This is a genomic window from Streptomyces shenzhenensis (genome assembly GCF_003688995.1).
In the GTDB taxonomy this organism is placed as follows: domain Bacteria; phylum Actinomycetota; class Actinomycetes; order Streptomycetales; family Streptomycetaceae; genus Streptomyces; species Streptomyces shenzhenensis_A.
Genome location: NZ_PENI01000033.1, coordinates 1 through 114,351 on the forward strand (window position 1 = coordinate 1; position 114,351 = coordinate 114,351).

Annotated in this window: 98 protein-coding genes, 2 tRNA genes, 1 other RNA gene, 1 pseudogene and 1 riboswitch; of the genes and pseudogenes, 67 read left to right on the top strand and 35 right to left on the bottom strand. The window is 71.6% G+C overall.

The features are described 5' to 3' along the window. The 7 genes from CTZ28_RS35990 to CTZ28_RS36020 form a co-directional block, all read right to left on the bottom strand. A partial coding sequence (locus CTZ28_RS35990) for a glycosyltransferase family 2 protein (protein ID WP_121893951.1) occupies positions 1 to 178 on the bottom strand: 178 nt, incomplete at its 3' end. A 6-nt stretch (positions 179 to 184) separates the two neighbouring features. Further along, positions 185 to 2,386, bottom strand: a complete 2,202-nt coding sequence (locus CTZ28_RS35995) for a bifunctional glycosyltransferase/CDP-glycerol:glycerophosphate glycerophosphotransferase (RefSeq protein WP_121893952.1) — start codon at positions 2,384 to 2,386, stop codon at positions 185 to 187. Between the two features lie 166 nt (positions 2,387 to 2,552). Continuing rightward, positions 2,553 to 4,814: a bifunctional glycosyltransferase/CDP-glycerol:glycerophosphate glycerophosphotransferase gene (locus CTZ28_RS36000; protein WP_121893953.1), complete on the bottom strand. Its 2,262-nt coding sequence runs from the start codon at positions 4,812 to 4,814 to the stop codon at positions 2,553 to 2,555. Between the two features lie 152 nt (positions 4,815 to 4,966). Then, entirely contained in the window at positions 4,967 to 5,875 is a 909-nt protein-coding gene (locus CTZ28_RS36005) for a carbohydrate ABC transporter permease (RefSeq protein ID WP_121893954.1), read from the bottom strand. Continuing rightward, the gene (locus CTZ28_RS36010; protein ID WP_183154762.1) at positions 5,872 to 7,215 is read right to left on the bottom strand and encodes a carbohydrate ABC transporter permease; all 1,344 of its coding nucleotides are present in this window, start codon (positions 7,213 to 7,215) and stop codon (positions 5,872 to 5,874) included. The genes CTZ28_RS36005 and CTZ28_RS36010 overlap by 4 nt, the downstream gene beginning before the upstream one ends. 7 nt (positions 7,216 to 7,222) lie before the next feature. Further along, complete coding sequence (locus CTZ28_RS36015; RefSeq protein WP_121893955.1) at positions 7,223 to 8,608, bottom strand: ABC transporter substrate-binding protein; 1,386 nt, start codon at positions 8,606 to 8,608, stop codon at positions 7,223 to 7,225. Positions 8,609 to 8,763: 155 nt separating this feature from the next. Continuing rightward, positions 8,764 to 12,147 (bottom strand): FtsK/SpoIIIE domain-containing protein, encoded by a 3,384-nt coding sequence (locus CTZ28_RS36020; RefSeq protein ID WP_121894038.1) that lies wholly within the window; start codon positions 12,145 to 12,147, stop codon positions 8,764 to 8,766. 360 nt (positions 12,148 to 12,507) lie between these two features. Between CTZ28_RS36020 and CTZ28_RS36025 the strand changes: the two genes are divergently transcribed. The 4 genes from CTZ28_RS36025 to CTZ28_RS36045 all read left to right on the top strand — a co-directional run bounded on the left by CTZ28_RS36025 (position 12,508) and on the right by CTZ28_RS36045 (position 18,111). Then, entirely contained in the window at positions 12,508 to 14,181 is a 1,674-nt protein-coding gene (locus CTZ28_RS36025) for a serine/threonine-protein kinase (protein ID WP_121893956.1), read from the top strand. 381 nt (positions 14,182 to 14,562) lie between these two features. Further along, positions 14,563 to 15,795, top strand: coding sequence for a serine/threonine-protein kinase (locus CTZ28_RS36035; RefSeq protein WP_121893958.1), 1,233 nt, complete (start codon positions 14,563 to 14,565; stop codon positions 15,793 to 15,795). Between the two features lie 277 nt (positions 15,796 to 16,072). Then, a complete protein-coding gene (prfB, locus tag CTZ28_RS36040; protein WP_121893959.1) occupies positions 16,073 to 17,179 on the top strand; it encodes a peptide chain release factor 2 in 1,107 nt (368 codons plus the stop codon). Between the two features lie 311 nt (positions 17,180 to 17,490). Beyond that, on the top strand, positions 17,491 to 18,111 hold the full coding sequence (locus tag CTZ28_RS36045) for a hypothetical protein (protein ID WP_121893960.1): 621 nt from the start codon (positions 17,491 to 17,493) through the stop codon (positions 18,109 to 18,111). A gap of 123 nt (positions 18,112 to 18,234) precedes the next feature. On the opposite strand, the gene CTZ28_RS36050 is transcribed toward CTZ28_RS36045, so the two are convergent. Next, the gene (locus CTZ28_RS36050) at positions 18,235 to 18,441 is read right to left on the bottom strand and encodes a hypothetical protein (protein ID WP_121893961.1); all 207 of its coding nucleotides are present in this window, start codon (positions 18,439 to 18,441) and stop codon (positions 18,235 to 18,237) included. Positions 18,442 to 18,689: 248 nt separating this feature from the next. Between CTZ28_RS36050 and ftsE the strand changes: the two genes are divergently transcribed. The 5 genes from ftsE to ssrA all read left to right on the top strand — a co-directional run bounded on the left by ftsE (position 18,690) and on the right by ssrA (position 22,614). Further along, on the top strand, positions 18,690 to 19,379 hold the full coding sequence (gene ftsE / locus CTZ28_RS36055) for a cell division ATP-binding protein FtsE (RefSeq protein ID WP_121893962.1): 690 nt from the start codon (positions 18,690 to 18,692) through the stop codon (positions 19,377 to 19,379). A gap of 38 nt (positions 19,380 to 19,417) precedes the next feature. Then, complete coding sequence (ftsX, locus tag CTZ28_RS36060; RefSeq protein ID WP_121893963.1) at positions 19,418 to 20,335, top strand: permease-like cell division protein FtsX; 918 nt, start codon at positions 19,418 to 19,420, stop codon at positions 20,333 to 20,335. Between the two features lie 67 nt (positions 20,336 to 20,402). Further along, positions 20,403 to 21,575 carry a S41 family peptidase gene (locus CTZ28_RS36065; RefSeq protein WP_121893964.1) on the top strand — a complete coding sequence of 391 codons (1,173 nt, stop codon included), beginning with the start codon at positions 20,403 to 20,405 and terminating at the stop codon, positions 21,573 to 21,575. 58 nt (positions 21,576 to 21,633) lie between these two features. After that, a complete protein-coding gene (gene smpB / locus CTZ28_RS36070) occupies positions 21,634 to 22,119 on the top strand; it encodes an SsrA-binding protein SmpB (protein ID WP_121893965.1) in 486 nt (161 codons plus the stop codon). 96 nt (positions 22,120 to 22,215) lie between these two features. Continuing rightward, positions 22,216 to 22,614, top strand: a transfer-messenger RNA (tmRNA) gene (gene ssrA, locus CTZ28_RS36075). A 67-nt stretch (positions 22,615 to 22,681) separates the two neighbouring features. On the opposite strand, the gene CTZ28_RS36080 is transcribed toward ssrA, so the two are convergent. The 6 genes from CTZ28_RS36080 to CTZ28_RS36105 form a co-directional block, all read right to left on the bottom strand. After that, positions 22,682 to 23,698: a LacI family DNA-binding transcriptional regulator gene (locus CTZ28_RS36080; protein WP_121893966.1), complete on the bottom strand. Its 1,017-nt coding sequence runs from the start codon at positions 23,696 to 23,698 to the stop codon at positions 22,682 to 22,684. Continuing rightward, positions 23,698 to 25,965 carry an alpha-xylosidase gene (yicI, locus tag CTZ28_RS36085; protein WP_121893967.1) on the bottom strand — a complete coding sequence of 756 codons (2,268 nt, stop codon included), beginning with the start codon at positions 25,963 to 25,965 and terminating at the stop codon, positions 23,698 to 23,700. Before yicI ends, CTZ28_RS36080 begins: the two co-directional genes overlap by 1 nt. A 9-nt stretch (positions 25,966 to 25,974) precedes the next feature. Beyond that, a complete protein-coding gene (locus tag CTZ28_RS36090) occupies positions 25,975 to 26,799 on the bottom strand; it encodes a carbohydrate ABC transporter permease (RefSeq protein WP_121893968.1) in 825 nt (274 codons plus the stop codon). Next, positions 26,796 to 27,764, bottom strand: a complete 969-nt coding sequence (locus tag CTZ28_RS36095; RefSeq protein WP_121893969.1) for a carbohydrate ABC transporter permease — start codon at positions 27,762 to 27,764, stop codon at positions 26,796 to 26,798. Before CTZ28_RS36095 ends, CTZ28_RS36090 begins: the two co-directional genes overlap by 4 nt. Next, positions 27,761 to 29,053, bottom strand: a complete 1,293-nt coding sequence (locus CTZ28_RS36100; protein ID WP_183154763.1) for an extracellular solute-binding protein — start codon at positions 29,051 to 29,053, stop codon at positions 27,761 to 27,763. The genes CTZ28_RS36095 and CTZ28_RS36100 overlap by 4 nt, the downstream gene beginning before the upstream one ends. A 152-nt stretch (positions 29,054 to 29,205) precedes the next feature. Next, the gene (locus CTZ28_RS36105) at positions 29,206 to 30,360 is read right to left on the bottom strand and encodes an MFS transporter (protein ID WP_121894040.1); all 1,155 of its coding nucleotides are present in this window, start codon (positions 30,358 to 30,360) and stop codon (positions 29,206 to 29,208) included. Positions 30,361 to 30,812: 452 nt separating this feature from the next. Here CTZ28_RS36105 and CTZ28_RS36110 point away from each other — a divergent pair, with 452 nt between their 5' ends. From CTZ28_RS36110 to CTZ28_RS36150, 9 genes are all read left to right on the top strand, one after another. Next, on the top strand, positions 30,813 to 31,784 hold the full coding sequence (locus CTZ28_RS36110; protein ID WP_121893970.1) for a LysR family transcriptional regulator: 972 nt from the start codon (positions 30,813 to 30,815) through the stop codon (positions 31,782 to 31,784). A gap of 842 nt (positions 31,785 to 32,626) precedes the next feature. Further along, positions 32,627 to 33,421 carry a hypothetical protein gene (locus CTZ28_RS36115; protein ID WP_147481247.1) on the top strand — a complete coding sequence of 265 codons (795 nt, stop codon included), beginning with the start codon at positions 32,627 to 32,629 and terminating at the stop codon, positions 33,419 to 33,421. Then, a complete protein-coding gene (locus CTZ28_RS36120) occupies positions 33,421 to 35,619 on the top strand; it encodes a bifunctional polysaccharide deacetylase/glycosyltransferase family 2 protein (RefSeq protein WP_121893972.1) in 2,199 nt (732 codons plus the stop codon). Before CTZ28_RS36115 ends, CTZ28_RS36120 begins: the two co-directional genes overlap by 1 nt. After that, positions 35,616 to 36,944, top strand: coding sequence for an acyltransferase family protein (locus tag CTZ28_RS36125; protein WP_121893973.1), 1,329 nt, complete (start codon positions 35,616 to 35,618; stop codon positions 36,942 to 36,944). The genes CTZ28_RS36120 and CTZ28_RS36125 overlap by 4 nt, the downstream gene beginning before the upstream one ends. A gap of 182 nt (positions 36,945 to 37,126) precedes the next feature. Beyond that, positions 37,127 to 37,780, top strand: coding sequence for a hypothetical protein (locus tag CTZ28_RS36130; protein WP_121893974.1), 654 nt, complete (start codon positions 37,127 to 37,129; stop codon positions 37,778 to 37,780). After that, the gene (locus CTZ28_RS36135) at positions 37,777 to 38,805 is read left to right on the top strand and encodes a hypothetical protein (RefSeq protein WP_121893975.1); all 1,029 of its coding nucleotides are present in this window, start codon (positions 37,777 to 37,779) and stop codon (positions 38,803 to 38,805) included. Before CTZ28_RS36130 ends, CTZ28_RS36135 begins: the two co-directional genes overlap by 4 nt. A 125-nt stretch (positions 38,806 to 38,930) precedes the next feature. After that, a complete protein-coding gene (locus tag CTZ28_RS36140) occupies positions 38,931 to 39,248 on the top strand; it encodes a hypothetical protein (RefSeq protein ID WP_121893976.1) in 318 nt (105 codons plus the stop codon). Continuing rightward, positions 39,245 to 40,558: a hypothetical protein gene (locus CTZ28_RS36145; RefSeq protein WP_121893977.1), complete on the top strand. Its 1,314-nt coding sequence runs from the start codon at positions 39,245 to 39,247 to the stop codon at positions 40,556 to 40,558. Before CTZ28_RS36140 ends, CTZ28_RS36145 begins: the two co-directional genes overlap by 4 nt. Positions 40,559 to 40,671: 113 nt before the next feature. Beyond that, entirely contained in the window at positions 40,672 to 41,304 is a 633-nt protein-coding gene (locus tag CTZ28_RS36150; protein WP_121893978.1) for a hypothetical protein, read from the top strand. Positions 41,305 to 42,049: 745 nt separating this feature from the next. Here CTZ28_RS36150 and CTZ28_RS36160 read toward each other — a convergent pair. Beyond that, on the bottom strand, positions 42,050 to 42,574 hold the full coding sequence (locus CTZ28_RS36160) for a hypothetical protein (RefSeq protein ID WP_121893980.1): 525 nt from the start codon (positions 42,572 to 42,574) through the stop codon (positions 42,050 to 42,052). A gap of 429 nt (positions 42,575 to 43,003) precedes the next feature. On the opposite strand from CTZ28_RS36160, the gene CTZ28_RS36165 reads away from it, so the two are divergent. Both CTZ28_RS36165 and CTZ28_RS36170 read left to right on the top strand, forming a co-directional pair. After that, the gene (locus tag CTZ28_RS36165; RefSeq protein WP_121893981.1) at positions 43,004 to 44,386 is read left to right on the top strand and encodes a nitrate/nitrite transporter; all 1,383 of its coding nucleotides are present in this window, start codon (positions 43,004 to 43,006) and stop codon (positions 44,384 to 44,386) included. 228 nt (positions 44,387 to 44,614) lie between these two features. Next, the gene (locus CTZ28_RS36170; protein ID WP_121893982.1) at positions 44,615 to 45,766 is read left to right on the top strand and encodes a uroporphyrinogen-III synthase; all 1,152 of its coding nucleotides are present in this window, start codon (positions 44,615 to 44,617) and stop codon (positions 45,764 to 45,766) included. Between the two features lie 49 nt (positions 45,767 to 45,815). On the opposite strand, the gene CTZ28_RS36175 is transcribed toward CTZ28_RS36170, so the two are convergent. Beyond that, a complete protein-coding gene (locus CTZ28_RS36175) occupies positions 45,816 to 46,322 on the bottom strand; it encodes an anthrone oxygenase family protein (protein ID WP_121893983.1) in 507 nt (168 codons plus the stop codon). Positions 46,323 to 46,937: 615 nt separating this feature from the next. On the opposite strand from CTZ28_RS36175, the gene CTZ28_RS36180 reads away from it, so the two are divergent. From CTZ28_RS36180 to CTZ28_RS36205, 6 genes are all read left to right on the top strand, one after another. Next, entirely contained in the window at positions 46,938 to 47,525 is a 588-nt protein-coding gene (locus CTZ28_RS36180; protein ID WP_121893984.1) for a CGNR zinc finger domain-containing protein, read from the top strand. 351 nt (positions 47,526 to 47,876) lie between these two features. Then, positions 47,877 to 48,398, top strand: coding sequence for a sigma-70 family RNA polymerase sigma factor (locus tag CTZ28_RS36185; protein WP_010039908.1), 522 nt, complete (start codon positions 47,877 to 47,879; stop codon positions 48,396 to 48,398). 59 nt (positions 48,399 to 48,457) lie between these two features. Then, the gene (locus CTZ28_RS36190) at positions 48,458 to 49,225 is read left to right on the top strand and encodes an anti-sigma factor family protein (protein ID WP_183154764.1); all 768 of its coding nucleotides are present in this window, start codon (positions 48,458 to 48,460) and stop codon (positions 49,223 to 49,225) included. 117 nt (positions 49,226 to 49,342) lie between these two features. Continuing rightward, a complete protein-coding gene (locus tag CTZ28_RS36195; protein ID WP_121893986.1) occupies positions 49,343 to 51,781 on the top strand; it encodes a HelD family protein in 2,439 nt (812 codons plus the stop codon). A gap of 357 nt (positions 51,782 to 52,138) precedes the next feature. Next, positions 52,139 to 53,554 carry an NAD-dependent malic enzyme gene (locus tag CTZ28_RS36200; RefSeq protein ID WP_121893987.1) on the top strand — a complete coding sequence of 472 codons (1,416 nt, stop codon included), beginning with the start codon at positions 52,139 to 52,141 and terminating at the stop codon, positions 53,552 to 53,554. Between the two features lie 291 nt (positions 53,555 to 53,845). Beyond that, positions 53,846 to 54,127 carry an HU family DNA-binding protein gene (locus CTZ28_RS36205; RefSeq protein ID WP_121893988.1) on the top strand — a complete coding sequence of 94 codons (282 nt, stop codon included), beginning with the start codon at positions 53,846 to 53,848 and terminating at the stop codon, positions 54,125 to 54,127. Between the two features lie 436 nt (positions 54,128 to 54,563). On the opposite strand, the gene murA is transcribed toward CTZ28_RS36205, so the two are convergent. Beyond that, positions 54,564 to 55,904 (bottom strand): UDP-N-acetylglucosamine 1-carboxyvinyltransferase, encoded by a 1,341-nt coding sequence (murA, locus tag CTZ28_RS36210; RefSeq protein ID WP_121893989.1) that lies wholly within the window; start codon positions 55,902 to 55,904, stop codon positions 54,564 to 54,566. A gap of 320 nt (positions 55,905 to 56,224) precedes the next feature. Here murA and CTZ28_RS36215 point away from each other — a divergent pair, with 320 nt between their 5' ends. The 11 genes from CTZ28_RS36215 (at position 56,225) to CTZ28_RS36265 (ending at position 69,770) form a co-directional block, all read left to right on the top strand. Further along, positions 56,225 to 56,797 carry a YqgE/AlgH family protein gene (locus CTZ28_RS36215; RefSeq protein WP_183154765.1) on the top strand — a complete coding sequence of 191 codons (573 nt, stop codon included), beginning with the start codon at positions 56,225 to 56,227 and terminating at the stop codon, positions 56,795 to 56,797. A gap of 29 nt (positions 56,798 to 56,826) precedes the next feature. After that, positions 56,827 to 57,102 carry a DUF3039 domain-containing protein gene (locus tag CTZ28_RS36220; RefSeq protein ID WP_183154766.1) on the top strand — a complete coding sequence of 92 codons (276 nt, stop codon included), beginning with the start codon at positions 56,827 to 56,829 and terminating at the stop codon, positions 57,100 to 57,102. Between the two features lie 218 nt (positions 57,103 to 57,320). Continuing rightward, positions 57,321 to 58,616, top strand: a complete 1,296-nt coding sequence (locus CTZ28_RS36225) for an extracellular solute-binding protein (protein ID WP_121893991.1) — start codon at positions 57,321 to 57,323, stop codon at positions 58,614 to 58,616. 950 nt (positions 58,617 to 59,566) lie between these two features. Next, a complete protein-coding gene (locus CTZ28_RS36235) occupies positions 59,567 to 60,541 on the top strand; it encodes a carbohydrate ABC transporter permease (protein ID WP_259471971.1) in 975 nt (324 codons plus the stop codon). A gap of 5 nt (positions 60,542 to 60,546) precedes the next feature. Then, on the top strand, positions 60,547 to 61,392 hold the full coding sequence (locus CTZ28_RS36240; RefSeq protein ID WP_121894042.1) for a carbohydrate ABC transporter permease: 846 nt from the start codon (positions 60,547 to 60,549) through the stop codon (positions 61,390 to 61,392). A 1-nt stretch (position 61,393) separates the two neighbouring features. Further along, on the top strand, positions 61,394 to 63,058 hold the full coding sequence (locus tag CTZ28_RS36245) for a beta-N-acetylhexosaminidase (RefSeq protein WP_259471972.1): 1,665 nt from the start codon (positions 61,394 to 61,396) through the stop codon (positions 63,056 to 63,058). Positions 63,059 to 63,307: 249 nt separating this feature from the next. Then, positions 63,308 to 64,201 (top strand): FAD binding domain-containing protein, encoded by an 894-nt coding sequence (locus tag CTZ28_RS36250; protein WP_121893993.1) that lies wholly within the window; start codon positions 63,308 to 63,310, stop codon positions 64,199 to 64,201. Then, positions 64,198 to 65,886: a 2Fe-2S iron-sulfur cluster-binding protein gene (locus tag CTZ28_RS36255; RefSeq protein WP_121893994.1), complete on the top strand. Its 1,689-nt coding sequence runs from the start codon at positions 64,198 to 64,200 to the stop codon at positions 65,884 to 65,886. The genes CTZ28_RS36250 and CTZ28_RS36255 overlap by 4 nt, the downstream gene beginning before the upstream one ends. Further along, entirely contained in the window at positions 65,883 to 68,192 is a 2,310-nt protein-coding gene (locus tag CTZ28_RS36260; RefSeq protein WP_121893995.1) for a xanthine dehydrogenase family protein molybdopterin-binding subunit, read from the top strand. Before CTZ28_RS36255 ends, CTZ28_RS36260 begins: the two co-directional genes overlap by 4 nt. After that, positions 68,189 to 68,320 (top strand): hypothetical protein, encoded by a 132-nt coding sequence (locus CTZ28_RS48930; RefSeq protein WP_259471973.1) that lies wholly within the window; start codon positions 68,189 to 68,191, stop codon positions 68,318 to 68,320. Before CTZ28_RS36260 ends, CTZ28_RS48930 begins: the two co-directional genes overlap by 4 nt. A 289-nt stretch (positions 68,321 to 68,609) precedes the next feature. After that, a complete protein-coding gene (locus CTZ28_RS36265; protein WP_121894045.1) occupies positions 68,610 to 69,770 on the top strand; it encodes an SUKH-4 family immunity protein in 1,161 nt (386 codons plus the stop codon). Between the two features lie 92 nt (positions 69,771 to 69,862). Here CTZ28_RS36265 and CTZ28_RS36270 read toward each other — a convergent pair. Next, a tRNA-Cys gene (locus CTZ28_RS36270) sits at positions 69,863 to 69,934 on the bottom strand. Positions 69,935 to 70,123: 189 nt separating this feature from the next. Here CTZ28_RS36270 and CTZ28_RS36275 point away from each other — a divergent pair. The 4 genes from CTZ28_RS36275 to CTZ28_RS36290 all read left to right on the top strand — a co-directional run bounded on the left by CTZ28_RS36275 (position 70,124) and on the right by CTZ28_RS36290 (position 75,429). After that, positions 70,124 to 71,596 (top strand): MFS transporter, encoded by a 1,473-nt coding sequence (locus CTZ28_RS36275; RefSeq protein ID WP_121893996.1) that lies wholly within the window; start codon positions 70,124 to 70,126, stop codon positions 71,594 to 71,596. A 237-nt stretch (positions 71,597 to 71,833) separates the two neighbouring features. Next, entirely contained in the window at positions 71,834 to 73,618 is a 1,785-nt protein-coding gene (locus CTZ28_RS36280; protein ID WP_121893997.1) for a DEAD/DEAH box helicase, read from the top strand. Between the two features lie 291 nt (positions 73,619 to 73,909). Continuing rightward, entirely contained in the window at positions 73,910 to 74,551 is a 642-nt protein-coding gene (locus CTZ28_RS36285; RefSeq protein WP_121893998.1) for an IclR family transcriptional regulator, read from the top strand. Positions 74,552 to 74,637: 86 nt separating this feature from the next. Continuing rightward, positions 74,638 to 75,429 carry a S16 family serine protease gene (locus tag CTZ28_RS36290; RefSeq protein ID WP_121893999.1) on the top strand — a complete coding sequence of 264 codons (792 nt, stop codon included), beginning with the start codon at positions 74,638 to 74,640 and terminating at the stop codon, positions 75,427 to 75,429. Here CTZ28_RS36290 and CTZ28_RS36295 read toward each other — a convergent pair. Beyond that, positions 75,365 to 75,898: an Lrp/AsnC family transcriptional regulator gene (locus CTZ28_RS36295; RefSeq protein WP_121894000.1), complete on the bottom strand. Its 534-nt coding sequence runs from the start codon at positions 75,896 to 75,898 to the stop codon at positions 75,365 to 75,367. The genes CTZ28_RS36290 and CTZ28_RS36295 overlap by 65 nt on opposite strands. Before the next feature lie 122 nt (positions 75,899 to 76,020). Here CTZ28_RS36295 and hppD point away from each other — a divergent pair, with 122 nt between their 5' ends. Beyond that, entirely contained in the window at positions 76,021 to 77,166 is a 1,146-nt protein-coding gene (gene hppD, locus CTZ28_RS36300; protein ID WP_121894001.1) for a 4-hydroxyphenylpyruvate dioxygenase, read from the top strand. A gap of 16 nt (positions 77,167 to 77,182) precedes the next feature. Here hppD and CTZ28_RS36305 read toward each other — a convergent pair whose 3' ends face one another. Beyond that, entirely contained in the window at positions 77,183 to 78,655 is a 1,473-nt protein-coding gene (locus CTZ28_RS36305) for a tetratricopeptide repeat protein (RefSeq protein ID WP_121894002.1), read from the bottom strand. 93 nt (positions 78,656 to 78,748) lie between these two features. Between CTZ28_RS36305 and CTZ28_RS36310 the strand changes: the two genes are divergently transcribed. Next, on the top strand, positions 78,749 to 80,155 hold the full coding sequence (locus CTZ28_RS36310; protein ID WP_121894003.1) for an FAD-binding oxidoreductase: 1,407 nt from the start codon (positions 78,749 to 78,751) through the stop codon (positions 80,153 to 80,155). A 25-nt stretch (positions 80,156 to 80,180) separates the two neighbouring features. Here the strand turns inward: CTZ28_RS36310 and CTZ28_RS36315 are convergent, their stop codons facing one another. Then, positions 80,181 to 80,594 carry an SsgA family sporulation/cell division regulator gene (locus CTZ28_RS36315; RefSeq protein ID WP_121894004.1) on the bottom strand — a complete coding sequence of 138 codons (414 nt, stop codon included), beginning with the start codon at positions 80,592 to 80,594 and terminating at the stop codon, positions 80,181 to 80,183. A 242-nt stretch (positions 80,595 to 80,836) separates the two neighbouring features. On the opposite strand from CTZ28_RS36315, the gene CTZ28_RS36320 reads away from it, so the two are divergent. Continuing rightward, positions 80,837 to 82,345, top strand: coding sequence for an RDD family protein (locus tag CTZ28_RS36320; RefSeq protein ID WP_121894005.1), 1,509 nt, complete (start codon positions 80,837 to 80,839; stop codon positions 82,343 to 82,345). Positions 82,346 to 82,464: 119 nt separating this feature from the next. Continuing rightward, positions 82,465 to 83,232: an RDD family protein gene (locus tag CTZ28_RS36325; RefSeq protein WP_121894006.1), complete on the top strand. Its 768-nt coding sequence runs from the start codon at positions 82,465 to 82,467 to the stop codon at positions 83,230 to 83,232. 85 nt (positions 83,233 to 83,317) lie between these two features. Here CTZ28_RS36325 and CTZ28_RS36330 read toward each other — a convergent pair whose 3' ends face one another. Continuing rightward, positions 83,318 to 83,605, bottom strand: a complete 288-nt coding sequence (locus CTZ28_RS36330) for a hypothetical protein (RefSeq protein ID WP_121894007.1) — start codon at positions 83,603 to 83,605, stop codon at positions 83,318 to 83,320. A 398-nt stretch (positions 83,606 to 84,003) separates the two neighbouring features. Between CTZ28_RS36330 and CTZ28_RS36335 the strand changes: the two genes are divergently transcribed. Together CTZ28_RS36335 and CTZ28_RS36340 are read left to right on the top strand one after the other, a co-directional pair. Then, positions 84,004 to 86,355, top strand: a complete 2,352-nt coding sequence (locus CTZ28_RS36335) for an immune inhibitor A domain-containing protein (RefSeq protein WP_121894008.1) — start codon at positions 84,004 to 84,006, stop codon at positions 86,353 to 86,355. 121 nt (positions 86,356 to 86,476) lie between these two features. Beyond that, positions 86,477 to 86,827, top strand: a complete 351-nt coding sequence (locus tag CTZ28_RS36340) for a hypothetical protein (protein ID WP_121894009.1) — start codon at positions 86,477 to 86,479, stop codon at positions 86,825 to 86,827. A gap of 99 nt (positions 86,828 to 86,926) precedes the next feature. Here CTZ28_RS36340 and CTZ28_RS36345 read toward each other — a convergent pair whose 3' ends face one another. Together CTZ28_RS36345 and CTZ28_RS36355 are read right to left on the bottom strand one after the other, a co-directional pair. Continuing rightward, positions 86,927 to 87,511 carry an isochorismatase family protein gene (locus CTZ28_RS36345; protein ID WP_121894010.1) on the bottom strand — a complete coding sequence of 195 codons (585 nt, stop codon included), beginning with the start codon at positions 87,509 to 87,511 and terminating at the stop codon, positions 86,927 to 86,929. A gap of 320 nt (positions 87,512 to 87,831) precedes the next feature. Further along, a complete protein-coding gene (locus tag CTZ28_RS36355; RefSeq protein WP_121894011.1) occupies positions 87,832 to 89,178 on the bottom strand; it encodes a nicotinate phosphoribosyltransferase in 1,347 nt (448 codons plus the stop codon). 57 nt (positions 89,179 to 89,235) lie between these two features. On the opposite strand from CTZ28_RS36355, the gene clpS reads away from it, so the two are divergent. The 8 genes from clpS to CTZ28_RS36395 all read left to right on the top strand — a co-directional run bounded on the left by clpS (position 89,236) and on the right by CTZ28_RS36395 (position 95,084). Further along, the gene (gene clpS, locus CTZ28_RS36360; RefSeq protein ID WP_121894012.1) at positions 89,236 to 89,553 is read left to right on the top strand and encodes an ATP-dependent Clp protease adapter ClpS; all 318 of its coding nucleotides are present in this window, start codon (positions 89,236 to 89,238) and stop codon (positions 89,551 to 89,553) included. 11 nt (positions 89,554 to 89,564) lie between these two features. Next, the gene (locus tag CTZ28_RS36365) at positions 89,565 to 90,170 is read left to right on the top strand and encodes a DUF2017 domain-containing protein (RefSeq protein ID WP_121894013.1); all 606 of its coding nucleotides are present in this window, start codon (positions 89,565 to 89,567) and stop codon (positions 90,168 to 90,170) included. Between the two features lie 318 nt (positions 90,171 to 90,488). Further along, positions 90,489 to 91,907 carry an amino acid permease gene (locus CTZ28_RS36370; RefSeq protein WP_121894014.1) on the top strand — a complete coding sequence of 473 codons (1,419 nt, stop codon included), beginning with the start codon at positions 90,489 to 90,491 and terminating at the stop codon, positions 91,905 to 91,907. Positions 91,908 to 92,083: 176 nt separating this feature from the next. Further along, entirely contained in the window at positions 92,084 to 92,506 is a 423-nt protein-coding gene (locus tag CTZ28_RS36375; protein ID WP_121894015.1) for a M67 family metallopeptidase, read from the top strand. Positions 92,507 to 92,597: 91 nt separating this feature from the next. Further along, entirely contained in the window at positions 92,598 to 92,693 is a 96-nt protein-coding gene (locus tag CTZ28_RS49385) for a putative leader peptide (RefSeq protein ID WP_310887643.1), read from the top strand. Between the two features lie 109 nt (positions 92,694 to 92,802). Further along, on the top strand, positions 92,803 to 93,081 hold the full coding sequence (locus tag CTZ28_RS36380; RefSeq protein ID WP_121894016.1) for a MoaD/ThiS family protein: 279 nt from the start codon (positions 92,803 to 92,805) through the stop codon (positions 93,079 to 93,081). Positions 93,082 to 93,097: 16 nt separating this feature from the next. Beyond that, positions 93,098 to 94,048 (top strand): PLP-dependent cysteine synthase family protein, encoded by a 951-nt coding sequence (locus tag CTZ28_RS36385; RefSeq protein WP_121894017.1) that lies wholly within the window; start codon positions 93,098 to 93,100, stop codon positions 94,046 to 94,048. 475 nt (positions 94,049 to 94,523) lie between these two features. Continuing rightward, complete coding sequence (locus tag CTZ28_RS36395; protein WP_121894018.1) at positions 94,524 to 95,084, top strand: hypothetical protein; 561 nt, start codon at positions 94,524 to 94,526, stop codon at positions 95,082 to 95,084. A gap of 27 nt (positions 95,085 to 95,111) precedes the next feature. Here the strand turns inward: CTZ28_RS36395 and CTZ28_RS36400 are convergent, their stop codons facing one another. Further along, entirely contained in the window at positions 95,112 to 95,570 is a 459-nt protein-coding gene (locus CTZ28_RS36400; RefSeq protein WP_121894046.1) for a type II toxin-antitoxin system PemK/MazF family toxin, read from the bottom strand. Between the two features lie 261 nt (positions 95,571 to 95,831). Here CTZ28_RS36400 and CTZ28_RS36405 point away from each other — a divergent pair, with 261 nt between their 5' ends. Further along, entirely contained in the window at positions 95,832 to 96,584 is a 753-nt protein-coding gene (locus tag CTZ28_RS36405) for an MBL fold metallo-hydrolase (RefSeq protein ID WP_121894019.1), read from the top strand. A gap of 86 nt (positions 96,585 to 96,670) precedes the next feature. Here CTZ28_RS36405 and CTZ28_RS36410 read toward each other — a convergent pair whose 3' ends face one another. Beyond that, a complete protein-coding gene (locus CTZ28_RS36410; protein ID WP_121894020.1) occupies positions 96,671 to 97,921 on the bottom strand; it encodes a PTS transporter subunit EIIC in 1,251 nt (416 codons plus the stop codon). Positions 97,922 to 98,187: 266 nt separating this feature from the next. Here CTZ28_RS36410 and CTZ28_RS36415 point away from each other — a divergent pair, with 266 nt between their 5' ends. The 4 genes from CTZ28_RS36415 (at position 98,188) to rdgB (ending at position 100,447) form a co-directional block, all read left to right on the top strand. Then, a complete protein-coding gene (locus tag CTZ28_RS36415; protein ID WP_121894021.1) occupies positions 98,188 to 98,421 on the top strand; it encodes a PTS sugar transporter subunit IIB in 234 nt (77 codons plus the stop codon). Between the two features lie 120 nt (positions 98,422 to 98,541). Further along, positions 98,542 to 99,279: a ribonuclease PH gene (gene rph / locus CTZ28_RS36420; protein WP_121894022.1), complete on the top strand. Its 738-nt coding sequence runs from the start codon at positions 98,542 to 98,544 to the stop codon at positions 99,277 to 99,279. 124 nt (positions 99,280 to 99,403) lie between these two features. After that, entirely contained in the window at positions 99,404 to 99,811 is a 408-nt protein-coding gene (locus CTZ28_RS36425; protein WP_121894023.1) for a hypothetical protein, read from the top strand. Positions 99,812 to 99,844: 33 nt separating this feature from the next. Then, the gene (rdgB, locus tag CTZ28_RS36430) at positions 99,845 to 100,447 is read left to right on the top strand and encodes an RdgB/HAM1 family non-canonical purine NTP pyrophosphatase (RefSeq protein ID WP_121894024.1); all 603 of its coding nucleotides are present in this window, start codon (positions 99,845 to 99,847) and stop codon (positions 100,445 to 100,447) included. A gap of 45 nt (positions 100,448 to 100,492) precedes the next feature. Here rdgB and CTZ28_RS36435 read toward each other — a convergent pair. Continuing rightward, positions 100,493 to 100,577, bottom strand: a tRNA-Leu gene (locus CTZ28_RS36435). Positions 100,578 to 101,811: 1,234 nt separating this feature from the next. Further along, positions 101,812 to 102,279, bottom strand: coding sequence for a thioredoxin-dependent thiol peroxidase (gene bcp, locus CTZ28_RS36445; RefSeq protein WP_121894025.1), 468 nt, complete (start codon positions 102,277 to 102,279; stop codon positions 101,812 to 101,814). A 99-nt stretch (positions 102,280 to 102,378) separates the two neighbouring features. Between bcp and CTZ28_RS36450 the strand changes: the two genes are divergently transcribed. The 3 genes from CTZ28_RS36450 (at position 102,379) to sugE (ending at position 103,605) form a co-directional block, all read left to right on the top strand. Beyond that, positions 102,379 to 102,708: a DUF3618 domain-containing protein gene (locus CTZ28_RS36450; RefSeq protein WP_121894026.1), complete on the top strand. Its 330-nt coding sequence runs from the start codon at positions 102,379 to 102,381 to the stop codon at positions 102,706 to 102,708. Between the two features lie 44 nt (positions 102,709 to 102,752). Next, on the top strand, positions 102,753 to 103,115 hold the full coding sequence (locus tag CTZ28_RS36455; RefSeq protein WP_121894027.1) for a GroES family chaperonin: 363 nt from the start codon (positions 102,753 to 102,755) through the stop codon (positions 103,113 to 103,115). A gap of 62 nt (positions 103,116 to 103,177) precedes the next feature. Then, positions 103,178 to 103,247, top strand: a riboswitch (guanidine-III (ykkC-III) riboswitch). Positions 103,248 to 103,284: 37 nt separating this feature from the next. Beyond that, on the top strand, positions 103,285 to 103,605 hold the full coding sequence (gene sugE / locus CTZ28_RS36460) for a quaternary ammonium compound efflux SMR transporter SugE (protein WP_121894028.1): 321 nt from the start codon (positions 103,285 to 103,287) through the stop codon (positions 103,603 to 103,605). 31 nt (positions 103,606 to 103,636) lie between these two features. Here sugE and CTZ28_RS36465 read toward each other — a convergent pair whose 3' ends face one another. After that, the gene (locus CTZ28_RS36465; RefSeq protein WP_121894029.1) at positions 103,637 to 106,042 is read right to left on the bottom strand and encodes a transglycosylase domain-containing protein; all 2,406 of its coding nucleotides are present in this window, start codon (positions 106,040 to 106,042) and stop codon (positions 103,637 to 103,639) included. Positions 106,043 to 106,245: 203 nt separating this feature from the next. On the opposite strand from CTZ28_RS36465, the gene CTZ28_RS36470 reads away from it, so the two are divergent. From CTZ28_RS36470 to CTZ28_RS36485, 4 genes are all read left to right on the top strand, one after another. Further along, positions 106,246 to 107,046 carry an ABC transporter permease gene (locus CTZ28_RS36470; RefSeq protein WP_259471974.1) on the top strand — a complete coding sequence of 267 codons (801 nt, stop codon included), beginning with the start codon at positions 106,246 to 106,248 and terminating at the stop codon, positions 107,044 to 107,046. Positions 107,047 to 107,083: 37 nt separating this feature from the next. Beyond that, on the top strand, positions 107,084 to 107,860 hold the full coding sequence (locus CTZ28_RS36475) for an ABC transporter permease (protein ID WP_121894048.1): 777 nt from the start codon (positions 107,084 to 107,086) through the stop codon (positions 107,858 to 107,860). A 3-nt stretch (positions 107,861 to 107,863) separates the two neighbouring features. Continuing rightward, complete coding sequence (locus tag CTZ28_RS36480; RefSeq protein ID WP_121894031.1) at positions 107,864 to 108,859, top strand: ABC transporter ATP-binding protein; 996 nt, start codon at positions 107,864 to 107,866, stop codon at positions 108,857 to 108,859. 121 nt (positions 108,860 to 108,980) lie between these two features. Continuing rightward, entirely contained in the window at positions 108,981 to 109,721 is a 741-nt protein-coding gene (locus tag CTZ28_RS36485) for a DUF1707 SHOCT-like domain-containing protein (protein ID WP_121894032.1), read from the top strand. 186 nt (positions 109,722 to 109,907) lie between these two features. Here CTZ28_RS36485 and CTZ28_RS36490 read toward each other — a convergent pair whose 3' ends face one another. The 6 genes and pseudogenes from CTZ28_RS36490 to CTZ28_RS47425 all read right to left on the bottom strand — a co-directional run. Continuing rightward, on the bottom strand, positions 109,908 to 110,555 hold the full coding sequence (locus tag CTZ28_RS36490; protein WP_121894033.1) for a hypothetical protein: 648 nt from the start codon (positions 110,553 to 110,555) through the stop codon (positions 109,908 to 109,910). Then, entirely contained in the window at positions 110,552 to 111,454 is a 903-nt protein-coding gene (locus tag CTZ28_RS36495; RefSeq protein WP_183154767.1) for a carbohydrate kinase family protein, read from the bottom strand. The genes CTZ28_RS36490 and CTZ28_RS36495 overlap by 4 nt, the downstream gene beginning before the upstream one ends. Then, a complete protein-coding gene (locus CTZ28_RS36500; RefSeq protein ID WP_220795506.1) occupies positions 111,451 to 111,885 on the bottom strand; it encodes an NUDIX hydrolase in 435 nt (144 codons plus the stop codon). Before CTZ28_RS36500 ends, CTZ28_RS36495 begins: the two co-directional genes overlap by 4 nt. Before the next feature lie 66 nt (positions 111,886 to 111,951). Further along, positions 111,952 to 113,028 carry a radical SAM/SPASM domain-containing protein gene (locus CTZ28_RS36505; RefSeq protein WP_121894035.1) on the bottom strand — a complete coding sequence of 359 codons (1,077 nt, stop codon included), beginning with the start codon at positions 113,026 to 113,028 and terminating at the stop codon, positions 111,952 to 111,954. A 31-nt stretch (positions 113,029 to 113,059) separates the two neighbouring features. Continuing rightward, a complete protein-coding gene (locus CTZ28_RS36510; RefSeq protein ID WP_310887645.1) occupies positions 113,060 to 113,839 on the bottom strand; it encodes an adenylate kinase family protein in 780 nt (259 codons plus the stop codon). Between the two features lie 318 nt (positions 113,840 to 114,157). Further along, a pseudogene (locus tag CTZ28_RS47425) lies at positions 114,158 to 114,351 on the bottom strand (hypothetical protein); the annotation flags it as partial.

Below are 114,351 nucleotides of genomic sequence, written 5' to 3' on the forward strand. Positions count from 1 at the left end.
TGACGCGCGGGTCGCGGGCCGCGTACTCGTCGAGGATCGCACCGCAGCCGTCCGGCGAGCAGTCGTCCACCGCGATCACCTCGAAGTCGGCGTACGACTGCTCCAGGACCGAGTCGAGACACTCGCGCAGGAAGCCCTGCACCTTGAAGCACGGGACGATGACGCTGAAGCGGGGCACTGCGGGTCAGCTCCTTGCGAGGGTCACGGCGGCGGGGGCGGGGACGCGCTCCGCGAGCGGGAGCACGGGCGGGAGCGCCTCCGGCGGCTCGCCGAGCAGCACCCGCCGGACCACCCGCTCGGCGGCCCGGCCGTCGTCGAACTGGCAGAACCGCTCCCGGAACGCGGCGCGCAGCGCCCGCGCCTCCGGCCCCGCGTACGTGCCGTCGCGGAAGACGCGCGCCAGTTCCTCGGGCGTGCGCGCCACCGGACCCGGCGGCTCCGCCATCAGGTCGAAGTAGACGCCCCGCGTCTCCCGGTAGACCTCCCAGTCGTCCGCGTACACGACGATCGGCCGGTCCAGATTGGCGTAGTCGAACATGATCGACGAGTAGTCGGTGATCAGCGCGTCCGCGGCCAGACAGACGTCCTCGGAGGAGCGGTGCGCGGTGACGTCGATGATCCGGCTGTCCGCCGCTGCCCGCCCGCGGTCGTAGAAGTAGTGGGCGCGCAGCAGCACGACCACGTCCTCGCCGGCCGCCGCGCAGAACGCCTCCAGGTCGAGGCCCGGTTCGAAGCCGGTGTGGTGGTCGCGGTGGGTGGGCGCGTACAGGACGGCCGTGCGGCCCTCGGGCACGCCGAGTTCCCGGCGGACGCGGGCCACGTCCTGCGCGGTCGCCGTGTAGTACACGTCGTTGCGCGGATAGCCGTACTCCAGCGCCTCGTACGAGCCGGGGAAGGCGCGCTCCCACATCTGGGTGGAGTGCCGGTTGGAGGACAGATTGAAGTCCCAGCGGTCGACCCGGCCCAGCAGCTTGGCGAAGCTGCCGGACTGCGCGGCCACCACCGGGTACGTCGACTGGTCCACGCCCATCGTCTTCAGCGGGGTGCCGTGCTGGGTCTGGACGTGCACGCTGCCCGGCCGCTTGACGACGCCCTCGGCGAAGTTGGCGTTGTTGACCAGGTACTTGGCGCGGGCCAGCACCTCCCAGTAGCGGCGGGAGCCGATCACCACGTGGTCCACGTCCGCCGGTACGGCGTGCTTCTGGCCGGCCTCCACCAGGAACACCGAGCGGATGTGCGGGGCGAGTTCACGGGCCTTGGCGTGGATCGCGGCCGGGCTGCAGGCGTAGCCGCGGCCCCAGTACGCGCAGTACACGGCGAGCCGCGGGTCGATCGGGCGGCGCAGCTGCGCCCGGTAGTGCAGCCGGGTGCGCAGCCTGCGGGGGCGCGGGACGCGTTCGGCCGCCCGCGCCGCCGACCGGTTGGCGGTGCGCAGCGCGCAGAACGCCGTGTAGGCGCCCGCCGCCAGCAGCCGGTGCTGGACGCCCAGGCTGCCGGCCGGCACCCGGTAACCGGCCGGGCGGTGCCGGCGGTACAGACGGTGCGCGCGACGGAAGAAGGCCCGGTGCCCTGAGGGCAGTCGCTCGGGCCGGGAGGCCGTCTTCAGAACGGTCGCGAAGAGCTGGTCGAACAGCGCCCGGGCCCGCTCGGCGGCCGGCCCCTGCTCGGCGGCCCGGGTCAGCACCAGGTCCACCTGGTCGAGCAGTTCGCGCTGGTGCTCGCCGGGCAGGTTGAGCCGGCTGCCCTGCCGCCGCAGCCGGTGCCGGACCAGCACCTGGCGCAGCACCGCGACCCGCTCGGCGGCGAGGGCCGTCAGACCGCCCCAGCCCAGATCCGTGAAGTGGCCGTCGGGAAAGGCGAGTCGGTGCTCGGTGACGAAGGAGCGGCGGTAGGCGGCGCTCCACGCGGGCAGCGGTACGCCGGTGATCCGCGGCGCGTCGGCGGGGGCGAACGCGCCGCCGGGGGCGGCGGCCAGCAGCGCGGTGGCGGGTTTGCTCGGCGCGCCCTCCCACCAGGGGGTCCGCTCGTGCTCGAAGTACAGCACGTCCACGTCGCCCGTCTTGCCGAGCCGCGCGTCCAGCGCCGCCAGCGCCCCGGGGAGGAGCAGGTCGTCGCCGTCCAGGAACAGCAGATAGGTGCCGGACGCGGCTCGCATCCCGGCGTTGCGCGCCCCGCTCAGCCCGGCGGACGGCGGTGAGTGCACCGGGGTCACCCGGGGGTCCCGCTCGGCGTGCTCCCCGGCGACGTCCGCCGCCGGGGAGCCGGGGGCGTCGCAGACCGGGATCAGCTCCAGGTCGTCGAAGGACTGGGCGAGGACCGAGTCCAGCGCCTGGGACAGCCGGCCCGCGACCCCGTGGGACGGAACGATGATGCTGAAGCGGGGCATTGCGCTCTTTCTGTTGTCTTACCTGCCTCCCGGGTCGCCAAGGTCCCGGGACTCAGGCCGTACGGACGCGGCCGGGCCGCCCGGCCGGCCGCCAGGTGGACGGTCGGCTGGGGGTGGGCCGCGAGGTGCTGCAGGGCATGGGAACTCCCGCCAGGGGAAACGGTGTTCAGCGGCCGTCGGTGACGGTGATCGGAACAGCAGGTTTCGGAAGGGTGACCAGCGGGGAGCCGGTACGTGCCGAGGACGCCGACGGCACCGGATGACGCTCGGCGAGCGGCGTGACCGACGGCAGCCCCGCGGCCTCGCCCAGCACCACGTGCCGGACGACCCGTTCGGCGGCCCGGCCGTCGTCGTACGGGCAGAACCGCTCGCGGAACGCGGCCCGCAGCTGGGCCGAGCGCGAGCCGCGCCAGTGGCCGGTCGTGAAGATGTCGATCAGCTCGTCCTCGCTGCGCGCGTAGGCGCCCGGCGGACGGGAGCGCAGGTCGAAGTAGGTGCCGCGGGCCGCCTCGTACGCTTCACGGTCCGGGGCGTACACGACGATCGGCCGGTCCAGGTTGGCGTAGTCGAACATGATCGACGAGTAGTCGGTGACCAGCGCGTCCGACGCGAGACACAGGGACTCGACGCTCGGGTGGCCGCTGACGTCGATGACGCGCTCGCCCTCGGCCGGCGGCGCGCCGTGCCCGGGGTGGGCGCGGACCAGCAGCACATAGCGGGGGCCGAGCCGGCTGAGCAGGCGCTCCGGGTCGAGCGGCAGGCGCTGGGCGCGCCGGTGGTCGCGGTGCGTGGGCGCGTACAGGATCGCCACCGTGCCCTCGGGGATGCCGAGCTGCTCACGCAGCCGCGACACGTCCGCCGAGGTCGCCTTCTGGAAGACGTCGTTGCGCGGGTAGCCGTACTCCAGCGTCGTGTAGCGGCCCGGGCAGACCCGCTCCCAGGTGAGGGTGGAGTGCCGGTTGGCGGACAGGACGTAGTCCCACTTGTCGACGCCGTCGAGGAACGCCCCGAAGTCCGTGCCGCGGGCGGCGGCCGGGCGGTCCAGCAGATCGAGGCCCATCCGCTTGAGCGGGGTGCCGTGCCGGGTCTGCACACAGACCTGGCCGCGCCGCTTGACCAGCCGCGGGTCCAGATCGGCGTTGTCCACCAGGAACTTGGCGCGGGCCAGCGCCGTCCAGTAGCCCGCCGAGTCGGGCCGCAGCCGGCGCGTGGCCGGCGGCACGGTGTGCTGGTGCTCGGGCCGGGCGATCCACGCCGTGCGGATGTGCGGGGCATAGGTGCGGAACGCGGCCTCCAGCGCGCCCGGGTTGCAGCCGTGACCGCGGCCCCCGTACGCGGCGAACACCGCCCGGTCGGCGCGCACGGGCAGGCACCGCTGGACGCGGTAGTGGAGCCGCAGGGCGGCGGCGCGCACCGCCCGGCCCAGGCCCGAGGCGAGCCGTCGCGCGAGCCGGCCCAGGGCCGCCGCCAGCCGGAGCGTGCGGTAGGTGCGGTGCGAGCCCAGCCGGATCAGGGTGTGCCGCAGCCGGGAGCGCCGCGGGACGGGCGTGCCGGGTGTGCGGTGGCGGAGGTAGTGGGCGCGGGCCCGGCGCAGGAACGCGGCCCGGGTACCGCGCGGCAGCCGGTCCCGCCTGCCGTACACGGTCGCCAGGTGGTCGACCATGCGCTGGAACAACACCGGCCGCCAGCAGGCGAGTTCGGGCCGCTCGGCGAGGTAGGCGAAGACCCGGTCGTACTGCTCGAAGACGTCGAAGTGCTTGCGGCTGGTGGTGGAGAGGATGTTGCCGGCGCGGCGCTGCCGGTAGTGCACGCACACCCGGTCCAGGGTCGCGATGGACTGCGCCGACATCAGGGCCGGGAAGGTCCAGGGGGTGTCCTCGTAGTAGCCCGGCGGGAACGTCAGCCGCTCGGCCTCGACGAACTCCCTGCGGTAGGCCTTGTTCCAGGCGACCATCAGGACGTCCAGCAGCCCCGGCCGGTCCGTCAGCCGGAAGGGGGCCGGGCCCTCCTCGCTGAGCTGGGCGGCGGCCTTGTTGCGGACCGCCTCGCCCGTCCAGTAGGTGCGCGCGTAGTCGTAGACCAGGACGTCCGGTTCGTCGGTCTCCTTGATCCGGTCGGCGATCGACTCCAGGGCGTGCGGGGTGAGCGTGTCGTCGCCGTCGAGGAAGATCAGGTAGTCGCCGGTCGCGCACTCCATGCCCGCGTTGCGGGCCCGGCCCAGGCCCCGGTTCTCGGACAGGTGCACCGGCCGGACCCGCGCGTCGCGCGCCGCGTACTCGTCGATGATCGCCCCGCTCGCGTCCGGTGAGCGGTCGTCCACGACGATCAGTTCGAGATCCGGGTACGACTGTTCCAGCACCGAGTCCAGACATGCGTGGAGGTACGCCTGGACCTGGTACGCGGGGACAATGACACTGAACCTGGGCACGGCACATCCATGGGTCGGTCGGCGCGGGCGTTCTGCCCGGGAACGGCCGATGGAGTGAAGTGGTTACGGTTCGTACGGCAAGTGGGGGACATCCGGTGAACGCCGAGGGGCGGCCCGGGTCGGCCCGCCCCTCAACAGGTGCCGGTTTTCCGTCACTTGACCGCGCCCGCCATGACCCCGGACACGAACTGCCGCTGGAACGCGAAGAACACCGCCAGCGGGATCACCATCGAGAGGAACGCGCCCGGCGCCAGCACGTCGACGTTGTTGCCGAACTGGCGTACCTGCGTCTGCAGGGCGACCGTGATCGGCTGCGAGCCCGACTTGGTGAACACCAGCGCGACCAGCATGTCGTTCCACACCCACAGGAACTGGAAGATGCCCAGGCTGGCGATGGCGGGCCCGCCGAGCGGCATGACCACCCGCGCGAACAGCCGCAGTTCGCCGGCGCCGTCCAGCCGGGCCGCCTCCAGCAGCTCCCTCGGGATCTCCGCGAAGAAGTTCCGCAGCAGGAACACGGCGAACGGCAGACCGAAGCCGACATGGAACAGGACCACCCCGAGGATCGACCCGAACAGCCCGATCGTGCCGAACAGTTCGGCGATCGGGATCAGCGCCACCTGCACGGGCACCACCAGCAGTCCGACCACGGCCAGGAACCACCAGTCGCGGCCCGGGAACTCCAGCCACGCGAAGGCGTAGCCGGCGAGCGAGCCGATGACGACGACCAGCACCGTCGCCGGGACCGTGATCAGCGCCGTGTTCACCAGGGAGTGGGTGATGTCGCTGTTCTCCAGCAGCTTCTGGTAGCTGTCGAAGGTGAGCTGGGACGGCTTCGCGAACACGTTCCACCAGCCGTCGGCGCTCATGTCCTCGGGCGCGCGCAGGGAGGAGAGGAACAGCCCGACGGTCGGCACCAGCCAGAACAGGCCGACGACGATCAGGAAGGCGCGGACCAGCCCGCCGCTCAGCCGCTCCGCGATCCGTGAGCCGAGCGACCGCCGGGCCTTGACCACCCGGCCGGGTGCCGCCTCGCCGATGCTCTCGGCATGCGTCGTCATCGCCGCCCCTCCCGCCTCAGCCGGCGGATGTTGAACCACATCACGGGGATCACCAGCAGCAGCAGGAACACCGCGATGGCGCTGGCGATGCCGGGCCGGTCCTCCGCGAAGCCCTTCCGGTACAGCTCCAGGGCCAGCACGTTCGCGTCGTCCTGCGAGGAACCCGGCGCGATGATGAACACCAGGTCGAACACCTTCAGCACATTGATCATCAGGGTGACGGTGACGACCGCGAGGACCGGTGCGAGCAGGGGCACGGTGATCCGCCGGAACACCTGCCACTCGCCCGCCCCGTCGACCCGCGCGGCCTCCAGCAGTTCCCGGGGCACCCCCGCGAGCCCGGCCGCGATCAGCACCATCGCGAAACCCGCCCACATCCATACGTACGATCCGATGACGGCCGGGGTCACCAGCGCCGGGCCCAGCCAGTCGACGCCGTTGTAGGGCGCCTTGAAGTTGTCCGCGGGGAGCCGCAGCCGGGCGCCGTCGGCCGCCGCGGGCAGTGTGAACGTGCCGTCGGCGGCGGCCTTCGTGGCGGCCACCACCGTGCCGTCCCGCACCGCCTCGATCCTCATTCCGGCGTAGCCGAGTTCGGACGGGTCCGGGGCGCCCGGTGTGCCGACGCCCTTGCCACGGGTGAAGTCCTGCCAGGTGGTACCGGTGACCTTGCCCGGCTCGGGCTGCGCGGCCCGGGCCGGGCGCGCGTCGCCGGGCAGCTGGTCGGGGGCGACGCCGACCAGCGGCAGGGTGACCGGGGTGCCGGCGCGGACGGCCGCCGACGTGATGAAGCCGCCGCCGTCCGCCCGCAGCGGCGACTCGCGGCCCGGGTGCGCCTTCGGGAACGCGGACGACTGGGCGAAGGTGTCGTGCACGCCGACCCACACGGCGTTGGCGACGCCCTTGTCCGGGTCCTGGTCGTACACCAGCCGGAAGATGATCCCGGCCGCCAGCATCGAGATCGCCATCGGCATGAAGACGACCAGCTTGAACGCTGTTCCCCAGCGCACCCGTTCGGTCAGCACCGCGAAGACCAGGCCGAGCGCGGTGGACACGGTCGGCGCGAACACCACCCAGATGATGTTGTTCTTCAGCGCGGTGCGGATCCCGTCGTCGTCGAACAGGGCCCGGTAGTTGTCGAATCCGGCGAATCCGTCGCCCGATGCGTTGCCGAAGCTGCGGACGAGCGAGTACCCGATCGGGTAGACCACGAGCGCGCCGAGCAGCACCAGGGCGGGCAGCAGGAAGAGCGCTGCCACGGTCCTGCGGGTGCCGGTCACGCTCTTGCGGCTGCGCGGTGCGGCGGGGGGCGGTGGGCCCCCCGCCGCGGTGGCCGACGCCATCGCCGGCTCAGCCGCCGTTCCCGTACGCGGCCGCCGCGTCCTTCTCCAGCCGCGCCTGGGCGCCCGCGACGTCCGTCGGGTTCTGCAGGAAGTCCTGCAGGGCCTTCCACTCGCCCTTGCCGGGCGTGCCGCCGAAGGCCTGCGGCGCCTGGTCGGACATGTCGAAGCGGAAGTCGTCGCCCGAGGCGATCAGCGCCTTCGCGATCGTGCGCTGCACCTCGTTCGGGTAGGCCGAGTTCGGCACGTTCTTGTTCGGCGAGAGATAGCCGCCGAGCTTCGCCTGGATCGTCGCCGCGTCCGGCGAGGCCAGGAAGGTGACCAGCGCCTGCGCCGCCTCGGAGTCCTTCAGGACGACCGCCGCGTCACCGCCGGAGACCACCGGCGCGGCGGAGCCCACCGCCGGGAACGGGAACACCTTCGCGTCCGTGCCCACCTTCGCCTTGGTCTCACCGATGTTGACCTGCGCGAAGTCGCCCTCGTAGACCATCGCCGCCTTGGGCTGGTCGCCGCCGGTGAAGGTCTGGGTGACGGAGGCCGGGAACTCGGTCTGGAGCGCGCCGCTCGCGCCGCCCGCGACATAGTCCTTCTCGCCCCAGATCTGGGCGAGCGTGGTCAGCGCCTCCTTGACGGAGGGGTCCGTCCACTTGATCTCGTGCCGGGCGAGCCGGTCGTACTTCTCCGGGCCCGCCTGGGAGAGATAGACGTTCTCGAACCAGTCGGTGAGGGTCCAGCCGTCGGCGCCGCCTACGGAGAACGGCGTGACCCCCGAGTCGTACACCGCCCGCGCCGTCGTCAGCAGCTCCTGCCAGGTCGTGGGCTCCGTGGCGCCCGCGTTCTCGAACGCCTTGGCGTTGTACCAGATCAGCGACTTGTTGGCGGCCTTGTAGTAGGCGCCGTACTGCGTGCCGTCGACCTTGCCGATGTCCTGCCAGCCCTGCGTGTAGTTCTCGGCCAGCTCGGCCCGCGCCTGGGGGCCCAGCGGCTTGGCCCACTTCTTGTCCACCGCCTGCTTGATCGCGCCGGGCTGCGGCAGCAGCGCGACATCCGGCGGCCGGCCGCCCGCGATCTTCGAGCCGAGGAAGTTGATGATCGGGTCCTGCGCGGGCACGAAGGTCACCTCGGCGCCCGTGCGCTGCGCGAACTCCGCGAGAACCTGCTTGAAGTTCTTCTGCTCGCCGCCGGTCCACACGGCGGCGACCTCCAGGCTCGCGCCGTCCAGCTTCGGCAGGGTGACGCCGCTGCCCTTCTCGCCGGCGCTGCTGCTCGCGCCGCCGCCGGTCTTCTTGTCGTCGTCGCTGCCCCCGCAGGCGCTGAGTGCGAGCGCCCCCGCGAGGAGCGCGGCGAGTGTGGTGACGGCCCTGTGTGTCCGGATGGTGCTGCTCCTGCTGCGCATCACTGCCCCGTTCTCCGTTCGCCGTTGAACGTCCGAGCGCTGTCCCGTGCCGTACGGTCTACGCCCGGCCCCGCGAACGCGGCAAGAGCGCCTGCGCTGTCAACCGGCTGATCGTGACCGGCTCGTGACGGGGCGTGCGGGCACGGCACCCCTGACTACAGCAGCGACGGGACCTGCGCGGCCGACACCTCCCGGGCCGCCCGCTCCACCGCGCTCGCCAGCAGCGCCAGGTCCGTCGGCCCGTTGCCCAGTTCCCGCACCGGCCGACGGGCCGGCGGGTCGCCCATGCGGTGCCAGTCCAGCGGGACGACCGTGGGCCGCTGGGTCGCCGTGCGCGGGATGCGTCCCGTCACCCGGCCCGCCTGGAACGCGGTGACGCGGCCGTCCGCCGTGGCCAGCCGGCCGCGGCCCGGCGCCGGTTCGTCCGGTCCGGAGGACGGGGCGTCCAGGGCGACCCGGAGCGCGGCCTGCCGCGCCGGTTCCGTCTCCGCCGTACGACCGCCCGGACCGGCCGCCGCCACCAGATGGACGCCGAGCCGTTCGCCCTCCCTGGCCACCGCCTCAAGGGCCCGCATCACCGAGCCCGCCGCGGGCCGGCCCGGCGAACCGAGCGCCGGGGAGACCAGCGCGTCCAGGTCGTCCACGACCACCACAAGGCGGGGCAGCGGCGGCGGCGCCTCCGTCCGCCCGCCCTGCCGGGCCGCGCTGGGGCGCAGCCGCAGCGTCGTGCTGGGCGGGGACTCCAGGTCGCCATTGCCCGCGGCGGGCCGCCCGGGCGCGGTGCGCTGCGCGACGAACCGGCCCGACACCTCGCGGTGCGTGTGCCACTCGGCGAAGCCCGCCCGGCCCAGCAACTCGGCCCGCCGCTTCAGCTCGGCGCTCAGGGACTGCGCGAACTCCCGCATGCGCACCGGGTCGTTGGCGGTCAGATGGGTGGTGACATGCGGTATGTCCGTGCACACGTGCAGTCCTTCGCCGCCCGCGCCCACGCCGTCCCGTCCGTCGATCAGCACCATGCTCAGCCGGTCGGGGCGCTCGGCTGCGGCCAGCGAGGCGACGACGGCGCGCAGCAGCTCGGTACGCCCGCTGCCCGGCGGCCCCTCCACCAGCAGATGCGGACCCTCGGCGACCAGGTCCGTACAGAGCGGGCCGCGGGGACCCGCGCCGAGCACCGCCCAGGCCCGCCCGCCCGGCGACTCCGTGTCGTCCGCCGCGTCCGCCCAACGCGCCATCAGCGACGCCGGGGTGGCCCGGGCGAGCCCCAACTCGTCCAGCAGACGCGCCGACTGGGGCAGCGGCGCGGCCACGCGCGCGTGCCGCTCGTCGACCGCGCCGTCCGTGCGCAGCGGCGCCAGCGCCCGCGCGAACCGCTCCGCCCAGGCGGGCGAGACCGCGTCGACCGCGGCCGGTGCGCCGGGGCCGAGCGGGCCGGCCGGGGCGGTGTGCGCGTCCGGCCGGGGGACCCGCAGCAGGTGCAGCGTCGTGGCGACGTCACCGCCGAGCAGCGCGACGGCGCCGCACGCCCGGAACGTCGGCGCGACCGCGCACGCGGCCTCGTAGGCCGCCTCGTACGTCCCCGGCGTGGCGGGGGCGGGCGGCGTCTCGGCCAGGCACACGACGTGCATCCCGGCCCGCGGCCCCTCCAGGGCCAGCCGTGCCACCGCCTCGCGCAGGCCCGTGCCGCCCGGGTCGCCGTCCACGACGACGACCGTGTACGGGCCGGGGAAGCCGCCCGTCGCGCCGCCGGCCGTGGGCGAGGAGGGGTGCGGCGCCGCGGAGCCGTCGGCCACATGGCTCTCCAGGCGGCGCAGCAGCTCCTCCGTGCGGGCGGCGGCCTGTTCGCGGTCGTAGGCCAGCAGGAGGCGGCAGTCCTGGCTGTGGCCCGGGCGCACATGGGGCAGCCAGCCGAGCCAGGACCACTCGGCGGTGCGCTCCTCCACAGGGCGTGAGCGGTCCGCGCTGATCAGGACGAGTTCCAGACCGTCGGGGGAGTGCAGCGCGGCGAGCTGGGCCAGGACCGCGCGGGCCAGCCCGGACAGCCGGGGGCGCGGTCCGGCCAGGCCCAGCGCCCCGGCCTCGCGCAGACCGACGGTCACCGGTGCGCCGGTGACCGGGCCGCCCGGCGCCGCCCCGTCGGACGTGCCCAGCCGGACGGTGAGCGTCTGCGGGTGTCCCGGCCCGCGCTCCCACAGCCGCGGGCCCGGGCCGAGCGCGGTCAGCAGCAGCGCCGCCGGGTCCGGCCAGGTCTCCGGCCGCTGCGGGCCGCCGGGAGCGGGGCCGCCGGGGGCGCCGGCGCCTTCTGCGTCGTACGGCCCCGGGCCGTCGGCCGCCGGATCGGCGCGCCCTCCGGCCAGCCGCCGCGCCCAGGCGCCGAGGCCGCCGCGCCTGCGCATGCCCGGCGGCAGGTCGGTGCCGCGCACCGGGGTGCCCTTGCGGCCCCCGGCGTCCGGGGCGTCCGGGTCCGGGTCGCCGCCGTGTCCGTACGACCCGGACGGACCGTCCGCGGTGTGGTGTCCGTGCGGGCGCGTGCCCGGTGTGTCCTCGGTGTGGCCGCCCCGCGCGTGCGGATCGCCGAAGGCCACGCCGCCGACCCCGAAGCGGCCGGCGTGGGTGTCCCCGCCGCCCGTCCCGGGACCCGCGCCGTGTGTCTCCCGCGCCCCGTCCCGGTGCTCGATCCGCGGCGCGCCGGCCTGCCCGGGCACGAACGGGGGCTCCGCCGGACGGTGCTCCTGGGCGCGGGGTGCCGCACCCGGGGCACCCCAGCCCGCCGTGCCGTAGGTGTGCCGGGCCGGCCCGGAGGGCGCGCCCTGTCCGCTTCCCGGGGCCGCGGCGTCCTCGGCGTATCCGGCGTCCGTCGCGTCCCCGGTGCGCGGGGTCACCCGCACGCAGCCCTCGCCGTCGGGCGCCGTCCGCATCAGGGCGCCCGGCCCGCCGGACGGGGTGAGCCGCAGGGCGGACTCGCCGATCCGCAGCAGCGCGCCCGGCGTGAAGCGGACCGGGCGGTCGGCCACGCGCGCGCCGTCCAGCGCCGTGCCGTTCGTGGAGCCGAGGTCGGCGACCGAGACGTGGCCGTCGGCGGCGACCGTGACGGCGCAGTGGAGGCGGGAGACGTCCGGGTCGTCGAGCGGGACGTCGGCGTCGGCGGAACGGCCGACGGTGATCCGGCCGCCGTGCAGCAGATGGACCCCGCCCGCGTCCGGCCCCGCGACCACGTGCAGCTGGGTCGGGGCGTCGTCCAGCTCCGGATGGGGCTCCGGCTCGGCGGGCGCGCCCAGGGCCAGCACGGCGCCGTCGACCAGCGGGGGCTCGCCGAGGGTGCAGCGCCGGAGGTCCAGCCGCTCGGCGCCGGCGTACAGCACGACCGGGGCCGCGGCGTCCCGGCCCGCGGCGCCGTCGCCGGCGACCGTCGAGGCGAGCGCCGACGTCACCGCCGCCAGGGCGGTGCCGGCTGGCGCCGTGACCAGCACGTCGCGGCTCGCGGCGTGGCCCCGCTGCGGTGCCGGGCCCAGCGGGTCTACGACGGTCAGCCGGATCTGCATCGCCGTCAGCGGTCCCTTCTGCACGGGCGCGGACTTCCCCACCCCACACGAGCACGTCGGCCAGTACTGCACGCATCCTCGCACCTGTCACCGACAACGTGCCCGCGGCCCGGTGGTAAGTGATCTTGATTGGTCGGCTCTGCCCCCAAAAGTGCCTGAGCGGTACCGCAAAAGTGGCTGACCGGTACCGTCCCGGTGATCACTTGAGATCGGCCCTGTCCTGGTTCGGCAACCTTTCGGCAACCGGCAGAGCGAGCGGAGCGTCTTTCCTTCGAACATCGACGGGAACGCTTATGTGGTGCCCCCGGAGGCGGCACTACAGTGGATCGGAACACCAGCAAGCAACAGGGAGCACATGACGTGCGGCCGGTAGGCAGCAAGTACCTGCTCGAGGAGCCGCTCGGGCGCGGCGCCACGGGCACCGTCTGGCGAGCCCGCCAGCGGGAGACGGCGGGCGCCGAGGCAGCTGTGGCCGGCCAGCCCGGAGAGACCGTCGCGATCAAGGTCCTCAAGGAGGAGCTGGCGAGCGACGCCGACGTCGTCATGCGGTTCCTGCGGGAACGGTCCGTGCTGCTCCGGCTCACCCACCCGAACATCGTCCGGGTGCGCGACCTCGTCGTCGAGGGCGATCTGCTCGCGCTGGTCATGGACCTCGTCGAGGGCCCCGACCTGCACCGCTACCTGCGCGAGAACGGCCCGTTCACGCCCGTGGCCGCCGCGCTGCTGACCGCCCAGATCGCCGACGCGCTCGCGGCCAGCCACACCGACGGCGTCGTCCACCGCGACCTGAAGCCCGCCAACGTGCTGCTCCAGCAGCAGGACGGCCGGATGAACCCGCTGCTCACGGACTTCGGCATCGCCCGCCTCGCCGACTCCCCGGGCCTGACCCGGACGCACGAGTTCGTCGGCACGCCCGCGTACGTCGCGCCGGAGTCCGCCGAGGGCCGCCCGCAGACCTCCGCCGTCGACATCTACGGCGCCGGCATCCTGCTGTACGAGCTGGTCACCGGCCGTCCGCCGTTCTCCGGCGGCTCCGCCCTCGAGGTGCTGCACCAGCACCTGAGCGCCGAGCCGCGCCGCCCGTCCACCGTGCCCGACCCGCTGTGGACGGTGATAGAGCGCTGCCTGCGCAAGAACCCCGACGAGCGCCCCAGCGCCGAGAACCTCGCGCGCGGCCTGCGAGTCGTCGCCGAGGGCATCGGCGTGCACGCCAACTCCGCCCAGATCGCCGCAGCCGAGGGCGTCGGCGCCCTGCTCGCCCCCGACCCGGCGCCCACCGCCGTACCGGGCGTGCCCGGAGCCGCCGATCCGACCCAGGTGCTGCCGACGGGCGCGTCCCCGGGGGCGTACGACCCGAACGCCGCGACCAGCGTCCTGCCGCACACCGGCGGCCCAGCGGGCGCCGCCGACCCCACCGCGGTCCTGCCGAACACCGGAGCGGCCGACCCGACCGCCGTCATGCCGCCGATGTCCCAGGGCCGGCCCGACCAGCCCGGGGCGCAGGGGCAGCAGCCCGAGCAGCCGCACCCCTGGCAGAACCAGCTGCGCGCCGCCCGCGACCGCAACGAGCAGACGCAGGTCCAGTACCTCGACCCGGACCAGGACCCGCTGCGCCGCCGCCCCCAGCGCCAGGTGGCCCGGCCGCAGCAGCAGCCCGCGCCCCAGCACCAGCAGCGGCCCCCGGGCGGCTACCGGCAGCAGCAGCCTCAGCAGTACCAGCCGCAGCCGTACGCCGCGCCGCGGCCCCAGCAGTACGCGCCGCCCGCACCGGCGGAGCCGCGGCGGCCGGCGCCCGAGCCCCGGCAGCCGCGGCAGCGCGGCGCCAACCCGATGAAGATCCCCGGGCTCGGCTGCCTCAAGGGCTGTCTGTTCACGATCGTCATCCTGTTCGTGGCGGGCTGGCTGGTGTGGGAGCTGAGCCCGCTCCAGGACTGGGTCGGGACCGGCAAGAGCTACTGGGGTCAGCTCAGCGACTGGTTCAGCACCGCGACCGGCTGGATCAAGGACCTGGGCGGCGGTTCCGGCGGGAACTAGGTCCTGTCGTCACATTCCCGTCGTTCGCCCGGAGGGCGGGCGCTGCGGCGTCGTGGGGGTCCCCCCTGGTCGAGCGGAGTCGAGAGCTTGGGGGAGCGTGCTCTCGGTGTGCCGGGCGCGGGTCCTCGTACTGGATGTACTTGGGGCTGTGTCCGGTGCGGCGAGTGGGGGTGCCCCCTGCTCGGAGAGCTCGGGGGAGCGTGCATGGCGTCGTGGGGCTGGGGGCACCTCCCGGCCGGAGGCTGGGGGAGGGAGTTTGACGACAGGGCCTACCCGCTCTGGGGATTTGTCGACACCTGGCGGGTGATTTCGGCCTCCGCGGTGAAGGTTGGCTCCTCGGGCGCGTAGTTTTGACCGCAACACGCGTCTGTAGGAGCAGTCTTGGCACGGAAGATCGGCAGCCGGTACACCGCGAACCAGATCCTGGGACGGGGCAGCGCCGGCACGGTGTGGCTGGGCGAGGGACCGGACGGACCCGTCGCCATCAAGCTGCTGCGCGAGGACCTCGCGTCCGACCAGGAACTCGTCGGGCGCTTCGTGCAGGAGCGCACGGCACTGCTGGGCCTCGAACATCCCCACGTCGTCTCGGTGCGCGACCTCGTCGTCGACGGCAACGACCTGGCCCTCGTCATGGACCTGGTGCGCGGCACCGATCTGCGCACCCGCCTGGAGCGGGAGCGGCGACTCGCCCCCGAGGCCGCGGTGGCCATCGTCGCGGACGTCGCGGAGGGGCTGGCGGCGGCGCACGCGGCCGGGGTGGTGCACCGGGACGTCAAGCCCGAGAACGTACTGCTGGACATGCAGGGGCCGCTCGGCCCCGGCGGCTCGCACCCCGCGCTGCTGACCGACTTCGGGGTCGCGAAGCTGATCGACACCCCGAAGCGGACCCGCGCCACGAAGATCATCGGGACCCCGGACTATCTGGCGCCGGAGATCGTGGAGGGCCTGCCGCCGCGGGCGGCCGTCGACATCTACGCCCTCGCGACCGTGCTGTACGAGCTGCTGGCCGGGTTCACCCCGTTCGGCGGCGGCCATCCGGGTGCGGTGCTGCGCCGGCACGTGACCGAGACGGTCGCGCCGCTGCCGGGCATCCCGGACGAGCTGTGGCAGCTGATCGTGCAGTGCCTGGCGAAGGCACCCGCCTCGCGGCTGCGCGCTTCCGAGCTGGCGGCGCGGCTGCGGGAGCAGCTGCCCCAGCTGGCCGGGATGCCGCCGCTGAGCGTGGACGAGCCGGACGCGGCGCCGGCGCCGGAGACCGCGGAGCCCTCGGCGGCGGAGCCGGCGCCCGGCGAACGGGTGCGCCGGCGGGGCTCGGTGTCGCTGGTCCCCGGCGCACAGCCGGACTCCAACCGGGACACGCACACCTCGATGCGGGTGCCGGGCGCCGACGAGCTGGCGGGCGGCGCCCGGGGCACGGCGCGGGTGCCCCGGGCCTCCGGTGCCCCGCGCCCCGGATCGGCCCGGCACCGGGCGGCGGCCCGGCGCCGGCGGGTGACGCTGGGGGTGGCGGGCGCGGTGCTCGCGGCGGCTGTCGGCGTCGGCGCCTGGCTGGCGACCTCGGGCGACGACGCGGGCACGACCCCGCAGAACACGCACACGTCCACCGCACCGTGACGTTTCCCACGGAGCGCTCCGCCGGACGGGTCGCGCCGCGCCGCCGGGCGTGCGCGGCGGGATCATGGCCGGCCGCCCGGTGCCGGCGCACCTCAGGGCCGCTGCCGCACCGGGCGGCCGTCGTCCGACCTGCTCGGCCCACCGTCCCGGAGCGGTGCTCGCCGGTCCGCCGTGCCGGCCGGTGCCCGCCGCCCCGCCGCCTCGGCCGCCGTCCTCCCGGCCGTCCGGAGGGCGCCGTGCGGCCGAGGTCGGTTGCCATTGCCGTTAGTCTGGATGCGTGGCAGTCGTCGATGTATCCGAAGAGCTCAAGTCCCTCTCCTCGACCATGGAGTCGATCGAGGCCGTTCTGGACCTCGACAGGATGAGGGCAGACATCGCCGTGCTCGAGGAGCAGGCGGCGGCGCCGTCCCTGTGGGACAACCCGGACGAGGCGCAGAAGATCACCAGCAAGCTCTCCCACCTCCAGGCCGAGGTCAGGAAGGCGGAGGCGCTGCGCGGCCGGATCGACGACCTCAGCGTGCTCTTCGAGCTGGCCGAGGCCGAGGACGACCCCGACACCCGCGCCGAGGCCGAGGCCGAGCTGACCGAGGTCAGGAAGGCGCTGGACGAGATGGAGGTCCGCACGCTGCTCAGCGGGGAGTACGACGCGCGCGAGGCGCTCGTCAACATCCGCGCCGAGGCCGGCGGCGTCGACGCGGCCGACTTCGCCGAGAAGCTGCAGCGCATGTATCTGCGCTGGGCCGAGCAGCACGGGTACCGGACCGAGGTCTACGAGACGTCGTACGCCGAAGAGGCCGGCATCAAGTCGACCACCTTCGCCGTGCAGGTGCCGTACGCCTACGGCACCCTCTCCGTGGAGCAGGGCACGCACCGGCTGGTGCGCATCTCGCCCTTCGACAACCAGGGGCGCCGCCAGACCTCCTTCGCCGGTGTCGAGATCCTGCCCGTCGTCGAGCAGTCCGACCACGTCGAGATCGACGAGTCCGAACTGCGCATCGACGTCTACCGGTCCTCCGGCCCCGGCGGCCAGGGTGTCAACACCACCGACTCCGCGGTCCGCATCACCCATCTCCCCACCGGCATCGTGGTCTCCTGCCAGAACGAGCGGTCGCAGATCCAGAACAAGGCCACCGCGATGAACGTGCTCCAGGCCAAGCTGCTGGAGCGGCGCCGGCAGGAGGAGCAGGCCAGGATGGACGCCCTCAAGGGCGACGGCGGCAACTCCTGGGGCAACCAGATGCGTTCGTACGTGCTGCACCCGTACCAGATGGTCAAGGACCTGCGCACGGAGTTCGAGGTCGGCAACCCGGAGGCCGTGTTCAACGGCGAGATCGACGGCTTCCTGGAGGCCGGGATTCGCTGGCGCAAGCAGCAGGAGAAGTAACCAAGTCGACAGCGCCGACAGCGCAACTGCCGCCTCCAGGGCGGCAGTTGCCGTTTTGTCTGGGTTTTACATCACACTCACAGGCGCCAACTCCCCGTAAATGCCCTGTCGGTGGACATTGCACGCGCAACGGCCTTGACGATCCCTTGGAAAATGGGAAGGGTGAAGCGTGCCATGCGTATCTCTGGGGCGCATGTGAACCGGGGGGCGTGAAGGACGTGAGGAACACGGACTTCACCGGCTACCCCCGTCGATCACGGCCGGCCCCATGCGCCGCACAGTGACCATCAGCTACTGGGGGTAGCAACCACATGACCAAGAAGACGCGGATCCGGATCGCGCGGATCGCGGCCGGTGCCGTGATCGCGGCCGGTGCCTCGCTGACGGCGGCCGGCGCCGCCTCCGCGAGCGAGTCGGACTGCCTGCTCGGCGTCCTGTGCTCCGAGGAGTCGCCGAGCCCGGAGCCCAGCGACACCGGTATCCCGACCGACCCGCCGGAGACCTCGGAGCCCACGGACGGCCCGACGGAGCCGTCGGACGAGCCCACCGAGCCCACGGAGGAGCCCACCGAGCCGACCGAGGAGCCCACCTCCGACCCGACCCAGGGCAACGGCAATGGGAACGGGAACGGCAACGGAAATGAGAACGGCAACGGGAACGGCGGCGGCAACGGGAACGGCAACAACAACGCCGACCCCAACGGCGGCTCCGGCACCTCGGCCCAGGAGCGCGGCTCCTCCGCCCTGACCGGCACCGGCTCGGACACCCCGGCGGCCGGCGCCAAGGCCCAGGGCACCGGTCAGGAGCTCGCCGAGACGGGTGCCGGGCAGACCGCGTTCCTGATCGCGGGCGCCGCCACCATGATCGCCGGTGGCATCGCCTTCCGTGTCCTGCCGCGCCTCGCTGGCGGCCGGGGCGGCGCGGCCGCCTGATTGTGACGCACTGTAGTCACGCTCGTACGGTCCGTACGTGTGATGCATGACTGATGCATGACGAAGGGCCCGGAGCCTGCCGCTCCGGGCCCTTCGGCCGTCCTCAGCCGCGCTGCGGTCCGCTCACGCGGTCTGGTGCGCCAGCAGCGCCACCGCGGCGATCAGCACCGCCAGCAGCGCGATCAGCGCCATCGGGTTCAGTCCGGCGAAGAAACCGTCCTGGAAGAAACCCTGCTGCTGCAGCCGCTCGCGGTTGGCCCGGCACACGGGGCACCGGCCCTCGCTCACAGGCGCCGCGCAGTTCGCGCACACCAACCGGTCGTACGTCATGCGCTCGCCCTCCTTGCACCGGCTGTCATACGGACAACGTCTGCGGGAACGAGAACGTTCCCTTCACCACTGTGCCAGGTTCCCGCGGAGCGTGCGCGGGTCGCCGGCATCGGACGGCCGCCGCGGACACCCCAGATACTCGGCACAAAAATGTACAAGCTCCGCACAACCTCGACCGGCGACTGCGCGCGCCCGTCCGGTTCGCGTATGGTCACGCACATCTACCCCCGGCGACCCGTGGTGCATCCGTGATCCGATTCGACAATGTCTCCAAGGTCTACCCCAAGCAGACCCGTCCCGCACTCAGGGAGGTGTCCCTGGAAGTGGAGAAGGGCGAGTTCGTGTTCCTCGTGGGGTCCTCCGGCTCCGGAAAGTCCACCTTCCTGCGGCTGATCCTCCGCGAGGAGCGGTGCAGCCACGGCCAGGTGCACGTTCTGGGCAAGGACCTCGCGCGCGTCTCCAACTGGAAGGTGCCGCAGATCCGGCGCCAGCTCGGAACGGTCTTCCAGGACTTCCGGCTGCTGCCCAACAAGACGGTCGCGGAGAACGTGGCCTTCGCACAGGAGGTCATCGGCAAGTCGCGCGGTGAGATCCGCAAGTCCGTGCCGCAGGTGCTCGACCTCGTCGGGCTCGGCGGCAAGGAGGAGCGGATGCCCGGCGAGCTGTCCGGTGGTGAGCAGCAGCGCGTGGCCATCGCGCGGGCCTTCGTCAACCGCCCCAAGCTGCTCATCTGCGACGAGCCCACCGGCAACCTCGACCCGCAGACCTCCGTCGGCATCATGAAGCTGCTCGACCGGATCAACCGGACCGGCACGACCGTGGTGATGGCGACGCACGACCAGAACATCGTGGACCAGATGCGCAAGCGCGTCATCGAGCTGGAGAAGGGACGCCTCGTCCGCGACCAGGCCCGCGGCGTCTACGGCTACCAGCACTGACACCGCACGAGATCCACGGAAAGGCTTGATCCGACGCCATGCGCGCCCAGTTCGTACTGTCGGAGATCGGTGTAGGTCTCCGCCGCAACCTGACGATGACCTTCGCCGTCATCGTCTCCGTCGCCCTGTCCCTGGCCCTGTTCGGCGGTTCGCTGCTGATGAGCGACCAGGTGACCACCATGAAGGGCTACTGGTACGACAAGGTCAACGTCTCGATCTTCCTCTGCAACAAGAGCGACGCCGAGTCGGACCCCAACTGCGCCAAGGGCGCGGTCACCGAGGACCAGCAGAAGCAGATCCTCGCCGACCTGAAGAAGATGTCGGTCGTCCAGAGGGTCACCTACGAGTCGCAGGACGAGGCGTACAAGCACTACAAGCAGCAGTTCGGCGACTCCCCGCTGGCCAGTTCGCTCACCCCGGACCAGATGCAGGAGTCGTACCGGATCAAGCTGAAGGACCCGGAGAAGTACCAGGTCATCGCGACCGCCTTCGACGGGCGCGACGGCGTCCAGTCGGTTCAGGACCAAAAGGGCATCCTGGATAACCTGTTCGGGTTGCTCACCGGCATGAACTGGGCCGCCCGGGCGGTGATGGCGCTGATGCTGGTGGTCGCGCTGATGCTGATCGTCAACACCGTGCGCGTCTCGGCGTTCAGCCGGCGCCGTGAGACCGGGATCATGCGTCTGGTCGGCGCCTCCGGCTTCTACATCCAGGCGCCGTTCATCGCGGAGGCGGCGGTCGCCGGACTGATCGGCGGCACGGTCGCCTGCGGATTCCTGGTGCTCGCCCGGTACTTCATCATCGACCACGGCCTCGCCCTGTCCGAGAAGCTGAACCTGATCAACTTCATCGGCTGGGACGCCGTGCTGACGAAGCTCCCGCTCATCCTCGCCACCAGCCTGCTGATGCCCGCGCTTGCCGCGTTCTTCGCGTTGCGCAAGTACCTGAAGGTGTGACGCACGCCAAGAGGGCCGTGCGGTCAACCGGCCGTACGGCCCTTCGCGTTGTCCTAGACTCACCGGCATGTCAGGCCGCGACCCCTTCTGTCAGCCCCGCCGCCTCCGCCGCGGGGCGGCCCTGACGTTGGTCTTCGCCGGTGCGCTCGTCACCGGCGCCGCGACCGGCTCCTTCCCCGACCCCGCGCACTCCGGTCGCGGGGCCCTCCCCCAGGAAGCGGCCCGCGCGACCATCCGGCCCGATGCCGTCCAGAAGGCCGCCGCCGAGGCCATGGCCGACGGCGAGTCCCCCATGGAGGCGGCCGAACGCGCCGTGAGCCGCAGCGGGGACCGCTGGGGCGCCGTGTACTCCCGGGGCGAGTACCAGGAGTTCGAGGAGGCCCTCGACGGCCAGTACACCGGCGTCGGCCTGTGGGCGCGGCGCGCGGGCGACGGCCGTATCGAGGTGACCCGGGTGCAGTCCGGCTCGCCCGCGGCCGCCGCCGGGCTCCGCAAGGGCGACCGGCTGCGCAGCGTCGACGGCACCGAGGTCGACGGGCGGCCGGTCACCGAGGTGGTCTCCCTGCTGCGCGGCGACGCGCTGGACGCGCCCGCCGGCACCGCCGTCCGGCTCGGCCTGGAGCGCGGCCCCCGCACCTGGCACGAGACCCTGCGCCGGGCCCGGCTGTCCACCGACTCCGTGACCGTCCGCACGCTCGCCACGGGCGTCACCGTCATCAGGATCGGCGCCTTCACCAAGGGCTCGGGCGACGTCGTGCGCAGCGCCGTGCGGCGGGCACCGGCCGGCGCCGGGATCGTCCTCGACCTGCGCGGCAACTCCGGCGGCCTGGTCACCGAGGCCGTCACCGCGGCCTCGGCCTTCCTCGACGGCGGACTCGTGGCCACCTACGACGTCGACGGCGAGCAGCGCGCCCTGCACGCCGAGGACGGCGGCGACACCACCACCGCCCTGGTCGCGCTCGTCGACGGCGGGACGATGAGCGCGGCCGAACTGCTCACCGGCGCCCTCCAGGACCGGGGCCGCGCGGTCGTCGTCGGCTCCCGCACCTTCGGCAAGGGCGCGATCCAGATGCCGACCCGGCTGCCCGACGGCGCCGTCGCCGAGCTGACCGTCGGCCACTACCGCACCCCCTCGGGGCACACCGTCGACGGCCGGGGCATCACCCCGGACCTGGTGGCCGACCGGCGGGCGCTGGAGCGGGCGGAGACCGTGCTCAGCGGGCTCGGCGACCCGTCGTAGCGCCGCGGTTTATCGGCTTCCCCCGCACCCCCTCCATGGTGCGAAAATGGTCGGCACTATGGCTAAGGAAAAAGGGCGCAAGCTGATCGCGCAGAACAAGAAGGCGCGGCACGACTACCACATCCTCGACACCTATGAGGCCGGTCTGGTCCTCACCGGTACCGAGGTGAAGTCGCTGCGCCAGGGACGGGCCTCGCTGGTCGACGGCTTCGTGCAGCTCGACGCGCACGAGGCGTGGCTGCACAACGTGCACGTGCCGGAGTACAGCCAGGGCACCTGGACCAACCACAGCGCACGCCGCAAGCGGAAGCTGCTGCTGCACCGCGCGGAGATCGAGAAGCTGGAGTCCAAGATCCAGGAGACCGGGCACACGATCGTGCCGCTCGCGCTGTACTTCAAGGACGGCCGGGCCAAGATCGAGATCGCGCTCGCGAGGGGCAAGAAGGAGTACGACAAGCGGCAGACGCTGCGCGAGAAGCAGGACCGGCGCGAGGCGGACCGCGCGGTGGCGGCGGCCCGGCGCAGGCAGCGCAGCCAGGCGTGACCGCCCGCCGCGGGAATGCGCTGGCATGCGGGTGCGTTGGTCACGTACGATGACAACGCACCCCGGGGCGGGTGCGCGGATTTGAAAACTCAACATGGGGATGATCGGTTTCGACAGCGGCTGTCGAAGCAGGGGAAGCGTGTCGAGGAAGCGGCCATGATCTCGTAAACCACAGGCCGAAAAAAATAATCGCCAATACCAAGCGCGATTCCTCCCAGCAGGCCTTCGCCCTCGCTGCCTGATAGGCAGCAAGAGCGAGCCTCCTACTAAAGGGAGTGTCAGCCCGGGGCTGTTCCCGACCCGGATCCTGGCATCAGCTAGGGGACTAAACCTTGATCCCGGTCACGGGGTGAAGAGGGAAACCAAACAGTGACTGAGCCCGTCGGAGACTTGTCCGCGTGATCTCCGGGGCTGAGAAAAGCGCAGCGGACTGCACACGGAGAAGCCCTGGTTCCGCACCGTTGGACGCGGGTTCGATTCCCGCCATCTCCACGACGACGACAGGCGACGTGCGCCCGCGGACAACGCGGGCCACGTCGCCTTCGTCATGCGCGCGCTGGTCTCAGGGCGCCGTACGGGGCCTGGTGCTGGCCCGCTCGGTCAGGTGCGGGGCGAGCAGCGTCGCCGCCGGGACCTCGGCGCCGGCCAGCTTCCCCATCAGCAACTCCACCGCGCGCTCGCCGAGTTCGGCGGCCGGCAGGGCCACCGAGGTGACCGGGACACGCAGCGACCCGGCGAGCTCGGCGGGGCAGATCGCGGTGACGGACAGATCACCGGGGACCCGCAGCCCGAGCTGTCCGAAGGCCTCGATCAGCGGTTCCAGCACCGCCTCGTTGTGCACGACGACCCCGGTCAGCGCGGGCTGCTCGCGCAGCAGCCGCTCGGCGACCCGCCGGGCGGCGGCCGACGTGGCCTCGCACGGGTGGACGGCCGAGACGAGCCCCCGCCGGCCGGCCGCCGCGGTGAACCCCCGCACCACCCGCTCGGCGAACGCCGTCCGGCGCGCATACACCTCGGGCGGCGCGCCGACCAGCGCCACGACCCGGTGCCCGAGCCCCGCCAGCCGTTCCACGCACAGCTCGCCGGCCGCCTCGAAGTCGAGGTCGACACAGGTCAGGCCCGCCGGCTCGGCGGGAAACCCGATCAGCACGGACGGCCGGTCCAGCGCGCGCAGCAGCGGCAGCCGGTGATCGTGCAGCTGGACGTCCAGCACGATCAGCGCGTCCACCAGCGCGGTGGCCCCGCTGACAACATGCCGCAGCCCCTCCGCGCCCTCCTCCTGGGTGAGCAGCAGCACATCGTGGCCGTGGCGCCGGGCCGCGGTCACCACCGACACCGCGCACTGCATGACGACCGGCACATGGACGCCCGCGCGCAGCGGGACCACCAGCGCGAGGACGTCGGAGCGGCTGCCGGCCAGGGCGCGGGCGCCCGCGTGCGGGCGGTAGCCCAGCTCACGGATGGACGCCGCGATGCGCCGCCGGGTCTCCTCGGAGATCGGGCGCTTGCCGCTCAGGGCGTAGGAGACGGTGCTGGGGGCGACCCCGGCGTGCCGCGCCACATCGGTGATCTTGACCATCAGCCCAGCTCCACCGTGAGGAACCCGGTCCCGGCCCGGGCCCGCGCGATCCGCTCACCGGCCGCGAGCGCCCAGGGCCGCGCGGGATCGCTGGACGAGGCCCGCAGGGTGTCGCCCTCCCGGACGACGGTGAAGGTCACGTCCCCGACCCGCACCGTCACCTGCGCGCCCCGCGCCGGCCGGTAGGCGTGCAGCGTGACCCCGTCCGCGTGGTCGTAGTCCGGCCGGTCGTCCACCGCGCCCACCGGGATCACCGCGCCCGGCCGGACGAGGAGCGGCACGCTCAGAAAGCCGTGCCGCTCGCGCACCCAGCGCGGCCCGGTCACCGTCCGCCCGTCGGCGAACCGGGTCCAGGTGCCCTCGGGCACGTAGTACGCCACGTCCCCCTCGTCGCTGAACACCGGTGCGACCAGCAGATCGGGGCCGAGCAGATACTGCCGCTCCAGATGCGCGCAGCCGGGGTCGTCCGGGAACTCCAGCACCATCGCCCGCATCACCGGCACGCCCTCGGCGTGGGCGGTGCGCGCCACTTCGTAGAGGTAGGGCATCAGGCGCAGCTTCAGCCGGGTGAAGTGGCGCAGCACGTCGACGGACTCCTCGTCGAACAGCCACGGCACCCGGTACGACGACGACCCGTGCAGCCGGCTGTGCGAGGACAGCAGGCCGAAGGCGATCCACCGTTTGAACAGCGCGGGCGTCGGGGTGCCCTCGAAGCCGCCGATGTCGTGGCTCCAGAAGCCGAACCCGGACAGCCCCAGCGACAGCCCGCCGCGCAGCGACTCGGCCATCGACTCGTACGTCGCCTCGCAGTCGCCGCCCCAGTGCACCGGGAACCGCTGGCTCCCGCTGGTCGCCGACCGTGCGAACACCACCGCCTCGCCCTCGCCCCGGTGCTTGCGCAGCACGTCGAAGACGGTGCGGTTGTAGAGGTAGGTGTAGTAGTTGTGCATCCGTTCCGGGTCGGAGCCGTCGGCCCACGCCACATCGACCGGGACGCGCTCCCCGAAGTCGGTCTTGAAACAGTCGACGCCCTGCGCGAGCAGCGCCGCCAGCTCGGCGGCGTACCAGGCGCGGGCGGCCGGGCTGGTGAAGTCGACCAGCGCCATGCCGGGCTGCCACAGGTCCCACTGCCACACGGCGCCGTCCGGCCGCTTCAGCAGATGGCCGAGGGCCCTGCCCTCCGCGAACAGCGGGGAGCGCTGGGCGATGTACGGGTTGATCCACACGCAGACCCGCAGGCCGCGCTCCTTCAGCCGCGCCAGCATGCCCTCCGGGTCCGGGAACACCCGCGGGTCCCAGCGGAAGTCGCACCAGTGGAACTCGCGCATCCAGAAACAGTCGAAGTGGAAGACGGACAGCGGCAGTCCGCGCTCCCGCATGCCCTCGATGAAGGACGTCACCGTCTCCTCGTCGTACGACGTGGTGAACGACGTCGACAGCCACAGCCCGAACGACCAGGCGGGCGGCAGGGCCGGGCGGCCGGTGAGAGCGGTGTATCTGCGGAGGATGTCCTTCGGGGCCGGGCCGTGGATGACGTAGTACGTCAACTGCTGGGACTCGACGCTGAACTGGACCCGGGACACGGCCTCCGAGCCGACCTCGAAGGACACCTTGCCGGGGTGGTCGACGAAGACGCCGTAGCCGGCGTCGGTGAGGTAGAACGGGGCGTTCTTGTAGGCCTGTTCGGTGGCCGTGCCGCCGTCGGCGTTCCAGATGTCGACCACCTGGCCGTTCCTGACCAGCGGGCCGAAGCGCTCGCCGAGGCCGTAGACGCCGGTCCCCACCCCGAGATCCAGTTGCTCGCGCAGGTAGTGGGCGCCGGTCGCGTCCCGCATGATGCCCATGCCCCGGGGGCCGCTGCCGGTCAGGGTGCGCCCGTCGGCGAGGAAGTCGACCCGCCAGGGGCCGGTGCGGGCCACCCGGACCGACAGCGCGCCGGAGGTGAGTGTCGCGTGCTCGTCGTCGTACGAGACCTGTGCCGCGCCCTCCTCCCGGCGCACCGCGAACCGGGGGCCGCGCGGCTGCTCGCCCTCGAAGTGGGTGAAGGTGATGCCGATGACGCCGGGCATCGGGGCGTGCGCGCTGATCGTCACGACCGGTCCCTTCAGCAGGTCGCCGCGGTGGCGGACGGGCCGGGTCGGCGCGTGGATCTCCAGCGTGCCTCCCCCGGAGGGGGCACCCCCAGCGGCGGTGACGTCGAGGGCCTCGACCGGATGGGCCGCGGTGACGCCCTCGCGCAACAGCCAGTAGCCGTCGGTGAACTTCACAGGGGCTCCCTACTTGACGGCACCCACGGCGATGCCGCGGGTGAGCGTGCGCTGGAAGACGAGGAAGAAGACGACGGCCGGCAGAACGCCGAGCAGGGCCGCCGCGTTGGTCATGGTGGCGTCCATCAGCCGCTGGCCCTGGAGGACGCCGAGCGCCACCGACACGGTCTGGTTGTCGTTGGAGACCAGCATGACCAGGGGGAGCAGGAACTCGTTCCAGGTCCAGACGAAGAAGAAGACCAGGAGCACACCGAGGGTGGGGCGGCTGACGGGGACCACGATCCGCCACAGCACCTGCCACGAGTTCGCCCCGTCGATGCGGGCCGCCTCGATGATCTCCCGCGGGAACCGGCCCAGCACCGAGGAGAGGAGATAGGTGCCGAAGGCCGCCTGGATCACCGTGAACACGATGATCACGCCGATCCGGGTGTCGTACAGGCCCGCCTGCTTGCTCAGGTGGTAGAGCGGGTAGACCAGCGCCTCCTGCGGCAGCGTGTTCGCGAGCACGAAGAAGGCCAGCACCCAGGTACGGCCCTTGACCCGGCCGATGCCGATCGCATAGGCGTTGAGCACCGACACGACCACCGCGAGAACGGCCACCGAGCCGCTGATCAGCACGGAGTTGAGGAGCTTGCGGCCGAAGTCGACACGCTGCCAGAAGTCCTTCAGACCGTCCAGGTAGAGGCCGTCGGGCAGGCTGAGGGGGCCGTGCCGGGAGTACTCCGCCGGTGACTTGACCGCGTTGACGGCGACGATCACGAACGGCACCACCATGAACAGGGCCGCGACGCACAGGGCGATCAGCACCGGGTAGCGGCGCAGCGCTCGGGTCATGCCAGGCCCCCTTCCTCGGCGTCCTCCGCGCGCGTCTGGAGCTTCAGGCCGATCAGGCCGAGGGCCAGGACGATGACCGTGAGCACGGTGGAGATCGCCGCGCCGTAGCCGACCTGGGTCTGCTCGAAGAACGTGGTGAAGGAGAAGTAGGAGGGCACGTCGGTCGCGCCGCCGGGACCGCCCTTCGTGAGCACGTACACCGCGCCGAACACCTTGAGCGCGGCGACGGTGCACCAGGTCAGCACGACATGGATCTCCGGGCGGAGCTGCGGCAGCGTGATGTGCCCGAAGCGGCGCCACCAGCCGGCGCCGTCCAGCTCGGCCGCCTCGTACAGCTGCGGGTCGACGCGTTGCAGGCCCGCCATGAAGACGACCAGCGGGAAGCCGAGCTGCACCCACACCATCACGCCCATCACGGTGTACAGCGCGAGGTCCGGGTCGCCGAGCCAGTCCTGCCGCCAGGAGCCGAGCCCCACGGCGTCCAGCAGCGCGTTGAGCGAGCCGTCGTCCGGGGCGAGGATCCAGCTCCAGACGATGCCGGCGACCGCGATCGGCAGCACCTGCGGCAGATAGAAGCAGGCGCGCAGCACCGCCACCACCGGGGAGCCGAAGTGCTTGCCGATGTGGTCGAACAGCGCGGCGGCCAGGACGAGTCCGAGCGCCGTCGGCACCAGCGCCATGGCGACGACCATGAACAGGCTGTGCCGGAACGAGGCCCAGAACTCGGTGTCGCCCAGCAGCTCGCGGTAGTTGGCGAGCCCGGACCAGCGGGGCGCGCCCACCCCCTGCCAGTCGGTGAAGCTCACACCCGTGTTCATCAGGAACGGGACGACGATCACCGCGAGGAAGGCCAGGATCCCCGGCAGCAGGTACAGCGCGTAGGAGTCGCGGCGGCGGGGCGGCGGGGGCCCGGCGCGGTGCCGGGCCCCCGCCGCCCGCCGGCCGCGTTCGACGGTGGCGGTCATCGCCCCGGTACGCCCTTGTCGTACGCCTTCTGCAGATGGTCCAGGTAGGCGTCCGGCTTCTCGCTGTCCGTGATCAGCTTCTGGGTCTCGGAGACGAGGGTGTCGTAGAAGCCGGGGACCGGCCAGTCGGGGTAGAAGGCCAGGCCGTCCCGGGCGGAGAGGGCGTTGAAGTCGGCGATGAGGGCCTTGGCCCTCGGCTCGGTGACGGCCGAGGCGTCGGCCGCGACCGGGACGCCGCCCTTGTTGCCGAGCAGGTTCTGGATCTTCTTCGACATGGTGATGTCGATGAATTCGTAGGCGAGTTCCTTGTTCCTGGCGCCCTTGGGGACGACCCACAGATTGCCGCCGGAGCCGAGGGTCAGCGCCGAGCCAGGCCACAGCGAGGTGTCCCAGTCGAACGCCGCCTCCTCCGCGAAGCGGCCGAACCACCAGCTGCCGGAGAACAGGATCGGCGCCTTGCCCCGGATCCAGGACACGCCCGCGTCCTCGGCCTTCGAACCGCTGGACGTCCTGCTGAGATAGCCCTTCTTCACCCAGTCGGCGAAGGTGGTGGCCGCGTAGGTCCAGGCGGCGTCGTGGAAGTCGGTCTCGCCCTGGTACAGCTGGTACGCGTCCACCCAGGAGCGGTCGGCCCTGGAGAGGGCGAGCTGGTAGAGGTACTGCTGGGCCGGGTACTCGGCGCCCGCACTGGCCAGCGGGGTGACGCCCTTCCGCACGAACGCGTCCATGGCGGCGGTCAGTTCGTCGAACGTCTGCGGCTGGGCGATGCCGTACTTCGCGAACAGGTCCTTGTTGTAGAAGACCATCGTGTACTCGGCGTAGTTGGGCACCCCGTACCAGGCGCCGGAGCCCATCACGCCGTTCGTGTCGTACTGGCTGGTCGTGCGGACGCCCGCGCTCAGCTTCTTGTCCCAGCCGCGTTCGGTGGCCTGGGCGGTCAGATCGGTGAGCAGGCCCTGCCTGGAGAGCAGGCCCGCCGTCGCGTTGCCCTTGTTGTACTCCATCAGGTCGGGCGCGTCGGAGGAGTTGAGCACCATGGGCGCCGTCTTCTGGATCTGCTCGAAGCCCTTCTCCTCGAACTTCACCGTGACGCCCGGGTGCCGGGCCTCGAACTCCTTGACGGCCTCGTTCCAGGCCATGCCCATCGCGCTGTTCGGAGCCTCGTAGTGCCACAGACGCAGCGTCCTGCCGTCGGACGAGCCGCTGTCCGAGCCGCCGCAGGAGGTCGACAGCAGGGATCCGGAGAGGATCACCGCAGCGGCCACCACACGCCTTCGTGCCGTCAACATCCTGTGCCTCCAGGGGAGTCGGATGGTTCTGGGGTCGCCACGCAGCGTGCTCCGGTCCCGTCGAACCGGTTCGAGGCGCGACATCGAAGCGCTTCGACGGGGGAAGTTAGGTGGGACCTGTGGGCGCGTCAATGGGTGCGGCGGGAATTGACTCAAGCGGTTCGACGGCGGGGCCCGGCCGAGCGGAGTACGGCGGTGGCCGAGGCGATCAGCAGCGCGGCGCCGGCCGCCGCGAGCGGCACCGCGAACCCCGTCGTCGGCGAGGCGTGCTGCGCGGCCCAGCCGCCGCCCGCGCTGCCGCAGGCGATGCCCAGCAGCAGCCCGGTGACCACCAGGCTCATCCCCTCGTTCAGCCGGCCCTCGGGGGTCTGCCGCTGGACCAGCGTCATCGCGGTGACCATCGTCGGCGCGGTCGCCATGCCCGCCACGAGCAGGGCCGCCGCCAGCGCCCACAGCGACCCCGAGGCGCCGGCCGCGAGCAGCGGCAGCGACATCAGCACGGTCATCGCGAGCAGACACCTCGGGAGCCGCGGGCGGGCCGGTCCCCGCGCCCCGTACCACAGCCCTGCCGCGCACGAGCCCGCCGCCTGGAGGGCGAGGACCGCACCGGCCGCGGACCGGTGCCCCTGCCCGTCCGCGTAGGCGATCGTGACGACCTCCATCGAACCGAAGACCGCGCCGGTGGCGACGAAACAGGCCAGCAGCGGCGGGAAACCGGGGGAGCGCAGCGGCGAGCCTCCCTGGCGCACCGCCCGCGGCGGCGGCTCGGTCGCCCGCTGCGCCGCGAACACCAGCATGCCCGTCAGCAGCAGCGCCGCCCCGGCGAGCGTGCCCGCCTCCGGGAAGAACGTCCCGGTCAGGAGGGACGCCAGCACCGGGCCGAGCATGAAGCACAGCTCGTCCGCCGCCTGTTCGAAGGAGTTCGCGGTGTGCAGGGCGGCGGGGTCGTTCCGCAGCAGATGCGCCCAGCGGGCCCGGGACAGCCCACCGATGTTGGGGGTGGCGGCGGTGGCCGCGTACGCGGCGAACAGGGTCCAGTCCGGGGCGTCGAAGCGCACGCACAGCAGCAGGGCGAGGCTGCCCAGCACCGCGCACACCGTGGCCGGTACGGCGATCCGGGCCTGACCGTGCCGGTCCACGAGCCGCGCGAGCCACGGCCCGGCCACCGCCGTCGCCGCGAGACCGGCCGCGGTGACGGCGCCGGCGAGCGCGTACGAGCCCCGCGAACCGGCGATCATCACGACCGCGCTCACGCTGAACATGCCCATCGGCAGCCGGGCGACCAGATTCCCGATGGTGAAGGCCAGGGCACCGGGGCGGGCGAAGAGACGGCGGTAGGGGGCGACGGGGGCGGCCCTGGCGGGTGCCGCGGCGCGTGCCTCGCGGGGTGCTGCCGGCTGTTTCCGCGGAGTCGCTTCGACGGGTGGCTCCGGGTGCGTCCGGGGCGGTGTCCCGGTGGCTGGTTTCGTGCGTGCCGTGGGTGGTGCCGCGGTGGCTGGTTTCGTACGTGCTGCGTGCGGTGTCTCGGCGGCTGGTTCCGTGCGCGGCGCGTGCGGTGTCTCGGCGGCTGGTTCCGCGCGCGGCGCGGGCGGTGTCCCGGTGGGTGGTTCCGTGCGTGGCGCGGGCGGTGCCGCGGTGGGTGGCTCGGGTCGGGCGTCGGCGGGCGTGGGTGGCATGGGGCAACCGTCGCCCGGGGCCGAGCGCGGGGTCCAACACCTGTTCGGTGCCGATTCACGCACAACCGTTGTAGATTCCGGGCGTGCCCGCTCCCGCCCACCTCGACCCCCGCCTGCTGCGCGCCTTCGTCACCGTCGCCGAGGAACTGCACTTCACCCGGGCCGCGGCCCGCCTGTACGTCGCCCAGCAGGCGCTGAGCCGGGACGTACGGCGGCTGGAGCGGGAACTGGGCGCCGAGTTGTTCCTGCGTACGACCCGGCAGGTGACGCTGACCGCCGACGGCGTGCGCCTGCTGCCGTACGCCCGCCGGGTGCTCGCCGCCCAGGACGACCTGCTCGCCGCCGTGGGCCGGGCCCGGCCCCTGCTGGTCGATCTGAACTCGCCGGGCCTGGTCACCGGCCGCCGGGTGCTGCACCGGGCCCGTGAACTCGCCCCGGACTGCGAGCTGATGGCCCGCTACGAGAGCGGGCTGACCGGGGCGGCGGCCGAACTCCTCGCGGGCCGGCTCGACGCGTCCTTCGGCCGGTTCGCCGGCCTGGACCCGGTGCTGCGGGCCGGCCTCGCACAGCAGCCGGTCCGCTACGAGCCCATGGCCCTGGTCCTGCCCGAGGACCATCCGCTGGCCCCGCTGGAGGCGGTGTCGCCGGCCGCGCTCGCGGGGGAGACCGTGTACGCCGGGGCCGGCAATCCGCGCACCCCCGAGTGGACCGACCTCGCCCGTCAGCTCTTCGAGCGATGGGACATCCGGCTGGCGTCACCCCTTCCGCTGGCGGTCGGGGACGAGGAGTTCGAGCGGATCATGGCGAAGACGCGGAACCCGGTCCTCGCCGTGGTCGACTTTCCGGCCATGCCGCATACCGTTGTGCGCCCGCTCGTCGATCCCGTCCCGCTCTCGCCCGTGTCACTCGTGTGGCGAAAGGGACTGATCCATCCCGCATTCGACGCGCTCCGACGGGCGGCGGCCGAGATCGCGGCCGCCGAGGACTGGCTGCGGCGGCCCGCCGGGGGATGGATCCCGGCCATGGACCATGATGTGATGTGCCCCCGGAACTGACACACGGCGACCACACATCCTCCGCGTGCGCTACATTCGTGGCCCGAGCACGCTGTGGTAAAGGGGGCGCTCGGATCGGGTGGGGCCCGGTTCGGTCGACGGGTGCTCGGTGTCGTGAGCGCACCCGGAACTGTCCCGTGGGGGGATGTGCGCGCGTGAAGAAGTGGCGAGAAGACGCCCAACCGGAATGGCCCGCAGTCGCAGCGACGGCCCGGGGCCTTCCTGTGGCAGGAGGCGACATCCAGACATCCCCGGAGACCGGCAGCACGAACGCCCTCCGCACGGAGCGGGGTTCTGACAGCGGGTCCGACGACGCGTTCGACGGTTGGTTCAGCAGCCGGTCCGCCGGGGACTCCGCCGGCCGGTCCGACACGGGCCCGGACAGTGGGTCCGGCGCGGGCCCGGACGATAGACCCGGCGGGGGGAACGCGGCGGAGCGTGACGCCCCGGACGGCGGGACCGAGGCCGGGGCTCTGCCGGGAGCGGGGCGCGGGCCTCTCATATCCGGTATATCTGGCATATCTGCTGTCGGCATATCCGACGCCGAGCAGACCGCGGTGCTGCCAGCGGCCGGAGCGGGCGGCTCGGCCTGGCGCGGCGGTTCGGCCGGCGGGCTCGGGCCGGCCGCCGGTCCCGCGGGTTCGGCGGGTTCCGCGAGTTCGGCGGGTTCCGCGAGTTCGATCGGCTCCGCGGGTTCGGCCGGCTTCGCCGGTTCGGTCGGTCCCGCTGCTTCCACCGGTCCCGTTGCCTCCGCCGGGCCCGCGCGGGGTGCCGCTGCCACCGGGCTCTCCCGTACGGCCGGTGCCACGACGCCCTCGGGGGCGCTGCGTGATCCCTGGGACGTGTCCCGTTCGGCCGGGGAGGACGGCAGGGCGTCGGCCGTGGACCCGGCTCACGATCCGCACGAGGTGACGGTCCAGCTCGACGCCGTACAACTGGGCGACGTACGGCTGCTCCCGGCCGAGGGCGCCCGTACCGCCCGGGGCCAGGACGGCTCCGACCGGCCGGTCTTCGTCGACGAGTCGGGACGCCGTAGCCGCCGCTTCCGCCGCCTCGGCATGCTCGTCGGCGTCGCCTGCGCGGTCTACGCCGTCGTCATCGTCGTGACCCTCCTGTCCGGCAGCTCCGACGCCCCCTGGCTGCCCGTACCGGGCGAGAACGACCGCCCGGCCGGCCAGGTCGACACCTCCCCGCGGCCCACCGAGTCCGTCCGGCCGTCCGACACCGGCAGTACCACTCCCGGGGCCACCCCGACGGCGAACGACGGCATCACCCCCGAACCGGGCACCGGCGCCGCCCAGCCCGGCGTCACCACCAGCCCCGGCGGGCCCGGCACCTCCGCCGACCCGGGGCCGACGGCGAGCGGGCCCACGTCCGGTGCGGGCACCGGCGGCAGCGGCGGCGGCCCGACCGCCGGCCCCAAGCCGTCCACGGAGCCCCCGGCCTCGTCCTCGCCCGACCCGAGCGACCCCGTCGACCCGGGCGGCCCCTCGCCCGACCCCTCCGAGTCAACGGCCGGAGGCGGCGCCGACACCGGCGCGTTGGCCGGCGACTCGTCCACCCCGGCGCCGATCGCCAAGGAGTCCGGCTCCACGGCATCGTCCGCCACCGACCCGTCCCCGGAGCACAACCTCTGATGGCACTCCGCACCCGCCGTCACGGGGCGGCGACCGGAGCCCCTGACGGCTCCCGGCGCCGCCGCCTGCCCATGCGCCTGCTGCTGCCCGTGCTCGTCCTCGTCGCCCTGATGGCGATGCTGATGCTGCGCGGCTACGTCCACAACGAGATCCTCGCCGACCACCGCATCCAGCCCGAGGCCGCCTCCGACCGGGTACCGGAGAAGATCCTCGACGGCGGCCCGGTCATCGACACCCGCGGCGGCCGCACGGGCAGCCTGCGCGTCCCCGACCACCGGCTGGTCCTCACCTTCGACGACGGCCCCGACCCGACCTGGACCCCGAAGGTCCTCGACGTACTGAAGAAGCACCACGCGCACGCCGTCTTCTTCGTCACCGGCAGCATGACCTCCCGCTACCCGGAGCTGGTCAAGCGCATGGTCGACGAGGGTCACGAGGTCGGCCTGCACACCTTCAACCACCCCGACCTCTCCTACCAGTCGAAGAAGCGCATCGACTGGGAGCTGTCCCAGAACCAGCTCGCGATCACCGGGGCCGCCGGGGTCCGCACCTCGCTCTTCCGGCCGCCGTACTCCTCCTTCGCCGACGCCATGGACAACAAGTCCTGGCCGGTCACGGAGTACATCGGCAGCCGCGGCTACATCACCGTCGTCAACAACACGGACAGCGAGGACTGGAAGAAGCCCGGCGTCGACGAGATCATCCGCCGTGCCACCCCGCACGGCGGCAAGGGCGCCATCGTCCTGATGCACGACTCCGGCGGCGACCGCCACCAGACCGTGCAGGCCCTGGACCGCTTCCTGCCCGAACTCCAGGAACGCGGCTACCGGTTCGACAACCTGACCGAGGCCCTCGGCGCGCCCAGCGCGCTCACCCCGGTCGCGGGCGCCGACCTGTGGAAGGGCAAGGCGTGGGTCCTCCTGGTCCGGGCCGCGGACGACATCACCGGTGTGCTCGTGGTCGGCCTCGCGGTGACCGGCACCCTGGTCATCGGCCGCTTCGTGCTGATGCTCCTGCTCTCCGGCGTGCACGCCCGCCGGGTGCGCCGCAAGAACTTCAGCTGGGGTCCGCCGGTGACCGAGCCCGTGTCGGTGCTCGTCCCGGCGTACAACGAGGCGAAGTGCATCGAGAACACCGTCCGCTCGCTGATGGCGAGCGAACACCCCATCGAGGTCATCGTCGTCGACGACGGTTCGACGGACGGCACGGCACGGATCGTGGAGGCGATGGGCCTGCCGAACGTGCGCGTCGTACGGCAGCTGAACGCGGGCAAGCCGGCCGCGCTCAACCGGGGCCTGGCCAACGCCCGGCACGACCTGGTCGTGATGATGGACGGCGACACCGTCTTCGAACCGGCCACGGTCCGCGAGCTGGTGCAGCCCTTCGGCGACCCGCGGGTCGGCGCGGTCGCCGGCAACGCCAAGGTCGGCAACCGCGACTCGCTGATCGGCGCCTGGCAGCACATCGAGTACGTGATGGGCTTCAACCTCGACCGGCGCATGTACGACATCCTGCGCTGCATGCCGACGATCCCCGGCGCGGTGGGCGCGTTCCGCCGCTCGGCCCTGGAACCGATCGGCGGCATGAGCGACGACACGCTGGCCGAGGACACCGACGTCACGATGGCCCTGCACCGGAACGGCTGGCGCGTCGTGTACGCCGAGAACGCCCGCGCCTGGACCGAGGCCCCGGAGTCCGTCCAGCAGCTCTGGTCGCAGCGCTACCGCTGGTCGTACGGCACCATGCAGGCGATCTGGAAGCACCGCCGCGCCCTGGTGGAGCGGGGCCCGTCGGGCCGCTTCGGCCGGGTGGGCCTGCCGTTCGTGTCGCTGTTCATGGTCGTGGCCCCCCTGCTGGCGCCCCTGATCGACGTCTTCCTCCTGTACGGCCTGATCTTCGGCCCGACACAGAAGACGGTCGTGGCCTGGCTGGGCGTCCTGGCGATCCAGGCCGTGTGCGCGGCGTACGCGTTCCGCCTCGACCGCGAGCGCATGACCCATCTCATCTCGCTGCCCCTGCAGCAGATTCTCTACCGCCAGCTCATGTACGTCGTGCTGCTCCAGTCCTGGATCACGGCCCTCACCGGCGGCCGCCTCCGCTGGCAGAAACTACGCCGCACGGGCGCCGTCGAGGCGCCGGGCGGACCGGTGCCGCGTCAGCGGACGCGCAGCAGCAGTGATCGGAGGCCCGTGGCATGACCCACGGATACACGACCGGTACCGGCACGGGCCCGGAGCCGACGCCGTCCTACGGCATTCCGCAGCAGCGGGCGACGGACCCTGCGGCCGGGGCGACGGACCCTGCGGTCGGGGCGACGCCCCCACCGCCCGTGGTCGGAGCCGCGCCCCCCGTGGCCGGGGCGGCCGCCGCCCCCAAGCCGCCCTCCGGCCGGGACCGCTATCTGGACCTGCTGCGCTCGATAGCCCTGGTCCGCGTGGTGGCCTACCACCTGTTCGGCTGGGCCTGGCTGACCGTGCTGTTCCCGTCGATGGGCGTGATGTTCGCGCTGGCCGGCTCCCTGATGGCGCGCTCGCTCAAACGCCCGGCGCTCGGTGTGATCCGCGGCCGGATCCGTCGACTCCTGCCGCCGCTCTGGGCGTTCAGCGTGGTGGTGCTGGCGATGATGTTCGTGGGCGGCTGGAACCCGGTGAAGGACCCGGACAACGGCGGCACCTGGGGCCTCGTCAAGCTGATCAACTACATCATCCCGATCGGCGCCCCGCCCTACCCCTGGCAGATCGGCTCGAATTCGGGGCTGCTGGAGAACACCTGGGCGGTGCAGGCGGCGGGTCCGCTGTGGTACCTGCGCGCCTACCTGTGGTTCGTGGTGGCCTCCCCGCTGCTCCTGTGGGCGTTCCGGCGCGCGCCCTGGCCGACCCTGCTGGCCCCCCTCGGCCTGACCGCGATCGTCGGCACCGGACTGGTGACCATCCCGGGCGAGACGGGCAACGCGGTGACGGACTTCGCGGTCTACGGCGGCTGCTGGGTCCTGGGCTTCGCCCACCACGAGGGACTGCTGAAGCGCATCCCCCGCTACCTCGCCGTCTCCTGCTCGGCGCTGGTCATGGCCTTCGGCCTGTGGTGGGCCTCCGGCCATCTGGGCCCCGACGGCTGGGACCTGAACGACATCCCGCTGGCGCAGGCGACGTGGTCCTTCGGGTTTGTGGTCATTCTGTTGCAGTACTCGCCGTCCTGGCAGGAGCTGCCGGGCCGGCTGGCGCGCTGGGACAAGCTGGTGACGCTGTCCAACAACCGCGCGGTCACGATCTATCTGTGGCACAACCTGCTGATCATGGCCACGGTTCCGATCATCGACCAGGCGTACAACCTCCCGTTCATGGAGAGCGAGCGGGCGACCGCCGCGCTCGACTCCACGTACATGCTGTGGATGTTCTTCCTGGTCTGGCCGCTGATAGGGCTGGCGATCCTCGCCTTCGGCTGGATCGAGGACTTCGCGGCGAAGCGGAGTCCGAGGCTGTGGCCCAACGGCGCGCAGCGCGCCCGGACCCGCCGCGGAGACTGACCGCCCACGCGGCAATGTCACGGAACGGTCATCAACCGCCTTGCCGGTCACGTCGATTGGCCCCCCTTGCCCCGCTCTGCGCGTTCCGCGCGGGCGGGGCAAGTCATATCGCTCTGGTGTGGCCGCGGCCGGTCCGGCTACCGTATCCGCTGCTTCGTCCACCGCCCCACCAGGAGCCCACCGTGACCCGCCGCCCCCGCCTGCTCACCACAGCCGCCGCCGGAGTGACGGCCGTACTGCTCCTCGCCGGGTGCGGCGGCAACGACGACACCAAGCAGAACAACAAGATCCCCGGAGCGGACACAGCCCCGGCGAAGTCCTCTTCCCCCACCTCTACGGAGCCGACGTCCCCGGACCGCCCAAAGATCGAACTGCCGTCGGACGTGACGTACACCTTCGACTGGCCGAAGACGGGCGACCCGGACAAGGACGCCGTCCTGTCGGACAGCGAACAGTCCATCAAGGCGGTGGACCTGGCGATCGTCAACCAGGATGCGCTCGACGACGCCTATCGGTTCTATTACGAGGGCGAAGCAGCGGCTCAGACGCAACAGTTCATTGAGGCTTACGTCAAGGCACAGGCCCGTATGACGGGCAGCTACCGCTACTACAACCCGGTAGTGGACGTGAGTAGCGGCAGTACGGCGTCGCTCGTCTACTGCGAGGATCAGGGCAAGGCATACGACCTCTATCTGAAGACGAAGAAGGTCGACAAGACCCCGATCACCAAGAACAGCTACGTCCTCTACAGCAGCCAGTTGAAGAAGAACGACAAGGGTGTCTGGGTTGTCGAGAAGCTCATGTCGCAGAGGGGGAGCGCCAAGTGCCAGCCATGAGTGTCGCAGCACGGTCGCTGGCCGTGCTGTCGTTGATCGGCTCGGTTCTGGTGGGCGCCGGCCCGGCCGTGGCCGACAACAAGATCGGGGGCGGCGCCCAGACACCTGCGCCCAGCGGGGAGACGTCGGGCGGTGTTGACGGCAGCACCCTCAACTCGCAGGTCGGAGTCATCGTCTACGACCGTTCCAAGAACGGGTCCGGCAGTTCTGTGGGGCCCGTGGCGTCCGCCACCACCTGGACCCCGCCGGCCTGTTGGTATGCGCCGAAGTACACGCCCGACCAGCTCAAGGCGCACCTGGAGCCGATCTGGGCCGCCGAGTCGACGGGCTACGAGTGGGACGCCCAGCAGCGTGACCGCTACGTCGAGGGCCACCCCTACACGGACTTCAACAAGGACAAGGCCGACGACGGCTATTGGTGGGACTCGTACGTCAACAGGGACTTCCCGCCGGGCTGGGACAAGTGCAAGGAGCCGTACTTCTGGGTGGACAAGGACGATCCTCCGCCGGCCGACATCCAGAATGCGGTGACCCCCAGGATCCTGGGTGAACTCGCGTACAACGAGATCCGCGTTCCCACCACGAAGGTGAACCTGGCTCCCGCGGACACGACGAAGGTCAACCTCGCCACCTGGGCCTGGCTCGACGGCGCCGAGTTCAAGCCGGTCTCGGTCACCGCGTCCATCCCGGTGCTGGGTATCTCGGCGACGACCACCGCGGAACCGGTCTCCCTGAAGATCGACCCCGGTACCGCGGACGCGGTGACCTACCCGGCGTCGGGCGTCTGCCGAATCAGCGGCGGTGGCATCGGCGAACCGTACGCCAAGGGGAAGGCCGAGCGGACCCCACCCTGTGGGGTGAAATACCTTCGCTCGTCCGGCGATGGCTCCTATCAGCTCAGGGCCACCGTGACCTGGGAGATCCATTGGACGGGCAGCGACGGCGACGGAGGCCCACTGCCCGACGGTACCTTCGGTGCGCCGCAGGACGTCGTTGTGCAGGAGATTCAGGCCGTCAACCGGTGACGGGCGGCGTCGTCAAGGCGTAGGCCGCTCGTTTCCCCGGCCGGGGGAACGAGCGGGCCGGTGTGTCCTGGTAGCGGATAGCGTGATTCCGCTTCGTCCGAGGGCACACCAGGGGAGCGGACCGCATGGCAGACCGACTGACCGTCGATGACGACGAGTTGAAGCACTTCATGAGGCTGCTGAACACGTCGAGTGACTCGCTGAAGGGCCTGCGCAGAGCGCTGACCGACGCGACGGTCAGCGGCCTCGGCACCGACGACCTCGACGCCGCCTGCGAGGACTTCCAGGCGGACTGGAAGTACGGCACGGAGCGGATCGGCGAGCAGACCGAGTCCCTGGCGAAGATCATCGGCCGGAGCAAGGACAGTTACCGGGAGATCGACAAGGCGCTGGAGGCGGCGCTGCGGGAGAGCGCGCGCCGCACGGGCGGGGCCGTACGGTGACCACGGCTCCCGGAGTGGAGACGGACCCGTACGCCGATTCCGCCGCGCGCCGGGGTGGCGACCTCCCGCAGGGGCGGAAGCCGACCTCGTACGGCACCGGCCCTCCGAACCTGTACCCCCACCTCGGTTTCGACCCTGCCCCGGGCGACGCCGACTCGGTGCGCGGCCTCCACAAGAAGCTGGCCTCCTGCGCCGAGGTCCTGGAGGAGACACACGGCCTGGTGACGAGGCTGATGGACGGCAGTTGCTGGACGGGCGACGCGGCGGTCGCCTTCCGGGAGGAACTCCGGGGCGGACCGCTGGCCCTCAACCTCAGGAACGCCGCGCACTCGCTCCGCAAGGCCGCCGGGCAACTGGTCTGCTGGGAGGGCGAACTCGACGACTTCCAACGCCGGGCCGGCCGCCTGGACGCGGACGCGCGGGACGCCCGGGAGGTCCTGGACAGGGTGAAGGGCCACGCGTCCCAGGCACGGAGCACGCCGGCCCTGACCCACGCGAACGCAGCCGTCGCGCATGCCCAGGCCGACCTCGACGCCATTCTCGGCCGGGCGAGGAAGCTCGCCGCGGAACACGAGGAGAAGGCCCGGCACCGGGCCGCCAAGATCCACGCAGCGACAAAGAAACTGGCCCCCCAGGAACCAGGCTTCTTCGAAAAGTCCCTGAACTGGCTGACCGACAACCTACCGGACATCCTCAGCTGGACCGCCGCCGTTGTCGGCATCGTCGCATTGTTCGTGATCTCAGGCGGCACAGCGGCAGCCGTTCTCCTCATGGGGGCTGCGGCCCTGAGCGCGGGTGCCTTCGCGACACGGTTGACGCGGCCGGAGGTCTGGGCGTCCCTCAAGGACGGCTTCACGAAGGGGGAACTCGACGCCGACTTCTGGAGCAATCTGATCGGCGTCACCGCGGACGGCCTGGGTGCGCTGCCGGGAATCGGAGCGGTGGGCAGGGGGACGCATGCGGCTCTGCACGGAGCGGGGGAGTCCGGCGAGGCACTCTCCCTCGGCCAGAAGCTGGCGACGTTCGGCACCGAGACCATGACGGCGGGAAGAGACCTGACAGACCTCAGGAATCCGCTGACCGAATGGGTCATCAACAAAGCACCGCGGCTGACCAGGACTGTTGAGGCCACGGAGGCGGTTGCGCCCTGGGCGGGTCTCGGTACCGCGTCCTATGGACTGTCGGCAAGTCTGGCGGATTCGCTGGACAACGACACCGCAGCGAAGATCGGTACCTTCCTGGACGGGGCCTTCCTCGGGCCAATCGACGGCGCGGAGACGGTTGAACTGGTGCGACGCGCCTTTCAGTGACCACTCGATACGCCAATCAAAGGCCAAGGAAGAGAGTGAATCCGAGCATGCACCCCGCCGAATACGATCACGCCTGGGAGTGCCCGGCCACACGAGCGGCCTGGGGCAGACACATGGCGATGACCATCGCCGGACAGGCGGGGTGGATCGCCGCCTTCCCCGCGCTGCTCTACGTGATGGTGGTGTTTACATCTCCCGCGTGGGTCGTGATCTTTGCTCCGATCATCCTCTATTCCTTGTACCGTATGGTGAATCAAGCCGGATACTTCCCCTGGGCATTCCGGATGCGTCGAATCCTTCGGCAGTATCCATGGCGGGTTCTCCAGGATGTTCCGCGCAGCCTGTCCCAGCATCCCGAGGCGAGGGACAAGGGCGCTTGGCTGGAGTTCCGCAACCCTGCAGCCCCTGGGCAGAAGGTCCCCTTGGTGTTCGTTCGGCGCCAGCGTGCGCACTGGTGGCTCAAGCGCATCGGTCATGCCCGGACCAAGCCCGATCTCAAATCTCAGATCGAACCCGTCTGGTTCGCCGGCGACCCTCGATTCCTCGGGGTCATCGCCGCACCGGGGCGTGGCGGAAAGGAGCCCAGACGCCTGCACGTGCTCTTTCAACGGCCGGTCTTCGACAGACGTCGTGCTCCGGAGAGTTGGGAAGCCGACAGCGCGGACATCGAGCGCGCACGCCGGGCAGGCGCCTTGTATCTCGACGACGCCGTGCAGCCTTTCGGACCTGGCGACGAGGGGACGTAGCCGATGACGACGTGTGCACCCCGGTTCCTGCTGCATCCCAGCACGCAGGAGCCGGGGGAAGGAATCTGGTTCGGTACGCCGACGGGATTCACGGAACTTCCCCTCGAAGCTTTCTTGGACTCGCCGGATTCCTTCGGAGCGGAAGGGCTCCACGATCCCTTGACGTCATGTCTTGCTTCGGCCCCGGACGAAGCGACCCGCGTGCGGTTTGCGGGCCGCTTCGTCGCCGCGCAACGGATACTGCGCACGTTGTATGCGCAAGGCACCGTTCACTGCTCGATCGGAATGCATCGCGATGACACCGGGGAGGGGAGCGGGGGCGCGTTGCTGTCTCTCTTCACAGTCGCCTGGGTGCCTACGGCCTGGGCACCTCGGAGAATCACGGTGGCCCGCTCGGTAACGCAGTCCGAGGGGCACAGCCGCATCGAGTACACGGAACTCCCCTGCGGCCCTGTTGCATTCAGCGAGAAAGTAGCCACCCCGGCCGCCGACTCAAGATTGCCCCAGAGACGATTGCTTCAAATCCACGCCTACGTCGCTCACCCCGACGGCACGAGCTTGGCCCTGCTCACCCTGAGTACCACGGCCGTGAATCATCGCGGACACTATCGTGCGATTCTCCGTCGCATTGCGGAGCTGGTCAGTTTCGACGACCCGGGCGTACCGACGCACAGCGCTTCGGCCCAGTGACGACGTGGGAACGAACGCCCATGCCCCGGCCCTTGGTGGGCCGGGGTTTGGGGTGTCAGCAGCCGCCGCAGTTGTAGTAGAGGACGTCCCAGTGGTTGCCCTCGTCGGCGTAGATGTTGCCCGCGCCGGACTGGTACTGGGGGGCGCCGTCGCCGCGGAGGCCGATGTAGGTGAAGTTGCCCTTGACGTAGTTGGTGACGCAGGTGTTCTTGCCGTAGTCGAGCTTGTAGCCGTTCCAGTGCGAGTACGTGCCGCTGGCGTGCCCGGTCTCGGTGCCGCCGGTGATGTTCAGCGCGCAGCCCGAGGACCGCTTGAGGGTCTGGGCGCCCTGCGCGGTGGCGAGGTTGAGCTGCTCGAAGGACGTACAGGTCGAGACGTTGCGGTTGGAGCAGTTGCCGGACGACGACCAGGTGATGCCGACCGAGCTGAACATCGAGGTCGCGGTCGCGTGCGAGATCTTGCTGACGGCGGCGACCTGGGCACCGTCCTGGGCGGCGAGGGCGTCGCCGGCGCCGGCGAGGACGGCGAGGCCGGGGGCGACGGTGAGGGCGAGGGCCGTGAGGGCGGAACGGATCTTCATGGGGACCTTTCCTGCGGTCGGGCCGTGCTTCCTACGGGGCGGCTGTGCAGGTGGTGCAGGGAGATGGTGCCCGAGGTCTACGCGTGTCCGCCAGGGGGTGAGCGCAGCCGATTGCCGTGTCATGTCAATGACATCGTTACTTCAACGCCCCGACCGGTGTGGGGTCTTGTGCGGCGTCCTGCGCTGCCGCAGGCATACGGCCCCCGCTGACCTCTCAGCCCGCCTCCGACCAGGGTGAGAGCAACGTTCCCGGGCGGTCACCCGGGGCCACAGGCCGGAAACGCGGCCTTTCTACCTTCGGGAGTCACCCGCCGGGTACCGCTCGTCCCCCTGGCCATGGAGCCCTCGGCACCCGAGTCCCGCGGCACCCGAGTCCCGCGGCCGTCGAGCCCCGTAGGCGACCGATCCCCGCAGCACCCTGGAGGCGTCATGACAGCCACTGGTACGGCCCCCGCCCCGAGCGGCGGGGGAGGCCGCTGGATCCAGGACTGGGATCCCGAGGACGAGACCTTCTGGAGGACGACCGGGGAGCGGATCGCCCGCCGCAACCTGTTGTTCTCCGTGCTCTCCGAGCACATCGGGTTCTCGATCTGGACCCTGTGGTCCGTGCTGGTGCTCTTCATGGGCCCGGAGTACGGGCTGACCCCGGCCGACAAGTTCCTGCTGACGTCCATGGTCACGCTGGTCGGCGCGGTCGTCCGGGTGCCGTACACCTTCGCCGTCGCGATCTTCGGCGGGCGGAACTGGACGATCGTCTCCGCCGGTCTGCTGCTGCTCCCGACGGTCGCCGCGTTCGTCGTGATGGAGCCCGGGACGTCCTTCACCACCTTCCTCTGGGTCGGCCTGCTGGCCGGCATCGGCGGCGGGAACTTCGCCTCATCCATGACCAACATCAACGCCTTCTTCCCGCTGCGGCAGAAGGGCTGGGCGCTCGGGCTCAACGCGGGCGGCGGCAACGTAGGCGTGCCGGTCATCCAGCTCATCGCCCTCGCGATCATCGGGGCCGGCGGCGGGCCGCGGGTACTGCTCGGGGTCTACATCCCGCTGATCGTCGTCGCGGCCGTCCTCGCCGCCGTCTTCATGGACAACCTCGCCACCGTGAAGAACGACACCGGCGCCGCCCGGGACGCCGCGCGGGACGGGCACACCTGGATCATGTCCTTCCTGTACATCGGCACGTTCGGGTCGTTCATCGGTTACAGCTTCGCCTTCGGGCAGGTGCTCACCACCCAGTTCGGCCGTACGCCGCTGCAGGCCGCCTGGCTCACCTTCATCGGGCCGCTGCTCGGCTCGCTCGTGCGGCCCCTGGGCGGGCGGCTCGCCGACCGGTACGGCGGCGCGCGGATCACGCTCTGGACCTATGTGGCCATGGCGGCGGCCACGGCCGTGCTCATCGTCGCCGGTCTGCGGGAGTCGCTGGCGCTGTTCGTCGTCGTGTTCGTCGTCCTGTTCTCGCTCACCGGGCTCGGCAACGGGTCGACGTACAAGATGATCCCCGGCATCTTCCAGGCCAAGGCGCTGGCCGCGGGGCTGACGGGCGAGGAGGCCGCGCGGTACGGGCGGCGGCTGTCCGGGGCCTCGATGGGGCTCATCGGGGCGGTCGGCGCGCTCGGCGGCGTCGGGATCAATCTCGCCTTCCGGCAGTCGTTCCTCAGCTTCGGCTCCGGCACCGGCGCGTTCGTCGCCTTCCTCGCCTTCTACGCCGTCTGCTTCGCGGTCACGTGGGCCGTATACCTTCGCCGGCCGGCCGCCCTGGCCGCCACCGAGGCTGCCACCGAGACGAAACGGCAGCTCAGCTACGCCGAGGTGTGACGTAACACCGGCGACATCGAGCCGAACCGAGCCTGTCATGCGCCGTTGACAGGCTCGATCGGTATGGCAGGCACCGCATCGGCCGCATCGGTGCCGCCGTCCGCTGAACGACGATCTGCGGTACGAAGAGGATCTGCGGTACGAAGAGTACGGCGCGTGCGACGCGTGCGACGCGTGCAGCGAGTACGGAGATCAGCGGTACGACGACTGGAGTGCGGGACGAGAGCCATGGACCAGGAACAGCAGCGACCGGAACGCGGGCCCCTCGCGGGGTTCACCGTGGGCGTGACGGCCGCGCGCCGGGCCGACGAACTCGGGGCGCTGCTCCAGCGGCGCGGTGCCGTCGTCGTGCACGGGCCCGCCCTGCGCATCGTGCCCCTGGCCGACGACGGCGAACTGCTCGCCGCGACCAAGGAGATCATCGACCGGGCGCCGGACGTGGTGGTGGCCACCACCGCCATCGGCTTCCGCGGCTGGGTCGAGGCGGCCGACGGGTGGGGGTTCGGCGAGCCGCTGCTCGGGCGGCTGCGCGGGGTCGAACTGCTGGCGCGCGGGCCCAAGGTGAAGGGCGCGATCCGGGCGGCGGGGCTGACGGAGGAGTGGTCGCCGGGCAGTGAGTCGATGGCCGAGGTCCTCGACCGGCTGCTGGAGGAGGGCGTGGAGGGGCGACGGGTCGCCGTGCAGTTGCACGGGGAGCCGCTGCCCGGGTTCGTGGAGGCGCTGCGGGCCGCGGGAGCGGAGGTGCTTCCGGTGCCGGTGTACCGGTGGATGCCGCCGGAGGACATCGGCCCGGTGGACCGGTTGCTGGACGCGGCCCTGACGCGGGGACTGGACGCGCTCACCTTCACGAGCGCGCCCGCCGCCGCGTCGCTGCTGTCCAGGGCCGAGGAGCGGGGCCTGCTGGGCGAGTTGCTCGACGTCCTCCGCCATGCCGTGCTGCCCGCGTGCGTCGGGCCGGTGACCGCGCTGCCGTTGGAGGCGCGGGGGGTGGCCACGGTGCAGCCGGAGCGCTTTCGGCTCGGGCCGCTCGTCCAGGTGCTGTGCCAGGAACTGCCGGGCCGGGCACGGGCGTTGCCGGTCGCCGGGCACCGGGTGGAGATCCGCGGGCACGCGGTGCTGGTGGACGGGGAGCTCAAGCCGGTCCCGCCGGCCGGGATGTCGCTGCTGCGGGTGCTGTCGCGGCGGCCGGGCTGGGTGGTGGCCCGGGCCGAACTGCTGCGGGCGCTGCCCGGGGCCGGGCGGGACGAGCACGCGGTGGAGACGGCGATGGCCCGGCTCCGCACGGCCCTGGGCACCCCCAAACTGATCCAGACGGTGGTCAAACGCGGCTACCGCCTGGCCCTGGACCCGGCGACGGACGCGAAGTACGCCGACGGCTGACGGCAGGACACCGCCCGCTTGCGCAGCTCCGGGACACGGGGCGGGCGGGTCAGGCCGGGCTCCGGTGCGAGCGGCCGTACAGCAGGAGCGCACGCGTCAGGCAGGCCGTCGCCGCCGTCGACAGCAGCGCGCGGACGGTGTTCCACGCCACCCAGGGGTCCTCGAAGCGGTCGCGCAGGGCGGCCGGGGTGCCCGTGGTTGCCAGGGCGTCGTTCAGGGGCACGTTGAAGGCGACCGTGACCAGGAAGGCGAGGGCGTAGGCCGCCAGGCCCGCCCGGGCCCAGGGGGCGGCCGCGGTGTGCCGCAGCTGCCACGCCGACACCGCCGTCAGCACGAGCGCGCCCAGGAAGCCCAGGAAGAACACCGGGTTCTGGATCACGTCGTTGATGTTCCGCATGACCTCCACGAAGACCCGGTCGCCGCTGCGGCGCAGGGCCGGCATCACCGCGCACGCGAAGATGTAGAAGACGCCGGCGACCAGGCCCGTGGCGACCGTGGCCGCGCCCAGGACGACCCCCGCGCCGGTACGCGGCCCCGTGCTGCTGTTCGCTGTCATGCCCCCAGTCAACGCACACGCCGCCCCCACGCCCATGGCCAAGAAGCGCACCCACATACGCACCCGTCCACCCGGTTGTCGCCCGTTTCCCGCCCGTGGCGGCGCCGAGCCCTTCGAGGGGGGCGCGGGGCCCGACACCCTGGCGGGTCAACCGGCTGCGAACCCATCGGATTTCGCCCGCGCCGCCCCACCCCAGACCTCGCCCCGCCCCTGACCTCGCCCGTGCCGGCGCCGGGACCTTCGGGGAGTGTGCGCTCGCGAGGCGCAGGCGCGCCGTTGTTCCGGGCGTGGGTGGGTGGCCCCGTATCGGGCACGGGGCCCGACACCTTGGCGGGTCAGGGTGCCACGGGCCTGTCGGGTTTTGCCCGCGCCAGCTCGCCCCAGACCTCGCCCCGTCTCAGACCTCGCCCCCGGCCGGGACCTCGCCCGTGGCGGCGTCGGGATCCTCGGGGAGTGTGCGCTTGCGCACCTGTAGGGGGCCCGGGGTTCGGCGTTCCGGTGGGGCAAAGGCGTGGCCGTGGCGGCGCTTGGGCGGGGTGAGGGGTTTCGGGGGCGGGAGTGGGCAGGCACTGTGGGAGAGGGAATGGTTCCCCTGCCCTAGGCGGTGACTGGCACATGGCACTGGGTACGGCCCCCAACGAGCCGCGGTTCCACGCCGGACGGAGCTGCCTGGACCTGCTCGCGACCGCCCACCCCGAGGAACGGCTCCACGCGGTGGAGCCGTTGCGGGCCTGGATCCTCGGCTGCGGGCTCGTCCCGCCCGGCACCCCGCTGGCCCACGCCGACCCCTCCTGGCTGGCCGGCTTCCATGAACTGCGCGGGCAGATCGGACAGTTGGTGCGGGGCGGGGCCAAGGGGGACGGACGGCCGTACGAACTCGCGCTCGCCCGGGTCAACACGGTCGCGCAGGCCGCGCCACCGGCACCGCGCGCGGTGCGCCGCGGGGACGGTTCCCTGGTACGGGAGTTGGCCGGTCCGCCCGAGTGCGCGGCGCTGCTCGCGGCCCTCGCGCGGGACGCCGTGGAACTGCTCACCGACCCCGTGGCACGGGCGGCCGTCCGGGAGTGCGAGGGCGACAACTGCCCCATCGTGTACCTGGACACATCCCGCGGGCGGCGCAGGCGCTGGTGCTCCAGCGAGGTCTGCGGAAACCGGGAGCGGGTGGCCCGGCACCGTCGGCGGGCGGCGCTGGCCCGCGCCTGATCGCACCGGTCCGTGTCCGGTACGCGCCTTCTGCACCTCAACCGCGCCCGGCCAGCGGCAAGTTGGCGAAGTGATGTTGGTAACAGGGCGTTTCTCCGCGCCGCCGCACGGGCAGCGCCAACTCCCCTTCCGGCGTGTCGGAAATGTAAAGAACATGCGGGGGGAATGTGCGCGCATGTCCTTCTCGTCATGGCACTCCGAGGAAAACCGGCACTCCGCTTTGAACACCCCGCACCCCGCATCCGTACCCGTGGACGAGCGACCGACTGGGGGAACCCCCGGACATCGGAGGTGGGCGTGCGCAAGGATTCCGTCGTGGCCAATGAACGTGGATCGAGGGCCCGACATCGCATGTCCCAGCCCTCGGAGCCCGACGAGGAGTTGATGCGTGCGCTGTATCGAGAGCACGCGGGACCCCTTCTCGCCTATGTCCTTCGGCTGGTCGCCGGAGACCGGCAGCGCGCCGAGGACGTGGTGCAGGAGACGCTCATCCGTGCCTGGAAGAACGCCGGTCAGCTCAATCGGGCGACCGGATCGGTACGCCCCTGGCTGGTGACGGTCGCGCGCCGCATCGTCATCGACGGCCACCGCAGCCGGCAGGCCCGGCCGCAGGAGGTCGATCCGTCGCCGCTGGAGGTCATCCCCGCGGAGGACGAGATCGACAAGGCGCTGTGGCTGATGACGCTGTCTGACGCGCTCGACGACCTGACCCCGGCCCACCGGGAGGTGCTCGTCGAGACGTATTTCAAGGGGCGTACCGTCAATGAGGCGGCCGAGACCTTGGGGATACCCAGCGGCACAGTCCGCTCACGGGTGTTCTACGCCCTGCGGTCGATGAAGCTGGCACTGGAGGAGCGGGGGGTGACGGCGTGATGAGTGGGTACGGGGGACTCAACGGATTCAGCACGGGTGGTCCGGGTATGTCTGGACCCATGAGCCTCAGGCAGGGATCTCCGGCGCCCAACGAGCACGAGACGGTCGGTGCCTACGCGCTCGGCATCCTCGACGACACCGAGGCGACCGCGTTCGAGGCGCATCTCGCCGGGTGCGAGTGGTGCGCGCAGCAACTCGACGAACTCGCCGGGATGGAGCCCATGCTGGCCGCACTCGCGGACCTGCCGGGGGCCGGCACGCCCGCGATCGGGGAGTCGCTGTCCGCCAGGCCGAGCCCGCGGCTCGCGGAGAAGCTGGTCGACGAGATCTCCGAGCACCGCGCCCGCAAGCGGCGGCGGAGCTTCTATCTGGTCGCCGCGGCGGCCGCGCTGATCATCGGCGGTCCGCTGACCGTGCTGGCGGCGAGCGGCGGCTCGGACGGCGGCACCGGCACCGTGGCCGCGCCGCCCGCCCGGGCCGCGTTCACCACCATGTCGGACAAGGTCACGGCGACGGACCCGAAGACGAAGGTCAGCGCGACCGTCGCGGTGGAGAAGAAGCTCTGGGGCACGGACACCGTCCTGCAGCTGACGAACGTCGCCGGGCCGGAGAAGTGCTCGCTGATCGCCGTCGGCAAGAACGGCGAGCGCGAGACGGTGACCTCCTGGTCCGTGCCGAACTGGGGTTACGGCCTGCCGGACGCCAAGACCGAGGAGGCCAAGAACCCCCTCTACGTCCGCGGCGGGGCGTCCCTGCAACCGGACGAGATCGACCACTTCGAGGTCATGACCTTCAGCGGCAAGAAGCTCGTCCAGGTCGACGCGTGAGCCCGTCCGGCGTCGATGTGTGAGTCCGTCCGGCGGGATCCGCCGGACGGCCCGTAGCTTCAGCGGGCCCCCTTCGCGTACGGTTGACGGCTGCCCAGCACGTCAGAAGGGGGCCCGGTGGCCGCTCAGGCTCAGCAATCCGCCGTCGGCTCGGTTCACGATTCCGTTCGGGACCGAGAGATCAGCGTCGAACAGGAACATCTCGACCGGGTGTACCGGCGGCTTGAGGAGAAGATCCATGAGGCCGAGTTCCTCATGGACGACGCGGCCCGGCGCGGCCAGGTCGGCACGCCCGGCGCGCTCGCCGAGCGGGACGCGCAGGTCTTCCGGGCGGGCGTCCACCTCAACCGGCTGAACAACGAGTTCGAGGACTTCCTGTTCGGCCGGATCGACCTGCTCCCCGGCAAGGACGGGAAGAAGGGCCCGGACGGCGCCTACACCGCCGTCGAGCCCGCCGAGGGCGCGGTGCGCGCCGACAACACCGCCGACATCGCCGAGACCCTGCACATCGGACGCATCGGCGTGCTCGACGAGGACTACGCGCCGCTGGTCATCGACTGGCGGGCCCCGGCGGCGGCCCCGTTCTACCGCTCCACCCCCGTCGACCCCGGACGGGTCGTGCGCCGCCGCGTCATCCGCTCCAAGGGGCGCCGGGTGCTGGGCGTCGAGGACGACCTCATGCGCCCCGAACTGACCGCCTTCCTGGACGGCCGGCAGCTGCCGGTGATCGGCGACGGCGCCCTGATGGCCGCGCTCGGCCAGGCCCGCGGCCACACCATGCGGGACATCGTCTCCTCCATCCAGGCCGAGCAGGACCTGGTCATCCGCGCCCCCGCCGGCACGGTGACCTACGTCGAGGGCGGGCCCGGCACGGGCAAGACGGCGGTCGCGCTGCACCGGGCCGCCTACCTCCTCTACCAGGACCGGCGCCGGTACGCGGGCGGCATCCTGATCGTCTCGCCGACCCCGCTGCTGGTGGCGTACACCGAGGGCGTGCTGCCCTCGCTCGGCGAGGAGGGCCAGGTCGCCATCCGGGCGATCGGCTCGCTCGTCGACGGCGTGCAGGCCACGCTGTACGACGCCCCGTCGGTGGCGCGGGCGAAGGGGTCGTACCGGATGCTGAAGGTGCTGCGGAAGGCGGCGCGCGGGGCGCTGGAGCAGGGGCCGGGCGGCGGCGGCGCGGCACCGTCCGCCGGTCAGCTCGTCCTCGGTGAGGACGACGACACCGACGTCCCGCAGACCCCGACAGGCCCGCCCGACCGGCTCCGTGTCGTCGCCTTCGGGCGGCGGCTCGAACTGGGGGCCGCCGAGCTGGACCGCATCCGCCGTACCGCGCTCGGCGGAACCGCCCCCGTGAACCTGCTGCGCCCGCGCGCCCGCAGGCTGCTCCTGGACGCCCTGTACGAGCAGTCCGGCGCCGCCACCCGGCACAGCGACCCGGAACTGGCCGCCGAGCTGCGTTCCTCGTTCGACGAGGACGTGACGAGCGAGGACGCCTTCATCGCCTTCCTGGCGGCGTGGTGGCCCGAGCTGACCCCGAAGGCCGTCCTCGACGCGATGGCCGACGAGCGCCGGCTCGGCCGCTGGGCCCGCCGCGTTCTCAACCCGGGCGAGATCCGCAGGGTGGCCCGCTCGCTGAAGCGGGACGGGTACTCCGTGCACGACATCGCGATGCTCGACGAACTGCAGGCGATCCTCGGCACCCCGGCCCGCCCCCGCAAGAAGCGCGAACTGGACCCGCTGGACCAGCTCACCGGCCTGGAGGAGCTGATGCCGGTGCGCGAGGAGTCGCAGCGCGAGCGGGCCGAGCGCCTCGCGCAGGAGCGCACCGAGTACACGCACGTCATCGTCGACGAGGCGCAGGACCTCACGCCGATGCAGTGGCGCATGGTCGGCCGGCGCGGGCGGCACGCGAGCTGGACGGTCGTCGGCGACCCGGCCCAGTCCTCCTGGTCCGACCCGGACGAGGCGGCCGAGGCCCGCGACGAGGCCCTGGGCACCCGGGTGCCCGGCCCCGGCCCGCACCAGCGCCCCGGCGGGAACGGCGCGGCGGGCCGCTCCGCGCGCGGCCGGCGCTTCCGGCTCACCGTGAACTACCGCAACCCGGCCGAGATCGCCGACCTGGCGGCGAAGGTGCTGGCCCTCGCGATGCCGGGCTCCGAGTCCCCGACCGCGGTGCGGTCCACCGGGGTCGAACCGCGCTTCACCGTCGTACGGGACTCCCTGGAGAAGACCGTGCGCGCGGAGGCCGAGCGGCTGCTCGGCCTGGTCGACGGCACGGTCGGCGTCGTCGTGGCCATGAACCGGCGCGCGGAGGCCGCGCGCTGGCTGGCCGGGCTCGGAGACCGGGTGGCGGCGCTCGGCAGCCTGGAGGCCAAGGGCCTGGAGTACGACGCGACGGTCGTCGTCTCCCCGGCCGAGATCGCCGACGAGAGCCCGGCCGGCCTGCGGGTGCTGTATGTCGCGCTGACCCGCGCCACCCAGCAGCTGACGGTCGTCTCGGGGGCCAGGGACGAGCCGGACGCGGCCGGGGTGCCGGACCTCCTGCGGGACTGAACGCGTGGTGAACTCTGCGGACGGGAATGGCCTTGCGGGATCCGTTTGTTAGATTGGACGTGACACCGGCTCGATCCAAGCCCCCGGGCCCAACCTTTGTCGCCACGAGCGACCACTTGCCGCGAGGCGAGCATGGCGGGTCGGTGTCATGAACGGTGGAGAGGCCCACGTCACCTCGGGACGTGGGCCTCTTTCCTTGCCTGCTCGCATCTCGTATGGTGGAAATCGTTTTCCGAAATCGCCGCATGCCTGTGAACAAAACGTCCGCAATCCGGGGCGGCTACCACGTACTCGGGGGTAGGTGCGACGATCGGACGGCACAACTTCGCGACACGGTGAAAGCAGAGGAAGTCGGCCATGGCAACGGCGCCCAGCGTCTCCTACTCGATGACCATCCGGCTGGAGGTGCCCGCGAGCGGAACCGCCGTCTCGCAGCTCACCACCGCGGTGGAGTCCTCCGGAGGCTCGGTGACCGGCCTCGACGTCACCGCGTCCGGCCACGAGAAGCTCCGTATCGACGTCACCATCGCGGCGACCTCGACCGGGCACGCCGACGAGATCGTGGAGAAGCTGCGCGGCATCGAGGGCGTCACGCTCGGCAAGGTCTCGGACCGTACGTTCCTCATGCACCTCGGCGGCAAGATCGAGATGCAGTCCAAGCACCCCATCCGCAACCGTGACGACCTGTCCATGGTCTACACGCCCGGGGTGGCCCGCGTCTGCATGGCGATCGCCGAGAACCCGGAGGACGCCCGCAGACTCACCATCAAACGCAACTCGGTTGCGGTTGTTACCGACGGTTCCGCGGTGCTGGGCCTCGGCAACATCGGCCCGAAGGCCGCGCTGCCCGTCATGGAGGGCAAGGCGGCCCTGTTCAAGCGGTTCGCCGGCATCGACGCCTGGCCGCTGTGCCTCGACACCCAGGACACCGACCAGATCGTGGAGATCGTCAAGGCGATCGCCCCCGGATTCGCCGGCATCAATCTGGAGGACATCTCCGCGCCCCGCTGCTTCGAGATCGAGGCCCGGCTGCGCGAGGCCCTCGACATCCCCGTCTTCCACGACGACCAGCACGGCACCGCGATCGTCGTCCTGGCGGCGCTGACCAACGCCATGCGCGTGGTGGGCAAGGCGATCGAGAACGTCCGCGTCGTCATGTCCGGGGCCGGCGCGGCGGGCACGGCCATCCTCAAGCTGCTGCTCGCGGCGGGCGTCAAGAACGCCGTCGTCGCCGACATCCACGGTGTCGTGCACGCCGGCCGTGAGGATCTGGTGGCCGCGCCCGCCGACTCGCCGCTGCGCTGGATCGCCGACAACACCAACCCCGAGGGCCTCACCGGCACCTTGAAGCAGGCCGTGCGCGGCGCGGACGTCTTCATCGGCGTCTCCGCCCCGAACGTGCTGGACGGCGATGACGTGGCCGCCATGGCGGGCGGCGCGATCGTGTTTGCACTCGCGAACCCGGACCCCGAGGTCGACCCGGCGATCGCCCGTCTGACCGCCGCGGTCGTGGCCACCGGCCGCTCCGACTTCCCGAACCAGATCAACAACGTGCTGGTCTTCCCGGGTGTCTTCCGCGGCCTGCTGGACGCGCAGTCCCGCACGGTCAACACGGAGATGATGCTGGCCGCGGCGCAGGCCCTGGCCGACGTCGTCACCGAGGACGAGCTGAACCCGAACTACATCGTGCCGAGCGTCTTCAACGACAAGGTCGCGGGCGCGGTGGCCGGCGCGGTGCGGGATGCCGCCAGAGCGGCGGCGGACGCGGTGTAGAGCCTCGTACCGTAGTGTGCACAGGTGTGACAATTGGACACGGCGGCCCCATACCGGCGCGTCGCGGAACCTCTCGGCGCCGGGCGCGCTTTAGGGTGACGGCCGAGCAGGTGCTTTTCGGGTGATTCCCTAGGGTGTTCTCACGACTCCTACGGGTGCCGGATTGGCTTTCCCGCCGCAGGTGGGGGCAGGATGCGTCCCTGGGCGCGAGCGCATCGGCTTCGCTGTGCCTGATCTGCGGCTCTGCCGCATGGCACGCCCCAATAGCAAGAAGAACACGGGAGTAACAACATGAATCGCAGTGAGCTGGTGGCCGCGCTGGCCGACCGCGCCGAAGTGACCCGCAAGGACGCCGACGCCGTTCTGGCCGCGTTCGCCGAGGTCGTCGGTGACATCGTCTCCAAGGGCGACGAGAAGGTCACCATCCCCGGCTTCCTGACCTTCGAGCGCACTCACCGTGCCGCTCGCACCGCCCGCAATCCGCAGACCGGCGAGCCCATCAACATCCCCGCCGGCTACAGCGTGAAGGTCTCCGCGGGCAGCAAGCTCAAGGAATCGGCCAAGGGCAAGTAAGCGCTCCGCTTCGGGCGGCGGTCCAGCGGGGCGTCGTTCGACGAGTGCCGTGGGTGACTGCGGGCCGGTTGTGGCCGGTCGCGCAGTTCCCCGCGTATCTGCATCCGCAGCGGGCGCGGACAACGATTGATGGGGTGGCCCTCTTTGCCGGGGGCCGCCTCATTGTTGTGCGGGTGGTTGTGGGGGCTGTGCGGGTTCGTTGTGGCTGGTCGCGCAGTTCCCCGCGCCCCTTTGGGGCGCGTCCGTGGCGGGCGTGGGCAATGAGCGGTGGGGCGGTTCTCTTCGCCGGGGGCGCCTCATCGTTGTGCGGGTGGTTGTCGGAGATCTGCGGGTTGGCTGTGGCTGGGCGCGCAGTTCCCCGCGCCCCTTTGGGGCGCGTTTGTGTGGGTGTGGGTGGGTATTGGTGGGGCGGCCCTCTGGTGGGGCCGCCTTGTTGTCAGCCGAGGGCCTTGGCCGGTAGTTCGACCTTGGCTCCGAGTTCCACGAGTTTTTCCATGAAGTTCTCGTAGCCGCGGTTGATCAGGTCGATGCCGTGCACCCGGGACGTGCCCTGGGCGGCCAGCGCGGCGATCAGATACGAGAAACCGCCCCGCAGGTCCGGGATGACGAGATCGGCGCCCTGGAGGCGGGTGGGACCCGAGACGACAGCGGAGTGCAGGAAGTTGCGCTGCCCGAAACGGCAGTCGGAGCCGCCGAGGCACTCGCGGTAGAGCTGGATGTGGGCGCCCATCTGGTTGAGCGCGGAGGTGAAGCCCAGCCGGGACTCGTAGACCGTCTCGTGGATGATGGACAGGCCGGTCGCCTGGGTGAGGGCCACGACGAGCGGCTGCTGCCAGTCGGTCTGGAAGCCCGGATGCACGTCCGTCTCCAGCGCGATGGACTTCAACTGGCCGCCGGGATGCCAGAAGCGGATGCCCTCGTCGTCGATCTCGAAGGCGCCGCCCACCTTCCGATAGGTGTTCAGAAACGTCATCATCGAGCGCTGCTGGGCGCCGTGGACGTAGATGTTGCCCTCGGTCGCGAGCGCCGCCGACGCCCAGGACGCGGCCTCGAGCCGGTCCGGCAGCGCCCGGTGGGCGTAGCCGCCGAGCCTGTCCACACCGGTGATGCGGATGGTGCGGTCGGTGTCCATCGCGATGATCGCGCCCATTTTCTGCAGGACGCAGATCAGGTCCTCGATCTCCGGCTCGACGGCCGCGTTGGACAACTCCGTGACGCCTTCGGCGAGTACGGCCGTCAGCAGCACCTGTTCGGTCGCGCCGACGGACGGGTACGGCAGCCGGATCTTCGTGCCGCGCAGCCCCTTGGGCGCCTCCAGGTACTGGCCGTCCGCCCGCTTCTCGATGACCGCGCCGAACTGCCGCAGCACATCGAAGTGGAAGTCGATGGGCCGGCCGCCGATGTCGCAGCCGCCCAGGCCCGGGATGAACGCGTGGCCCAGCCGGTGCAGCAGCGGGCCGCAGAACAGGATCGGAATGCGCGAGGAGCCCGCGTGGGCATCGATGTCGGCGACGTTCGCGCTCTCCACGTGCGTCGGATCCAGCACCAGTTCGCCGGGTTCGTCGCCCGGACGCACCGTCACCCCGTGCAGCTGGAGCAGCCCGCGGACGACCCGGACGTCTCGGATGTCCGGAACGTTGCGCAGTCGGCTCGGCGCACTGCCCAGCAGGGCGGCGACCATGGCCTTGGGCACGAGGTTCTTCGCACCGCGGACACGGATCTCGCCCTCCAGCGGGGTTCCGCCGTGGACAAGGAGGACATCGTCGTTGACGGTCATGTAACTCGCGTTCCGTGGAGGGGGCAGGGCCAGAGAGAGACAGAGTAATCGCCGTGAGCCCCCCTCCCGTAAGCCCGTGGGGCACCCAACCGCGTCATAGCTGTGTCACAACACGAACCGTTTCCTGACGGGCACATGGGGTCACCGAACGCGGGGGCCGGCGGCAGGGTGCCACCGGACGCCGTGGGTCCCACGCCGTCTCCCGGGAAAGCCGTCTCACCAGGCCCGGCCTCCGTCCCGGCGCCGAATCCCGGCCGCATTCACCCACGTACCCCCCGTTGGCTCCCCACTCGGCGAGAAGATGCGGGATCATGTCTGGCATGACCGAGGTGTCCTCGCTCACAGGGCGATTGCTCGTGGCAACACCCGCCCTGGCGGACCCGAACTTCGACCGCGCGGTGGTGCTCCTTCTCGACCACGACGAGGAGGGCTCCCTCGGTGTCGTCCTCAACCGCCCGACCCCGGTGGACGTGGGCGACATCCTGGAGGGCTGGGCCGCCCTCGCCGGCGAGCCCGGGGTCGTCTTCCAGGGCGGGCCGGTCTCGCTGGACTCGGCGCTCGGTGTCGCGGTCATCCCCGGCGGCACGTCCGGCGACCGCGCCCCGCTCGGCTGGCGCCGGGTGCACGGCTCGATCGGCCTCGTCGACCTGGAGGCCCCGCCCGAACTGCTCGCCTCGGCCCTCGGCTCACTGCGGATCTTCGCCGGATACGCCGGCTGGGGCCCCGGGCAGCTGGAGGACGAGCTGGTGGAGGGCGCCTGGTACGTCGTGGAGTCCGAGCCCGGCGATGTCTCCTCGCCCGCCCCGGAGCGGCTGTGGCGCGAGGTGCTGCGCCGGCAGCGCAACGAGCTCGCGATGGTGGCCACGTATCCGGACGACCCGTCCCTCAACTGATCCGTGCGCGCTTCAGTACCCTGGCTGGTATGAGCACTCTTGAGCCCGAGCGCGGGACTGGTACGGGGACCCTCGTAGAGCCGACGCCACAGGTGTCCCACGGCGACGGTGACCACGAGCGCTTCGCCCATTACGTCCAGAAGGACAAGATCATGGCGAGCGCCCTGGACGGTACCCCCGTCGTGGCGCTGTGCGGCAAGGTGTGGGTGCCGGGCCGCGATCCGAAGAAGTACCCCGTGTGCCCCATGTGCAAGGAGATCTACGACTCCATGGGCAGCGGCGGTGACGAGGGCGACGGCAAGTAACCGGCGTTCGGCCGGCTGATACCCCGAGACCTCCGGGTGCGCTTTGGCGTGCTCCGGGGGTCTTTGTCATGCCGGGGCTGTGAGGGAAGTGCGTCGGCCGGGTCACAGAGTGGTTCAGACCTCTTGTCGGCATGTTCATGTAGTTCATAGCCTCCCTGTGTTGTGCAGAGCGAAACCGTCATTGCGTATGTTGCAACGCTCTTCCGGAGGGTCACTCCATGAAGCTGTCCGCACGTCTCGCCCCCGCACTGCTGACCGCCCTGGTCCTCACCGCCTGCGCCCCGCAGTCCTCCTCCAACTCCGCCTCCGACGAGGACGCCAAGAGCGGCACCCTGCGCGTGTGGCTCTTCCAGGAGGTCGGCAACCAGCCGAAGGAGAAGGTCGTCGACGCCGTCACGGCCGACTTCGAGAAGGCCCACGAGGGGGTGAAGGTCGACGTCGAGTACATCCCCGTCGAGACCCGCGCCCAGCGCGTCAAGGCCGCCTTCAACGATCCCAAGTCCGCGCCGGACGTCATGGAGTACGGCAACACCGACACCGCCGGCTACGTCCGCGACGGCGGACTCCTCGACGTCACCGAGGAGTTCGGCGCCTGGCGCGAGGCCGAGGACACCGACCCGACCGCCCGGCAGTCGGTCACCGTGGACGGCAAGGTCTACGGCGCGCCCCTCTACGTCGGCGTCCGCGCCCTGTACTACCGCACCGACGTCTTCGCGGACCTGGGCCTCGACGTCCCGCGGACCATGGACGAACTGGCCTCCACGGCCCGGGCGATCCGGGCGGCCGAGCCTGATCTGTACGGCCTGGCCGTCGGCGGCGCCTACACCTATGGCGCGCTGCCCTTCGTGTGGGCCGACGGCGGCGAACTCGCCACCGGCAAGGGCGGTTCGTACGTTTCCGCGATCGACAGCCCGGCCGCGCAGAAGGGCATCAAGGCCTATACGTCCCTGTTCTCCGACGACAACTGTCCCGCCGCCAAGTGCGCGGGCATGGGCGGCAACGACACGGTCACCGTGTTCGCGGCCGGCAAGGCGGGCATGGTGATCGGCGGCGACTTCAGCCACGCGGCCGTGGAGGCCGGGAAGGTGAAGGGCAAGTACGCGGTGGTGCCGCTGCCCGGGGTGACACCCGGTTCGGTCGCGCCCGCGTTCGCGGGCGGCAACAACATCGGCGTGCTGAAGAGCACGACGCACCGCACGCTCGCCGTCGACCTGATGGAGCGGCTGGCGTCGAAGAAGACGCAGTCCGCGCTGTTCGACGCGATGGGCTTCCTGCCGACGTTCACCGATGTGCGCGATCAGGCCGCCGCCGAGCAGCCGTTCGTGAAGCCCTTCGTGCGGACGCTGTCCGCCGGCACCAAGTTCGTCCCGGCGTCCCCCGCGTGGTCCCAGATCGACTCCTCCCTGGTCCTGCCGACCATGTTCCAGGAGGTCATCAGCGGCAAGAAGAAGGTGGCGGCTGCCGCCGAGGACGCGGCGACGAAGATGAACGACGCGTTCGGCTCCGCCGGGTGAGCCCCATGAACAAACACCCCACACCCGAAACGGGGGACGCCCCTACGGAGAGCTGTCGCGACTCCGGGGGCGACACTCGGGACCCCGGTGAGCCGGGCGTTGCGGTTGGCCCGGGGGACCTCGCGGGTGCGGGTGTCGTGGAGGGGGCTTGGGGCCGCGGGGAGTCGGGCGTTGCGGGCGGCTCTCGGGGCTCTGCGGAGCCGGGTGTTGCGGTTGGCTCGGGGGACCTTGCGGGTGCGGGTGTCGTGGAGGGGGCTCGGGACCCTGGAGAGCCGGGCGTTGTGGGCAGGGCTCGGGGCTCTGCGGAGGCGAGTGTCGGGGAAGGGGCTCGGGACCCCGGGGGTCCGGGCGTTGTGGGTGGCGCTCGGGGCTCTGTGGGGGCGGATGTTGCGGAGAGTCGGCAGGATCTCGGGCGTCCGGTCGTTGGGGAAGGGGCGCGGGGCCTCGGGGAGTTGGGCGGTGCGGGTAGTTCTCGGGACTTCGCGGGGCCGGGCGTCGTGGAGGGGGCTCGGGACCCCGGGGGTCCGGGCGTTGTGGGTGGCGCTCGGGGCTCTGTGGGGGCGGATGTTGCGGAGAGTCGGCAGGATCTCGGGGGCCCGGGCGTCGGGGAAGGGGCTCGGGGCCGCGGGGAGTCGGGCGTTGCGGCCGGCTCTCGGGGCTCTGTGGGGCCGGGTGTTGCGGTTGGCCCGGGGGACCTCGCGGGGGCGGATGGCGTGAAGGGCCGTGGGGGCCTTGGGGGTTCGGGTGTTGTGGACGGCTCTCGGGGCTCTGCCCGGGCGGGTGTTGCGGTTGGCTCGGGGGGGGGCCTTGTGGGGGCTGGTTCTCGGGGGTGTGTGGAGGCGGGGAGCGGCTCGGGCGGGGGGTCGGGTGTGGATGCGCCGATGCTGTCGGCCGCGGGTGACTCCGGCGGAGGGGGCGCGCCGAGGGGGACAGGCGGGAGCGGTGAGGGCGTGGCCGGTTCCGGGCGGGCCGCCGGCCTCACGGGCGACGCTGCATCGCTGTCCGGCAGCGCCCCGCGCGATTTCCGCTCTGCCGCCCGGAATCACCCGGGCGGAGGTTCCTGGACTCCCTGGCTGTATCTCGCCCCCGCCCTCGTCGTCCTCGGCGGGCTGCTGCTCTACCCCATCTACCAGTTGGGCCTGATCTCGTTCTTCCGGTACACCCAGGCCCAGGTCAGCGGCGGTGAGCCGACCTCCTTCGAGGGGTTCGGCAACTACGCGGAACTCTTCGGCGACAGCCAGTTCTGGCAGGTGCTGCTCGCCACGGTCCTCTTCGCCGCGGCCTGCGTCGGCGCCACCCTCGCCGTCGGCTGCGCCCTCGCCGTCCTGCTCACGCGCGTACGGGCCGTGCCACGGCTGGCGTTGATGCTGGCCGCGCTGGGCGCGTGGGCGACGCCGGCGGTGACCGGCTCCACCGTGTGGCTGTTCCTCTTCGACCCCGACTTCGGCCCGGTCAACCGGCTCCTGGGGCTCGGCGACCACTCGTGGACGTACGGCCGCTACAGCGCGTTCCTCCTCGTCCTCCTCGAAGTCGTCTGGTGTTCCTTCCCGTTCGTGATGGTCACCGTGTACGCCGGGATCCGTGCCGTGCCCGCCGAGGTCCTGGAGGCCGCCGCCCTGGACGGCGCCTCGCAGTGGCGGATCTGGCGGTCCGTGCTCGCCCCGATGCTCCGGCCGATCCTCACGGTCGTCACCATCCAGTCGGTCATCTGGGACTTCAAGGTGTTCACCCAGATCTACGTCATGACCAACGGCGGCGGCATCGCGGGACAGAACCTGGTCCTGAACGTGTACGCCTACCAGAAGGCGTTCGCCTCCTCGCAGTACGGACTCGGCTCGGCGATCGGCGTCGTGATGCTGCTGATCCTGCTCGCCGTGACGCTCGGGTATCTGCGATCGCTGCGCCGGCAGGGGGAGGAGCTGTGAGCCTCGTGAATCTTGTGCGCGGTTTTCCGCGCCGTCCGGGCCGCGCGATGGCCGAGGCGACGGCGCTCGTCGTCGCCGCGGTGGTCGCCTTCCCGCTGTACTGGATGGTGCTGAGCGCCTTCAAACCAGCCGGCGAGATCCAGTCGGACGAGCCCCGGCCGTGGACCCTGACACCGTCCCTGGATTCCTTCCGACGGGTGTTCGGACAGCAGGAATTCGGCCGTTACTTCCTCAACAGCCTCGTCGTGGCGTGCAGCGTCGTGATCGTCTCGGCGCTGATCGCGTTTCTCGCGGCGACCGCCGTGACCCGATTCCGTTTCCGCTTCCGCACCACGTTGTTGATCATGTTCCTGGTGGCCCAGACGGTGCCCGTGGAGGCCCTCACGATCCCCTTGTTCTTCCTCATGCGGGACTTCGGCCAACTGAACACGCTCGGCTCCCTGATCCTGCCGCACATCGCCTTCTCGCTGCCCTTCGCGATCTGGATGCTGCGGGGGTTCGTGAAAGCGGTGCCCGAGGCGCTGGAGGAGGCCGCGTACATCGACGGGGCGAGCCGCGCGCGATTCCTGTGGCAGATCCTTTTCCCGCTCGTCTTCCCGGGCCTGGTGGCCACCAGCGTGTTCTCCTTCATCTCGGCCTGGAACGACTTCCTGTTCGCCAAGTCCTTCATCATCAGCGACACGTCGCAGTCCACCCTGCCGATGGCCCTGCTGGTCTTCTACAAGCCGGACGAGCCGGACTGGGGCGGAGTGATGGCGGCGTCCACGGTGATGACGATTCCGGTGCTGATCTTCTTCGTACTCGTACAGCGACGGCTGGTCTCCGGACTGGGCGGAGCGGTTAAGGAGTGACGTGACTTCGACGACGACGGAACTGATCCCGGCCCCCCTGACGGCGGCGAGTCCGGCCGCCGGCGCCGGCTTCGTGCTCGACGCGAGCACGGTGATCGACGCAGGACCCGGCACCGAGGGCACCGCCCGCTGGCTGCGCGGCGTGCTCGGGGCCGCGACGGGGCTCACGCTGCCGCCCGGATCCGGTGCCGGCGGCGGGGCCCTCCGGTTGCGGATCCGGCCCGAGGAGGCCGCCCGGCTCGGGCCGGAGGGCTACACACTGCACGTCGACGGCGCCGCCGTCACCCTCCACGGCGGCGGCCCGGCCGGCGTGTTCTGGGGCGCGCAGACGCTCCGTCAACTGCTCGGCCCGGACGCCTTCCGGCGCGCCCCGCTCGCTCCCGGCCGCCGCTGGACCGTGCCCGGCACCGCCGTCGAGGACGCCCCGCGGTTCCGCTGGCGCGGCCTCATGCTCGACGTGGCCCGGCACTTCACGCCGAAGGAAGGCGTTCTCCGGTACCTGGACCTGATGGCCGCGCACAAACTCAACGTCTTCCACTTCCATCTGACGGACGACCAGGGATGGCGGGTGGAGATCAAGCGGTACCCGAAGCTGACCGAGACCGGATCCTGGCGGCCACGGACGAAATTCGGTCACCGTGCCTCACCACTGTGGGACGAGAAGCCGCACGGTGGCCACTACACCCAGGACGACATCCGGGAGATCGTGGCCTACGCCGCCGAGCGGCATATCACCGTCGTCCCGGAAATCGACGTACCGGGCCACTCGCAGGCCGCCATCGCCGCGTATCCGGAACTCGGCAACACCGACGTCATCGACACCACCGCCCTCTCCGTCTGGGACACCTGGGGGGTCTCTCCGAACGTACTCGCCCCCACTGACAACACCCTGCGGTTCTACGAGGGGGTGTTCGAGGAACTGCTCGAAATCTTCCCCGCGGACGCCGCCGCGTTCTCGGCGTTCATTCACGTCGGCGGCGACGAATGCCCCAAGGACCAGTGGAAACAGTCGCCCGCCGCGCAGGCGCGCATCAAGGAACTCGGCCTCGCCGACGAGGACGCGTTGCAGTCCTGGTTCATCCGGCACCTCGACGGCTGGCTCACCGCGCGCGGGCGCCGGCTCATCGGCTGGGACGAGATCCTGGAGGGCGGGCTCGCCGACAACGCGGCCGTGGCGTCCTGGCGCGGCTACCGGGGCGGGATCGCCGCCGCGCGCGCCGGCCACGACGTGGTCATGTGCCCCGAACAATATGTCTACCTCGACCACCGGCAGGCCGCGGACCCGGACGAACCCGTACCGATCGGCTTCGTCCGCACCCTGGAGGACGTCTACCGTTTCGAGCCCGTTCCCCCGGAGTTGGACGCGCGGCAGGCCGGCCATGTGCTGGGCGCCCAGGCCAACCTGTGGACCGAGGTGATGGAGAACCACGCGCGCGTGGACTATCAGGCGTTCCCCAGACTGGCCGCGTTCGCCGAAGTGGCCTGGAGTCGTCTGCCCGCCCCGGCGGAGCGGGACTTCGCCGGTTTCGAGCGCCGGATGACCGCCCACTACCGGCGGCTCGACGCCCTGGGCGTCGACTACCGGCCGCCGTCCGGGCCCCGGCCGTGGCAGCGCCGCCCCGGAGTGCCGGGCCGGCCCCTCGACGGACCGCCGCCGAAGCGGTAGCCGCCCTCGGGACTCGAACACGCACTGGAAAAAGAGCCCAGGGGTCACCGAAGAGTGTCATTCGTCGCGCACCGGTGATGGCGGGTGAAAACGGGCCATCTCCCCAGCGAGGCGGGCGAATGCCTCCTAGCGGACCCCTGCGTTCGGGCCTTGCGAAGATGTGCCAGAGTTGCCACGTCCGGCCTGTCAGCACGTACCGTACGGCAACACAGGTGGGACCAGGTGGGGCAGCGGGAAGGGGCAGCCGGTTTGACCACGCACGCACCGCAGGCGGCGCAGGCCGTCACGCTGCCCACGACACTGGACGAGGCCGTGGCGGCGCTCACCGCCATGCCGGCCGCCGTCCCCGTGGCAGGCGGCACCGACCTGATGGCCGCCGTCAACTCCGGACAGCTCAGGCCCGCCGCCCTGGTGGGCCTCGGCCGGATCAGCGAGATCCGCGGCTGGCAGTACCAGGACGGCCACGCGCTCCTCGGCGCCGGCCTCACGCACGCGCGCATGGGCCGCCCGGACTTCGCGGCCCTGATCCCGGCGCTCGCCGCCGCCGCGCGCGCCGCGGGACCGCCGCACATCCGCAACGCGGGCACCCTGGGCGGCAACATCGCCTCGGCCGCGCCCACGGGCGACGCGCTGCCGGTCCTCGCCGCCCTGGAGGCGACGCTGGTCATCGCCGGCCCCCAAGGGGCGCGCCGGGAGATCCCGGTGTCGCATCTGCTGGCGGGCGTGGAGATGCTCGGCGGCGGCGAACTCATCGGCTACGTGCGCGTGCCGCTGCTGCACGCCCCCCAGGTCTTCCTGAAGGCGACCGGACGCACCGGGCCGGGCCGCGCCGCCGCCTCCGTGGCGCTCGTCCTCGACCCCGCCAGGCGCGGAGTGCGGTGCGCCGTGGGAGCCATAGCGCCGATGCCGCTCCGGCCCCTGGAGGCCGAGCAGTGGGTCGCCCGGCTCATCGACTGGGACAACGACCGCGCGATCGTGCCCGAGGCGCTGCAGGCCTTCGGGGAGTACGTCGCCGCGGCCTGCATCCCCGACCCGGCGCCGGAGCAGGACGGCTCCGTTTCGCAGCTTCCGCCCGCCGTACTGCACCTGCGGCGCACCGTCGCCGCACTGGCCCGACGAGCACTGGGGAGGGCACTGTCGTGACCGACGACCAGCACGGAGAGAACCCGCCCCAGGAGGGCGGCCGGTGGAATCCGCTGCCCCAGGGCGACTACGACGACGGCGCCACCGCCTTCGTCAAGCTCCCCGAGGGGGGCATCGACGCGCTCCTGGCCTCGGACAGCCCGCTCGCCGCGCCCGGCCACGGCTATGTGCCGCCGCAGATAGCGGTGGCCCCCGCCGGGGAGGCCGGCGCCGACCCGGCGGCCGCCGGCGGCTGGTCGGTGCCGGCCGACGGCGCGCACTGGCCCGACCCGAACGCCGTGCCCCAGGAGCCGGGCGCGGGCGACCGGTTCACGTACCACCCCGCGGCCGCCCAGCAGTGGACCTACGAGGAGCAGGCGGTGCCCGCCCCCGGCCAGGACGTGACCGGACAGTGGTCCATCCCCGTCGCCGGGGGTGACCTCCCGGACGAATCGGGCGAGTTCAGTACATCGTCCCTCGTCGAGCAGTGGGGCGGCACGCCGCCGGCCACCCTCCCCGGCGGCGCCCCCGCGCCCTGGGCGACGGAGGCCGCCGGACAGCCCTGGGGACAGCAGGCGGCCCCGGCCGGGCCGTCGGCGGCGCCCCCGCGCGCGGGCGGACAGCCGGCCGGGGGCGCGCCGCAGCCCGCTCCGGAGCGGTTCGCGCCGCCCGCGGCCTACCAGGACGCTCCGGCCGGACCGGAGGCGGCGGTCCCGGCCGCTGACGCCCCGGCAGATCACGCCCCGTCGGCAGCCGCGCTCCCCGCGGCCGTACCCGGCCCCGCCGCCGCACCCGCCCCGGGCGCTCCGGCCGAACACGCCGCCCCCCAGGGCCCGTCCGAGGCCGACGCGCCGGTCGGCCACGTGACGCACGGGACCGTCGCGGACCCCGAGACGACCGGGGCCGCCGAGGGCGCCGAGGAGGGCCCTGAAGGGGCCGCTGAGCCCCCGGCAGGGGCCGAGGCGACCGACGATGCCGTGACCGGTCCGGAAGGGGCGCAGCCGCCCGGCACGCCCGACGGCTCCACCGCCTCGGCCGAGGAGACCGCGGACGCCCCGCCGCCCCCGCACGACGACCACCCCCTCGCCTCGTACGTCCTGCGTGTCAACGGCGCCGACCGCCCCGTCACCGACGCCTGGATCGGCGAGTCGCTGCTGTACGTGCTGCGCGAGCGGCTCGGGCTCGCCGGCGCCAAGGACGGCTGCTCGCAGGGCGAGTGCGGCGCCTGCAACGTCCAGGTCGACGGGCGGCTCGTCGCCTCCTGCCTGGTACCCGCGGTCACCGCGGCCGGCAGCGAGGTCCGCACGGTCGAGGGCCTGGCCGCCGACGGTCGGCCCTCCGACGTCCAGCGTGCGCTCGCCCGGCGCGGTGCCGTGCAGTGCGGATTCTGCATCCCCGGCATGGCGATGACCGTGCACGACCTGCTGGAGGGCAACCCGGTGCCCACCGAACTGGAGGCGCGCCAGGCCCTGTGCGGCAACCTGTGCCGCTGCTCCGGCTACCGGGGCGTCCTGGACGCCGTCCAGGAGGTCGTCGCCGAACGCGAGGCGCACAGCGCGGCAGACGCCGAGCCCGACGCGGACGGGGCACGTATTCCGCACCAGGCGGGCCCGGGCGCGGGCGGCGTCCACCCCTCGGTCTTCGAGGCACAGGGCTCGCCGGGACCGCACGATCAGCCCTACGGCCAGGACGGAGGCCAGGCGTGAGCAACGAAGCCGGCACCGCGACCACCGTCCCGGAGGCCGCCGACGCCCCCGAACAACTGCCGCACGGCCTCGGCGCGTCCCTGCCGCCGGCCGACGCCCCCGCCAAGACCGAGGGCACCTTCCCGTACGCGGCCGACCTGTGGGCCGAGGGCCTGCTGTGGGCGGCCGTGCTGCGCTCCCCGCACCCGCACGCGCGCATCGTCTCCATCGACACCACCCACGCGCGCGAGATGCCCGGCGTACGAGCCGTCATCACCCACGAGGACGTGCCCGGCACCCCGCGCCACGGCCGGGGCACGCCCGACCGCCCGGTGTTCGCCTCCGAGGTCGTACGGCACCACGGCGAGCCCATCGCGGCCGTCGCCGCCGACCACCCGGACACCGCGCGGATGGCCGCCGCCGCCGTCATCGTCGAGTACGAGACGCTCGACCCGGTCACCGACCCCGAGCAGGCCTTCGAGGCCGAACCCCTGCACCCCGACGGCAACCTGATCCGCCACATCCCGCTGCGCCACGGCGACCCGGACGCGGCCGGCGAGATCGTCGTCGAGGGCCAGTACCGCATCGGCCGCCAGGACCCCGCGCCCATCGGCGCCGAGGCGGGCCTCGCGGTGCCGCGCCCCGACGGCGGCGTCGAACTGTACGTGGCCTCCACCGACCCGCACACCGACCGCAACACCGCCGCCGCCTGCTACGGATTGCCCCCGGACCGGGTGAAGGTCGTCGTCACCGGCGTCCCCGGCGCCACCGCCGACCGCGAGGACCAGGGCTTCCAGCTCCCGCTCGGCCTGCTCGCCCTGAAGACCGGCTGCCCGGTGAAGCTGACGGCGACCCGCGAGGAGTCCTTCCTGGGCCACGCCCACCGGCACCCCACGCTGCTGCGCTACCGCCACCACGCCGACGCCGAGGGCAGGCTGGTGAAGGTCGAGGCGCAGGTCCTGCTCGACGCGGGCGCGTACGCCGACACCTCCGCCGAGGCGCTCGCCGCCGCCGTCTCCTTCGCCTGCGGCCCGTACGTCGTGCCGAACGCCTTCATCGAGGGCTGGGCCGTGCGCACCAACAACCCGCCCTCCGGCCATGTGCGCGGCGAGGGCGCGATGCAGGTGTGCGCCGCCTACGAGGCGCAGATGGACAAGCTCGCGAAGAAGCTCGGCCTCGACCCGGCGGAGCTGCGCCTGCGCAACGCGCTCGCCACCGGTGACGTGCTGCCCATCGGCCAGACGGTGACCTGCCCGGCACCGGTCGCCGAACTCCTCCAGGCCGTACGGGACTTCCCGCTGCCCATGCTCCCCAAGGACACCCCCGAGGAGGACTGGCTGCTGCCCGGCGGCCCGGAGGGCGCGGGTGAGCCGGGCGCGGTGCGCCGGGGCGTCGGCTTCGGCCTCGGCATGGTCCACATGCTCGGCGCGGAGGGCGCCGACGAGGTCTCCACGGCGACCGTCAAGGTCCAGGACGGGGTCGCGACCGTGCTGTGCGCGGCGGTCGAGACCGGTCAGGGCTTCACCACGCTGGCCCGGCAGATCGTCCAGGAGACCCTCGGCATCGACGAGGTCCACGTGGCGCCCGTCGACACCGACCAGCCCCCGGCGGGCCCGGGCTGCCGCGGCCGGCACACCTGGGTCTCCGGCGGCGCGGTGGAACGGGCCGCGAAGATGGTGCGCACCCAGCTTCTGCAGCCCCTGGCGCACAAGTTCGGGATGTCGACCGAGCTGCTCCAGATCACCGACGGCAAGATCACCTCGTACGACGGCGTGCTGTCGACCACCGTCACGGAGGCGATGGACGGCAAGGAGCTGTGGGCCACCGCCCAGTGCCGCCCGCACCCCACCGAGCCGCTGGACGCAGCAGGGCAGGGCGACGCCTTCGTGGGCCTCGCCTTCTGCGCCGTGCGCGCGGTGGTGGACGTCGACATCGAACTCGGCTCGGTACGGGTCGTGGAGCTGGCCGTCGCCCAGGACGTGGGCCGCGTGCTCAACCCGGGACAGCTCACCGCCCGGATCGAGGCGGGCGTCACCCAGGGCGTCGGCATCGCGCTCACCGAGAACCTGCGCACGCCGCGCGGCCTGATCCGCCACCCCGACCTCACCGGCTACGCGCTGCCGACCGCCCTGGACACACCGGACATCAAGATCGTCAAGCTGGTCGAGGAGCGGGACGTGGTCGCCCCGTTCGGCGCGAAGTCGGTCAGCGCCGTGCCGGTCGTCACCTCCCCGGCGGCCATCGCCTCCGCCGTGCGGGCCGCGACCGGCCGCCCGGTCAACCGACTGCCGATCCGCCCGCAGGCCGCGGTGGTCACGGACCGATGAGCACGCCCGAGGCCCCACGGGGCCCGCGCTGCGAACCGGCGCCCGGTCCGGGGCGGCTGTTGCAGTGGATCCTCGTGTTCGCGTCGGCGGCGGTCGCCGTCGTGCCGGGCGGTGTCTGCCTCATCTGACGTGCGGGGTGATGGCCGGCAGGGTCGTGCTGCCGGCCGGTCACCTCGGCGCAGTCCGTCACCCGGACGGTGGACGCGATGTCCGCCGGAGGGAACGTGCGCGGGCCGCTCTGCGTCTTCTCCGGCGGGGCGTTGTCAGTGGTGCGGCGTAATGTGACGGTCAGTGGGGGACGGCCGCCTCGAACGCCTGACCGGCCGACCGGACGTGCCCCGCGCCAGGGACGACCGGACCGAGCACGACGGCGTACGCCGACCGACGACGGCGTACGTCAGGAAGAGCGGGGGAGCGATGAGCACGACCGATGCCGGGGCCGCGGCGATCACGCTGACCGACGCCGAGCTGGACCTCTACGTCACGCACGCGCCCACGCGCGGTCTGCTGACCGGCCCCGGACTGCCCGACGACAGCGACCTGTTGACCTTCGCCCCGCTGCGCACCGCCGGACTGCGCACGCTGGGGGACGCCGTCGACGGCCCGGCCCGGCTGGCGGGTGAGCTGCGGGACCGGCTCGTGATAGGGGAACTCCTCGGCCCGTCGGGTGTGCAGGCGGAGTCGATCCTGCTCGACGGCAGCACCGGCGAGATCACCACCGCCTACCTGTTCGCCCCGACGGACAGCCGCCCGCTCGCGCCCTCCTTGGCGACCCTGCTGCGCTTCGCCGCGGTCACGGAGGAACTGGCAGGGCTGCGCGGCCGGTTCGCCTCCTACGCGGGCCGGTACGGCACCAGGACCGCGACCGAGGTGTCCCGCCGGCTCCTGGCGCTCTTCGAGGAGGACACGGACGGCGAGGTGCCGCCGTACTGGAAGGCCGCCGCGCTGATCCGCCCGCTCGCCCTGGTCGCGGGCCCCGGCACCGCCCAGGGCCTCACCCTGGACCTCCCCGGCCGGCTCCTGGACGAGGAGTTCGGGCCGGGCCGGGTGGCCCGCTTCGAGGAGGTCGACTTCCCCGCCGCGCTCACCCATGAGCCGACGCGCCGCTTCCTGCGCGAGACGGGGCTGCCCGAGGACGCGGCCCTCTTCCGCCTCGACACGGACGTACCGCTGCCGACGCTGACGGAGTACTACACGGACGAGCGGTCCGGCGAGTACCCCCTGGAAGCGCTGCCCGCCCACGCCGGCCGCCTGATACGCCTCGGCCACCTGGTCGAGGACAACAGCCTGGTGGTCGACGGCAGCACGGGCGCGATCCTCAACTTCAGCGAGCCCGAGGCGGCGCTGTACCCCCTCAACACGGACATCTCCACCCTCGCCTACACCCTCTGGCTGCTGCACCACGAGCGCACGATCGACGAGCACCTCGGCAACGAACTGACGACGGAGGCCTACGACCAACTGGCCGCGACGATGCTGCGGACCCTCACGTCGATCGACCCCACGCCCACGACGACGGACGCGGACTGGCACTACTGGACGGAACTCTTCCAGGACGAGGCGGGCGGCGTGCTCTGAAGCGGCTGAGGCCCTTCCGGGCGGCCAAAGGACGGCACCCCCCCTTTTTTTGAGAGGTGCCGCCCTTCCGTTCTGCCTGGTCAGGCAACCAGAGGCCGTGGCGGGAATTGAACCCACGTAACTCGCTTTGCAGGCGAGCCCCTAAACCACTCGGGCACACGGCCGTGTCGATGGGACGACCGTAGGGCGGGGCGGGGAACGGGATCAAGGGGGACGCGGGGGCTGCAACGGGACTGCCATACGCCGTTCATGAAAGAGGGGGCGCGAGCCCGGGGGACGTACGACCAAGGTCGCAGGCCGGGGGAGACCCGCGACAGGAGCCATGGCCGGTTGCGGGCCTTACGCTGGCCGTCATGACCGTCCATGAGCCGCGCGACACCGACGTCGCAGAGGAACCCGTACACAGCGCCGAGGAAGGAGTGCTGGGCCGGACGTACCGGGCGCTGAGCGTCGGGATCGTCTCGGTCGTGCTGCTGATCGCGTTCGAGGCGACCGCGGTGGGCACGGCGATGCCGGTCGCCGCGCGGGAGCTGGACGGGGTGTCCCTGTACGCGTTCGCGTTCTCCGGCTACTTCACCACCAGCCTGTCCGGCATGGTGCTCGCGGGACAGTGGTCGGACCGGCGGGGGCCGCTGGGGGCGCTGACCACGGGGATCGGCTCCTTCGCGGTGGGGCTGGTGGTGGCCGGGGCCGCCGGGTCGATGTGGGTGTTCATCCTGGGACGGGCCGTGCAGGGTCTCGGCGGCGGACTGGTGATCGTCGCGCTGTACGTGGTCGTGGGACGGGCCTATCCGGAACGGTTGCGCCCGGCGATCATGGCGGCGTTCGCGGCCGGCTGGGTCGTCCCGTCGATCGTCGGCCCGCTCGCCGCCGGCGCGGTCACCGAGCACCTCGGCTGGCGCTGGGTGTTCCTGGCGATCCCGGTGCTGGTCGTGCTCCCGCTGGCGCTCGCGCTGCCGCAGATACGACGGCGCGCGGCCGGTCCCGTGGACGCCGGTGCCCGGACCGACGGCACCGCGGCCGGTGGCAAGGCGGCCGGCTCCGCCGACCGGCGGCGCATCCGGCTCGCGGTCGCCATCTCGCTGGGCGCCGGGCTGCTCCAGTTCGCCGCGCAGGATCTGCGCTGGCTCTCCCTCGTCCCCGGGCTGGCGGGCGCGGCGCTGCTGGTGCCTGCCGTGCTCGGGCTGCTGCCCCGCGGCACCTACCGGGCCGCGCGCGGACTGCCGTCGGTCGTGCTGCTGCGCGGGGTGGCCGCGGGGTCCTTCATCGCGGCCGAGTCGTTCGTGCCGCTGATGCTGGTGACCCAGCGGGGGCTGTCGCCGACGCTGGCCGGGTTCTCGCTGGCGGCGGGCGGCGGCACCTGGGCGCTGGGGTCCTGGGTGCAGTCCCGGCCGCGCGCCGAACCGTACCGGGAGCGGCTCATGACCGTCGGCATGGTGCTGGCCGCCGCCGCGATCGCCGCCGCGTCCAGCGTGCTCGTGCCCGCCGTGCCCGCGTGGATCGTCGCCGTCGCCTGGGGCTTCGGCTGCTTCGGCATGGGGCTGGTGATCTCCTCCAGCAGCGTGCTGCTGCTGCGGCTGTCCGCCCCGGAGGAGGCCGGCGCCAACTCCGCCGCCCTGCAGATCTCCGACGCGCTGTCCAACGTCGTGCTGCTGGCGGCGGCGGGCGCCGCGTTCGCCGCGCTGGGCGGCGGCAGCATGGCCGCGTCCGCGGCCGAGACCGCCGCCGCCGACGGCCATCCGGCCGCGTTCGCCGTGGTGTTCCTGCCGATGGCCGGGGTGGCGCTGATCGGCGCCTGGGTGACGACACGGCTACGAGCACGCTGATCCGCCGTACCCCCGGCGGGCCCCGGCCGGAGCGTCTCCTGTGATGTGGATCCCACCCGTGGGTGACCCGGCCTCGTCCGCGCATTGACGGTCGCGGGGCGCCGGTAGGGTGGCCCGGTTGTCATACGCAGCCGAACCGCCGCCCCATCGATTCGACCCTCTGCAACGGAGACCGTGACTACCGCCCACCCGTCGCCCGGCACCACCCCCAACGGAGGGCCCTCCGGGCCCACGCCCATGCCCAATTCCTCCTCGCACCACCTTTCCCCCGCCTTCCCGGGCCGCGCGCCCTGGGGCACCGCCGGCAAACTGCGTGCGTGGCAGCAGGGGGCACTGGAGAAGTACGTCCAGGAGCAGCCGCGTGACTACCTCGCCGTCGCCACGCCCGGCGCCGGCAAGACGACCTTCGCGCTGACCCTGGCGTCCTGGCTGCTGCACCACCATGTCGTGCAGCAGGTGACCGTGGTCGCGCCGACCGAGCACCTGAAGAAGCAGTGGTCGGAGGCCGCGGCGCGGATAGGGATCAAGCTCGACCCCGAGTACAGCGCGGGCCCGCTCGGCAAGGAGTACGACGGGGTCGCCGTGACGTACGCCGGTGTCGGCGTGCGCCCGATGCTGCACCGCAACCGCGTCGAGCAGCGCAAGACCCTGGTGATCCTCGACGAGATCCACCACGCCGGCGACTCCAAGTCCTGGGGCGAGGCGTGCCTGGAGGCGTTCGAGCCCGCCACGCGGCGGCTCGCGCTCACCGGCACCCCGTTCCGTTCCGACACCAACCCCATCCCCTTCGTGGCGTACGAGGAGGGGCAGGACGGGATCCGGCGGTCCGCCGCCGACTACACGTACGGCTACGGGTCCGCGCTGTCGGACGGGGTGGTGCGGCCCGTCATCTTCCTCTCCTACAGCGGCAACATGCGCTGGCGTACGAAGGCCGGCGACGAGGTCGCCGCCCGGCTCGGCGAGCCCATGACCAAGGACGCCGTCAGCCAGGCCTGGCGCACCGCGCTCGACCCGCGCGGCGACTGGATGCCGAGCGTGCTGCGCGCCGCCGACCAGCGGCTGACCGAGGTCAGGAAGGCCATCCCGGACGCGGGCGCGCTCGTCATCGCCACCGACCAGGACTCGGCACGTGCCTACGCCAAGCTCATCCGGGAGATCACCGGCAGCCGGGCGACGGTCGTCCTCTCCGACGACGTCGGCGCCTCCAGGAAGATCGACGAGTTCAGCGAGAACACCGACCGCTGGATGGTCGCGGTGCGCATGGTGTCCGAGGGCGTCGACGTGCCCCGGCTCGCCATCGGCGTGTACGCCACGACGATCTCCACGCCGCTCTTCTTCGCCCAGGCCGTCGGCCGGTTCGTGCGCTCCCGGCGGCGCGGCGAGACCGCCTCCGTCTTCCTGCCGACCATTCCCGACCTGCTCACCTTCGCCAACGAGATGGAGGTCGAGCGGGACCACGCCCTCGACAAGCCGAAGAAGGAGGGCGAGGAGGACCCGTACGCCGAGTCCGAGAAGGAGATGGAGGAGGCGAACAAGGAGCAGGACGAGGACACCGGCGAACAGGACGCGCTGCCCTTCGAGGCGCTGGAGTCCGACGCCGTCTTCGACCGGGTGCTCTTCGACGGGGCCGAGTTCGGCATGCAGGCCCATCCGGGCAGCGAGGAGGAGCAGGACTACCTGGGGATTCCGGGGCTGTTGGAGCCCGACCAGGTGCAACTGCTGCTGCAGAAGCGGCAGGCCCGGCAGATCGCGCACAGCCGTAAGAAACCGGACGCCGAGGCCGACCTGCTCGAACTGCCCGCCGAGCGGCGGCCGGTGGTCAGCCACAAGGAGATGATGGAGCTGCGCAAGCGGCTCAACACGCTGGTCAGCGCGTATGTCCATCAGAGCGGCAAGCCGCACGGGGTGATCCACACCGAGCTGCGGCGGGTGTGCGGCGGGCCGCCGAGCGCCGAGGCGACGGCGGGGCAGTTGAAGCAGCGGATCGCCAAGGTGCAGGAGTGGGCCACGAGGATGCGGTGACGCGTTACGGCTCGACATGGGGCGTATATCCGGACGAATGGGGGCAGTTCACTTCGGCCGATGCCCGGATTCTGGACGGAGGCTTCCGGTCAGCGAACCGGCTTCGCTACTGTCCGGATACGCACACGCCCCGTGGCAGCGCCGCCGCGGAGCGCAGCCGTGAAGCGACTGGGCCCGGAGCCGCCGGGCTGTCCTGCCGATCGGCGGCCTCTGAAACGCCTCGCTGACGGGACTCGGCGACGCATCCGCCACCAGCAGGTCGCCGACCTCACCACTTAAGGAGTGGGCGTCGTGACCGCGGAGACCTCTCAGACGCTCGACCGGGGACTGCGGGTCCTCAAGCTGCTGGCCGACACGGACCACGGGCTGACCGTCACCGAGCTTTCCCATCGACTGGGTGTGAACCGGACCGTGGTGTACCGGTTGCTCGCCACGCTCGAACAGCATGCGCTCGTCCGGCGCGACCTGGGCGGGCGAGCCCGGGTCGGGCTGGGCGTGCTGCGGCTGGGCCGGCAGGTGCATCCGCTGGTACGGGAGGCCGCGCTGCCCGCGCTGCGGGCGCTGGCCGAGGACATCGGGGCGACGGCCCATCTCACCCTGGTGGACGGGTCGGACGCGCTGGCGGTCGCGGTCGTGGAGCCGACATGGACGGACTACCACGTGGCGTACCGGGCGGGTTTCCGGCATCCGCTGGACCACGGGGCCGCGGGCCGGGCGATACTCGCGGCCCGGCAGGCGCCGCCCGTCGAACCCGGCTACACCCTGACCCGGGGCGAGTGGGACGCCGGTGCCTGCGGGGCGGCGGCGCCGCTGATCGGGGTGACCGGGGTGGAGGGCAGCGTCGGGGTGGTGATGCTGGCGGACGCCGTGCCGGAGCGGGTGGGCCCGCGGGTCATGGACGCGGCCCGCGAGGTCGCCGAGGCGCTCCGCTGACCCTGCCGTCCGGCCGGCTCCCGAGCCGCTGGGGCCGAGGTCGGGCGGGCGGTGGCCGGACGCGGCCGTCGCGTTAGATTGACCTCGTGCTCTCTCGTCTCACGCGCCTCCGGGCCGTCGCCGTCTGTGCCCTGCCCGTCGTGGCACTGATCGCCACCGCGGTCTTCGCGCCGCTGCCGTTCTCGGTGGCGCAGCCCGGGATGACGGCGAACGTCCTCGGCGCGAACAAGGGCGCGCAGGTGATCACGATCTCCGGTGCGCCGAGCCGGCGGACCAGCGGCGAGCTGCGGATGACGACCATCGAGGCCACCTCCCCGGACGCGGACGTCTCGCTCGGCGACGTGATCGACAACTGGTTCCGCACGGACCGGGCGGTCATGCCGCGCGACTCGGTCTATCCGAGCGGGAACAGCGTCAAGGAGATCGAGCGGCACAACGTCCAGCAGATGCAGCAGTCCCAGGACACCGCCACCCGGGCCGCGCTCGGGTACCTCGACCTGACCGACCGGAACATCAAGGTCACCTTGACGCTCGCGGACGTCGGCGGCCCCAGCGCGGGCCTGCTGTTCTCGCTCGGGATCGTGGACAAGCTGGACGGCGACGGCAGCGGCGGCGACCTCACCGGCGGGCGCACCGTCGCCGGCACGGGGACGATCGACACCGACGGGACCGTCGGCGCGGTGGGCGGCGTGGCCCTGAAGACACAGGCGGCCCGGCGGGACGGGGCGACGGTGTTCCTGGTGCCGAGGGCCGAGTGCGCCGACGCCAGGGCGGAACTGCCGAAGGGGCTGCGGCTGATCCCGGTCACCACGCTCAAGGGGGCGGTGGACTCCCTGGTGGCCCTGGAGAAGGGGACGTCCTCGGTGCCGAGCTGCTAGCCGGGTCCTGCGACGCCTGTTCCACCAGCGGGATGATCCGCAGCGGAACGGGGTTCTCCATGACGATCGCGGTGGCGGCCCGGACGATGCCGTCGAACCCGACGACCCGGTCGATCACCCGCTGGAGATCGGCGTTCGAGCGGGCCACCAGCCGGCACAGCATGTCCCCGGTCCCGGTGGTGGTGTGCAGCTCCAGCACCTCCGGCACGGACGCCAAGTGCGCCCGGACGTCCGGCCCTTGGCCCTGCCGGATCTCCAGCGTGGCGAACGCGGTCACGGGATAGCCGAGGGCCGCCGGATCCACCTGCGGGCCGAAGCCGCGGATGACCCCGTTCGACTGGAGCCGGTCGAGGCGCGCCTGCACGGTGCCCCGGGCGACGCCCAGCCGGCGGGACATCTCCAGCACCCCGATCCGCGGCTCCCGGGCCAGCAGCACGATGATGCGCCCGTCCAGATGATCGATCGCCATTCCGCCTCCCGCGGTGGTCACCATGTACAGAAAGACCGCTTGTACGGCCGTACGGGTCTACAGATTGCCCAGCAGAGCCGCAAACTATTGCGCACCTTGCAGAGCGGAGCCACGCTTCGGCTATGACGCAGACCACACACCACGCTCCCGACACCGCACGGCAGGCCGACCCGTTCCCGGTCAAGGGAATGGACGCGGTCGTGTTCGCCGTGGGCAACGCCAAGCAGGCCGCTCACTACTACTCCACCGCCTTCGGCATGCGGCTGGTCGCCTATTCAGGACCGGAGAACGGCAGCCGCGAGACCGCGAGTTACGTCCTGGAGAACGGCTCCGCCCGCTTTGTGTTCACCTCCGTGATCAAGCCCGCCACCGACTGGGGCCGCTTCCTCGCGCAGCACGTGGCCGAGCACGGCGACGGCGTCATCGACCTCGCCATCGAGGTGCCGGACGCGCGCGCCGCCCACGCCTACGCCGTCGAGCACGGCGCCCGCTCCGTGGCGGAGCCGTACGAGCTGAAGGACGAGCAGGGCACGGTCGTCCTCGCCGCGATCGCGACGTACGGCGAGACCCGCCACACCCTGGTGGAACGCTCCGGCTACACCGGCCCCTACCTCCCCGGCTACGCCGCCGCCGACCCGATCGTCGAGCCGCCCGCCCAGCGGACCTTCCAGGCCGTCGACCACTGCGTCGGCAACGTCGAACTCGGCCGCATGAACGAGTGGGTCGGCTTCTACAACAAGGTCATGGGCTTCACGAACATGAAGGAGTTCGTGGGCGACGACATCGCCACCGAGTACAGCGCCCTGATGTCCAAGGTCGTGGCCGACGGGACGCTCAAGGTCAAGTTCCCGATCAACGAGCCCGCCGTCGCCAGGAAGAAGTCCCAGATCGACGAGTACCTGGAGTTCTACGGCGGTGCCGGCGTCCAGCACATCGCCCTCAACACCAACGACATCGTGCAGACCGTGCGCACGATGAAGGCCGCGGGTGTCGAGTTCCTCGACACCCCGGCCACCTACTACGACACCCTCGGCGAGTGGGTCGGCGACACCCGCGTGCCCGTCGACACCCTGCGCGAGCTGAAGATCCTCGCCGACCGCGACGAGGACGGCTATCTGCTGCAGATCTTCACCAAGCCGGTCCAGGACCGCCCGACCGTCTTCTTCGAGATCATCGAACGCCATGGCTCGATGGGCTTCGGCAAGGGCAACTTCAAGGCCCTGTTCGAGGCGATCGAACGGGAGCAGGAACGGCGCGGAAACCTCTAGCGGACGAGTGAGCGGGTCACCAGGTGGGGGCCGGTTCGTTCGGCGGGGTGCCCAGGGACTGGAGGGCCGTTCTCGCCTCCGCTGCCCGGGTCGGGGAGAAGTGCGGGTTGATCTGCAGGGCCTCAGCGAGGTGACGGCGGGCGGAGGAGTTGTCGCCCAGGGCGCGTTCGATCGTGCCGAGGTGGAAGAGGTACAGCGAGCTGCGCACCCCGCCGCCCTTCTCCTTGTCCGTCGCCTTCGCGGCGTACTCCAGCCCCTCCTGCGGGTCCCCGGACCGGTACAGCGCCCAGCCCAGCGCGTCCGCCACCTCGATACCCGGCTGCCGCTGCCACTCGTCGCGCAGCCGCCGCACCGCCTCCTGCGGATCCCCGTGGTCCGCCTCGTACCGCCCGACGACCAGTGCGTCGTCGACCCCGCCCGCGGCGTTCTGCGCCGCCCGCTGCCGCAGCAGGTCGAACTGGCTCCGCGCCTCCTGCGTCCGGCCCAGCGACTGGTACAGCTCGCCCAGTTCGAGCGCGTACTGCGGGGACGGCTGCCCCGCCACCGCGAGGACATAGGCGTTCACCGCCTCCTCCGCGCGGCCCAGCGCGGCCAGCACCCGCCCCTGCCCGGCGAGCGCGGCCCGCTGGTCCGGGTCCAGCCGGACGGCCGCCTCGAAGTGCCGCAGTGCGTCCTCCCGGTCCCCGCGCTCCCACGCCAGCTGCCCGGCCCGCTCCAGGTAGGCGGCCTGCTCGGCGGGGCTGCCGGCCGCCGCCGCGGCGTCCGCCAGCTGCGCCGCCGCGTCCTCGCGCCAGCCCCGGTCGCGGTACACGGCGGAGGCCCGCGCCATCACCGCCGGGCGATCGGCCGGCGAGGTGCGCAGCTGCATCAGCTTGTCCAGCGTGCCGCGGGCCGCCTCGTAGTCACCGAGCCCGGTGTAGGCGTCGATCAGCAGCGCGTACGTCGTCCAGCGCTTGGGCGAGAGCTCCAGCGCCTGCTCGCCCTGCCGCTTGGCCTCCCCGAAGTCCCGCCGGGCGTTGGCCAGCGCCGTCAGCCCGTCCAGTGCCTCCGCGTTCGCCGTCGGCTGCTCCCGCAGCGAGGCCTGCAGTGCGCTCTCGGCCTTCGGGAAGTTCACGGCGTCCGCGGTCCGCCGCCCGCGCTCCACATAGGCCGTCCCCAGCGTGGCCCAGGCCCGCGCGTCCCGCGGGTGCGTCCGCAGATACTGCTCCCGGTCCCCGATCAGCGCGGTCAGGCCGGGCAGCGCGGCCGGCACCCCGGCGGTGACCGAGGTGAGCGCCGGCGGGCCGGGCGCCGGCGCGGGCGTGGGCACGGGCGGCTGGTCCGGCGGCCGATCCGGGGGCGGTAGCAGCATCAACGCGCCGACATATCCGCCGGCACCCGCGACACTGCTGGTCAGCAGGGCGACCAGCGCTCGCCGCAGCGCGCGGCCACGGCGCCGTGGCACCGCGGTCACCAGGGACGTACCCGGCCTGGACTGTTCGTTCTCCATAAGTCTTACTGTGCGTTCATCGGACGACTACAACCCGGCAGCCGAAGGCGCGCCCCCGATGGGGTTCACACCGATGGCCCCGGATGCGAGGCTGTGATCATGAGCCGCATCGAAGCCGCACCCGACGCAGAGATGGGCAACCTGACCGACCGGCTCCGCGCGGGCCTGCCGGCCGAGGCCGTCCTCACCGACCCCGACGTCACGACCTCGTACGCCAACGACATGGCGAGCTTCTGCCCGGCCGGCAGCCCGGCCGTGGTCGTCCTGCCACGCACGGTCGAACAGGTCCAGCACGTCATGCGCACCGCCACCGAACTGCGCGTCCCCGTCGTCCCGCAGGGCGCCCGCACCGGCCTGTCCGGCGGCGCCAACGCGGCCGACGGCTGCATCGTGCTGTCCCTCACCAAGATGGACCGCATCCTGGAGATCAGCCCGGTCGACCGCATCGCGGTCGTCGAGCCCGGGGTCGTCAACGCCACGCTCTCCCGCGCGGTCGAGGAGCACGGCCTGTACTACCCGCCCGACCCCTCCAGCTGGGAGATGTGCACCATCGGCGGCAACATCGGCACCGCCTCCGGCGGCCTGTGCTGCCTGAAGTACGGGGTGACGGCCGAGTACGTGCTCGGCCTGGACGTCGTGCTCGCCGACGGCCGTCTGCTGTCCACCGGCCGCCGGACCGCGAAAGGGGTGGCGGGCTACGACCTGACCCGGCTGTTCGTCGGTTCCGAGGGCTCGCTCGGCATCGTCGTACGGGCGGTCCTCGCGCTGAAGCCCAAGCCGCCGCAACAGCTGGTGCTGGCGGCCGAGTTCGCCTCCGCGGCCGCCGCCTGCGACGCGGTGTGCCGGATCATGGCGGGCGGCCATGTGCCGTCCCTGCTCGAACTCATGGACCGGACGACGGTCAAGGCCGTCAACGACCTCGCCCACATGGGCCTGCCGGAGTCCACCGAGGCGCTGCTGCTGGCCGCGTTCGACACCCCGGACCCGGCCGCCGACCTGGCCGCCGTCGGCGCGCTGTGCGAGGCCGCCGGCGCCACCGAGGTGGTCCCCGCCGACGACGCGGCCGAGTCCGACCTGCTCCTCCAGGCCCGTCGGCTGTCCCTGACCGCGCTGGAGGCGGTCAAGGGCACGACGATGATCGACGACGTGTGCGTGCCCCGCTCCCGGCTGGGCGAGATGCTGGAGGGCGTCGAGCGCATCGCGGATAAGTACCGGCTGACCATCGGGGTGTGCGCGCACGCGGGCGACGGCAACACGCATCCCACCGTCTGCTTCGACGCCCAGGACCCCGAGGAGTCCCGGCGGGCCCGCGAGTCCTTCGACGAGATCATGGCCCTCGGCCTCGAACTGGGCGGCACCATCACCGGCGAGCACGGCGTCGGCGTGCTGAAGAAGGAGTGGCTGGCCCGGGAGATCGGCCCGGTCGGCGTGGAACTGCAGCGCGCCGTCAAGCAGGTCTTCGACCCGCTGGGCATCCTCAACCCGGGCAAGCTGTTCTGACACTGCTTCCGCGCCGCGTCCGGCGTCACTGGGCGAGCAGCTGATCGAGCGCGTCGTCGATGCCCAGCTGCCCGCCCTCGGACCCCGGGGGAACCACCCGCAGCGTCCGCTCGAGCCAGGCGGACACCTGGGCGCTCGGCGCCTCCAGCAGGGCGTCGCCGTCGGGCGAGCTGAGCGCCATCAGCACGACGCTGCGGCCCCCCGCCTTGGTCGGCCACACCCGCACGTCCCCGTGCCCGCACGGCCGGAACACGCCCTCCACCAGCAGTTCGCGGGCGAACGTCCAGTGCACGGGGTGCTCGGAGTTGATGTGGAAGCTGACGTGGACGGCGAACGGGTCGTCGGTGCGGTAGGAGAGCCGCGCCGGGACCGGGACGCTGCGCTCCGGCGACAGGATGAGCCTCATCTCCAGCTCGCGTTCCACCTCGGTGTAGTGCATGACGTGCCGTTCCTCTCTCGGGCGGGTGTCCGGGACACCGCGGGGGCGTCCCGTACGAGTGGAGAGAGGGCAGGTGCCCGGACATTACGCGGGTTCGGAGAACTTTTTTCCACGGCCGTGAAGCCGGTGCACGGAGTTGCCCGGAAAGGAGTGGGTCCGGCCGGACTGGCCGTGGCGGCCCACCGGGTCTGATAGATGTGGAGGCCCCCAATCGAATTCCGAGCAGATACGGGACGACGGACATGAGCGCCCCAACCCCGGCCCCCGGCGACGACAGACCTCGCGAGGGCTATTACCCGGACCCGTCCATCCCCGGCTACGTCCGGTACTGGAACGGGGCCGCCTGGGTGCCGGGCACCAGCCGGCCGGCCCCCCAGGACGGCGAACCGCTCACCCCGCCGCCCGGGGCGCCCCCGGCCGTGCCCGCGGTCGAGGAGACCGGCCCGCACTTCTTCGACGAGGACCCGCCCCCGGAGCCCGCCGGGCCGCAGCCCGAACCCGCCGCGCCCGAGCCGGCGTCCGCGTGGGCCGCCGACCGGGCCCGGCAGTCCGGCTTCGGCGGCGACCCGGACCGCCGGGTCGCCTGGGGCGCCGACCCCCGGGTGCCCGGGGCCGACCCGCGGGTGCCCGCCGACCCGCCGTCCCCGCCGGACGGCCGGGCCACCAGCACCGACGGCACGGCGTCGATCCCCCCGGCGGACTCCGGGGAGCTCCCCGCCAGCGGCACGTTCGTCTTCCGCCGCCCCATCCCCGGCCCGGCCGCCGTTCCTGCCGCCGCCGACTCTGCCTCTGCCTCCGCCTCCACGGACGAGGGCACCATGACCTTCCGTGCGGTGCCGCGCACCGGCGCACCGGGCGCCACCGGACCGGCCGGGGGCGCCGGTTCCGGCGCGGCCGGGATCCCGGCGCAGGGTCCCGGCGCGGGCGGCTCGGCCGCCGGTCCCGTCGGCGCTCCGGGCGCGGGCGGTGCGGCCTCCGCCGGGGGCACCGGCGCGGGTCCGGGCAAGCCAGGGTTCGGGGCCGGCAAGGCCGCCGCGGCCCGTGCCGCAGCGGCGCAGGCCGAGGGCCAGGCGGGCGCCGCGGCCCAGGTCGCCGCCGCTCCCGCCGTGCCGCAGCAGTCCACCCCCGTGACCGCCGGGCCCGGCGGCGGGCAGTCCTCCTGGGCCCAGCAGGTGCACCGGCTCGCCGGAGCCGGGGACGAGCCGTCCGTGGCGCCGTGGAAGCCGCCCGTCGAGGACCCCTTCCAGTCGATGGTGCGGCGGCAGGCGGCGGCCCGGCCCGCGGCGCTCGGCAAGCGGCTGGTGGCCCGGCTGATCGACACCGTGGCCGTCGGCGCCGTCACCGCCGTGGCCGCCGTGCCGCTCGGCACCAGGGCGGCCGACCACATCCAGGAGAAGATCGACGCGGCCAAGCTCTCCGGCCGCACCGTCACGGTCTGGCTGCTCGACGGCACGACGGGCCCGTATCTCGCCATCGTCCTCGCGGTCTTCCTCCTCACCGGCGTCCTCTACGAGGTGCTGCCCACGGCCAGGTGGGGCCGCACCCTGGGCAAGCGGCTGTGCGGCCTCGAGGTGCGGGACATCGAGGCCCACGAGCCGCCGGCGTTCGGTGTGTCCCTGCGGCGCTGGCTCGTGCACACGGTCCCGGGTCTGCTCGGCATCGGGATCGTCGGCTTCGCGTGGTGCCTGTTCGACCGCCCGTGGCACCAGTGCTGGCACGACAAGGCGGCCCACACCTTCGTGGCGGGCTGACCGAGGGGCCCTACGCCCGTTGCGGGAGGCGCGGATCCGCCGTACGGCCGCGTCGATTCCGTACCCCGGATGGCCGCACGCCGGATGCGGAACCGGGCGGTTCGCGGTCCACTCGGGCCATGAGCAGCGAACCGCCCCCCGGCTCAGGACAGCAGCCACCGGGAGAAGACCCGTTCAGGAAGCCGCCCCCGTCCGGCCCGGGGTCGGGTTCGCCCTACGACACCCCGCCCGGCGGCCAGGGCGGACAACCCACGCCCCAGGGCGGTGGGGGAGAGCAGCCCCCGCCACAGGGCGGCGCGGGCGGTCCGCAGCCCCCGCCCGGCGGTGGCGGGCAGCCGCCTCCGTACGGCGGTGAGCAGCCCCCGCCCTACGGCGGCCAGCAGCCTCCGCCCTACGGCGGCGGGCCCTACGGCGGTGGGCCCGCCGACCCGCTCGCCGGTATGCCGCCGCTCGCCGACAGCGGCAGGCGGACCCTCGCCCGCATCATCGACCTGATCCTGGTCGGCATCGTCGTCTGGCTGCTCACCTGGGCCTTCGGGGTGCGCGAGTACGAGGTGAACAGCGACCGGGTCGAGGTCGGCAAGTCGTTCGCGCAGTCGCTGACCGCCGCCGTGCTCTACATCGCCTACGACACCGTCCTGATCTCCAGGACGGGCCAGACCCTGGGCAAGAAGTGGCTGGGCATGCGCGTGGCCAACCTGGACAACGGCTCCACGCCCTCCGTACAGACCGCGCTGGTCCGCGCGCTGGTGCTGTGGATCCCGTTCGCCTTCTGCTGCGCCTGCATCTGGACCGCGATCTGCGGCGGCTGGAGCTTCTTCGACCGGCCCTACAAGCAGGGCCTGCACGACAAGGCCGCCAAGACGGTGGTGGTCAGCACCGGCTGAGCCCGGTGGGCCGCACGAGCCGCCCGGAGACGACAGCAGTCGGCGGGTCCGTAACCCTCACGGACCCGCCGACTTCGTGTGTCACTCAGCGAGCGGTGGGCTCGCGCACGGGCTCGGCCACGGCGGCCACCGGCTCGCGCGGCGCCGGCACCACCCGCTCGGTGGTGGCCGGCGTCCCGGCCGCCGGGTCGACCGTAGGGGGCTTGGGCAGGGGGACCGTCAGGGCGACCAGCAGCCCCAGGGCGAGCGCCGCGAGGGCGATCACGGCGATCCCCACTCCCGAACTCGTCTGCGACAGCAGCAGCATGGCGAGCGTCGAGAAGATCACGGTGCATGAACCGTAGGCGAGCTGTGCGGCAGTCGGACGAGGCATGGCAATCGTGTCCTCGGAGGATATTGGGGGTGCGGCGGGCAACCGGCCGGGCTTTTCCGCCGACTTCCGGACGTTCCACATTCGACTCTATTCGCGTGCATGCCCGAGTGGAACGGCCGGTAAGCATGGCCTAACCCACGGTACCGGTGCACAGGGGGCGCACGGAGTCATGCGTCCAGCAAGTGGACGGTCTCACGCGCCGGTTGGGTATGCCACCGGCATCCGGTCGAACGGGCGCCGTACATAGTGCAGTTGACCGGCTCAAGTCAAGATCTGTCTTTTCTCTTAAACCTCTAGTCAAATGTCGTCACTTGACTACACGCGTTGATCAGGCGCGCACGGACCCTCCAAGCCCGGAACCCCCCTTCCGTGCGCGGCGACGCGGGGGAGGAACTCAAGTGACCAGCAGACCCTGGACATTCAGAGTCGCCGCCGTCGGTGTTGCGCTCGCGGCGGCCTCGGCCTCGTTCGCGACGTTCGCCGTCGCGGAGGCGAGCACCACGGCCGCGTCGGCCGCCGCGAACCGGCACGACCCGGCCCCGGTGAAACAGGAGGCGCACAACCTCGACGGCCCGCTGAGCAGGACCCAGGAGGCCCAGCGGCAGGAGGCCCTCAACCAGGTCATCGCCGGCAAGGCCCAGGTGAAGGACCGCGACGGTTCGAAGGTCGTCCGGCTCGACAGCAGGAAGGGCGGCAGCAAGTACGTCGAACTGGGCCGGGAGAAGACCGACAAGATCTTCACGATCCTGGTCGAGTTCGGCGACCAGGTCGACCCCCGGTACGGCGGCTCCGTCGGCCCGCTGCACAACGAGATAGCGGCGCCCGACCGCACCAAGGACAACAGCACCGACTGGAAGTCCGACTACAACCAGCAGCACTTCGAGGACCTCTACTTCGGCACCGGCAAGAACACCGAGTCGCTGAAGAAGTACTACGAGAAGCAGTCCTCGGGCCGCTACTCGGTGGACGGCGAGGTCTCCGACTGGGTCAAGGTCCCCTACAACGAGGCCCGTTACGGCAACAACGCGTGCGGCGCCAGCACCTGCTCCAGCGTCTGGAACGTCGTCCGCGACGGCCTGAACGCCTGGGTCGCCGACCAGCAGGCGGCCGGCCGCTCCGACGCCGACATCCAGGCGGACGTGGCCCAGTACGACCAGTGGGACCGCTACGACTACGACGGCGACGGCGACTTCAACGAGCCCGACGGCTACATCGACCACTTCCAGATCGTGCACGCCGGCGAGGACGAGTCCGCGGGCGGCGGCGTTCAGGGCGAGGACGCCATCTGGGCCCACCGCTGGTACGCCTTCGGCAGCGACGCCGGCGCCACCGGCCCCGACCAGAACAAGCTCGGCGGCACGCAGATAGGCACCACCGGCATCTGGGTCGGCGACTACACCATCCAGCCGGAGAACGGCGGCCTGGGCGTCTTCGCCCACGAGTACGGTCACGACCTCGGCCTGCCGGACGAGTACGACACCGCGGGCGGCGAGAACTCCACCGGTTTCTGGACCCTGATGTCGTCCGGTTCCTGGCTCGGCCGGGGCCAGGAGGCCATCGGCGACCTGCCCGGTGACATGAACGCCTGGGACAAGCTCCAACTGGGCTGGCTGAACTACGACGTGGCGAAGGCCGGCACCAAGTCCTGGCACAAGCTGGGCCTCGCCGAGTACAACACCAAGTACCGGCAGGCGCTGGTCGTCGCGCTCCCGGACAAGGCGGTCACGACCGAGGTCGTCACCCCGGCGCAGGGCTCGACCCAGTGGTGGAGCGGCAGCGGTGACAACCTCAAGAACACGCTGACCCGTTCCGTGGACCTGACCGGCACGTCCTCGGCCCTGCTGACCCTGGACGGCTGGTACGACATCGAGGCCGAGTACGACTTCCTCTACACCGAGGTGTCGACCGACGGCGGCGCCAACTGGACCGCGCTCGACGGCACGGTGGACGGCCGGCCCATCCCGCGCGACGGCAGCGACAAGCCGGCCCTGACCGGCACGATCGACGGCTACGCGCAGCTGTCGTACCCGCTGGACGCCTACGCGGGCCAGGAGTTCCAGCTGCGCTTCCGCTACCAGACCGACGGCGGTGTGGCGCAGAAGGGCTTCGCGGCCGACCGGATCACCGTGACCGCGGACGGCGCGACGGTCTTCTCGGACGACGCGGAGAGCGCGGACGCGGCCTGGACGGCGAACGGCTTCTCCCGGATCGGCGCGTCCTTCACCAAGGACTACAAGCAGTACTACGTCGCCGAGAACCGTCAGTACGAGTCGTACGACACGACGTTGAAGACCGGCCCGTACAACTTCGGCTTCTCGACGACCCGTCCGGACTGGGTGGAGCACTACCCGTACCAGAACGGCCTGTTGATCTGGAAGTGGGACACCTCCCAGCAGGACAACAACACCAGTGCCCACCCCGGTACCGGTCTGATCCTGCCGGTCGACTCGCACCCGACCGCTCTGCGGTGGTCCGACGGCACGCTGATGCGCAACCGCATCCAGGCCTACGACTCGACGTTCGGCCTGGAGCGCACGGACGGCATCACGCTGCACAAGGCGGGCGTGCCGACCGTGATCAGGTCGTCGAAGGGGGTGCCGGTCTTCAACGACCGCACCAACACCTACTACGACCCGGCGAACCCGGCCGGTGGTGTGAAGATCACTGACACCAACACCAAGATCAAGATCAATGAGCAGGCCCGCGACGGCTCGACGATCGAGATCGAGGTCGGTCCCGCGGTGAAGTAGTCTGCATTTCCGCAGGTCAGAGACGTATCGGCGGCGACCCCTTGGCGGGTCGCCGCCGATCGTGTTTAGGTGCGTCCTGTGACGCTCTTATTGACACCGACCAAAACGGGGATGTGACTGAATGGCCGCAGGAGGTTTCTGCAAGCTGCCGAACGGCACGGTGGTGGTGGCGCTGAATCTGCCGAGCCCCACCGCCGACGGCACGCCCGCGTGCGGGGTGCGGGTGCTCGTGCACGCCCAGAACCGGGCGCGGGCCCTGACCCGGCTGCGCAACCTGGGCATGCGGGCGGTCTACCTGCGCGGCAACGCGGCCCCGCCGACGCCGGACGAGATCACGGCGGTCCTGCACCATCCGGACGGCCTGATATGGCGCACCGCGCCGGCCGCGGATGTCACGACGGCGGATCTCCTGGAGCTGTGGCACCCGATCAGGGCGCTCCTACGCCGTAGCGCTCCGCTGGGTGGGGCGTAGCGCTCCGCTGGGTGAGGCGAGGTTGTTGATCGTGTGCGGCTGCGTCGTGGCTGGTCGCGCAGTTCCCCGCGCCCCCTTCGGGGCGCGGTCCGGTCTCGGCTACACGATTGGTTTGCCTGTGAGGGTGATTCCTGCTTCTTGTAGGTCCTCCAGGGCGCGCTGGGTCGTGGCCTCGGAGACTCCGGCGGTCAGGTCCAGCAGGACGTGCGTGCGGAACCCCTCCCGCGCGGCGTCCAGCGCGGTGGCGCGCACGCAGTGGTCCGTGGCGATCCCCACCACGTCCACCTCGTCGACCTCACGCGCCCTGAGCCAGTCGGCCAGGGAGACCCCGTTCTCGTCGGCGCCCTCGAAGCCGCTGTAGGCCGCCGCGTACGCCCCCTTGTCGAAGACGGCGTCTATCGCCCCGGAGGCGACCGCGGGGGCGAAGTTCGGGTGGAAGCCCACGCCCTCCGTGCCGGCGACGCAGTGCGCGGGCCAGGAGTGCACGTAGTCGGGGTTGTCGGCGAAGTGGCCACCGGGCGCGATGTGGTGGTCACGGGTCGCCACCACGTGCCGGTAGCCGGCCGGAGCCTGGCCGATCAGCTCGGTGATGGCGGCGGCCACATCGGCACCCCCGGCCACCGCGAGACTGCCCCCTTCGCAGAAGTCGTTCTGCACGTCTACGACGATCAAGGCGCGGCGCATGGTCGGTGTCCTTCGACTGGCGGTCCCCAGCTCCCAGAGCCGGGGGAGGGAGAGGGAGGGTACGAGCCTAGAGACTTCGGCGGCGGTGCGGGAGGGGGCATGTGGTGGTTCCCGCTCTAGGCCCTGTCGTCGAATTCCCTCCCCCAGCCTCCGGCCGGGAGGTGCCCCCAGCCCCGCGACGCCATGCACGCACTCTCGCCGCACCGGACACAGGCCCGAGTACGTCCAGTACGAGGGCCCGCGCCCGGCACACCGAGAGCACGCACCTGACGCCGCAGGGCCCGCCCTCCGGGCGAACGACGGGAATTTGACGACAGGACCTAGCTACCCGACCGCCCCGCGACATACTCCGTCGGAATGACGGGTTCCCCGCGCGACAGCTGGGTAGCGGACAGCGGCAGATTGGCGCGGGCCGCGGCGTGCCGGTCACGTACGGCGTCCAGCGGCTCGCGGGCCACCACCTCACCGCCCTTGACCAGCTCGACCAGGAGCTGCCGGTCGGCCAGGTCCGCGGGCACCGGCCCGGTGCCGATGACCTCGGCCTCCGCCACCCCGTCCGGGTCCAGCCGCCGCGCGGCCCACTTGCGCCCGCCGATGGAGGTCTTGCCGCCGGTGGACCGCTTGGCCACCGGCACCAGCGGCGCCTGCGGGTCGGTGGACTCGGCGCGCGCCACCAGCTTGTAGACCATCGAGCAGGTCGGATGCCCGGAGCCGGTGACCAGCTGGGTGCCGACGCCGTACGCGTCCACCGGGGCGGCGGCCAGTGAGGCGATCGCGTACTCGTCCAGGTCCGAGGTCACGACGATCCTGGTGCGGACGGCGCCCAGCTCGTCCAGCTGCTGCCGCACCCGGTGCGCGACCAGCAGCAGGTCACCGGAGTCGATGCGCACCGCGCCCAGCTCCGGGCCGGCGATCTCGACCGCGGTCCGGACGGCCTCGGCGACGTCGTAGGTGTCCACCAGCAGGGTGGTGCCCCGCCCGAGCGAGTCCACCTGGGCCCGGAAGGCGTCCCGCTCGTGGTCGTGCAGCAGGGTGAAGGCGTGGGCGGAGGTGCCCACCGTCGGGATGCCGTAGCGGAAGCCGGCGGCCAGGTCGGAGGTGGTGGTGAAGCCGCCGATGTAGGCGGCGCGCGCGGCGGCCACGGCGGACAGCTCGTGGGTGCGCCGGGCGCCCATCTCGATCAGCGGCCGGTTCCCGGCGGCCGAGGCCATCCGGGAGGCCGCGGCGGCGATGGCCGAGTCGTGGTTGAGGATGGACAGGATCACCGTCTCCAGGAGCACGCACTCGGCGAACGTCCCCTCGACCCGTATCAGCGGCGAGCCGGGGAAGTACACCTCGCCCTCGGGGTAGCCCCAGATGTCACCGCCGAACCGGTAGCCGGACAGCCAATGGAGGGTCTCCTCGTCGACGATCTGCTGCTCCCGCAGGAAGCCGAGGACGCCCGCGTCGAAGCGGAAGTTCTCGACCGCGTCCAGCACGCGTCCGGTGCCCGCCACGACGCCGTAGCGGCGCCCGTCCGGCAGCCGCCGGGTGAAGACCTCGAACACGCTGCGCCGTCCGGCGGTGCCCGCCTTGAGAGCCGCCTGCAGCATCGTCAGCTCGTACTGGTCCGTGAAGAGCGCGGTGGACGGCACGTCCACCGGGAGCCCAAGGTCCGCTGTGTCCATGGCCCCGCATGCTACCCCCATTTCGTCAGTGTGACGATTTTTGTTCGGCGTGGCAGCATGGGCGATGTGACGTCACCCGCGCCCGTAGAGATCGAACGCACCGAGTCGGCGGAGGAGGTCTTCGCCGTACCCGAGCCCGACGTCCCCTGGGTCACGATCGTGCACAACGACCCGGTCAACCTCATGAGCTATGTGACGTACGTCTTCCAGACGTACTTCGGCTATCCCAAGGACAAGGCCACCAAGCTCATGCTCGACGTCCACCACAAGGGCCGGGCGGTCGTCTCCAGCGGCAGTCGCGAGGAGATGGAGCGCGACGTGCAGGCCATGCACGGCTACGGTCTGTGGGCCACCCTCCAGCAGGACCGGAAGTAACGACCTCACCGATGCCAGGACACTTCGAACCGCTCCCCGGCGGCGGCGCGGCCGTCGCGCTCGACGACGTCGAGATCTCCATCATCCGGTCGCTGGCCGTCCAGCTGCTGGAACTGATCGGCCCCGGCCCCGCCCCGGACACCCCCGCCGACCCGCTCGCCGAGCTGTTCGCCGAGGGCCCCAGCGAACCGCCCGCCGACCCGGTGCTGCGCCGTCTCTTCCCGGACGCCTACAGCGACCCCGGGCGGGCGCCGGACTCGCCCGAGGAGGCCGAGGAGCGGCAGGCGCACTCCGCCGAGTTCCGCCGCTACACCGAGAACGACCTGCGGGCCGGCAAGCGGGAGAACGCCCTCGCGGTGATCCGCGCCCTGGACGCGCTGGCCCCGGCGGGGGAGGGCGGTGCGGTTCTCAAGCTGTCGCCGGCGGAGTCCCGGCGGTGGCTGGGCGCGCTCAACGATCTCCGGCTGGCGATCGGCTCCCGGCTGGAGATCACCGACGAGGACGACACCGATCTGCTCTACCGGCTGCCGGACGAGGACCCGCGCAAGCCGATGGTGATGGCGTACCTGTGGCTGGGCGGGCTCCAGGAAACCCTCGTCTCGACGCTCCTGCCGTGATGCGCCCCGGTGTCGCGTTCGCTCAGCGGACGCTCAAATCCGGATAACGATCGCGTCACCCATGCGTCCTTCTTTGTGGTGATTGTGCGGCGCTTGTCCCCTTTTCCCCGTGTGATGCGTCACAGTGCACCGGTGTGATCGATATGCCCGGCGTGGTAAATCTTCACGATCGCCCGGCGAACACCACCCATGTTCGACCGGGTGCGCCACCGAGCCGGTGACCACCGGCCAGGCACAACTCCATCAATCCGGGGGGATCGCGATCCGGTCCGGGGCCGACGAGGGGCCTGGATCGGCATGGAGAAAGGCGCACCACACATGACCTCATCGCAGGTCACCGAGGCACCTGAAGAGGGCTACGAGCGCGGGCTCGGCAGCCGTCAGGTCCAGATGATCGCGATCGGCGGTGCCATCGGCGTCGGTCTGTTCCTGGGAGCCGGGGCGAACATCGCCAAGGCCGGACCCAGCCTCATCCTGATGTACGCCCTCGCCGGCGGCGTCATCTTCTTCATCATGCGGGCGCTCGGCGAGCTGCTGCTCTACCGGCCCGTCTCGGGCTCCTTCGCCGAGTACTCCCGGGAATTCCTCGGCCCGTTCTTCGGCTACTTCACCGGCTGGACGTACTGGCTGATGTGGGTGGTGACCGGCATGGCCGAGCTGACGGCCGCCGCGATCTACGTCCACTACTGGTTCCCGTCCGTCCCGCAGTGGGTGACGGCCCTGGTCTTCCTGCTGGTCCTGTTCGTGGCCAACCTGATCTCGGTGAAGCTGTTCGGCGAGATCGAGTTCTGGTTCTCGATGGTCAAGGTCACCGCGCTCATCGGCATGATCGTGATCGGCCTCGGCGTGCTCACCTTCGGCTTCAGCGCGGCCGGCGACACCGCCTCGGTCTCCAACCTGTGGCAGTTCGACGGCTTCTTCCCCAAGGGCATCGGCTCCTCCCTGATGACCCTGCAGGGCGTCATGTTCGCCTACCTCGCCGTGGAGCTGGTCGGCGTCACCGCCGGCGAGTCGGCGAACCCGGAGAAGACCCTCCCGAAGGCGATCAACACCCTGCCCTGGCGGATCGCGCTCTTCTACGTGGGCGCCCTCACCGTGATCCTGTGCGTGGTGAAGTGGACCGAGTTCGCCGAGGGCGTCAGCCCCTTCGTGAAGGCGTTCGCGGTCATCGGCATCCCGGCCGGCGCCGGCATCGTCAACTTCGTGGTGCTCACCGCGGCCCTGTCGTCCTGCAACTCCGGCATGTACTCCACGGGCCGCATGCTGCGCACCCTCGCGGACAACGGCGAGGCCCCGAAGGCGTTCAGCCGGCTCTCGGCCACCAGGACGCCCGCGCTCGGCATCACGGTCTCCGTCGCCTTCATGGGCATCGGCGTGGTCCTCAACTACATCGTCCCGGAGAAGGCGTTCGGCTACGTCACCTCCGTCGCCACCGCGGCCGGCATCTGGACCTGGCTGATGATCCTGATCAGCCACGTCCGCTACCGCCGCGAGGTCGTCGCTGGCCGGCTGCCAGCGTCCTCCTTCCCGGCGCCGGGCGGCTCGGTGTGCAGCTGGATCGCCATCGCGTTCTTGATCTTCGTCACCGGGCTGATCGCCTACGGCGCCGACTCCCGGGTCTGCCTGTACGTGATGGCGGGCTGGGCGGTCGCGCTCGGCATCGGCTGGCTGGTGCTCAGGAGCCGCACACCCGGGCTCACCGACCCCAGCGAACCGGAGCTGGAGAAGGTGGTCTGACCACACCGGGAGAGCACGTCACGGGGACCTCGTCACCGGGGCCCGTTGCCGAGGACGCCCGGCCGCAGCGCGTCACGCGTGGCGCCCGCTGCGGTCGCCGCTCAGGGCGTCCGTCATATGGGCCGCTCCGTACCGACCCTCGGTACGGAGCGGCCCCTCTGCTTATCCTTGCCCGCATGCTGACCATCACCCAGGACCTGTACGACCGGATCGTCGCCCATGCCCGCGAGGACCACCCGGACGAGGCGTGCGGCGTGGTCGCGGGCCCCGCGGGCACCGACCGCCCCGAGCGCTTCGTCCCGATGCTCAACGCCGCCCGGTCGCCCACGTTCTACGAGTTCGACTCGCAGGACCTCCTGAAGCTCTACCGCGAGCTGGACGACCGCGACGAGGAGCCGGTGATCATCTACCACTCCCACACCGCGACCGAGGCCTACCCGTCCCGCACCGACATCGGCTACGCCAACGAGCCCGGCGCCCACTACGTGCTGGTGTCCACGGCGGACGCCGACGGCCTCGGCGAGTTCCAGTTCCGCTCCTTCCGGATCCTGGACGGCGAGGTCACCGAGGAGCAGGTCAAGGTCGTCCAGGCGTACTGATCGACGCATACTGACCACAATTCGGTCAGAATTCATCCACTATGCGAGATCACATTCCAGGAAGCGGACCGGGAATCGATACGATGAGCCCATGGTTCTCCACGACGTGAGCGAGAAGGCGCCGGGCGTGTTGCTCGTGGCGCGGCTGCACGTCGATCTGTGCAGGCTGAACAGCGCCATCTGTTGACGTTTCCCTGCCGCCGTGCGGCCGCGACCCGCGGCGCTCCCCCGTGCCGACAGCCGGGGGACCCCACTGTGCGCCCCGATCCGATTACTTCCGACAGGAGCCCGCAACCATGGCCATCGAGGTCCGCATCCCCACCATCCTCCGCCAGTACACCGACGGTCAGAAGGCGGTGGAGGGCAGCGGTGACACCCTTGCCGCGCTGTTCGCCGACCTCGAGACCCGGCACGCGGGCATCCAGGCCCGCATCGTGGAAGACGGCAAGCTGCGCCGCTTCGTCAACGTCTACCTGAACGACGAGGACGTCCGGTTCGTCGACGGCATCGACACCAAGCTGTCCGACGGCGACACCGTGACGATCCTGCCGGCCGTGGCCGGCGGCATGGCCTGAACGGCCCTGATCCCCGATGCGCTACGACTCCCCGCTCGCCGCGGTGGGCGGTACGCCTCTCGTCCGCCTGCCGCGCCTGTCACCGTCCGCCGACGTCCGGATCTGGGCCAAGCTGGAGGACCGCAATCCGACCGGCTCGATCAAGGACCGCCCGGCCCTGCACATGATCGAGCAGGCGGAGAAGGACGGCCGGCTCACCCCCGGCTGCACGATCCTGGAGCCCACCTCCGGCAACACCGGCATCTCCCTCGCCATGGCGGCCAAGCTCAAGGGCTACCGCATGGTCTGCGTGATGCCCGAGAACACCTCGCAGGAGCGCCGGGACCTGCTCGGCATGTGGGGCGCCGAGATCATCCCCTCGCCGGCCGCCGGCGGCTCCAACACCGCCGTGCGTGTCGCCAAGGAACTGGCCGCCGAGCACCCGGACTGGGTGATGCTCTACCAGTACGGCAACCCGGACAACGCCGGCGCCCACTACGCCACCACCGGCCCGGAGATCCTCGCCGACCTCCCCTCGATCACCCACTTCGTCGCGGGCCTCGGCACCACCGGCACCCTCATGGGCGTCGGCCGCTTCCTGCGCGAGCACAAGCCGGACGTGAAGATCGTCGCCGCGGAGCCGCGCTACGACGACCTGGTGTACGGCCTGCGCAACCTCGACGAGGGCTTCGTACCGGAGCTGTACGACGCCTCCGTGCTCACCACCCGCTTCTCGGTCGGCTCGGCCGACGCGGTCACCCGCACCCGGGAACTCCTCCAGCAGGAGGGCATCTTCGCGGGCGTCTCCACGGGCGCCGCGCTGCACGCCGCGCTCGGCGTCGGCCGGAAGGCGGTGCAGGCCGGCGAGAGCGCCGACATCGTCTTCATCGTGGCCGACGGCGGCTGGAAGTACCTCTCCACGGGCGTCTACACGGCGGCCACGACGGAGCAGGCCATCGAGACACTCCAGGGCCAGCTCTGGGCGTAGGCCCTGTCGTCAAACTCCCTCCCCCAGCCTCCGGCCGGGAGGTGCCCCCAGCCCCGCGACGCCATGCACGCTCCCCCGAGCTCTCGGCTCCGCTCGAGCAGGGGGGACCCCCACGACGCCGCAGGGCCCGCCCTCCGGGCGGACGACGGGAGTTTGACGACAGGCCCTAGGGTCTTTCGTTTGGATCAGGCCGGATCAGGGAGCGGGGTCTGGTGCCGTGGATCGCAAGGCGGAGGAGGGCGGCAGGGCGGAGCCCTGACAACCGACGACAACGCCGCGAGGCGCGGTGCCAGGGCCCGCGAGCCCGGCATGATCCAAACGAGAGGCCCTAGCACCGTAGGACCGCCGCCCCGGGGACCGCCGGGCGGCGGCCCACGGACGGTGGACACCGGGCGGGGCACGCGCGGGATCCGGACGGCCGGGTGGAACGTCTCATCCGTACCAGGGCCGACACCCGGCGGAAGGCGGTCACCCCATGCGCCGTACGACGATCCACCGCACGACGGTCGCCGCCGCGGTGATCGCGGTCCTGCTCGCGGGCTGCGGTGGCGGGACCACAGGGGACGGCACGGGCGGCGGCAGCGGCGCGACGTCGGCCGCCCCGGCCACGCCGACCGGCTTGGGCCCGCGGTCCTCCGGCCCGGCCACGCCCTCCGCTCCGGGCACGCCGTCCGGACCGGGCACGGCACCGGCGACGAGCCCGGCGCCGACGGCCGGGGGCTGTACGACCCGGGCCGAGCTGACCGCCGCCGACAACGGCCGCAGCCTGTGCCTGGCGCGCGGCGGGGTGGTGCGGATCACGCTGGACGGCACCGAGAACCGCCCCTGGCAGCCGCTCACCGCGAGCGGCGACGTGCTGAAGCCGGTCAACCCGGGCTTCGTCATCCTGCCCGGCGACGCGGTCGCCGCCTACGAGGCCGTCGCCCCCGGCACCGCACGGCTCACCTCGTCCCGCCCGCTGTGCCCCGAGGCCGGCCCCGGCCAGGTCTCCTGCCTGGGCATCCAGAGCTGGGCGGTCACGGTACGGGTCCGCTGAGCCGCACCCGCGCGGCCCGGCTCGCGCTCAGGTGGCCAGGTGCCGCACCTGGTCCCACAGGACCGGATCGACCACGCCCACCCGGCGCCGGAAGTCCCACACCGGCACCTGACGCAGCTCGTCCGTCTCCAGGAAGCTCGGGCGGCCGTGCGCGTCCCCGACGGAACCCGGCGGGAGCGGGATCACCCCGGCCCGTTCGTCGTGGTACTTGCTGGTGATCTTCGCCACCGTGGCCCGCCTGCCGTGCACCGCCAGCACCAGACAGGGCCGGTCCGCGACGCCAGGACCGCTTTCGTAGGGCACGTTCGCCCACCAGATGTCACCCGGCCGCGGCCGCTGCGCGCGCGCCCGCGGATGCTCGTCGCGCCCCGGCGGTCGCCTCCTGCGCCGGACCGGGCGACGGCTGCGTCCCCAGCCGTCGACGAGCGTGGCGACCAGCGCGAGCAGTACCACCGCCGCGAGCGCCAGCCACCAGGACGTGTCCATACGGTTGACGGTACCGGCGCGTGCGACCCTGTGCGCGCCCTCGCAGAACAGCCGTGCTTCCGGTCCAGCCGAACCGGTGACACCACAGGTGAGTTCGCCCACAACGGCCCCTGGCGGAGGAGCGACCCGCGCTTTTGCGCCTTACGCTCGACGAACCGCACGACCCCTGTGTGCACCTTTCCTGAACCCCTTTCACCCTGTCTGGAGAGTTCCATCCGGTTCACTCCAGCCGGATTCACCGCCAACGGAGGTTTCTGCTTCATGAAGCTCACCGTCGTCGGCTGCTCGGGGTCGTTTCCGTCCGCGGATTCGGCCTGTTCGAGCTACCTCGTCGAGGCCGACGGCTTCCGGTTGCTTCTCGACCTGGGCAACGGCGCCCTTGGCGAGCTGCAACGCCACTGCGGTCTCTACGACCTCGACGCGATCTTCCTCAGCCATCTGCACGCCGACCACTGCATCGACATGTGCGCCTATTTCGTGGCGCGCTACTACCGGCACGACGGCGGGCGCGCCGCCCCGATCCCGGTCTACGGACCCGAGGGCACGGAACAGCGCCTCACCACCGCCTACGCCGACACCCCCACCGCCTCGTCCATGAGCGAGGTCTTCGACTTCCACACGGTCAAGCCGTCCACGTTCGAGATCGGCCCGTTCACCGTGCACACCGAACGGGTGCGGCACCCCGTGGAGGCGTACGGCATCCGCGTCGAGCACGGCGGGAAGTCGCTGACGTACTCCGGCGACACGGGTGTCACCGTGGCGCTCGACGAGCTGGCCCGGGACACCGACCTGTTCCTGTGCGAGGCCGCGTTCACCTACGGCAAGGAGAACATCCCCGACCTGCACCTCAACGGCCGCGAGGCGGGCGAGACCGCCGCCCGCGCGGGTGCCGGGCGGCTGGTCCTCACCCACATCCCCCCATGGACCGACCCCGAGACCAACCTGGCCGACGCCCGCGCCGTCTTCGACGGCCCGGTGGAGCTGGCGGCGCCGAGAGCGTCGTACGAGATCTAGTCCGTACGGGGTTCAGGCCCGTACGCACGAGAAGGCCCCGGAACCGAGCGGCGGATTCCGGGGCCCTTGTCATGCGGTGCGGGGGCTCACGCCTTGGTGAGGTCCTCGACCTCCTCCTCGGGTTCGCGGCCCGGGGTCTTCAGGTCGAATCTGACGATGGCGAAGCGGAAGGTCACATAGTAGACAGCCGCGAAGACCAGGCCGATCGGGATGATCAGCCAGGGCTTGGTCGCCAGATGCCAGTTGAGCGCGTAGTCGATGAGGCCGGCCGAGAAGTTGAAGCCGGCATGCACGCCCAGGGCCCAGGTCACCGCCATCGACACCGCGGTGAGCACCGCGTGCAGCACGTACAGGACCGGCGCGACGAACATGAAGGAGAACTCGATCGGCTCGGTGACACCGGTGACGAACGAGGTCAGTGCGAGGGAGATCATCATGCCCAGCACGGCCTTGCGGCGCTCCGGGCGGGCGCAGTGGGCCATGGCCAGCGCGGCGGCCGGCAGGCCGAACATCATGATCGGGAAGAAGCCGGACTGGAAGAGCCCGGCGGACGGGTCACCGGCCAGGAACCGGGTGATGTCGCCGTGCACGACCTCGCCGGCGGCGTTCTTGAAGTCGCCGAGCTGGAACCAGGCCACGGTGTTCACGAACTGGTGCATGCCGACCGGGATCAGGGCCCGGTTCACGGCGCCGAACAGGGCCGCGCCGCCCGCGCCGAGGCCGGTCATCCACTCGCCGAAGTGCGCGATGCCGTTGCCGACCGGCTCCCAGACCAGGCCGAAGAAGACACCCATCACCAGGCCGACGAAGGCCATGATGATCGGCACGAGCCGACGGCCGTTGAAGAAGCCCAGCCAGTCGACCAGCTTGGTGCGGTGGAACCGCTGCCACAGCACGGCGGCGAGCAGACCCATGATGATGCCGCCGAGCACCCCGGGGTCGTTGTAGACCGCGGGGATGTCCTTGCCCTTCTGGACCACCTCCCCGGAGACCGGGAAGGCCTGGAGGACCTTGCTGTAGACGAGGAAGCCGACCACCGCGGCGAGCGCGGTCGAGCCGTCCGCCTTCTTGGCGAACCCGATGGCCACACCGATGCAGAAGAGGATCGGCAGGGAGCCGGTCAGCGCGCTGCCCGCGTTGCTGAACACGGCGGCGACCTTGTCCCAGCCGAGCCCGTCCTTGCCGAAGATGTCGGCCTGGCCGAGCCGGACCATGATGCCCGCGGCCGGCAGGACGGCGATCGGGAGCTGCAGACTGCGGCCGACCTTCTGCAGGCCCTGGAACAGGCCGGTTCCCCGCTTCCTCGCGGGGGCCGCCGGTGCGGTGGCGGTGGTCATGCGTCCTCCAGGTGGTGGTCTACACCACTCAGTGGTGTAGACCTGTTGTAGCACGATGAAGGCATACAAGGAACCCGCGAATTGCACAAGCGTACTGCCGCCTCGCGGCACGCCTTGATGACGTCCTCGGCCTTCTCCACCGGCTCCCGCCCGGATGATCGCGAAGCGGAACACCGTGCGCGGCGGGCTTGGCGGCCGCCTCCCGGCTGGTGTAGACCAGTTGTGGGTTACTGCGACAAAGCGGTTTCGGATCTGGGAGAGGGCACATGGCCAGCAAGGCTGAGAAGATCGTCGCCGGCCTCGGCGGAGTCGACAACATCGAGGAGATCGAGGGCTGCATCACCCGGCTGCGCACCGAGGTCGTGGACCCCTCCAAGGTCGACGAGGCCGCCCTGAAGGCCGCCGGCGCCCACGGCGTCGTCAAGATGGGCACCGCCATCCAGGTCGTCATCGGCACCGACGCCGACCCGATCGCCGCGGAGATCGAAGACATGATGTGAGCCCACACGGCCCCCCGGGCAGCGGCCCCGCCACGGGCTTGAGTCGTGGGCGGGCGGGGCCCCTCACGGGCCGCCCACGCGCGGCCGGCGCCCACCCACTTGGGGACTAGGCTCAACGCCATGTCTCGAATCGACGGCCGCACCCCCGAACAGCTCCGCCCGGTCACCATCGAACGCGGCTGGAGCAAGCACGCCGAGGGCTCCGTCCTCGTCTCCTTCGGCGACACCAAGGTCTTCTGCACCGCATCCGTCACCGAGGGCGTCCCCCGCTGGCGCAAGGGCAGCGGCGAGGGCTGGGTCACCGCCGAGTACGCCATGCTGCCTCGCGCCACCAACACCCGCGGCGACCGCGAATCCGTCAAGGGCAAGATCGGCGGCCGTACCCACGAGATCTCCCGGCTCATCGGCCGCTCCCTGCGCGCCGTCATCGACTACAAGGCCCTCGGCGAGAACACCATCGTCCTCGACTGCGACGTCCTCCAGGCCGACGGCGGCACCCGCACCGCCGCCATCACCGGCGCCTACGTCGCCCTCGCCGACGCCGTCACCTGGGCCCAGGGCCGCAAACTGGTCCGCCCCGGCCGCCGGCCGCTGACCGGCACCGTGAGCGCCGTCTCGGTCGGCATCGTCGACGGAGTCCCGCTCCTCGACCTCTGCTACGAGGAGGACGTGCGCGCGGAGACCGACATGAACGTCGTCTGCACCGGCGACGGCCGCTTCGTCGAGGTCCAGGGAACCGCCGAGGCCGAACCCTTCGCCCGCGAGGAACTCAACGCCCTGCTCGACCTCGCCGTCACCGGCTGCGCCGACCTCGCGGCCCTCCAGCACACGGCGCTGGAAGCCACCCTCGAAAAGTAAAGAGAACACCAAAGAGAAGTGATCCGCGGGGCAACCCCGCCGACCTCCCCGGCGTCCCTATGAGTACGGGCGCACGGCACCCACCGTGCGCCCGGCCAGCCGGAACCGGGGAGGGAACCCAACCATGGCCGCGAGCCGACGCCACCGTCGCGCCCGTATCACCACCGTCGCCGCCGTGACGGCCGCCGTCGCACTCACCACCGGCCTCGCCACCGGCTGCGACGCCGTCGACAAGGCCCTGGACTGCGTCCGCACCGCGGACTCCATCGCCGACAGCGTGACCGAACTCCAGCAGGCGGTGGAGAACGCGGCCACCGACCCCACCCGCGCCGACGAGGCCCTCGACGCCATCGAGAAGAACCTCGACAAGATCGGCGACAAGACCGACGACGCCGACGTCAACAAGGCGGTCGACGACCTCGGCGAGGCCGTCGGATCCGTCCGCACGGCGATCAAGAACGGCGACAGCACCCCCGACGTCGGTCCGGTCACCGACGCGGCCGGCGAACTGACCAAGGTCTGCACCCCGTAAACCGGCCGGCCGGCGCGGGGGATACTGGCCCGCATGACCCGCCTGATCCTCGCCACCCGCAACGCCGGAAAGATCACCGAACTCCGCTCGATCCTCGCCGACGCGGGCCTGACCCACGAACTCGTCGGCGCGGACGCCTACCCGGACGTCCCCGACGTCAAGGAGACGGGCGTGACGTTCGCCGAGAACGCGCTGCTGAAGGCGCACGCCCTGGCCCGGGCGACCGGCCTGCCCGCCGTCGCCGACGACTCGGGCCTGTGCGTCGACGTCATGAACGGCGCCCCCGGCATCTTCTCGGCCCGCTGGGCCGGGCGGCACGGCGACGACAGGGCCAACCTGGACCTGCTGCTCGCCCAGCTCGCCGACATCGCCGACGAACACCGCGGCGCCCACTTCGCCTGCGCGGCGGCCCTGGCCCTGCCCGACGGCCGCGAGGCGGTGGTCGAGGGCCAACTGCGGGGCACGCTCCGGCACGCCCCCGCGGGCACGAACGGCTTCGGCTACGACCCGATCCTCCAGCCGGACGGCGACACCCGAACCTGCGCCGAACTGACCCCCACGGAAAAAAACACCATCAGCCACCGAGGAAAGGCATTCCGCGCACTGCTACCACCACTGCGAGCCCTACTCGGCTGACCGAACGCAAATGCCCCGCACCTTCGAATCCAAGGTGCGGGGCAGTGCGGCCGGTGGGACTCGAACCCACACGGGTGTGAACCCACTGGGACCTAAACCCAGCATGACTGCCAAATTCCATCACGGCCGCTCAAAAACGGTCATCACGCTCGACCGGCAGCGCTCAGTCTAGAGGCAGGCCCCACCCAGCGGCGAGAGGGGCCGCCGTCCCCTTCTGGCGGCACCAGGTCTCCGTCAAGGCATGACAGTTGGGGCAGAGGTACCGCAGGTTCTCTCGACGGTTGTCGTGCCAGTCGCCGTTGACGTGGTCGATCTGCAAGGTGATCGGCTGTCCCAGCCACTCCCCGCTGTTTCCGCAGGTTTCACACGCGTACGGCACTCCGATTTCGGTCAGAGCTCGGTGGAGTTGAGCCCTGTTGGTTCGCCCCGCGTCGCAGGGCAGTACGACCAGGACTCGATGGGCGACGGGTGCGGGTGCGGGGCGTTCCGGTCGAGCCCACGAGCGGCGTGTGAAGTGACTCGTATCCAGACCGAGGCGGGCTGCGGCGCGTCGGACGCGCCGGTGGTTGGTGTCATTGACCTCCAGGCCGAGACTCCGCATCACGTCGGCATAGCTCGTGGAACGCGCCACTACCTCACGAAGCCTGTCCTCAGGAATCGACACTCGACGGTGAGAGAAGTGCGCTGTGGCGATGCCGTGGGCGCGCACCATGCGCCCCAGAGCCGCACGTGAGCGGCTGTCGTCAGGTACTCCCAGGGTGCGAGCTATGCCGCGGAAGCTGGTCGCTTTCGCTGCTGCTGCCCTCAGTTCGGAGACAGTGAAGGGCAGCTCCAGTTCGGGCTGGTCGAGTCCGCGAAAGTGCCGGACGTCAAGCCCTGCCGCGCGCATCCGGCGCCGGATGTGGGACAGGGTCCCGGTGGCCGGAGCAGCGCCCAGCTTCAGGGCTACTTCGCGTAGAGACGACGATGAAGCGACAGCCTCGGCGATGGCCGCGTCCGGATATTTGCGCCATGGACTTCGCTTGACGAAGTGGCTCGTGTCGAGATCATGAGCGGCGACTTTCTCTTGGAGCATCCGACGCCGGCCGCCGCTCACCCGAAGACCGAGCCGTCTCATCAGGTCTGTCCAGTTGCGAGACTCGGCGACGACCGGCGCAAGCCGTTCCCTGCTGTACAAGTTCGTCTCCGCCGGCCGCTCCTCGCTGTCCGCGCTGCCCCCCATCCAGGCCCCCTCCGTTCTCGGCCGTCTGTTCGTGGCCTCGCATGGAGTAACGAACCGTTTATCGGACGGTTACGCCCGGAAAGCGGAACGGCCCGCGCCCGGTTGTCCGGGGGCGGGCCGTTCGGCCGGGTGGCGGTGGCGGTCAGATGGCCAGGTCTTTGATGATCTTGGCTACGTGGCCGGTGGCCTTGACGTTGTACAGGGCTCGTTCCACCGTGCCCTCCTCGTCGACGATCACCGTGGAGCGGATGACGCCGACCACCGTCTTGCCGTACAGCTTCTTCTCGCCGAAGGCGCCGTACTCCTCCAGGACCCGCTTGTCCGGGTCGGCGAGGAGGGTCACCTTCAGGGACTCCTTCTCGCGGAACTTCGCCAGTTTCTCCGGCTTGTCGGGGGAGATGCCGATCACGTCGTACCCCGCGCCGGCCAGGAGCTCCAGGTTGTCGGTGAAGTCGCATGCCTGCTTGGTGCAGCCGGGGGTGAGGGCCGCCGGGTAGAAGTACACGATGACCTTGCGGCCCTTGTGGTCCGACAGGGACACCTCGTTGCCGTCGGCGTCGGGCAGGGTGAAGGCGGGGGCCACGTCCCCGGGCTGGAGTCGCTCGCTCATTCGCCTAGCGTAACGGGGGGTCCTGGCCGTGCGGCGGCGCGGGAAGCTGACAGACTGTCCGAAACAGCACCAGCACCAGCAGACTTCGGAGGCCGTACGGTGGCGGACACGTCGGACACCAGAACCCCGGCGCAGATCGAGGCGGACATCAGGCGCCGCCGTGAAGTGCTGGCCGAGACGCTCGACGAGATCGGGGTGCGGGTGCATCCGAAGACCGTCGTCGGGGATGCCAAGGCCAAGGTCGTCGCCAATGTCGACCACACCCTCGGACGGGCCTATGTGCAGGTCAACCGGGTGATCGGCGATGTCAGGGGGCAGTTCGTCGACGAGGAGGGGGCACCGCGTCTCAAGCGCATCGTGCCGGTCGCCCTCGTCGCCGTCGGGGTGGTGGGGCTGCTGGCCCTGAACTCCCGGCGTCGCAAGGGCTGACCCGGTCGCTCACGGGCAGGCAGAAGGCAGGTAGGTTCGAAGGCGTGAGCGCCAAGAGAAACGAGCACAGCAGCACCCCCCATCACGACAAGCTGCCCATTCGGATGCTGCACGACCGGGTCCTCGTGCGGCAGGACACCTCCGAGGGCGAGCGGCGTTCGGGCGGCGGCATCCTGATTCCCGCCACCGCGGCCGTGGGCCGTCGGCTGGCCTGGGCCGAGGTCGTGGCGGTCGGGCAGAACGTCCGGACCGTCGAGCCGGGCGACCGTGTCCTGTACGACCCGGAGGACCGGGCCGAGGTCGAGGTGCGGGGTGTCGCGTACGTGCTGATGCGCGAGCGTGATCTGCACGCGGTGGCCGCCGACCGGTTCGAGGGCTCGGAGGATTCCACCGGCCTGTATCTGTAGATCACACCTGTTCTTCGATGGCCGAAAGGGGCCGGTGACCATCGTCACCGGCCCCTTTCGCGGTTTCCTTGCTAGCTTTGTGGGAGCCCGACGAGACGCGCCGTACCGGGACGTAGGCAAAGACGACGCACCCCCGTCCGTCAGTACGTATGTCCCGGAGGTGCCTCCCATGGCTTGGGTTCTGCTCGTCGTCGCCGGTCTGCTCGAGGTCGGCTGGTCGATCGGCATGAAGTACACCCACGGTTTCACCCGTCTGGTGCCCAGCGTGTTCACCGGTGCCGGCATCGTGGCCAGCATGGTGCTGCTCTCGTACGCAGCGAAGTCCCTGCCCATCGGTACCGCCTACGGCGTGTGGGTGGGCATCGGCGCGGCCGGGGCGGCGGTGCTCGGCATGGTGGTGCTGGGGGAGCCCGTCACCGCCGCCCGGATCTTCTTCGTCTGTCTGCTGCTGGTCGCCGTGGTGGGGCTGAAGGCGACCTCCGGTCACTGACCGGTCGCGGCCCGCCCGGTGCCGCCCGCTGTCACCCGGTGAGGTCGGACAGCGGGCCCACCGTGCCGGCTGTCGTCCCGCCGCCCGGGGTGCCGGGTGTGCCGCCCGTGCCGGTGCCGCCGTCGACGGTGCCGCCGGGTGTGCCGCCGGAGCCGGCGCCGTCCGTGGCGCCCGTGCTGGTTCCGGCGTCCGTCGACCCGTCGGTCGTGCCGCCGTCGGTGGCGCTGCCGGTGCCGCCGGTGTCGCCGGTGCTGCCGTCGCTGGGGGTGCCGGTGCCGCCGTCGTCCTGCCCGGACGTCTGGCCCCGGGGCCGGCCCTGGTCGTTCTGGTCGCCGGTGTCGGGGGTGCCGCCCGTGTCCTGGCCGCCGGTTTCGGGCCGGGAGGCGGGCGGGGAGCTGGGCGGCAGGGTCCGGTCGGCGCCCGGCTCCAGTTCCAGGTCGAAGGCGGTGACCGGTTTGTCCTTCAGGGCGTCCCTGGTGTACTGGCCCCAGATCTCGGCGGGTGCGCCGCCGCCGTTGATGCGCGGCAGGCCCATGACGTTGTAGAGCGGCTTGTGGCGGGCCGTCACCGGGTCCTGGCCCATGACCGCCACGACCGTGGAGAGGTCGGGGGTGTAGCCCGCGAACCAGGCGGCCTTGTCCTCCTCGGCGGTGCCGGTCTTGCCCGCGGCGGGGCGGCCGGCGGCCTGGGCGGCGGTGGCGGTGCCGTTCTCGACGACGCTGCGCAGCACGGAGGTGGTGGTGTCGGCGGCCTCGCGGCTGACGGCCCGCTCGGTCTTCCGCTCGGGCAGCTCGACGTCCTCGGTGCCGTCCTTGGTGATCTTGTCGACCAGGGTGTAGGCGGTGTGCTTGCCGTGGTTGGCGAGTGTCGCGTACGCCTGCGTCATGTCGAGGACGCTGGCGGTGGCGGTGCCGAGCGCGATGGCCGGGCCGGGGCTCAGGTCCTTGGTGTCCGCGGGGATGCCGAGGTCGATCGCGGTCTGTTTGACCTTGGCCGGGCCGACGTCGACGGCCATCTGCGCGTAGACCGCGTTGACGGACTTGTCGGTGGCGGTGCGCACGGTGATGTTGCCGTAGGAGACTTCGTCCTCGTTCTCGGGGTCGTAGGTGCCGCCGCTCCAGCCCTGTACGGGACGCTTGTTGGTGCCGTCGTAGTACGTGTTCGGGGTGATCGTCTGGCCGCCCTGGGTGGTCGAGCCGTTCGCCACCGCCGAGGTGAACACGAACGGCTTGAAGGTGGAGCCGACCTGGAAGTCGGCGCGGGTGGCGCCGTTGGTGTACTGCTTGACGTAGTCGATACCGCCGTACATCGCGACGACCCTGCCGGTCTTCGGGTCGATGGAGGCGCCGCCCGCGCGTACGTAGGTGTCGGCCTTGCGGTTCTTCTTGTCCAGCTTGGAGATCAGCCGGTCGTCGACCGCCTTGACGAGGGCGTCCTGGCGGCCCTTCTCCAAGGTGGTGGTGATGCGGTAGCCGCCCGCCTCCAACTCCTCCGCGTCGACGATCTCGTTCGCGGTGAGGTAGTTCTTGACCGCTTCGACGAGGTAGCCGCGCTGTCCGGACAGCCCGGTGGAGATCGTCTGTTCCTTCGGCATCGGGAACTTCAGGCCCGCCCGTTCCGCTGCGCTGAGCCAGCCCTTGGCGACCATGCCGTCCAGGACGTAGTTCCAGCGGGCCACGGCCGCCGGCTTGTTCTGGGGGCGGGCGACGACGTCGTACTCGCTGGGCGCGTTGACCAGCGCGGCGAGATAGGCGGCGCGGGGCGGGTCGAGGTCCTTGGCGTCCACGCCGTAGTACGCCTGCGCGGCGGACTGGATGCCGTAGGCGTTGCGGCCGAAGTAGCTGGTGTTGAGGTAGCCCTCCAGGATCTGGTCCTTGGACTCGGTGCGGTCCAGCTTGATCGCGATGAAGAACTCCTTCACCTTGCGGGTGACGGTCTGCTCCTGCGCCAGGTAGTAGTTCTTCACGTACTGCTGGGTGATCGTCGAACCGGACTGCTTGCCCTTGCCGGTGGCGGTGTTCCAGCCGGCCCGGAGCATCGCCTTGGGGTCGACGGCGGACTCGGTGTAGAAGTCGCGGTCCTCGGCGGCCAGTACGGCGTGCTGGGCGTCCTTGGAGATCTGGGCGAGGGTGACGCTCTCCCGGTTGATCTCGCCGTCGCGGGCGAGTTGGGTGCCGTCGGCGTAGAGGAAGACGTTGCTCTGCTTGGTGGCGAGGGCGTTCGCCGGCGGGATCTTCACCAGTGAGTAGCCGAGGAAGAACAGCCCGATGAGCAGCAGTACGCCGATGACGAACGTGCCGAGCAGCATGCGCCAGGTCGGCAGGAGGCGGCGCCAGCCCGTGCGCTTGGGCTTTTTGCCTGGTTCGCCTGGTTCGTCCTGCGTTTCTCTCGATGCCCAGCCATCGGTCGGCTGCTGCGGCTGCGGCTCGTCGCTCATGTCGTGCACGGACTCCTGTTTCGCGTCGTACGTTCCCGTACGCCCTCGTACGCCTTCTGCGTCCCCTGTTGAAGACTCTCGCACCAAGCCTTCCGTTCCCGGATCACGGCGCGCGTCCGCGGGGAAAAATGCGTGGCCCGTCGCCGCGCCCGCCCACTAGGCTCCTGCGCTTCGGTGTCGGGCGGTCCGGGAGGTCGGTGGGAGTGGGCGCGGGACGGTTGTACGCGGCCGTCGCGGCAGGGGGATTCAGACGATACGCGACATACCGGGTGGCCACTGCGGCCGGGGTGTTCACGAATACGGTCTTCGGACTGATCCTTGTCTACACCTACCTGGCGCTGTGGGAGGAAAGACCGCACCTCGGGGGCTACGACCAGGCGCAGGCGGTCACCTATGTCTGGCTCGGCCAGGCCCTGCTGTCGACACTGGCGATCGGCGGCGGCGGGGTCGAGGACGAACTCATGGAGCGTATCCGCACCGGCGACATCGCGATCGACCTGTACCGGCCCTCCGACCTCCAACTGTGGTGGCTGTCCGCCGACTTGGGCCGCGCCCTGTTCCAGCTCCTGGGCCGGGGCATGGTGCCCTTCGGGTTCGGCGCGCTGTTCTTCCCGGTGGCACTGCCCGCGGACGTGATCACCTGGGCCGCCTTCCTCGGCGCCGTCCTGCTGGCGATGCTGGTCGGCTTCGGGATCAGGTTCCTGGTGGCGCTGAGCGCGTTCTGGCTACTGGACGGCACGGGAGTGTCCCAGATGGCCTGGCTCGCCGGATTCTTCTGCTCGGGCATGCTGCTGCCGCTGAACGTCTTCCCCGGCACCCTCGGCGAGGTGGTGCGCGCGCTGCCCTGGTCGTCGCTGCTCCAGGCGCCCGCCGACGTCCTGCTGGGGCAGGCGGACCCGCTGGGCACCTACGCCTTCCAGGGCGCGTGGGCGCTGGCGCTGCTGGCCGCCGGGCGGCTGGTGCAGTCGGCGGCGGCCCGCCGGGTGGTGGTCCAGGGTGGCTGAGACGAACGCCGTACGCGACGGGCTGCGCACCTACCGGATGATCGCCGCGCTGTGGATGCGCTCCACGATGGCCTACCGGGCCTCCTTCGCCCTGACCACGATCGTCGGCTTCGCGGTGACCGGTCTGGACTTCGTGGCGATCCTGCTCATGTTCTCCCAGATCGACGCGCTCGGCGGGTACACGCTGCCCGAGGTGGCGTTGCTGTACGGGCTGTCCGGTGTCGCGTTCGGCCTCGCCGACCTGGCGATCGGCTCGATGGACCGGCTGGGGCGCCGGGTGCGCGACGGCACGCTGGACACCCTGCTGGTGCGGCCGGCGCCGGTGCTGGCCCAGATGGCCGCCGACCGCTTCTCGCTGCGCCGGCTGGGCCGGATCGCCCAGGGCGCGCTGGTGCTCGGCTACGCGCTGAGCACGCTCTCCGTCCAGTGGACGCCGCTGAAGCTGCTGTTGCTGCCGGTGACGCTGGTCAGCGGCGCCGCGATCTTCTGCGCGGTCTTCGTGGCGGGGGCCGCCTTCCAGTTCGTGGCGCAGGACGCCTCCGAGGTGCAGAACGCGTTCACGTACGGCGGCGCGACGCTGCTGCAGTATCCGCCCACCGTGTTCGCCGCCGAGCTGGTGCGCGGGGTGACGTTCGTGCTGCCGCTCGCCTTCGTCAACTGGCTGCCCGCGAGCTATCTGCTCGGTCGGCCGTATCCGCTCGACCTGCCGCGGTGGACCGCGTTCGCGCCGCCGCTGGTGGCGGTGGCGTGCTGTGCGCTGGCCGGCCTGGCCTGGCGGGCGGGGCTTCGTTCCTACCGGAGTACAGGGAGTTAGCACGTGACGGACGGCGACTTCGTCGAACCTGACCGGTTCATCGAACTGGACGGCGTGGAGAAGGTCTTCGACGTGCGCAGGAAGACCGGTTTCCTGCGGCGCGAACGGCGACAGGTGCGGGCGGTCGACTCGATCTCCTTCACCGTGGCGCGCGGTGAGATGGTCGGCTACATCGGTCCGAACGGCGCCGGCAAGTCGACCACGATCAAGATGCTCACCGGCATCCTCACGCCGAGCGGCGGCCGGCTGCGGGTGGCCGGCATTGACCCCTCCCGCGAGCGCAGACGGCTCGCGCAGCGCATCGGGGTGGTGTTCGGGCAGCGTACGACGCTGTGGTGGGACCTGCCGCTGATCGACTCCTACCGGCTGGTGCACCGCATGTACCGCGTCCCCGACCGGCGGTACCGTGAGAATCTCGACCGCTGCGTCGAACTCCTCGAACTGGCCGACCTGTTGGACGTGCCGGTGCGCCAGCTCTCGCTCGGCCAGCGGATGCGCGGCGACATCGCGGCGGCGCTGCTGCACGACCCCGAGGTGCTCTACCTGGACGAGCCGACGATCGGGCTCGACGTCGTCTCCAAGGCCAAGGTGCGGGAGTTCCTGCGCTCGCTGAACGCCGACCGGGGCACGACCGTCCTGCTGACCACGCACGACCTCCAGGACATCGAGCAGTTGTGCTCCCGGGTGATGGTCATCGACCACGGGCGGCTGGTGTACGACGGCGCGCTCGCCGGGCTGCACGAGGCGGGGGAGGGCGAGCGGACCCTGGTGGTGGACCTGGAGCGGGAGGTCCCGCCGATCGAGGTGCCGGGGGCCCGGGTGACCAAGGTGGAGGGGCCGCGGCAGTGGCTGGCCTTCCCGGCGTCCGCGTCGGCGGCGCCGCTGGTGGCGCGGATCGCCGCGAGCTATCCGCTGGCGGACCTGGCGGTGCGGGAGCCGGACATCGAGGCGGTGATCGCCAGGATGTACGCCGGCGAGGCCGAGGGCGCGGTCTCCTAGGGCCTCTCGTTTGGATCATGCCGGATCAGGGAGCGGGCCTGATCCAAACGAAAGACCCTAGCCGTCCCGTGGGCCGTCGTCTCGTAGCACTGGAGCGGGGGGAACTCGTAGGCTGCTCGGTATGACCGACGATGCCCCGGAACTGCGCGCCTCCGACGCCGATCGCGAGCGAGTCGCCGAGGTCCTGCGGGACGCCCTCGCGGAAGGGCGGCTCGACATGGAGGAGTTCGGCGAACGGCTCGACGCCACCTACAAGGCGCGCACCTACGGGGAGCTGGCCCCGATCACCAGGGACCTGCCCGCGACCGGCGCCGTGGCCCCGCCGCCCGCGGTGTCGCTGAACAAGGAGCCCGTGTCGGACGGGAGTTGGGCGGGCCGGATCGTCGGGGGCGAGGGCTCCTCGTCCTGGGCGGTCGCCGTGATGTCCGGGTTCCAGCGCAAGGGGCGCTGGACCGTGCCGCGCCGCTTCACCAGCGTCGCCTTCTGGGGCGGCGGGGAGATCGATCTGCGGGAGGCGGACTTCGCGGACCGCGAGGTCGTGATCAACTGCATTGCGATCATGGGCGGTATGGAGGTCGTCGTGCCGCCCGGGGTGGAGGTCGTGGTGCGCGGCATCGGCATCATGGGCGGCTTCGACCACCGGGAGGAGGGCGTGCCGGGCGACCCCGGCGGCCCGCGGGTGATCGTGACCGGCTTCGCCTTCTGGGGCGGCGTCGGCGTGGAACGCAAGATCACGCGCGCGGCGCGGCAGCGGCTGAAGGAGGAGCGCCGGCAGCAGCGTCTGGACCGGCGGGCCGAGCGCCGCGAACTGGGCGGCCACGGCCGCGACGAGCACGAACGACGCCGCCACTGGGAGCACTGAGCGACACCCACCAGGGGGACCGCTCGCCCCGGTTCCCGGTCCCCGGGGGCCTGCCTGACTCTCCGTGTCTCGGAGTGCTGCCTGACCTCCCCCGGGTCATGGGGTGCTGCCGCTCGGGGCCACGGGGCTGCCCGCCCCCCCCGGAGGCCGGGCCCGCTGCCGTCCATCAGGTGCTGTCAGCCGCGTTCAGATGATGTCCCTCGCGGCCAAGTCGCTGATGACCTGGTTGATCTGCGTCAGGCTCATCCGCTTCCGTTCCGCCTCGTCCTGCGACTCTTTCGCGGCGCCGTACTGCCACCAGGCCCGGCCGGTTTCCCGGTCGCTGACCAGGAACCGGTCCTTGAGCGCGGGGCCGCGCACGATGAGGGTGACGGTGTGAGGCTCTGCGACGGCCGCGTGGATCATCCGGTGGTGCAGGGTGTACGAGTCGCTGGCCTGCTCGGTGCGGACCATGTACGGCTGGAGCGCGGCCACGTTCATGCCTTCGTTCAGGACGTCATCCAGGCCGTAGAGGGTGTGCTGATAGCTGCCCCGCAGAATCTGCGAGGAGTATGTCCAACGGTGGTTGTGGGGTCGGTCGTAGTAGCCGGGCAGGAAGACGTGCAGGCGGAGGCGCCATCCGGCCGGATCGTCGTGCAGGACGACCTTGTCGAGGATGTCGTAGTGCTCGGACAGGCGGCTGAGGTGCTCGTCTTGGAGCACATGGTGGACCAAGCGGCGAAGGAGGTCCCCGTCATCCGCCAGGGTCGTCAGAACCTTGCTGGTCGCGGCCTCGACTGCGGGTGTGTCGTCCCAGTTGAGGCTGTGCAGGGGCTTGGTGAGTTCGCCGATCATGATGCGTTCCTCTCCCGAATGCTGGTGCCGGTACTGGGGACGGTGGTGCAGTGGGCCGTGCCCGCCTCGCACGCGTAGTGCAGTGCGGCGGTCAGATCGTGGCCTTCGAGGTGGGCGGCGGCGAGTCCGGCGGAGAACGCTGCCCCCGCACCGTGCGTGTGGACCACGTCGACGCGGCGGGCGGATATGCGATGCGTGCTGGTGCGGGTGATGGCAGCGACGCCGAGCGCCCCCACGGTGACCACTGCCGTGTGCGGGCCCAGCTCCGCCAGGAGGCTGAGCGCGGTGTGCTCAGCGTCCTGTTCCTGTGACTCGGGCAGGCTCGTCTGCACTGCGAACAGATGGGCCTGCCGGGCGGCCTGCCGGAGCTTGGCGTCGACAGGGTCACTGCCGAGGTTCAACAGCACCGGCACCCCGGCGGCCGCCGCGGTGTGCAGCGCGTCGGCCGCGGCGTCGGCGATGACCGTGTAGCCGTCGATGTAGGCAAGCCGCGCCTGCCCGAGCGGACTGGTATCGGCCTGCTGGAGGCTGGCGTAGGCGTGGGTGAGGTCGGCGAACCAGGTACGGGTACCGAGTTCGTCGGTGACCACGGTCAGCTGCGGTGTGTGGCGAGGCACAGGGCCGGAACCGGCTCGGTGGTGGACGTCGGCAGCGTCGAGGCTGTGACGAACCTGCCGTCCGGTGGGGTCGTGTCCGACCTGGTTGGCGACCAGCGCCGTACTCAGGCCGCGCGTGGCGCAGATCTGGGCGGTGATCGGGCCGTCCCCGGCGAGCGAGGAGAACGTCCAGTCCACCGTGGTTCCCTGGTTGGCGCCCGGGTAGCGGGGGACGTGGAGGACCTGGGCGTGCGCCAGGTAGCTGAAGCACGCCAGGTCCCACTGCGGCTGCCGAGTTGTCACCGCCGTTCCCAGCCCCGCTCGGACTCGAAGAGGCCCTTGTTGATGTGTTCCAGCGCCTCGACGGCGTACGGGATCATCTCTGGCAGGGCGTCGGGGGCGAACCACTGCCACCCGGCACACTTGTCCTCCTCGCGGTTGGTGATCTCGCCGTTCCAGCGGGTGGCCTCGTAGAAGAGGGCGATCCGGCCGCTGTTGGTGTAGTGGTGCATGACGTGGACGAGCTTGAGGTCCTCGGGAACGACGCCGGCCTCCTCCAGGGCCTCGCGGATCACGCCCCGACTGGCCGCCTCACCCTCCTCCAAGTGGCCGGCGATGAAGTGAAAGGCACCGTCCATGAAGCCGGTGTTCTTTCGCTCGCCCAGCAGGACGCGGCCCTGGTCGTCGCGCAGGATGAGGTGCAGGTCAACGCAGGACATGTAACGGTCGGACACGGTGGGTCTCCTGCGTGGTTGAGGTCGCCCAGGCAACGAAACCGGGCAACCGGGAGTTGCGGTGTGTTAGTTGGCCGGGACCGACTTCCACAGTCGGCACACAGGCACGATGTCGTCGTAAGCGGCGCAGGAGGACCGGCCGTCGACGACCTCCTCTGCGGGACAGCCGCCCATGCATGAGCCCGGCGCCTTGCAGCCTCCGCAGCCCGGCTTGGTCAGGGCGCCGGTGAACAGGTCGAACTCGTTGGGCCCCTTGTTCAGCTCGATCCGGCCTTCCCGCATCTCGGCGAATTGCAGGTCGGTGTCGAACAGGAAGGAACACACGTACGTCCGCCCGTCGGGGAAGACTGAGATGCGGTCTAGAGTGCGGCCGATGCAGCCGCGGTAACCCTCGGCTTCGAACCGGTGCATCTCGGAGCGACGGGCAAAGGTCGGCTGGTACCACACCCGGGTTGTGTAGCCCTGGGCCGCCGTGTGTAAGCGGTCGGTGAACTCCAGCCACTCCGGAGGCTCCATGCCGTCCTGCGGGCTGCCGTGCCCGCGCCCGATCACGGACAGCACGTGGTACTTCACCAGGCTGACGCCGAACTCGTCAGCCAGGTCGAGGAGCTTGAGGCAGTCACGTTCGTTGCGCTTGCTGACCGTACAGATGATGCGGGTATCGAAGCCCCGGTCGCACAGCTCCTTCACTGTCTCCAGCGTCTCGTCGAACTTCCCGGCACCGCGCACCGCGTCGTGGGTCTCGGCGCTGCCGCCGTCCACGCTGATCTGCACGTATGTGAAGTCGTCGGATTGGAGGCGCCGGAACTTACGGTTGGCCTTGGCGAGTCCGTTGCTGGTGGTGATCACATGCTCGTAGCCGAGGGCGTTGGCGAGCCGGATGGTGTCCTCGTACCGGGGATGCAGGGTCGGCTCGCCACCGAGGATGGTCAGCTTGGAGCCGCCCATCTGCCGCCACTGGGTGAGGGTCGTCTCGATCTGCTCGAACTGCATCTTCGACGCGCGCTCCAGCCGCTCCCCCATGTAGCAGCCTGAGCAGCGCAGTTTGCACGCCTCGGTGATGTAGACGTACACGTTCCTGAACCGGCCGTACTCGATCCGGTCGATCTTCTGCGGAGTCGTGGAGGAGGCAGGGACCGGCATACGGGCATGACCGTACGCGTCCGGCGTAGGGTCAAACGTGGGCGTCGGTAAGGAAACGGTTATCTCGGGCAATTCCCTTCCTGGGGAGGCTGGGGTGAACAGGGGCGAGAGAGCGAAAGGCCGAGAGTGCTGCGGCGATGAGAAGGGGCTCGGCCTGGGTGGAGTCGACGGTGTGACAGACGAGCCCGCTGGCTTGTAGTACAGCGAGGGTTTGCGGGGCGTAGCGCTGGTAGCGGTCCAGCCGTCGGGCGGCCACTGTCGGCGCGTCGTTCGCGCGCCGCTCCAGCTCTGTGCCGCAGGAGTCGCAGCGGCCAGGCTCGTCCAAGCGCGGCTGGGCGGGCCGGCGGCGCCGTGGATCGCACACGGCGCACACGAGTCGCTGCTGTATCCGATTCAGCAGGACCGACTCGGGTGCGGCCAACTCGATGAGGCCACCCCTGCACCCGAGACGCGAAAGATCCCGTACCAGGGAGCGGGCCTGATTCGGAGTGCCCGGGTAGCTCTCCATCAGCAGCACCCCGCCGTCAGACGCGTAGCCGTCCAGGGCGCGGCGCACGAGCACAGTTGGCACGCCGTCAGGCAGCCACCCCAAGGGGTCTCGGCTCCGGACCAACGCACTGGCCACCGTGCGGTCCGTTTGGGCCTCCTGGTGGGCAAACTCCCGCAGCCGGAACACACGCGCGTCACGGCGCTCGGCGGTCAACGCCATGGCCAACGTGCTCTTCCCGCTACCGGGAGGTCCAAGGAGCGCTACGACGTCCACGAAAGTCCGCCTTCCATGAGGAGGTGAATGGACCCGGCGCGGGTTCACCGTCTCCGCGGGGAATGTCAAAGACGTGTCCGCCGTGCCGGGAGTTGGTCCGCCCGATGGCCACGGCCTGGGGCATCCGGGCCATCGGGCGGGGTCTATGAGACCGGTGTGGTCTCCCTTGAGGGGACTGGCCCGTGCCGGGTCTTGCCGGAGTCGTCCCGTGCTGGAGTCTCGGCTGCCCCGGGCTGGCGGTCGGGTGCCGCAACTCGGGGTGGACCTTGGCCCCGCGGGGTTCGGGGTTGAGGTCGCCCAGGCAACGAAACCGGGCGTTCGGGAGTTGTGGTGCGCTAGTTGGCCGCTCGGGGGCCTATGCGGCCGTCAGGTGACCGCCGTCAGCTCCGCGACCCGGGTGAACTCTTCCTCCAGGTGGTCGCGGCCGAGAGCTGCGAACTCGCGGTCCAGGTCCGCCGGCGTCACCTCGCGCAGCTCCACCATGGTGCGGGCGGCCCGGACCCACGGCGCCCACTGCGAGCCGTACTTCACCTGCTCCATGTGGCACCCCGGGATCGGCT

What these genes read in the sequence shown, in the direction of transcription:
- CTZ28_RS35995 (WP_121893952.1), bottom strand. Translation starts at nt 2,386, where the DNA reads ATGCCCCGCTTCAGCATCATCGTTCCGTCCCACGGGGTCGCGGGCCGG.
- CTZ28_RS36005 (WP_121893954.1), bottom strand. Translation starts at nt 5,875, where the DNA reads ATGACGACGCATGCCGAGAGCATCGGCGAGGCGGCACCCGGCCGGGTG.
- CTZ28_RS36010 (WP_183154762.1), bottom strand. Translation starts at nt 7,215, where the DNA reads ATGGCGTCGGCCACCGCGGCGGGGGGCCCACCGCCCCCCGCCGCACCG.
- CTZ28_RS36015 (WP_121893955.1), bottom strand. Translation starts at nt 8,608, where the DNA reads ATGCGCAGCAGGAGCAGCACCATCCGGACACACAGGGCCGTCACCACA.
- CTZ28_RS36020 (WP_121894038.1), bottom strand. Translation starts at nt 12,147, where the DNA reads ATGCAGATCCGGCTGACCGTCGTAGACCCGCTGGGCCCGGCACCGCAG.
- CTZ28_RS36045 (WP_121893960.1), top strand. Translation starts at nt 17,491, where the DNA reads ATGACCAAGAAGACGCGGATCCGGATCGCGCGGATCGCGGCCGGTGCC.
- CTZ28_RS36050 (WP_121893961.1), bottom strand. Translation starts at nt 18,441, where the DNA reads ATGACGTACGACCGGTTGGTGTGCGCGAACTGCGCGGCGCCTGTGAGC.
- ftsX (WP_121893963.1), top strand. Translation starts at nt 19,418, where the DNA reads ATGCGCGCCCAGTTCGTACTGTCGGAGATCGGTGTAGGTCTCCGCCGC.
- CTZ28_RS36065 (WP_121893964.1), top strand. Translation starts at nt 20,403, where the DNA reads ATGTCAGGCCGCGACCCCTTCTGTCAGCCCCGCCGCCTCCGCCGCGGG.
- smpB (WP_121893965.1), top strand. Translation starts at nt 21,634, where the DNA reads ATGGCTAAGGAAAAAGGGCGCAAGCTGATCGCGCAGAACAAGAAGGCG.
- CTZ28_RS36080 (WP_121893966.1), bottom strand. Translation starts at nt 23,698, where the DNA reads ATGGTCAAGATCACCGATGTGGCGCGGCACGCCGGGGTCGCCCCCAGC.
- CTZ28_RS36090 (WP_121893968.1), bottom strand. Translation starts at nt 26,799, where the DNA reads ATGACCCGAGCGCTGCGCCGCTACCCGGTGCTGATCGCCCTGTGCGTC.
- CTZ28_RS36095 (WP_121893969.1), bottom strand. Translation starts at nt 27,764, where the DNA reads ATGACCGCCACCGTCGAACGCGGCCGGCGGGCGGCGGGGGCCCGGCAC.
- CTZ28_RS36100 (WP_183154763.1), bottom strand. Translation starts at nt 29,053, where the DNA reads ATGTTGACGGCACGAAGGCGTGTGGTGGCCGCTGCGGTGATCCTCTCC.
- CTZ28_RS36120 (WP_121893972.1), top strand. Translation starts at nt 33,421, where the DNA reads ATGGCACTCCGCACCCGCCGTCACGGGGCGGCGACCGGAGCCCCTGAC.
- CTZ28_RS36125 (WP_121893973.1), top strand. Translation starts at nt 35,616, where the DNA reads ATGACCCACGGATACACGACCGGTACCGGCACGGGCCCGGAGCCGACG.
- CTZ28_RS36135 (WP_121893975.1), top strand. Translation starts at nt 37,777, where the DNA reads ATGAGTGTCGCAGCACGGTCGCTGGCCGTGCTGTCGTTGATCGGCTCG.
- CTZ28_RS36140 (WP_121893976.1), top strand. Translation starts at nt 38,931, where the DNA reads ATGGCAGACCGACTGACCGTCGATGACGACGAGTTGAAGCACTTCATG.
- CTZ28_RS36150 (WP_121893978.1), top strand. Translation starts at nt 40,672, where the DNA reads ATGGCGATGACCATCGCCGGACAGGCGGGGTGGATCGCCGCCTTCCCC.
- CTZ28_RS36160 (WP_121893980.1), bottom strand. Translation starts at nt 42,574, where the DNA reads ATGAAGATCCGTTCCGCCCTCACGGCCCTCGCCCTCACCGTCGCCCCC.
- CTZ28_RS36165 (WP_121893981.1), top strand. Translation starts at nt 43,004, where the DNA reads ATGACAGCCACTGGTACGGCCCCCGCCCCGAGCGGCGGGGGAGGCCGC.
- CTZ28_RS36170 (WP_121893982.1), top strand. Translation starts at nt 44,615, where the DNA reads ATGGACCAGGAACAGCAGCGACCGGAACGCGGGCCCCTCGCGGGGTTC.
- CTZ28_RS36175 (WP_121893983.1), bottom strand. Translation starts at nt 46,322, where the DNA reads ATGACAGCGAACAGCAGCACGGGGCCGCGTACCGGCGCGGGGGTCGTC.
- CTZ28_RS36180 (WP_121893984.1), top strand. Translation starts at nt 46,938, where the DNA reads ATGGCACTGGGTACGGCCCCCAACGAGCCGCGGTTCCACGCCGGACGG.
- CTZ28_RS36185 (WP_010039908.1), top strand. Translation starts at nt 47,877, where the DNA reads ATGTCCCAGCCCTCGGAGCCCGACGAGGAGTTGATGCGTGCGCTGTAT.
- CTZ28_RS36190 (WP_183154764.1), top strand. Translation starts at nt 48,458, where the DNA reads ATGAGCCTCAGGCAGGGATCTCCGGCGCCCAACGAGCACGAGACGGTC.
- CTZ28_RS36200 (WP_121893987.1), top strand. Translation starts at nt 52,139, where the DNA reads ATGGCAACGGCGCCCAGCGTCTCCTACTCGATGACCATCCGGCTGGAG.
- CTZ28_RS36205 (WP_121893988.1), top strand. Translation starts at nt 53,846, where the DNA reads ATGAATCGCAGTGAGCTGGTGGCCGCGCTGGCCGACCGCGCCGAAGTG.
- murA (WP_121893989.1), bottom strand. Translation starts at nt 55,904, where the DNA reads ATGACCGTCAACGACGATGTCCTCCTTGTCCACGGCGGAACCCCGCTG.
- CTZ28_RS36215 (WP_183154765.1), top strand. Translation starts at nt 56,225, where the DNA reads ATGACCGAGGTGTCCTCGCTCACAGGGCGATTGCTCGTGGCAACACCC.
- CTZ28_RS36220 (WP_183154766.1), top strand. Translation starts at nt 56,827, where the DNA reads ATGAGCACTCTTGAGCCCGAGCGCGGGACTGGTACGGGGACCCTCGTA.
- CTZ28_RS36225 (WP_121893991.1), top strand. Translation starts at nt 57,321, where the DNA reads ATGAAGCTGTCCGCACGTCTCGCCCCCGCACTGCTGACCGCCCTGGTC.
- CTZ28_RS48930 (WP_259471973.1), top strand. Translation starts at nt 68,189, where the DNA reads ATGAGCACGCCCGAGGCCCCACGGGGCCCGCGCTGCGAACCGGCGCCC.
- CTZ28_RS36265 (WP_121894045.1), top strand. Translation starts at nt 68,610, where the DNA reads ATGAGCACGACCGATGCCGGGGCCGCGGCGATCACGCTGACCGACGCC.
- CTZ28_RS36275 (WP_121893996.1), top strand. Translation starts at nt 70,124, where the DNA reads ATGACCGTCCATGAGCCGCGCGACACCGACGTCGCAGAGGAACCCGTA.
- CTZ28_RS36280 (WP_121893997.1), top strand. Translation starts at nt 71,834, where the DNA reads ATGCCCAATTCCTCCTCGCACCACCTTTCCCCCGCCTTCCCGGGCCGC.
- CTZ28_RS36295 (WP_121894000.1), bottom strand. Translation starts at nt 75,898, where the DNA reads ATGGCGATCGATCATCTGGACGGGCGCATCATCGTGCTGCTGGCCCGG.
- hppD (WP_121894001.1), top strand. Translation starts at nt 76,021, where the DNA reads ATGACGCAGACCACACACCACGCTCCCGACACCGCACGGCAGGCCGAC.
- CTZ28_RS36305 (WP_121894002.1), bottom strand. Translation starts at nt 78,655, where the DNA reads ATGGAGAACGAACAGTCCAGGCCGGGTACGTCCCTGGTGACCGCGGTG.
- CTZ28_RS36315 (WP_121894004.1), bottom strand. Translation starts at nt 80,594, where the DNA reads ATGCACTACACCGAGGTGGAACGCGAGCTGGAGATGAGGCTCATCCTG.
- CTZ28_RS36320 (WP_121894005.1), top strand. Translation starts at nt 80,837, where the DNA reads ATGAGCGCCCCAACCCCGGCCCCCGGCGACGACAGACCTCGCGAGGGC.
- CTZ28_RS36325 (WP_121894006.1), top strand. Translation starts at nt 82,465, where the DNA reads ATGAGCAGCGAACCGCCCCCCGGCTCAGGACAGCAGCCACCGGGAGAA.
- CTZ28_RS36330 (WP_121894007.1), bottom strand. Translation starts at nt 83,605, where the DNA reads ATGCCTCGTCCGACTGCCGCACAGCTCGCCTACGGTTCATGCACCGTG.
- CTZ28_RS36340 (WP_121894009.1), top strand. Translation starts at nt 86,477, where the DNA reads ATGGCCGCAGGAGGTTTCTGCAAGCTGCCGAACGGCACGGTGGTGGTG.
- CTZ28_RS36345 (WP_121894010.1), bottom strand. Translation starts at nt 87,511, where the DNA reads ATGCGCCGCGCCTTGATCGTCGTAGACGTGCAGAACGACTTCTGCGAA.
- CTZ28_RS36355 (WP_121894011.1), bottom strand. Translation starts at nt 89,178, where the DNA reads ATGGACACAGCGGACCTTGGGCTCCCGGTGGACGTGCCGTCCACCGCG.
- clpS (WP_121894012.1), top strand. Translation starts at nt 89,236, where the DNA reads ATGGGCGATGTGACGTCACCCGCGCCCGTAGAGATCGAACGCACCGAG.
- CTZ28_RS36365 (WP_121894013.1), top strand. Translation starts at nt 89,565, where the DNA reads ATGCCAGGACACTTCGAACCGCTCCCCGGCGGCGGCGCGGCCGTCGCG.
- CTZ28_RS36370 (WP_121894014.1), top strand. Translation starts at nt 90,489, where the DNA reads ATGACCTCATCGCAGGTCACCGAGGCACCTGAAGAGGGCTACGAGCGC.
- CTZ28_RS36375 (WP_121894015.1), top strand. Translation starts at nt 92,084, where the DNA reads ATGCTGACCATCACCCAGGACCTGTACGACCGGATCGTCGCCCATGCC.
- CTZ28_RS49385 (WP_310887643.1), top strand. Translation starts at nt 92,598, where the DNA reads ATGGTTCTCCACGACGTGAGCGAGAAGGCGCCGGGCGTGTTGCTCGTG.
- CTZ28_RS36380 (WP_121894016.1), top strand. Translation starts at nt 92,803, where the DNA reads ATGGCCATCGAGGTCCGCATCCCCACCATCCTCCGCCAGTACACCGAC.
- CTZ28_RS36385 (WP_121894017.1), top strand. Translation starts at nt 93,098, where the DNA reads ATGCGCTACGACTCCCCGCTCGCCGCGGTGGGCGGTACGCCTCTCGTC.
- CTZ28_RS36395 (WP_121894018.1), top strand. Translation starts at nt 94,524, where the DNA reads ATGCGCCGTACGACGATCCACCGCACGACGGTCGCCGCCGCGGTGATC.
- CTZ28_RS36400 (WP_121894046.1), bottom strand. Translation starts at nt 95,570, where the DNA reads ATGGACACGTCCTGGTGGCTGGCGCTCGCGGCGGTGGTACTGCTCGCG.
- CTZ28_RS36405 (WP_121894019.1), top strand. Translation starts at nt 95,832, where the DNA reads ATGAAGCTCACCGTCGTCGGCTGCTCGGGGTCGTTTCCGTCCGCGGAT.
- CTZ28_RS36410 (WP_121894020.1), bottom strand. Translation starts at nt 97,921, where the DNA reads ATGACCACCGCCACCGCACCGGCGGCCCCCGCGAGGAAGCGGGGAACC.
- CTZ28_RS36415 (WP_121894021.1), top strand. Translation starts at nt 98,188, where the DNA reads ATGGCCAGCAAGGCTGAGAAGATCGTCGCCGGCCTCGGCGGAGTCGAC.
- rph (WP_121894022.1), top strand. Translation starts at nt 98,542, where the DNA reads ATGTCTCGAATCGACGGCCGCACCCCCGAACAGCTCCGCCCGGTCACC.
- CTZ28_RS36425 (WP_121894023.1), top strand. Translation starts at nt 99,404, where the DNA reads ATGGCCGCGAGCCGACGCCACCGTCGCGCCCGTATCACCACCGTCGCC.
- rdgB (WP_121894024.1), top strand. Translation starts at nt 99,845, where the DNA reads ATGACCCGCCTGATCCTCGCCACCCGCAACGCCGGAAAGATCACCGAA.
- bcp (WP_121894025.1), bottom strand. Translation starts at nt 102,279, where the DNA reads ATGAGCGAGCGACTCCAGCCCGGGGACGTGGCCCCCGCCTTCACCCTG.
- sugE (WP_121894028.1), top strand. Translation starts at nt 103,285, where the DNA reads ATGGCTTGGGTTCTGCTCGTCGTCGCCGGTCTGCTCGAGGTCGGCTGG.
- CTZ28_RS36465 (WP_121894029.1), bottom strand. Translation starts at nt 106,042, where the DNA reads ATGAGCGACGAGCCGCAGCCGCAGCAGCCGACCGATGGCTGGGCATCG.
- CTZ28_RS36475 (WP_121894048.1), top strand. Translation starts at nt 107,084, where the DNA reads ATGATCGCCGCGCTGTGGATGCGCTCCACGATGGCCTACCGGGCCTCC.
- CTZ28_RS36485 (WP_121894032.1), top strand. Translation starts at nt 108,981, where the DNA reads ATGACCGACGATGCCCCGGAACTGCGCGCCTCCGACGCCGATCGCGAG.
- CTZ28_RS36490 (WP_121894033.1), bottom strand. Translation starts at nt 110,555, where the DNA reads ATGATCGGCGAACTCACCAAGCCCCTGCACAGCCTCAACTGGGACGAC.
- CTZ28_RS36505 (WP_121894035.1), bottom strand. Translation starts at nt 113,028, where the DNA reads ATGCCGGTCCCTGCCTCCTCCACGACTCCGCAGAAGATCGACCGGATC.